Origin of the sequence: Yersinia bercovieri ATCC 43970 (assembly GCF_013282745.1) — a bacterium.
In the GTDB taxonomy this organism is placed as follows: domain Bacteria; phylum Pseudomonadota; class Gammaproteobacteria; order Enterobacterales; family Enterobacteriaceae; genus Yersinia; species Yersinia bercovieri.
In genome coordinates this window covers 1,668,898-1,784,240 of sequence record NZ_CP054044.1, presented here as the reverse complement: position 1 = coordinate 1,784,240, position 115,343 = coordinate 1,668,898, and the positions used below count along the sequence as shown (strand labels likewise).

Here is a 115,343-nt window from a genome sequence, read left to right as displayed (position 1 = left end):
ACCAACGAAACACAAGAGTACGGTTTTGGCCTGCGCTTTAACGACCTGTTGATGGCCGAGGATGACCTGCAATTCAAAGCCAGCTACTTCGATACCAATGCTAAAGACTATATCGATACCGGTGTCACCATGGACTTTGGGTTCGGGCCGGGTGGTCTGTATTGCAAAACCTGCTCAACCTACTCAACCAATATTGATCGGGCAAAAATCTGGGGTTGGGATGCCACCATGAGCTACCAAACTCAGTGGTTTAACTTGGGTCTGGCCTATAACCGCACCCGTGGTAAAAACCAAAATACCAATGAATGGCTGGACTCCATTAATCCAGATACCGTCACCGGCACTATCGACGTTCCTGTGGCTAGCAGTGGTTTCGCTGTGGGCTGGATTGGGACATTTGCTGATCGCTCTAGCCGAGTTTCCAGCACTGGCTCCCCGCAAGCCGGTTATGGCGTCAATGATTTCTATGTCAGCTATAAAGGCCAGGAGCAGTTGAAAGGCGTGACCACCACCGTGATGCTAGGTAACGCCTTTGACAAAGAGTATTACGCACCACAAGGCGTGCCACAGGATGGCCGCAATGCAAAACTTTTCGTGAGCTATCAGTGGTAACTCATTGGAATAAAAAATAGTCTTAAAATTAACCCGGCACACCCAAAAATAGTATTGCCGGGTTATGATTTAGAATCGTCACCTGCATATAAAAAATCAATAGAATGAGGAACTTATAATGAGCGCATCAATATACGAGCAATACTTACAAGCCAAAGCAGATAACCCAGGCAAGTACGCACGCGATTTAGCCACGCTGATGGATATTTCTGAGGCTGAACTGACCCACAGCCGTGTCGGACACGATGCCAAGCGTTTACAGGCAGATGCCCGCACACTGCTGGCGGCATTGGAAGCGGTCGGTGAAGTCAAAGCCATCACCCGCAACACCTATGCCGTACATGAGCAAATGGGCCGTTACGAGAACCAGCATCTGAATGGTCATGCCGGTTTGATCCTCAATCCACGTGATTTGGATCTGCGTCTGTTCCTCAATCAGTGGGCTAGCGTATTCACCCTGACAGAAGAGACCCGTCACGGTGTCCGCCACAGTATTCAGTTCTTCGACCATCAAGGCGATGCGTTACACAAAGTGTATGTCACTGAACAAACCGACATGCCAGCATGGGAAGCACTACTGGCGAAATTCGTCAGCGCTGAAAACCCAGCACTGCAGCTAGAACCTCTCAGCCCCGCTGAAGTCACCGCACCTACCGCCGATGATGCCACGGTAGATGCCGAATGGCGCGCCATGACCGACGTGCACCAGTTCTTCCAGTTGCTCAAACGCAATAACCTGACCCGTCAGCAAGCATTCCGCGCCGTGGGTGATGATCTGGCTTACCGCGTTGACAACAGCTCACTGACACAACTGCTCAATATTGCCCTGCAAGATCAGAACGAAATCATGATTTTTGTCGGCAACCGTGGCTGCGTACAAATCTTCACTGGTGTGATTGAGAAAGTCACCCCACATCAAGAGTGGATTAATGTGTTCAACAAGCGGTTTACACTGCATCTGATTGAAACCGCCATTGCTGAAAGCTGGATCACCCGTAAGCCAACCAAAGATGGTTTTGTCACCAGTTTAGAGCTGTTTGCCGAAGATGGCACCCAACTCGCTCAGCTTTATGGTCAACGCACTGAAGGGCAACCAGAGCAAAATCAATGGCGTGAGCAGATTGCTCGCCTGATCAATAAGGATATTGCCGCATGAGACTAAGGCTACTGTCACTCCCTTTCATTCTGTCGCTGAGCGCCTGTATTCTGCCGCTAAATACGTTAGCTGCAAATTCGTCGGCTGCGAATACGTCGGCCGCAGAACGTATTGTCACCATTGGTGGTGATGTAACAGAGATAGCCTACGCACTGGGTGCCGGTGGCGAGATTGTGGCCCGTGACAGTACCAGTCTACAACCGCAGGCAGTGCAGAAGCTGCCTGATGTCGGTTACATGCGAATGCTCAATGCCGAAGGCATTCTGGCGATGAAGCCAACCATGCTGCTGGTCAGCGAACTGGCGCAGCCCTCACTGGCGCTGAAACAGGTTGCTGATAGTGGTGTGAAGGTGGTCACCATACCGGGAAAAACGACGCCAGAAAGTGTGACGACGAAGATTAGCGCGGTCGCGGCGGCACTTCATCAGTCAGAGCAAGGGCAACAACTGATTAAAGACTATCAGCAACGGTTAGCCGCAGTGAGCAGCACGCCACTGCCGGTCAAAGTGCTGTTTGTCATGAGCCACGGGGGGCTAACCCCAATGGCCGCGGGTCAAAATACCGCCGCAGATGCCATGATCCGTGCTGCCGGTGGCAGTAACGCGATGCAGGGCTTCAGTCGTTATCGTCCACTCTCCCAGGAAGGTGTTATCGCCAGTGCACCCGACTTATTACTGATCACCAGTGATGGTGTAAGAGCCTTGGGAGGCAGTGAGGGGATCTGGAAATTACCCGGTATGGCACTGACGCCAGCCGGTAAGCATAAGCGGTTGTTGGTCGTTGATGACATGGCGCTACTCGGTTTTGGTCTGGAAACACCACAAGTGCTGGCGCAACTGCGCAAGGGCATGGAACAAGCACAATGAATGGTCGTGTCCATCCGCGCCTGATGCTAAGCATCTTGCTGATGATCCTGATTATCCTAGCTCTCGGCTCGGCCAATATGGGGGCATTAACCCTCTCGTTTCGCACCCTGTGGCATGCTTCATTAGATGATGCTATGTGGCATATCTGGCTAAATATTCGCCTGCCTCGTGTGCTGTTAGCCGTGGTCGTTGGCTGCGCACTGGCCGTCTCCGGCGCTATCATGCAAGGGCTATTTCGTAACCCGCTGGCTGACCCCGGATTATTGGGTATCAGCAGCGGTGCCGCCCTGTGTGTCGGGCTGATTATCATTATGCCATTCAGCTTGCCACCGCTACTGGCACTTTATAGCCATATGGTAGGGGCTTTTATCGGCAGTTTGGCCATCTCGGCTATTATCTTCACCCTCAGCCGTTGGGGCCATGGCAACTTATCCCGTTTGCTGCTAGCCGGTATCGCCATCAACGCCTTGTGCGGTGCCGCCGTTGGCGTGTTGACCTATATCAGTGATGATCAGCAATTACGCCAGTTTTCACTCTGGAGCATGGGCAGTTTGGGTCAGGCACAGTGGTCAACCCTGATGGTGGCGGCATCACTGATCCTACCCGCTTGCTTGCTGGGCTTAATGCAAGCGCGGCAACTGAATCTGTTACAGCTCGGGGATGAAGAGGCGCACTATCTCGGAGTCAATGTGCGGCAAGCCAAACTGCGTTTACTACTACTCAGCGCTATTCTCATTGGTGCAGCGGTGGCAGTCAGCGGGGTTATCGGTTTTATCGGGCTGGTGGTGCCACATCTGATCCGTATGCGTATCGGGGCTGACCACCGTTGGCTACTGCCCGGTGCCGCACTGGGTGGGGCTTGCTTGTTACTAACTGCCGATACCCTGGCACGAACTCTGGTCGCTCCGGCTGAAATGCCCGTCGGCTTGATCACCAGCCTGCTGGGTGGCCCCTATTTTCTATGGCTGATTTTACGTCAGCGGGAGCAACGTAGTGGTTGATATAACTGGGGCTAATATGATGGAGGTCAATTTAGCTAGTGCGCCTATCGCTAAGGCTGATATGACAAGGGCACCGGCTGCTTTATTGGAGGCGAACCACCTCTCCTACCATGTGCAGGGGCAGCGGCTGATTAATGAGGTCTCGCTGCAAATTGCCAGCGGTGAAATGGTGGCGATTATCGGGCCAAATGGCGCGGGTAAATCTACCCTGCTGCGGTTGTTGACTGGCTATCTGGCCCCCTCTGGCGGTGAGTGTCAGTTACTCGGCAAGAACCTGAATAGCTGGCAGCCACAGGCATTGGCCCGTACCCGTGCGGTGATGCGCCAATACAGTGATCTGGCGTTTCCCTTTAGTGTCAGCGAAGTGATTCAGATGGGCCGCGCACCTTATGGCAAGGCGCAAAACCGTCAGGCGCTGCAAGAAGTTATGGCGCAAACGGACTGTCTGACACTGGCTCAACGTGATTACCGCGCACTCTCTGGCGGCGAGCAGCAACGGGTACAATTGGCTCGCGTGCTGGCACAGTTATGGCAACCAGAACCCTCACCGCGCTGGCTGTTTCTGGATGAACCGACATCCGCATTGGATCTGTATCATCAGCAGCACACACTGCGCTTGCTACGCCAACTGACCAATCAGGAGCCGCTGGCAGTCTGCTGTGTGCTCCACGATCTGAATCTGGCGGCGTTATACGCTGATCGCATTCTGTTGTTGGCGCAGGGTGAATTGGTGGCCTGTGGCACACCAGAGGAGGTGCTCAATGCCGAAACACTGACCCGCTGGTATCAGGCAGATTTGGGGATTTCACGCCATCCAGAAACTGCCTTGCCGCAAATTTATCTGCGCCAATAAATTGCCTTGCATCCCAAATTGAGACCAGCTTATCGCTGGTTTTGCTTTTCCGCTCCCTTAGGCTCACCCGCTGCCAGCAATTCATAAATCGCCTTACCTACTTTTTGCACCGCCCGCTCAATTTCTGCGGTCATTGGCTTGCTGTAGCTAAGCCGCAAGCAATTGCGATACTTCCCCGACGCGGAACTGATCGATCCAGCCGCCACCTGCACTCCCTGCGGCAATAAGCCACGATTAAGGCGCAGGCTATCAAATCCGTGAGGCAGTTCAACCCATAACATAAAGCTACCTTCTGGCCGGCTTAGGCAGGTACTCGGCGGGAAATACTTCATCACCCAGCCGATCATAATGTCGCGATTACGCTGATATTGGCGGCGCATCCGGCGCAAGTGCTGCATGTAATGCCCTTGCTTGATGAACTCTGCCATCGCCAGTTGCGGTAACGTGGCCACTCGTCCGGCAGAAATGTATTTCATATGCAGTGCTTTATCTAAATAGCGCCCCGGTGCAATCCAGCCAATACGTAAACCGGGTGCCACGGTCTTGGAGAAAGAGCTACACAGCAATACCCGCCCGTCGTCGTCAAATGAGGCGATGGTCGGTGGACGCGGATATTGATATGCCAGTGCGCCATACACATCATCTTCAATAATCGCGATGTCGTAGCGCTGGGCTAAAGTCAGCAGGGCTTTTTTGCGCTCATCTGGCATATTATAGCCCAGCGGATTATTGCAGGTCGGCGTCAGTTGAACCGCCTTAATCGGCCATTGATCCAGCGCCATCTCCAAAGCTTCCAGACTGATCCCCGAGATCGGATCGGTTGGGATCTCAATCACCTTCATGCCCATCCCTTTCAGGGTTTGCATCGCGCCGTGAAAACAGGGGGAATCTACGGCAACAATATCGCCGGGCTGACAAACCGACCCCAATGCCACCGCCAGCGCCCCATGGCACCCTGAAGTAATGATGATGTTCTCCGCCGATTGATGATTGCCGCTGTCCAACATCAGCCGAGCAATCTGCTCACGTAAAACCGGGGAACCATAAATATTGTCATATTCCAGCACCTCCTCACTCTGATGGAGGCTAATACGGCTAAGTAAGCGGCTGAGTATTTTTAGTCCCGGGGCGGAGATATCAGGCGAACCCACCCCAAGATGGATGACACTCTCTTGATCGCCTCGAGTCAGAAACGCCAGCGTATTCTCCCACTGAGATATCTCTACTGGCCGCTGTGCATGGCTGCATATTGCGGGCAACGAAGGTAAATTTGAGCTGCAACGCACGAAGTAACCCGACTTTGCTCGCGCCTCGATCAGCAGGCACTCCTCCAGTTGCCGATAAGCCTGCTGCACAGTACTGATGCTGACGCCATGCTCGTCACTCAACACTCTGACCGAGGGGAGGCGCTCCCCGGCGATATACAGCCCTTCTTTAATTCGTTGACTCAGAATATCAGCCAGTTGTTGGTAACGTGTCATCGAAATCACCTGATAAATTATTGCACCAGTACAGATGGCCTAAATTTACGCCATTCAGATCATATATCTCATATCTGTATGGAAATAATAGTCCAAAATTGCATCTGTAATGTTTTTTGCCAAAGCCTCATGCTAATGGCTCACCTACTGACGGGGAGTCAATCATGAATAATATAATTGAAGATCAAATAGATGAGTGCTGCTCGTCAGCTATGCGGGCAACAAAAAACCGCCACAATATTGTTATTCAGTTATGGCTGAAAACATACAGATACCTATATCAATGGAATGAACGGCGCAAAACAGCCAATACAATGGAGCGCTTGAGTTCAGACCAATTAAGGGATATCGGCTTGACGCGGGAAGATATCAAGCGGGATTACAGCCGTCCATTTTGGCGCTGAGGAGAGATGGTTGGCATCAAGCTGAATGGGCTGGCCCCGACACAATAGCCGTGTCGAGGCCAGCCCTATTTTTTATCAGAAATCGTAACCCACTGTTGCCAATACAGAACGTTCAGCACCCCAGTAGCAATATGAGGTGTTATAGCACGCGGCGATATATTTCTTATCTGCGATATTATTTACATTCAATTGAATAAATGCGCCTTTCAGCGAGGCCGCCCAGGTGCCAAGATCCGCACGAACAGAGGCATCACCCAGAGTATAGGAAGGCACCCGCAAGGTATTGGCATCATCAGCCCACTGTTTGCCAATGTAACGGATACCTGCACCGACATTAATGCCATACCCCGCTTCATATTGCGCCCACAGCGACGCCATATTTGATGGCGCTAACACTGGCGTATTGCCATCATTACCATCAATGGCATCTTTGAATTTAACTCGGTTATAGGTATAGCCGGCGATCACACTTAAGCGATCGCTAATCTGGCTTCTGGCTTCCAGCTCCAGCCCCTGCGAATTCACTTTACCGGCGGGCACATAATAGGTGGCCGGCACGGCGCGGTTCGCCACATCATTTTGTGTCAGATCATATAGAGCGGCGGAGTAAAGTGACGTGCTGCCCGGCGGCTGGTATTTGATACCCACTTCATACTGCTCGCTGGTCATCGGTTTCAGTAATTTTTGCTGCGCATCCGGGAATAGACTTGGCGTGATGGCCTGGCTGTAACTGACATATGGCGAGATGCCGCTATCAAAGCTATAGAGCAAGGCGGCGCGCCCGCTGGCGTGATTATCGGTGCGCTCATCACTGCTATTCGCTGTTTTATCACTATTTTCTGTTTTCATTCGGTCGTAGCGACCAGATAAATTCAGGTGCCAATTATCTAGCGTCATCTCATCTTGCAGATAAACCCCGCTCTGCTCATAGCGGCGGTTTAGGTAAGAGGTGTTGATGCCGGGAGTGGTCAGCAGATAGTCACGATACAGCGTGCTACCGCCAGACACGCCAGTGTAAGGATTCAGGGTGGTGGCATAGGCACTGTCGCTGCGCAGATTGTTGCTGAACTTCTGGAAGTCAAAGCCCAGCATCACCTTATGGCCAACGGCGGCGGTGGCAAAATCCGCTTCCAGTTGGTTATCCACGGCAAAGGCATTAAGTGAGGAGTCCTCACCGGAGTAATAACGATTCATTAATGTGCGATCGCTATTCCAACCGCCTTGATACACCTGCTCCAGTTGGGTATTGGAGTGGGTGTAGCTGGCATTCTGGCGGAATGACCAGACATCATCGAATTTATGTGAGAATTCAGAACTATAAATTTGCTGCCAGCGCTTAAATACATTGCGGTCACTTTCGCCATCAAAGAAGCCACGACTCAACTTTTGCCCATAGATGCTGCCATCCGCCGGTACTGAGCTGTGGGAACCACCGGAGGGATCTTTTTGCAAATTAGCCCGCAGTAGCAGCGAGGTATTTTCATCCGGTTGCCATAGCAGTGACGGCGCGATCGCATAGCGCTCTTCGCGCTGATGGTCATACATGGTGTCACTGTTGCGAGTAATCCCTGTGAGGCGAAATGCCCAATGCTCAGATATCGCATCGGTATAATCAAAGGCCGCAGATTGTGTATTGTTATTGCCGCCGGTCAGACGGAAATGGCCTTCAGAGGTAAATTGCGGGCGCTTGGATGTCATCATCACCACACCGCCGGGGATGCTCTGACCATATAGCGCCGAAGAGGGGCCTTTGATCACATCAATGCGCTCAAGGAACCAAGGATCCACCTGCAACACATTATAGCTGCCGCCATCACTGAGCAGGCGCAGACCATCGAGGAAAGTATTGTTCACATCCCCGCCGTGAAAACCGCGCAGGGCAATGGTGTCATAGCGGGTCGCGCCACCGGAGAAGTTAGTAAAAACGCCCGGCGTATAATTCAGTGCCTGGTTAACTGTGGCGACATTTTGATCGTCCATCTGCTGGCGGGTAATCACTGAAACCGCCCGTGCCGTCAGAATTAACGGCTGGTCGGTTTTCGTTGCCCCTTTGGTAGTTTTGGCGGTGTAACCCAAGGTGGGTAAATCGGCCGCGTGGCCCGCTTTAGCGGTCACTTCTATCGTATCGTCGGCAACCGACGCTAATGGAATAAATATCGCCAATGAACACAAAACAGCAGAACGCTTGATGATGAAAGCCGAGAGCATCGTTATCTTCCCCAGATAATTAAGCAGATAAAATAGAGGGTTATTAATTAGCTTCCATTGCTATTTCCGCATCGCAAATACCCTTGCTTGCGCGCCACATATCGTGGGGTCCATCAGTGCAGCGGACAATCTATTAAATAGAATCGATAATTACAATGAGAATTATTATCTTTATCATTTGATTTGAGTGCGTAATTATCAGAGTAAGATTATTCAGGAATAGGTGGTGTATGCCACAATGGCCGCCAGACCCTGGGTCTACACTAAATTCTTGGGATAATCGTGGCACTCACTTTCAGGCTAACCGGTTTTATGAAAAAGATTGGGTACGTTGTTTCGCGTCAATACTCTGCGCTGATCTGTCTGCTGCTGGTGCTGGTTTTTACCTCTACAGCCGGAGTAGCCTTTGCCGCCACAGCCGCAGATGCCACATCTGACAGCAGTGAAGAGCCGGCTAAACCGGCGGTGTCGGTGCAGCTAATTAGCTTGCAAAAACAGCTCGATAAACTGAAACAGAGCATCTCTGTCAGCGCCTCCGACAATCAGCTCAGTGTGCTAAATGAAACCGCATTAGCGCTGGTTCGTGATGCCGATATACTGCTCGCCGATCTGAAACCCAAGCGGGAACAACTGCAAGCGCAACTGGATGTGTTAGGCCCGCCCCCAGTTGCCGGTGCATTAGCAGAGACCTCGGTGGTGGCCCAACAGCGGCGGGTACTGAATACTCGGAAAGTCCAGTTAGAGGGGCAGAATGATCAGGCTCAGGCGATTAAAACTAATGCCGAGAACCTGGCCACCCAGATTACCTCGTTACGGCGTACCGCCCTAAAATCACAAATCGCCCTAAATTCCGGCAGCATTCTGGGGGCCAATTTCTGGGCGCCGATTGTCAATCCGAATAGCGATGATGACCAACGCTTAAAAGATTTTATGCAAGAACTTGGCGATGCCTGGAGTGCTGCGTGGGAACCCGAATGGCGGCTTGGTACCTCAATGTACCTGCTGCTGACACTGCTGATCGGCGTATTTGGTTTTAAATCCCTCGATCTCCTGACCGCATGGTTCTGTACCAAATGCCTGCCGCAAGGCCCGCTACGCCGCAGTTTTATGGCGTCAGCTACCACCTTATCGACCGTGCTGATTACGGTGACGATGGCACAATGCATTACGCAGGCCTTTACCCGCACGCCGGATGTATCACAGGTAGTGATGGATTTTTCGCTGGCTTTTGTTCAGTTGATGTTCTTCTCGGCATTAGTCGCGGGTCTGGGGCGAGCATTTTTATCCAACCAGCGCCCCTCATGGCGTTTACCCGCCATTGCCGATGAAGTTGCCGTCTCACTGAAGCTGTTCCCGCCGCTCTTAGCCAGCTGCATCATGATTTTTGGCGCGATTGATCAGATGAATAACATGATCAATATCAGCGTCTCCGGGGCTATTTTTGGCAATGGCATCTCGGCTCTGTTAATGGCACTCACTGCGGCGATTATTCCGTTACGGGCCAATCGGGTGCGCCGTAATCTGATTATCAATGGCGAAAAACCGGAAGCTTACTCCACCTTAGCGGGGCTGATTCATTTCGCCATTGGTATTACGGCTATCGCCATATTATTGTCACTGTTGGTCGGTTATATCGCGCTCGCAAAATTCTTAAGCTACAAACTGGTGTGGAGTTGTCTGGTTCTTGCCTGCTTATATTTATTAGTCCACCTGTTCGTTGATTCAGCGGAAAGCCTCTTTTCCCCCACCAGCAGCGCCGGTAAAGCCATTAAGCAATCACTGAATATTGATGATCGCCATTTAGCGCAAGCCGCGACATTATTATCCGCCACCAGCAAAGTGCTCCTGATATTGCTGGCGATCATCGCCCTGCTCAACGGCACCTTTGGCTCTACCACCCCGATTTCATTGCTGCAAAAAGCCATGGAGTTGTTAAGTGGCGAAGGGTTGGAAAAATTAAATATTGTTCCCACCAACTTACTAAATGCCGCTATTTGTCTGCTTGTCGGGCTATATATCTTAAAAGCGGCACGCCGCTGGCTAAATAATGATTTCCTGCCCAAAACCCAGATGGATAACGGCATAAAAACCTCAGCGGTCACGCTATTCAGTAATATTGGCTACGTGCTGGTGATTCTGCTGACATTATCGGTGCTCGGCATCCAATGGAATAAGTTAGCTTGGATTGTTAGTGCGCTATCGGTAGGTATCGGTTTTGGTTTGCAGGAGATCGTGAAGAACTTTATTTCCGGGATTATTTTGCTGACTGAGCGGCCGGTTAAGGTGGGGGATTTGATCAGTATCAGTGGGGTGGAGGGTGATATTCGCCGTATCAATGTTCGCGCTACTGAAATCCAGCTCAGTGACCGCTCGACGGTTATCGTGCCCAACTCCCAATTGATTTCGCAAAATGTGCGCAATGCCACCATGGCCAATGCCCAAGGGGTGGTGACCATCGCGCTGACCTTCCCGCTGGATTTGGATGTGGAACTGGCACAGGCGTTGCTGATAGAAGCCTATGAAGAGCACGAATCAATACTCACGACACCGGCACCCTCGGTGAAATTTAGCCAATTAAGCCCTGACGGCATTGTGCTCAGTGTGACGGGTCTGGTGCCGAGTCCACGTATGGTGAGTGATACAAAAAGTGCCTTATTATTCAGTATATTAACCCGATTGCGGGCGGCGGGCGTCTCGCTGGCGGTCGCGACCAATAGAGCCGCAGCGACGGCGAACTAGCGGTTAGTAAATGCTATTTCTCCAGTGCTACCGTTAGCAGGGTAACAGCGCAGCATCACCCGATGTTGCGCTGAGCCTCATTGACAAAATCAACCATCAATAAGTTAAGCTCTGTGCACAAGGGCTTTTCTGCATCGTTCTCTTTCACCAGCGCCTGATAGCGTTGCTGACTCTGCTCTTCAAGCAATTTATAAGCGGGTACGCTGATGTCCCAATGGCGGGAAACCGCCAGATTCAGCGCTGTTTTTACCAGCACCTCCTCATCAGGTACTTCCATCCGCTGACAATTTTTCTGTAGATAATGCGCCCCGGCAACCAATGCTGATAATTGTTTGATTTGCTGCTGAGCGGTAGGTCGAATCGTTTTATTCACTGGCTGCTGGCAAGCCACTAATAGTACCAAAGGCAAGAGCCAGGGTAATTTACATATAACAGATAACATTGATTAACTCGTTAGCAATAAAAGTAGGACATTTTAAGTCAAGGGGAAAATTCAATACATTCTTATACCCTTATTAGCGAGGGTGAAACATATCCATTTTTCGGAATACTCCACTCCCTTATTATTAAGGCCACTTTAAAAACCTTAAGATGTCCCGCCTCTTCTATAGATGAACGTTATGGGTTTTAACTGCTCCCATGGTGGAGAAAGTTAGGTTTTCGCCGGGCTCAAACTAAAGACTTTCGGATTACGCCCCAACCATTGCGCAGCTAGCTCATTGATCTGCTGGAGAGTGACCGCCTTCAACTGCGACTCCTCTTGTGCCAACAGCGCAAAGTTGCCGTCATCACTGGCGACCTGTGCCAGCGCATCAGTCCAATAGCTGGCACTGGTACGGCTGGCGTCCTGCTCAATCCACCACGCTTTTTTCGCCTTCTCCAGCTCCGATGGCGTGACGCCCTCAGCGGCGATTTGCTGCAAAACTTTTTGCGCCATCTGCGCCATCTCCTGCGCCCTTTCAGGGGCTGACGTGAAGTTGAGTCGCGCCAGATAGTAAGGCTGCGGCAGTTTTGCCAGCAGTTGTGAGAAGCCCAAAGTATAGATGCCGCTGGCCTGCTCGCGCATGGCATAACGTAGCCGCAAGGTGACGACTTTATCCAACAGCTGCAGCGCCAACTGATTCGGCTGCGACCATTGCGCCTCGGCCGAGAACTGCATACTGACCATGGTTTTCGGGCTGCTCGCCAGCGGATAGTCGTGGCTCATCGCCTGATTCAGCGGCTTGATCGCCAAATCGCGCCAGTGCAAGCGCTGCTCACTGCGTGGCAGGCCGCCCAACCACTTCTCTACCAGCGGCTGAAGGCGTTTCTCATCCAGCGCACCACTAAGTGTCACCGTCATATCCTGCGTGGCAGCAAACAGCTGGCGGTGGCGCTGTTCAAGCCCTGTCACCGTAAAATCACGCCACGGCCCCGTCGCCGTGACCAGCAGCCGTTCGCCATGTTGATAGCCCACCTCAGTGATGCTATCGAGGAAGCGGCGCTCGACCGGCTGTTTCTCTACCCCTAGCGCAAATGACTGTTTTTGCTGCGTAAGTTTATCTGCGGCAAACTGAGGGGCAGTAATTTTTAGGTAGAGCAGTTGCAGCAGCAGCTCCAGCTTGTCAGCCGGTGCCGAGCCGCGCAAACCATGGAACAACATCTCATCATAAGGCGCGATCGCCACCTCGGCTTGCTTGGCTAACTGTGCCAACTGACGCGGGTTGTACTGGCCGTAACCACTCACTTCGGGTAGTCGCATCGCCCAGTTCACTTCGCCGATCTGCTTATCCTCCTCCAGTGAGCGCCCGCCGGGGATGCGCAGTGATAGCTGCACATCATCTTTTAGGCGGTTATTGGCTTTGATAATCACCCGAATGCCATTGCTCAAGCTCCAGAGCTGGGTATCGGGGATCGGCAAGGTCTGGCGCTGCACCACTTTACCGGCAGTCGGCGGCGTCACCGTCAGAGTGACAGGTTTCGGTTTCAGGGTGAATGCCCCCGGCGCACTCTGACGGATACTGCTCCACATCGCCGCCAGCTGCTTTTTATCCACCTGCGATTGATCACTGTCAGGGCCAATCAGCGCCAAACGGGCCGATCCTTTCTCCAGTAATTCAGCCACTTGCGCCTGAACATGTTGTGGGCCAATCGCCTCAAGCCAGCTTTGAGTCATCGCCAATTGCTGCTGTTTGTTGAGCATCGGCAGATCAAATTCAATGGCGGTGGTGAGATTATCCGCCAAATAATCATGCTGATAGCGGCTCTCTCCGGCGGCCTGCTGGCTCAGTTTCGTTAGAATTTGCTGACGCGCCGCCTTCAACTCGGCGTCACTCACCGGCGTGGTCGCCATCCGTTGCAGCTCGGTGAATAGCTGGCGCAGGGTGCCGTTATAGTCGTTGCCTTGTGGTCGGGCAATCATCAGGTGCTGAATGCGGCGGTTATCCAGCAGTGCGCCTTGTTGATTGATGCTCGCTATCGATAACAGATCGTTATCCACCAGCAATGATAACCGCTGGTTAAAAATGGTCAGCCACAGGGTATCAAGCAGGTCGCGCCACTGCCCATTAGCACTGTTTAGCGGGACCGCCAGATCACGTTGGAGCGCGAGTTGAATAATGCGCGTCCCCTGTTCAGCATCAAATACCGTGCTGAGCAGTAAGCCCGATTGTGGGGTAAAACTCTGCCAGTGGGCATCATCGCGCGCGGGCTGTTGAGGGGCGGGCATCGCAAATAACCTGTTGATCTGCTGGCGCAAACTGTCCGCATCAAACCGCCCCACCACCACCAAGGCCATCCGTTGCGGTTGATACCATTGCTGATAATAGTTGACCGCCTCACTGACCGGCGCTTGCCGCACCACATCCAGCAAACCAATAGGATCACGTTCGCCATAGCGGCTGCCGTGATAACGCAAGCGCTCTAGCGCTTGATTGATGCGGAACCCCACCCCCTGACGTAAGCGCCACTCCTCGACAATCACCTGCCGCTCTTTATCAAATGCCGTCGGTTCAAAACTGATACCCTGCGCCCAATCGGCTAAAATCCGCAGCCCCAAGGTGAGCTGTTTTTCATCGGCATTCGGCAGTGACAGCTTATAGGTGGTGGCATTCAGACTGGTGACAGCATTGACATGGCTCCCCAGTGTAATCCCCTGTTTCTCCAGCGATTTAAAGCTGCTGGTGCCGGGGAAGTGTGTCGTGCCTTTGAAGGCCATATGCTCGACAAAATGCGCCAGTCCGCGCTGCTGTTCGCTCTCTTGTAGCGAGCCGCTATTGACCAGCAGGCGCAACTCCACGCCGGGTTGGTCACGCGGCAGCAGGTATAACTGCAAGCCATTGTCCAGCGTGAGGTGCTGGAGATCAGCCCGCATCGGCAGTTTTTGCTCCTGCGTCGATGACGTCTCAGCCGCAGACGCGGGCAGACCCCACGCCAACATCACCCACGCCAACAAGCGGCAAAGGGCGTGGATTCGTACTAATCGGTTAAGCATGCTGTAGCAACTCCTTGAATCGCATCGGATAAATCATCGAGGCGGTATTGATGGTCGGCGACCTCAGCCAGAAAATTTTGGTGGCTCACCAGCAGCACTGCGCTGTCAGGCAGTTGTTGGCGCAGTAAACGCAATAGCTGGCAGGCGCTGGCGGCATCCAGTGCCGAGGTGGTTTCGTCCAGTAAAATCAGCCGTGGTTTATTCAGCAATAAGCGGGCAAACATCAGCCGCTGCTGCTCGCCGCCCGATAAGCGCTGCTGCCAGTCAGTGGAGAGGGCCAACTGGTAGTTCAGTTGCGGCAAACCGACCTGCGCCAGCGCCTGCTGGAGTTGTTCGGTGCTGAAATCACTGCGCTGCGCCGGATAGGCGAGCAGATCGTCCAGCCGCTCATGGGGCAGATAGAGGCGCTGGGGGAGCCAACTCACACTGTCACTGCGCTGAATTCGGCCCTGATAATGGGGCCAGTGGCCGCTCAGGGTGCGCAGCAAGGTGGATTTGCCAATTCCCGAGCGCCCCTGAATCAGGGTCAGGCTGCCCGCGGCGGCAGTGATCCGAATATTGCTCAGTAGCAGCGCACCATCGGCGGTGTGCAGATCCAGTGTGGCCCGCAGTGGTAACTCCCCCTCCGGCGCACTCGCCACCGGGCTGGTCGGTTCGGCATCCAGCAGCACCACAAAGTTGTATAAGCGGGTCACCGTGGCCTGCCACGCGGCAATTTCTCGATAGGAGAAAATAAACCAGCCCAAGGCCCCCGCCACCTGCGCGAAGGATTGGCGGATCTGCATCAATCCGCCCAGCAGCAATTCACCCGCCAGAAACTTCGGCAGCGCAAAGAAAATCGGCGCCAGCGCACTGAGTTGCTGATAGCCGACAGTGAAGAATGAGAGGTTTTTTTCGTAGCGGATCAGTTGATACCAGTTCTCGGCCACAGCGCGGAAATACTGCAACAGCGCCCCGCGCTCATGTTGCTCGCCCCGCTGTCCGGCGATGGCATCACTGGCTTCACGACGGGCAATCAGCCCGCTGCGGTAATCCGCCTCACGCCGCTGACGATCCATATTCAGCTGGCGCAGCGGATAACCAATCCAGTGCGTCAGGCCAATGCCAATCAGGGTGTAGAGGATGCAGACCCAGAACATATAGCCGGGCAACGTGAAACTGTGCTGAGCCAGCGAGAAGCTGATGCTGCCGGAGAGTTGCCATAAGATGGTGGCGAATGAAATCAGGGTGAGCAAGGAGTGCAGGAAAGTGATGAGCAAGCGCAGGCTGGACTCAATCAGCAGTCGGACATCTTCGGCAATGCGCTGGTCGGGGTTATCCGGCACCAGTGCATTGATTTTCAATGCATAATGCTGGCCTTTATGGGACAGCCAGCGCGCCAGAATATGCTCGGTCATGCCCGTCCGCCAGCGCATGATGAGCCGCTGTTTCAGGTAATCCGCAAACACCACCACCAGAATCAGGGCGCTGACCAGCAGGATAAAGTGTTGCAGCAAACGATACAGCGCCTGACTATTCAATTGCTGCAATGCATTGTAAAACTCGCCATTCCACTGGTTAAGTTGCACATTAAACCAAACCGAAGAGAGGCTCAGCGCCAGCACCACCAGCAGCAACAGCCAGGCCAGCAGTGCTGAACGAATGCCCCAAAACGGCCTGGCAAGATAATAGAATTGTCTCAGTGTTTTCATCAATAAATTACTTTCATAAATAAATGGGCTTCATAAATAAACTGCGAGCATGTGTTCCGCATCGTCAGAACAAAAAGTATCGGGCCGCCATCTGGGCAACCCGATGGTTTAGGTCACTGTTTTATCAATAGGTTAGAGGTCGTAACTCAGTTGCAGCCAGAATTGGCGGCCCGGATCATAGGAGTGCAGCACGCGGTCGCCATACACAAAGGTGTCGGCCACATTGCGTTTATTCTGCAGGTTATTCACCTCAACTGAGATCCCGACGCCATAAGCAAAATCGGGCTGCCAGGTCACTTTACTGTCCCAGATAAAGTTGCTGGCAAAGTGCGTTTTCTCATATTTCAGCATCTGCGTGCCGCTGTTGATGTCGGTGTAATACTCATTCTGATAGCGCACCGCCTGACTGCGCGAACTGCGCCATTGCCACAGGTTATAGAAAGTCAGGTTGTACTCTTGCCACTCACTGGTGAGTTCCAGATTGAGTCGCCATGGCGAGTTAAAGTTGGTCGATGGCAGGTCGGCGGCATTGATCACTTTGCCGTCGTACCACACTTTGTCGGAGTCCAACTTGGTGTTCGGATCAAAGAAGGCATAGCCCTGATCTTTCGGGGTATTGCTCTTACTTTGCTGCCAGCTCAGTGAGCCGGTAAAGGCATGAGTGGTCGAGGCCAGCTCCCAAGGTTTGCTGTTGCTGACCGAGAGTGAAACGCTGTCGTTGCTGCTGCGCCCACCATTATCAAAGGTGCGGATACGGGCCTGGGCCGCACTATTGGGATTGCGGTATTTAGTGCGGCTGCGCACTTCGTCGTAACCTTCGCGGTGTACGTACTGCAAGCGCCAGACGCTCTGCATCACCTGCTGCTGAAGGGCGAAGCTCAGCTCATCGTTATAAGGGGTCGATAAGCTGTCGATGCCTTCAAAATCTTTCACCCCGTCCCACTCATTTTCTGCTGGGTCCAGCGAGCAGAAGTAGTAGCAGTGTTCCATGCCCGCATTTTGCGCTTCGTACAACGCGTAGGTCAGCATTGAGCGGCCATAATAGCGGTTGGCCCCGGCTATCAGCACGGTATCGCCAGTGCCAAACAGATCGAGGCTACTGCTTAGGCGCGGTGCGATATTGGTTTTCTGAACAAAATCATCGCGATCCAAACGTACGCCGGGGCGAACCGTCAGACGGCCATACTGCATACTGTCATCCAAAAACAGCGCGTAGTTGATGTAGCCCGCTTCATAGTTACCGGCGCGGAAACGGGTGATGTAACTGGCTTCGGTCAGTGACGCAACATCATCTGCTGACCCACTGAATTTGTAGCGGTAGTAGTCGCGATCACGGGTATAGCGGGCGTCAGTTTTGTTGAACTCAAAGCCAAGATTGGGTGAGTGTTGCAGACCCAATGCGGTGAACTCATTAAAGCGCAGCACCCCTTTCGCCGTGGCGCTGTTCTGGCGGGTGGTCAAATCCCCCTGCCCGCCATTGTTATAAAACTGCGGATTACGCCAATCGGTGACATAATCTTCCAGGGTATAAAAATCTTTCACATCATTGGTGCGTTCGTCAGTCAGTTGCTGATAACCGGCGGTGAAGTCCAGACTGGCGATATCAAAACGGTGCTCCAACTGTAACGTGGTGCTCAAGCCGTTATGGTCATTGTCATAGCCGGAGTTAATCACGCTGCTGGAGAAGAGTGTGCTGGTGTAAGCCGAGTAGTTGGCGGAGAGATGGGCGCTAGTGCGCTCGTTGGCATCCCAGGAGAGCTTGGCAAAATAGTTATCCGACACCCGTTTCTGGCTACGATAGCCCGGCGTCGCGGAGACCACTTCCAGCTCATTATTCGGCCCTAACTGCAAGCCGTCGCCGCCGGAGGTGTAGCTTGGAATATCGGAGAGGCGCTGTGAGGCGGAGAATACGATGCCCATGTTGTCGGTGATGCCAGCTTCAAACCAGCCACCAAAACTTTGCTTATTGTACTTGGGCTGATAGCGCGCAGGGCGGCTGGTGTCGTTTTTCGCACTGTCGAACTGCATATCTGGATCAGTGAAAACCTTGTTCCACGCCGAGCGAGTTTCGCGGTAGTACAGATGCCCGCTGTTCTCGCCACGCCAGCGGCGGCTGGTCACATCCACAGTACCGCCGGTAAAACCGCCATACTCCACTGGAATGTTATTATCGAACACATTCACGCTATCAATCAGACGGCTGTCGATGTACATCCCCTGATCGCCACTGTCGACACGGGTAATGGTTTCGCCGTTGCCGTCGCTGGCGGGATCGATGTCATTATTGAAGCTGACGCCATCCAGTTTGTAGGCGTTTTGATAGCTCGACGAGCCATGAATCGAGATAGCGCCGGGTTTGATTTCGCCCTGCGTCAGACTGGTGTTGCCGCTATTGGAGAATTGAACCGCGGGGTTGGTGCGCAGTAGCTCGGTGATATTGCCGTTACCGGTCGGCCGCTGGCGGATCTCTTCGGAGGTGACCAGCTGCGGGGCTGACATCAGGTTATCCACGGCGGCACGACCACCAGCCTCGCCCATAACCGAGGTGATTGGCAGCACCATGCTGCCCCCATTGACACCTGCCGCCAGCATCGGGCGAATCACATACCCCTTTGCCACTGGCAATCAGCTCCAGCCCACTGCCCGCCAGCAGTTGCTGCAAGGCGGCTTGCGGGCTGTAGTTGCCGCTTACGGCTGGCGCGCGCAGTTGACGCAACTCAGATTCATCAAAGATAACATGCAGTTGGCCCTGTTTAGCCACATTGGCAATGGCATTCGCCAATGGCTGGGCGGCCAGATTGAGCTGCAAATCCGCCGCCTTGACTCCCTGCGTGACCATTAGCGTTGCCAGCGCCAGAGCCGAGAGAACAGCTATCCCAGAATATTTATTCTTATTTTTTATCATCACGCTATTTCTTCCCTAAGAAATGTCAATGCCATGCCAATAAGCACCAGCATCAGGGAAGACGTGATAATGAGAATTATCCTCACCTATAAATTTAATTATTTTTTACTTTTTACTGCTTTTTATTTAAACCGCGTGAAATCAGCACGTTACCTTTAGCGTCATGAATCACATTCACGGCCAATAGCAGCGGTAGTGAGTCGAGGAACTCATCAGGGTGATGCAAATCCAGTGAACCGGATACCGGTAACTGCGCCAAACTGGCGTCAATAAGCTCAATGTTACCCGGCCGATACCGCCGCAATTCAGCGAGCAACTCACCCAAGGGGCGGTTACGGAACAGCAGTTGCCCGCTACGCCACTCACCAATCTCAGCGACCGGTAACTGACTGAGCAACAGGCGTTTTTTCTCTGGCAACAGTTGCGCACGATCACCGGCGTGTAGCATCACTGCCGCCATATTCGGCCTGCCAGTCATGGCGACAATACCTTGTTTGACGGCCACCGCCACTTCTCCCGCCTCAAAACGCACCTCAAATGCAGTACCCACCACCCTTACCTGACTCTCGCCGGCATACACCAAGAAGGGGCGGGTTTTGTTAGCGGCCACTTGCAGGTAGATTTCACCCTGATCCAGCCAGAGCTGGCGGTTCTCTTTCGCGTAGTGAACACGGATTTGTGAATGGCGATTCACATGGACTCGGGTGCCGTCCGACAGCACGATTTCGCGGCTATTATTGGCGGTTTGCAGCTGGATATCATTGGTCAGTAACAGCGGCAGTTGACTCATTGGCAACAGCAGGGCGAACAGGAAAAATAGCCCGGCGGCACAACTGCGCAGGGGCCGCCAACGGCTGGCGTGCTTTTTGGGTTGCGGGGCGCTGGCGGGGCGGGCAATCAATGCGCAATCACCCCACAGCTGCTGCATCTGGCGAAAAGCCTCGGCATGGGAGGGGGAGCTTTGCAGCCAGGTTTCCAGTTGCCTCTGCTCCTCATTGGTTAAGCGCCGCGCCTGGCTGCGGCTGAACCACAGCGCCGCCTGTTCATCGATTTCACGACTATCACTCATCATGTTGCCCACCCCCCTGTTCAGCAACGTGGCGCTTGCAATGCAGTAACGCGCCCGCGATATGTTTTTCAACCATACTGACAGAAATGCCCATTCTCTCCGCCACCTCAATCTGCGATAGGCCATCAAAGCGATGCATCAAAAAAGCCTCGCGACGGCGCGGACTTAGGCTGTTTAGCGCCTCTTCCAATCGGCTCAACCGCTGCTGCTGCTCCAGCACATGCTGCGGATCTGCGCCAGCCGGTGCCATCTCCGGCTCCGGTGACACCTCTTCATGGCTCTGCGCTAACACTCTGCGCTGCTTGCCCGCGGCTCGCCAATGATCAATCAACACGCGGTGGGCAATCTTAAAGAGAAATGCCCGCGAATGCTCCACTGGCGTCTCTTTCGCCCGCTTTAGCCACAACGCAAAAACATCTTGCGACAGATCCGTGGCGTCACTGGCATTATCCAGCCTTTTGCGAAAGAAGCTGACCAACTGACCATAAGTGCTCTGGTAAGCCAGACTCACTTTGTTTGATGGCGGTTTATCCATGAAGGCATCCGTTAGAGAGTACAGCCTCAGATTGTCGGCGTGCGGGCAGTCACGCAAAAACCTGTGGCATCAGGTACATCAATCCAGTGGCTCACATCTTGCTGGTGAAAAAGAGCAATAAAGAAAAAGAGCAATAAAACAGTGAGTAAATATGAGGTGAATACCCAACGGCTTCACACTTCTAAGGCTGGCGGTTATAAGCGAAAACGCCGATCAAATGCAAATGATAATCACAATAACTATCAATATGATTATTGATTTGTATAATCTGTCGCTTATTATCTGCGGGGGAATAAATATCTCTGCGAGTAATTGTAAACACAAATAAGAAATTAAAACGTTATTAATCAATATAATAAACTTAACTCACTCATTACCTGCGGAGTCTGTAATGACATTATTCTGCCTGATGGCAGTCAGCGGCACTCTTATGCCGACAGTAGAAAATAGCCAGAATATTAAAATGGGGTTACCCCTTGGGCGGCCCAAAACACGTTGGAGTATCAGCTTATTACTGGGTATCGGCCTGCATATGCTCGCCGCCGCGTTTATGCTCGGTTGGATCACCAAAATGGCCCCACAGGGGGTGCTGCCCCCCGCAGTGATGATCGAATTGACACTCTATCAGCAGGCAAAATCTCTCCCTCTCGATGTGCCGCTCGGGCAACAGCAAAATATGGCAGCACCGGATGAGGCAGCGCCAGAGAAGCTGCCCGAAGAGTTACCCAAACTAACCGCCGCCCCCAATGGCACCCATGCCATCAAGCCGGAAAAGGTGGTGCCGAAGAGGAAAATAACCCCGGTCAAACCACGGACAGACACGCCGTTGCCAGTTGTAGCTGAAAAAGCCGCGCCGACCACCAGCGCCCCACTGTCGGGTGAGAGCCAGAAAAATGCCGCCACATTCTCCAGTGAAGCCTCCGCCGCCATAAGTGGCAAAGCCTCGTGGCAGAGTGATGTACTGGCGCATCTTGCACGCTATAAGCGATACCCACGCGAGGCATTGCGCTATCGTCTGGAAGGGATTAGCCAGATCCGCTTTGTGGTTGATCACCAAGGAAAAGTGTTAACCGCCGAGCTGTTTTCCAGCTCGGGTGCCAAGATATTGGATCGCGAAGCCATGGTGCTGATTTCACGCGCCCAGCCTCTGCCCATCCCCCCTGTCGAATTATTAAAAAACGGGGTGATTGAGTTGATAGCGCCCATTGCTTATAACGTGAAGCATTGAGCTAACGTGCAACGTTGAGCGCTATACTCCGGTATTCAGCGCTGAATCAAATAGCGAATAGTCGGGCCGTCTTGCTGGATATCCAGCACGGTATAGCCGTAATTTCGCGCATCCAGCGGAATGTTATTGATGGATTGCGGGCAGTCGCTGATCACCTCCAGAATTTCACCCAGTTTCAGTTGTGGCATCGCTTCCAGCGTCGCCACCGCTGGGTAGGGGCAGGGTTCGCCCACCATATCCAAACGGTAATCGGGCACGATAGGTTTATCAGGTGAATGACTCATAGTGACTCCTTGACCGAAACAGAGGTGGCGACGTTTTGTTTGCGGGCATTCTGTTGACGGAAGAAACGTTTTTCCCACCACAGCATGGCGGCGAAAGCGGCGGCGAGCATCAGGTAAGTGAGCAGCAATCCGCCCACCGGGCCGAAGGTTTCCAGCAGGTTCACTTTGTCATAGTGGGTTGCCAGCGCAGGGGCGAAATCGTCCCAATAGTAGGCCAAAAGGGTCGCACCGATAATATTGCCCAGCCCCACCCACCAATAGTGAATCTGCCCTTCCACCGCGCGATACATCCAGCCGGTTTCGCACCCCCCTGCCAATACGATGCCAAAACCAAATAGCAGGCCACCAAGCACCGCATTCGGCCCGGCCCATAAGATCTTCGGTGCCACCCCCAGTTGGACATAACTGAAAATGCCGATGGCGCTCACTGCCATGCCCAAAATAATGGCCTTTGCCATATGGGTGCGGCCAGTGATCCACAGATCGCGAAACGCGGAAGTAAAGCAGATCTGCGCCCGCTCAATCAACAGCCCAAAACCGATGCCGCACAACATGGCAATGCCCAGTTTTGGGTGGCGGAATAACTCAATCAGTGACCAGCTTAGCGCCAGAACAAATACCCCCATGCCGAGGCGAAAACGGCGCGCCGCTCTGGCAGGATGCTGAGTCAGCGGCGAGGCTGCCGTCACTTTTTGTAATTTGACCGGGATACGAAACAGCGGCAACAGGGTGAATTTAGCACCAAAGTAGGAACCGACGGCGGTCGCCAGCGCAAAGAACCAGGCGTGTAGCGAAAACTGTGGAATACCGGTGAAGAAGGCCGCCAGATTGCACCCCATCGCCAAACGCGCACCAAAACCGGCAATAATGCCGCCAATTAGGGCCTGCGCAATGCGAATAGCGTGCTGGGGCTTTCGCAACTTCACGTTGTTGGCCCAGAGCGCGGCGGCGATACACCCAGCAAACATGCCGATGATCATCATGCCATCAATACGATCCAGCGGCGTCCCTGCCAATCCGATAACTTTAAAGTAACCCCACTCTTGTGGATGTGCACCAAACAGCTGCATCAGGTGACCACCCCAGCGCGTGAACTCGCCAGTCACCGCCCAAAAAGTGCCGGTTAAACCAAAGTAATAGGTCGAGAGAACACCCGCGGCAATGACCGCCGGCAATGGTGCCCAAAAGCGCACCAGATATTGAGATTTAAACATCTGCCAGCTCACACTGACACCTCCACAATGGATGTTGTCAGCTGCGATATCAGGTTATGCGCAGCGACGGAATAATAGACCTAAATATAATAAGCCAATTACTTCGTCAATGAAGCATCATCGTGCGGTTATTTGAATGTTAATTAAAAGTTAACTCATTAAGCGCACCATAGTCGTGGTAATGCCGCGCTGATCAGGGGTCATCCTCCTGCTGCGGTTGATACTCCAACGCCAAAGCCATGCGTAGAAGGGCGGCTACCGGCTCAAAAAATTGCTCGGGGATGGTCTCGCCACAGGCCACGCCGTGATGCAGCGCCCGCGCCAGGGCAATATTTTCCACCACCGGGATCCCTTGCTGCTCCGCCAGTTTGATAATCAAGGCCGCTCGTTCACCATGGCCCTTCTCAATCACCACCGGCAGCGGCGCATCCTCAGGGTGATAAAGCAGGCAGACGGCAAAATGGGTGGGGTTACGCACCACCGCCGTGGCGCGCTGGACATTTTTAGCAAAACTGCCACTTTGTACTTCCTGCTGCAACTGGCGGCGCTTCTGCTTAATGTGCGGATCGCCGTCACTCTCTTTATACTCCCGCTTGACCTCCTCGAGAGACATTTTCAGCTGTTTCATGGTGTTGTAGCGCTGAAAAGCATAATCCATCAAAGAGAAAACCATGTAACAAGCAATCAGCGCGCCCAATAGCCAACCCATCAATGTGGCGAATACGGGGATGGCACATTGGCTACCGCAGTAAGCCAGATAACCCAATGAGGCCGCATAGTGCATCAATAAATAGCCAAAAATCAGGGTGAGGACGCCCACTTTCAGCAGTGATTTGGTTAACTCAAACAGACTGCGCAGTGAAAAAAGCTGCTTGGCGTTATTGATGGGATTGATATGTTCGCCTTTAAACTCCACCGCTTTGGTCGCCATCAGCGGCCCGACCTGAGCAAAACCGGAGATAATCGTGATTAAAACCAGTGCGCCACCGAGTATCCCCATAATGTGGAGCAGCACCGCCAGACATTCGCTGCCAATATGGGCCAGCGCCATGGTCAGTGGCTGATGTAACTGCTCGATAGTGTCGCGAATAAGTACCTTGGCCTGTTCCACCAAGGTGTAACCGGTCAGCAGGAAATAGGTGACCAGCACCACCAACTGTAGGCCGGAGGTGATTTCAACACTCTTAATCACCTGCCCTTTTTCTCGCGCCTCTTTCAGGCGCTTTGCCGTCGGCTTTTCGTTCTTCTCGCCGCTCTCACCGCTCATCGGCGGCCTGACTTATCAGTGGGACCAATGTGCTTAATTTCTGCTCGGTGTGGTTAATGCCTACCAAGTAGTGATGTAGCGCGTAAGGGAGGCTAATGAGTAGCAGCAACAGTGCCAGCGCGCTCTTAATCGGCATCGCCAGGAAGAAAACATTCAATTGCTGCGCCGAACGATTGATTAACCCCAAGGATAAATCCGCCAACACCATCACCATCATCGCGGGTAGCGCAAAGCTCAGACACAGCTCATACATCAGTTGCCACTCACTTTGCAGAAATGGCAGCATGGCCGATGAGGGATGAATACCACTGCCTATCGGCAGAGTGTCATAGGAGCCATAGAGCGCGCCCAGCACCAGGTTAAATCCGCCGGAGATCAAAAACAGCACAGTTAATAGCTGGGTAAATAGCACACCAAAAATGGAGGACTCCATGCCCATGCTGGGGTTAAACAGGGTCGACATCGTCGCGCCGCGCAAGGTATCAATCAAAAAGCCCGCCATGTCGATGGCCCAGAAAGGTAAGGCGGCCACAAAGCCAATCATCACCCCAATCAGTAACTCAGTGCAGAACAGCCCAAACCACGCGGTGAAACTCTCGTGAGTCATGAGTGATGGGCTAAAAAAGAGAGGGGTGATAGGCAGGGCGATGGCGAAAATCAAGGCATTGCGCAATAAAGCACTACCCAAGCTGCGGGCGGTAAAGAGTGGCAATATCAGCAACGTGCCATAGGGGCGCATCATGGCCAACCCCAGCGCCCCTAGCCAGTACACGAAATCATGCATATTAGGTTCGCATACTGGTGATTTGTAAAAAAGTCTGCTGGGTATAATTGAGCAGTGTCGACCCCATCCAGTGATAAGTAATCAGTAATGTGGCGGATACCGCCAGCAACTTAATCAAAAACTGTAAGGTCTGATCCTGAATTTGGGTGAGTGCCTGCAACAGACTGACAACTAACCCGACCACGGAGGCCACCACCACCACCGGCATCGACAGCAGGAGCACTATCCATAGCAACTGGGTCGCCAGATGAATAACAATGGCATTGCTCATTGCGACCGCCTCTGGAGGAGAGTCATAAGTAGGACCCCACCAACTGGCCCATCAGTAGCCCCCAACCATTAACGAGTATGAATATCAATAGCTTAAATGGCAGTGAAATGGTGATGGGTGACACCATCATCATGCCCATCGCCAGCAAAATATTGGAGACGATCAGATCGATCGCCACAAACGGCAGGTAGAGCAACAGGCCAATTTTGAAAGCTTCCGTCAGTTGGCTTAGGGTAAAGGCGGGCATTAATATCAGCAGTGAGCTAGGTTTTACGCTATCGCGCAAACGTTCTGGCCACTTGGTTTGGACGATATCGTTAAAGAAAGTGGCTTGCTCAGCATCAGTATTGCGCTGCAAAAAATCGCGGTATGGCCCCAGCGCATGCTTATCAATATGCTCGAGTAACGCGCCGATCTCATTGGGTAGCGGCTCATCCTGAAGGCGGGCATGTACATCTAATCCCACCGGCGCCATGATAAATATGGTCAATACCAGTGCCAGACCGTAAATGGCGATATTGGGGGGACTTGCTGCACCCCCAACGCATTGCGCAGCAATGAAAAGACGATGGATAACTTGAGAAACGACGTCCCCATCACCACCAGCAGGGGCAGCAGTGATAGAAAAAAAAGCAGCAGAATCAATTGAGAGGACGAGTTCAGTAACTCCATAGTCGGTTCCGCAACAGCTGGCCTGTTGAGTTAAAAATGAGTTCCCACAGTATTCTTATTGTCTATCCTCTCAGGAATCAGGTCATAACCTGAAAACACCGCTGTGGCGTCAAGGCCGCAGGGAGTACCCAAAGTCATTGGCGTTACAGCAAGGCAGCAAATGAACAAGTCCCGATGAGCTTACTCCAGTAAGTGATTCGGGCGCGTGAGTGCCGCTAACACCGCTGTGGCGTCAAGGCCGCAGGGAGTACCCAAAGTCATTGGCGTTACAGCAAGGCAGCAAGTGAACAAGTCCCGATGAGCTTACTCCAGTAAGTGATTCGGGCGCGTGAGTGCCGCTAACACCGCTGTGGCGTCAAGGCCGCAGGGAGTACCCAAAGTCATTGGCGTTACAGCAAGGCAGCAAGTGAACAAGTCCCGATGAGCTTACTCCAGTAAGTGATTCGGGCGCGTGAGTGCCGCTAACACCGCTGTGGCGTCAAGGCCGCAGGGAGTACCCAAAGTCATTGGCGTTACAGCAAGGCAGCAAATGAACAAGTCCCGATGAGCTTACTCCAGTAAGTGATTCGGGCGCGTGAGTGCCGCTAACACCGCTGTGGCGTCAAGGCCGCAGGGTAAGGTGCCATTGATCGATCCTAACCACTAAATCCTCACCACACCGCAACAAACTCCCACTCCCGACCGGCTGTCCATTGAGGCGAATATTGACCTCCCCGTAGACGCTGGTCTGGCAATTTAGTGTTTGTCCGACGGCCAGTTGCTTGATCTCCCCTAGCGGCACTGCTATCCGCCCAATTTCCATTACCAGTGTTTGCGGTAAGTGATCGAGCACCAGGGGTTGCGGCTCCTTAGCTAGCGCGGCGGTATCGAGTGCTAGCAAGTGGTCAATATCGTCATTAATCTGCTGAATGGTCATTTGGTTCCCCTCCTCCAGCTTGATATAAATCTGCGGCGAAGCCATTTGCCATAACCAGCAGTTTCCTTGTTCTAACGCGGCGGCGGCGGTAACCCGCACTCCATCACCGGGCCTGAGTTGCTGCAATTGGCTCAGTGATAAGCGGCACCAGCCCACCAGCAAACTGGCCTGCCACTGCATCTCTTGCGCAGGGGCCTGCTCGCCCTGCCAATCAGATAAAGTGTCCGCCAATGCCGTCAGCGGCCAATCAAGCAGCACCGCACTCAGTGGCTCTCCCTCCAGCTCGAACGTCAGTGTCACCACCCATTGGCTTAACAGTGTCATTGGCTGTGGGAGTTGACTGTGGATCACCAGATCCGGCAGGGGGGTCAACAGCGGGTTGAGTGCCCAATTCGCCATGGCAACCACCAGCTCGCTCGCCAAAACCTGTGGATCGTCCGTCGCCAGTGACGAGGCCAGCCAGTTTTGCCAGCAGGGCCGAGAGAGCCAAATACCGCAGGCTTCACCGCTATAGTGCAGCGGCAGATAGACCCCCTCGCCCTCGGTCAGCATCAGGGTGGCCGTCACCCCAGCACTCTGTCGCCCGCGACCAATCACCGCGCTCAGTTGGCGCAACTCAGCCGTCAGACACGCCAGCATCAGTGACCTCCAGCAAGCAGGGGAAACCCAAGGTATGTAGTTGTCGCTGCCAGCGAGCCTGCATCCGTTGTAAACGTGTAATCAGGTCAGGATTGGTGTGGCTGAGCACAATGTTCAGGCCGTGGGTCGCCAGAGTGACACTGACCCGAGCGCCGGAGAGTGGCCCGCTGACAATGCCGTACTCTGCCTGCATCGGGTTGCCGCCCCCCGCCGAGGCAATGGCTTCGGCCATCGTTTGCGAGGATCGCAATCGTGGTGGCAGATAGCGGGCAAACTGCTGCTGTTGCCGCTCACGGCCTAAACCTGGCGGTTCGCCCCTAAAATGGTCCGTGCTGAGCAGTGATAGTGCGCCTTCAATATCGATTCGACTCATGGTTAATTAGCATCCCTAACTTCTCTTGTTCACGTTGATTACGCCGTAACAGCAGCTGTTGTGCTTCAATTGCGGCCAGTTGTTGCTGCCCCAGCGCGACCCACTCGCCAATCTGTTTTTGCCGCTGTCGCTCCGCCTGATACAACTCATGTTGCCGCTCTCGCTGGGCACTAGCTTGCGCGGGCAGTAAGTTGCCGCGCCACTGCGCCAGTTTTTGTAGCTGCTGACATAGCTGCTGGCGTTCGCGGCGACAATCCGCTAATTGCTGTTCCCGCTGCTGATAGGCCTGCCGCAGGTGGGCCAATTGCTGGCGCAATCGCCGCTCTTTGTGTTGCCGCAGCACTAGCAGGCGCTGCAACATCACTAACTGCGGATTTTTTAGCCCAGCGCCTGTGCGAGTTGCGCGAGTGTGCTGCTGAGGCTGACGGCGTCGGGATTGCACGATAGGCGGTTCTCCTGTTGCAAAAAGGCACAGATGGTGGGGTAGCGCGCGAGTGCCTCATCGGCCTGCGGGTCATCTCCGGCCTGATATTCACCTACCCGCACCAGCAGTTCGATCTCCTGATAGCAGGCTTGCATTTGACGCAGTTTTTGCGCCAGTGCCAAATGTTCGTCAGTGACAATTTGCGGCATGATGCGGCTGACACTGGCGGCAATATCAATCGCCGGATAGTGGCCCGCCCCGGCCAGTTTCCGCGAGAGCACAATGTGCCCATCCAATAGCGAGCGCACCTCATCAGCCACCGGCTCATTCATGTCATCCCCCTCCACCAGCACGGTGTAAAACGCGGTAATGCTGCCCTGTGCGCTATTGCCTGCCCGCTCCAAAAGCCGGGGTAACGCGGCAAAAACACTGGGGGGGAAACTGCCCGCGGCCGGTAGCTCTCCCGCCGCCAGACCAATCTCGCGGGCCGCGCGGGCATAGCGCGTTAGCGAATCTGCCATCAGTAGCACTTTTAGCCCGCGATCGCGGAAATATTCGGCGACTCGGGTGGCGGTATAGATACCTTTTAGTCGCTCCAGCGCCGGACGATCAGAGGTCGCCACCACCACTACCGTGCGGGCGCGCGCTTCGGGTGTCAGCACTTGATCCAGAAACTCCCGCACTTCGCGGCCGCGCTCACCAATCAGCGCCAGCACCATCACCTCCGCGCGGCTGCCAGCACAGAGCATGCTCAGCAAGGTGCTTTTCCCGACGCCTGCGGCGGCAAAAATGCCGATCCGCTGCCCTTCACCGCAGCTCAGAAGGCCATCCACCGCGCGGATCCCGGTAGTGAGTATCTGATCTATCGGCTGGCGAGCCAGCGGATCGGGCGGCGCGCTATCTAGCTCACACCAATGCCCGCGCAGTGGCGGGCCGCTATCGATCGGCACCCCCAAGCCATCCAGAATTCGCCCAAGCAAATCAGGCCCGGTACGGATACGATGGCTATGGCCAAGTGGGCGCACCCACTGCCCGCAGCGCAAGCCTGCAGGGGGGGCAAAAGGGGAGAGCAGCGCCGTTTTTTGCTCAATGGCGACCACTTCCGCTAGCATATCCGGCGCTTCGACCTGGCATAGCTCTCCTAACGCCACGCCGGGCAGATGGGCGCGGACCAGAGTCGGGCCGACATCCAGTATTGGCCCGCGATACACCATGCCATCTGGCGGGGAGAGTGCCAGCTGCAACTGTTGTTGTAACTGGGCGCTTAAATTTGCGATATCAGGTAGTTGCAGCAACTCCACCTCCTAGCCTCTCATCAAGCTCATCGCCAATAAGATCAATGGTATCCACCACCCTGATATTCATCTCATCCCCCAGTTCCTGCCAGGAGAGCACCGGCAGCGTGAAAATATCCCGCTCAACAATTTTGCGCAGAAAACGCCGTATATCGATGGAGGTCAGTAGCACCGCATCACTGTTTTCAGCAAAGGCGGCGGCTATTTTGCTGAGAATCAGTCGTGAGTGTTTATTGTCCAGCGCGGAGTAGGTGCCTGCTGAGGTCTGGCGAATCGACTCGCGGATCAGATTCTCTGCCCCCTCCCCCAGCCGCAATACCGGTAACCAGGCGCTGTTTTTACTGAAGCGACCACACACATGGCGGCGCAGGGCGATGCGGACATATTCAGTCAGCATCACGTTGTCCTTCTCTTTCGGCGCCCACGCCACCAGCGCACCGAAAATAGTGCGCAAATCGCGGATCGACACATCCTCTTCCACCAGCCGTTGCAGTATTTCAGCCACTTTTCCCACCGGCATCTGGCGCTGTAACTCTTTGACTAATTCACTGTAGCGCCCCTCCATAGCATCCATCAGATAGCGGGTCTCCTGCACGCCGATAAACTCAGCCGTATGGCGCTCAAGCACCCGCGTCAGGCAGTAAAGGGTGCGCTGATTCCCTTGCGCGTAAGGGATACCCAGGGTGCTGGCGTGACTGCCCTGCTCGGCGGCCAGCCACTCAAAGCTGCCCATTTTCGCCCCCAACTTCTGGCTACGTGTGGCTAATTGACTGGTGGGCTGAACCAATAACAGTTCATCCGAGGGGAGGGTCAGGGTCAAAACCGACTCCTGATAGAGGCGGATCGATAAGGTATTTTCAGCCAATGCCGGATCACGACGGATCATCACCTCCGGCAGCGGTACGCCAAGGTGCTCAAACCAGCGCCAGCGCAAACCGTCAATATCTCGCCCCAGTTGGGGATAGTACAAATTGGGGGCGCAACAGAGTATTAGCGGTACTGCACCGGGGGTCATTTTATCAGTTGGTGCCGCCCCGCTCTCTTCGGCACTATCGGCCCCATGACCGCGCCGGGTGGCGTGATTTTTGCGATAGAGTAAAAATGCGGGGGCCGCCACCAGCAGCGCCAGTGTGATAAAAATCAGGAAGGGAAAACCGGGTAGCAGAGCAAAAACCGTCAGGATGCCCGCAGCTAGCCATAGGGCATCAGGTTGACGCCCCACCTGCACCGCCAAGTCTTTCGCCAAACTCTGCTTATGAGCGCCGGGGACGCGGGTCACAATAATCCCAGCGGTGATCGAGATCAGTAGTGACGGGATTTGGGCGCACAGGCCATCCCCCACGGAGAGCACCGCATAGGTGAGCATCGCCTGTTCCGCCGACATATTATGTTGCAGTACACCAATAGTGATGCCACCAAAGATATTCACCAGAATGACAATGATCCCGGCAATCGCATCTCCTTTGACGAACTTCATCGCCCCGTCCATAGCACCAAACAGGCGGCTCTCTTTTTGTACTCGCTCCCGCAACCGCCCCGCTTCGGCAGAGTCGATCACACCAGCGCGCATATCACCATCAATGCTCATCTGTTTGCCCGGCATACCATCAAGCGAGATATAGTCATTCGGTCCCTGAGAATTACACTTTGAAGTGATTCAGGGTATGCGCTTACTGGTTACGAATATTGAGCGAGAATCACGTGATGATCGCCGCTTTTCTTTCGAGCCAGTAGGTGCTCCACGTTCGCTAACGAATACTCAGGGCATGCAGATAAACTGCTGGCTATATTTCTTTCGAAGAGCGTGGAATGCATACCAATCCCCGATAAAAAGGAGTTGGTGATGACTGTGACTAATCAATTTGCTGCGCACGTTGGTCTGGACTGGGCTGATAAAAAACACGATGTCTGTGTTCAGTTTAAAAACGGTGAACGCGTATTCGATGTGATTGAACATACAGCAGAAGCGCTTGATGCCTGGCTTACTGAGTTACACCAGAAAGTAAAAGGTAGAATCGCAATTGCTCTCGAACTGAAGAAGGGCCCTGTAGTATATGCTCTTCAAAAATATCCCTTTATCACCGTTTTCCCCGTCCACGCTTTGTCCCTGGCTCGTTACCGACAAGCCTTCTCGCCCAGCGGCGCTAAAGATGATCCGCAGGATGCCGAGCTGGCATTAGAGTTAATGCTGCGTTACCCCCAGAAGATAAAAGCTATTGAACCCGACAATGCGGATATTCGCTTACTTCAGCAACTGGTTGAGCAACGTCGTCAGTTGGTTGAAGATAAACGACGCTTTGTGAACCGGATAATCAACACGCTTAAACAGTATTATCCTCAGCCACTGGAGTGGTTCTCACATAGGGGTAGCTTACTGTTGTGTGAGCTGATTATCCGGTGGCCCAGTCTGCAACAACTGAAACGAGCCAGGCGCGACACGATCCGCAACTTTCTGAATGCCAAAGGTGGCCGCGCAATGGCCCTTACCGAGCAACGTGTTGCGAGTATTGATAACGCGATCCCATTGACTACAGACCCGAGTGTTATAGAGGCTAATGCTTTGATGGCAACAGCACTGGCGACACAAATTAAAGTCGTGAGTGAAATCATCAAAACCTATGACGAACGAATCGAAACGCTGTTTGACACATTGCCAGATGCGGGGCTGTTCAAATCACTTCCGGGCATGGGGCCGTGTATGGGCCCACGGATGCTTGCTGCACTTGGTGATAACCGTGACCGGTTTAACAGCGCTGAAGAAATTCAAAACTACGCAGGTATTGCACCGGTGACAGAACGAAGTGGCCAGAAATCCTGGGTTCACTGGCGATGGCAGTGTGCCAAGTTCGTCAGGCAGACCTTTGTTGAATGGGCTGCCAAGACGGTTAACTCATCATACTGGGCCAGACTTTATTATCAGGGACTGCGAGAAAAAGGAAAATCTCACCAATCTGCAATCCGGGCTCTGGCGTTTAAATGGATAAGGATCATTTACCGCTGCTGGAAGACCAGAACCCGCTACGACGAAGCGAAATATTTGCTGGCTCTCGAAGCGCGACACTCGCCCTTACTGAAGCCATAAAAAGCTTGTCGAATGTCTCAGGGCGTGAAGCGGGCGCTGACCTCCGCCACCCGCTCAGAGCCTTTGGTGATCACGATAAACTGAACCACGGTGATGATGGTAAAGATGATCAATCCCACCGCCAGGTTACCGCCGACCACAAACTGACCAAATGCTTCGACGATTTGCCCGGCATCATGCTGTAACAGCACTAAGCGCGTGGTACTGATGGTCAGCGCCAGCCGGTACAGGGTGGTGATCAGTAACAGCGAGGGGAAGACCGAGAATTCGAGCGGGTCGCGCAGATAGATGGAGATCATTAGCAGAATAACCGAGAAGGCCAGATTGATGGCGATCAGCACATCGACCATCACTGTCGGCAGTGGCAGGATCATCATAAAGATCGCCACCAGCAGCATCACCGCCAGAAAGATATCCTGCCGCGCAGTGATCATCATCAAACCGCGCTTCAGTGCGGACACCCTCATGGGCACTCTCCCGGCAGTTGGCGCAACAAGGCACACTGTTGGCGATAGAGTTGATACCAAAATTCGGCCCCCGTCTGTGGGGGCGGCGAGCAACTGACCATGATGCCCGTTTTCAACAAGTAGATGCGCTGTGGCACACCATTAAATCGCTCGAGCCGCCAGCACTGCTGAAGCCGCAGTAGGTCATCACTGTTATAGCGCCGATGTTGTAAGCCGCAACTCAGCAGCAGGGCGGATGCTCGCCACTCAAGAAAAACCACCCGCTGTGCCAACTGCCACTGCATACGAGCGGTAATTACCGAACAGGGCAACTCCGCCATGCGGATAAATAGCTGGAGGTTACGGGTAACAAATAGATCCATCTCCATAACCAGTGCCCCATTGAATCAGATGTCAGTAATTAGCTTAATTTTTTGATAAATAGAGTAATGATAGGATACGAAGCTCGCAGGTTTGCGGCTATCGGGCATTCGCCTGAAGTGTCTAATCAGATCTCCAGCAGTACCGCCAAAATTTGTGCTTGCTGCTCCTCATCATTGAAACACTCGACCGGCATCAGCTTGACCAGCTCATAAAACCGGCGAATAAATCCCCGCTGCAAGTTGGCATCCGGGCCAGTTATTATCGCCACCCGTGGCGCTAGCCAGCTATTAAATAGCCAGGGCTGCCCCACGACGGCCAGCACTTCACTGAGGATGGTATCCCCCGCAACCCCGCAGGCACTCCCCATGCGGCAGCAGTGATCCTCCAACCCAAGAAACATCAACAAGCGGCGTAATTGGTCGAGGGTAGCAGCCAGGCGCTCACCCTGTTTGGGCGGCGGCTGGCTGGCTAAATCAAAGGCCACGGCGCGCATCAAAACGCGGACGCGTTGTTGACGCTGCGGCCAGCGGCTGACTCGCGCGAACCACTCCGCGACCGACACTCCACTCTGATGAATACTCTGCTGAAACAGCTGCTTTAGCGCGCCCAGTGAGCGGCTGCCGGCGCTACCCAACTCCAGCAGACCAAATAGCTCGACCTCCCAGCCCTCACTCTCCAGTAGCGGCCCCAGTAATTGCGATAAACTGCGGCGGCGTAACGGATTGTCTTTGCAATTCGCCAGCAGGGTGGCGAGCAGTAAAATTTGCTGCCCTGCCGATAACCCCCCTTGCTGGAGTTTGCTGACCAGCAAGGCAATATCCAGATCCGGCGGAATGTTCTGCTGCAACAGGGTGTTGGCACTGTCGGATAGCTGAGCTATCAGCTTCACCAGTAACTGTTGACGGCGCTGATTACGCTCCTCGGCCTCAACCGATTTTTGATCTTTCAGCCGCGCCCCCAGACTCAGCCCTATCTCCTCCAGCGTCTCCTCTATGCTCTCACCCAACACCGCCTGGCGGATCTCAAGTAGCTCCTGGCCGGCTAGAGTCATCACCGAGTGAGCGGGGATGACTTCCCCCTGCAAGGTTCCATGTTCCAGCGAGTGCTCAGGAACCGTGGCCGGGGAGATATTATTCGCAGTGATCATGAGTCAGCTCCTGCTGGGGTGGTGGTGCTAGCTGTAGCCAAAGAAAAAGTTGCGCTAAGTGGCGGTGAAGCGAGAAGCTGATTTGCAGCAGAGGTGAGGCTAATTGCGCTTCATCCTCAGCCAGACACTCATCGCCAAGACAAGGTACTCGCCCCCCGAGCGCGACGGTTACTGCCGAAAGATGCTGCGGGTGCACCCGCAAAACCAGGGCATCCTCCTGCGCCAGTGCCTCCACTTGCGCCCCCAGATGCTGAATCAGCATCTGATCCACGGCTTGCTGACCGGCCCACGCGGTGAGCACCGAGGTGATCGCGGTTAAGATCTGCTGGCGAGCCTGAGTCACCAGCGAAGAGGTCAATTGGTCGGCGGTCACTAACCAACGGATATGCTGCGCCAACACATCAGCTTCGATCTGGCTGCGGGTCTGATCAATCAACTGCTCCGCCTGCTGCTCTGCCTGCGCCAACAGTTGCGCTTTCTCAGCGCTGGCTGCCTGTAGTATCTCCGCCGCCTGCCTGTGGGCGTCAGACAACATATCGCGACACTGCGTCATTTTCTGCAACTGCATAGCGGGAATAATCACGCCGGTCGGCAGTGGGTAATCGAACACCTCGACCCTGAGATGAAAAGGATTCACAGCAAACGCTCCAGTCGGGCTAACCAATGTTCAGCCGAGAGCAACAACGCCGCAGGCAATGAGAGCGCACGGGGCTGGGGCGGTAACTGAATAGAGATGGCCCGCCAGACCACTTCGTCATGACGAACCTGATGCGCGAGACGATGCCCAAAGCGCAATGCGACACTGGGCAGTTGCTGCCGGCTTAATCTGGCCGGAAGATGGCCGTGATAGCCCAGCCCCATCAGTTGCTGAATGTTTCTCTCATTCAGCAGCGGCAAAAGCCCCTCGCGGTAGTGGCGCAGGCGCAGATACTCATCACATTGTAAGTGCACCAACCCCAGCGCCAGACAGCGGGATGATAGCTGTTGATGCCCGGCCATTTGGTACTGCTGCTGCTGGCTCAGTGTGGCAGGCAATGGATGTTCAGGAAATTTTCGCTGCCGAATTAGCACGCGATTTAGGGCATTATCCAGCGCGTGACTGCGACCATAGTGGTAATGTTCTGCCTTGACACCCGCTTTTTCCAGCCATAAAGGGTGGGCAAATTTAGCCGGTTGCCAGGCTAACTGGTGTAGATGTCGGATATCAGTCGTGAACGGTAATATCATCGTTTTTTCCTCCATTAGCCACTTATCGGCGCAAATAGCGCACCAAACCGGCTGTCGACAACCCCACCAACAAAATCAGCAACGCACCTAAAACTATCTGCACTATTTCGCCATGACGGAGCAACCATTGCAGCCCCCTCCCCATGCCACTTTGCGCCGGCGGGGTGGCACTAAATCGATAATTAGCGGGCTGCATCACCACGCTAATCTGGGCGTAATCAATACCCGGCACTGCATCGCGGATCAGGTTCTTGATTTGCGGCTGATAAATCAACAAATTGACCTCAGGCGAATACTTGATAAACACTGAGGCGGCATGGGGAACACTGCTTTTTCCGTCGGTTGGTGCGGGCATGGCGATAGTCACATCAGCATGGATCACCCCATCCATATGGCTCAACATGCTCTCCAGTTGCTGCTCTTTCAAATAGACCATTTTGGCCTGCTCCTGGCCGGGTGAGGTCACCAGTTGATTCGAAGGAAACAACTCATCTACCGTGGTGAATTGCTGGCGAGGAAAACCATTTTGCCGCAACAGTTCAACCGCGTTAATAAACTGGTTCTTATCGACACTCAAACTGACCGCCCCCCCTTTATCCGACTGTTTTTCGGCCTTAATTTGGTGCAGCATCAGCAACGCCAGCATCTGATTCGCTTCTCCCTCCGAAAGCCCGCTATACAGCTCCATACCACAACCAGAGAGGGAGACCACAACCAGCCATGTCGCGACCATACGCCGCAGCTGTTTCATTGCATATTGACCAATTTATTGATGTTCTGCCCGACGACTCCGGCTACTTTAGCTGTTAAATCAACCGCTAATGTGGCGTGAGTCCATTGTGACTGCATCACCAGCAATTGATCAGGCGAAAGCATGGGAGTCGTGGGTTCAGCTTGTTGCATCAACTGCGTAAATTTGGCTATTTGTTGGCTATTAGCGGGCGGCTGCAATGAGGTACTCAGTGTGGTCGCAGCCTGAATAGCATCAATTTCCATCCAATAATCTCCTGTTGATCAAAATGTTACGACTCGGCACTGTTGTCAGCACCCGTCACTTATTGCCCGTCGCCATACCTTGTTGCAGCAAAACTAGCATCGCCTGCGCCTCCTCTGACCGGGACGTTGCCAGTAATGCCAGCGCATCATCCTGTTGATGCAGTCCAAATAGCAGCATCGCCTCACAGACTAGGTGCACCGAGGGATCGGGTATTAATTGAGGCAGGACATTCAGGATGTTGCGAGCCTCATCCAGCAAGCTGTGATTCACTCCAGCCAGGGCGGCTTCAACCACTAATTGACGGCAAGCTGCTGAAAGTAAAGTCATATTTTGGCAATGATTCCGCTGGTCATATCTTTAATCCCCTTCATCAAGGCGCTACTAAAATTGATGTAAGACGAATACTGCTGCATAGCAAATTGCATCTTCAACATATGTTCAGGATCAGAAGGGTTGCCCGAGGCCATCTGGCTTTGAAAATCCTGGCCTATCTTATTGATACTCTGCGTCAATTCATTAACTAGCGCGTTTATATCCATCCAATCCCCCTTACTCCATTAGTGAGCGCATATGGGATGGGCACTGCTGAAAACGGCGACGGAAACTATCAGAAAAATGGGCGTGATTGCTAAACCCACACTCCATGGCAATATCTGCCACCCGTAATCGTGTCGAGAGCAGCAGTTCGCAACCTTTTTTCAACCGTTGATCCAGTAACCACTGTTTGGCTGACATCCCGAACTTCTCGTAGAACAGAAAATTCAATTTACGGGTCGAAATCCCCAATTCATCGGCATAACGTGAAACTGTCCATGGGTTGAGGCGATTCTTCTCAAAGAACTCCAATAATTCGTTATTTGTCCCTACGATTGACTCTAATAATCGGGAGAAATAGACGGAATCCAAGCCTAAACAGTAAAGGTAAATAAACCTTAATGCGGTGGTGCGTTGGATATTAAGTAATTTCTCAGTCGCCCCAATAATATCGTGACTTACTGGCAATATTTTGTGGTGATCAGATATCTTACTGGGCAAACGGAACTTATTCGACGACACCATCTGGCTCGCGAGATCTTGATATATGGGTAAAAGATCAATGGAGTGACACAATATTGAGATAGAAGCACTTTGCGAAAAAGCAGATACCGTTGCCTGCTCATCAGCAACAACCAGATTTCCTGCAGATACAGTGTGGCACTCACCTTCATGGCGTAATATTCCCTCTTGCCTAAATAGAATGAATTGTATTGTTTTCATTATATTCCTTAGGATGTTGCTAGCCTTAAGATAAGATTGACAGATATTGAATTAATAGGTATCCGGTTTAGACCTTAACTCTTAACAAGCCCATTGCTACTGATTATTTTAGATAAAATAATTAACTTTACTATCCAGCGATAATAGTTAACTTCCCCTCCAATAAAGCTATTTGACGAACGACTTCCTTTTCATTCTCAATTAGCTTATCTAAGGCATTTTCTATTTCATCATTATTATGTTCAATCCATGTGCTAAGTACTCCCGTAGCGGCCGTACTCAGCATAGATGACAATATGGGGGCATAATTCCTGGCGAGTAAACATACGTTACTATTAATCATCGGATGGATAACAAAACCGACGACACCTAACGCAACAAATAATCCCGTTTTAATCAAATACGAAGTGAGGCGGGCAATTTTTTTTGCATTTTCGGGCGATACCTGGGCATTTTTAGCTAAAATAAAAACGACCTGTTGTAGTGCGTCATTACCCATTGTCAGTTCCGGTTTACCTTTGCTGGCGCAATCCCAGTTATGATAAGCACAGGCTAAATTTGCAAGCGATGACACAAGATTCAGCCCTACCAGGACCAATATAGGGGCGGTGGCCCCCCCACTACAAACCGTCATCCCGACACTGACAGTAAAAGCAATTAAGGAAACAGCCATCTCAATGACATTGATAAAAAATTGTTTTTTGGCCAGCTTAACTCTGGCACAGCATAATTCAGCTGAATCCTTTTCCTGAAGATCAATAAGATGATTAATTTCTATTTTTGATTCATTGGCAATTTCAAATTTATCGGGAGAGGAGAGAGTTGGCTTGGTACTATTATTTATATCCACCCTCTCTTCTGTTATTGTAGGTGGGGTAATACCTGATTTAGCGGGAAGACAAGGCTCCAAGCTCATATTTTGCTCCTTTAATATTAACCATAACGACTGAGAGTCTGCTTTATATTCTATTCAATAGTCGTAAAGCTTTTTCAGCGGTGGGAGCGTATTCCGGATTCAGATAACTCATTTCAATGGCAGTTTGTAGCGCTTCTCTGGCATCCGCCCCCTTTCCCAGGGCCTGCAAACAGATCGCCATCTGGTAAACAGGATCAGGATCCTCCGCCACCAATAGCAATGCACAAGCATAGGCGCTCAGTGCCAGTACATACTCCTGCTGCATTTGCAGTGCTCCCGCTAATGCCAGATGGAATCGTGGCTCTAACGGGCAGTGTAATGTAAGCCAGGAAAAATCTTCGATCGCCGCGATATAGTCATCCGCGAGCCAGGCCTGATAACCGCGCGTATATATCGCCCGCACCTCCGGTTGGCTAACGGGCTGTTGAGTCTCCATCATGTTTGGGTTAATAATACCTTGTTCTTTCAGCACACTATTTATTTGGCTACAGATAGCTTGTAAATCGCCAATACTGGCATCACCCATTTGACCTCCCATACTCTATTTCCTACTGCTGACATCAAATAGTAACCAATCATTACCCACGATGTTTTTACTGAATGCACCTTTCGCCCTTAAAACCTTAATTAACCGATGTCGGATGAGTTGCAGTGTTGGATTGGCGATATTATCAATCACCAACATTCTGATAATTGAAATTTCAGCGGTACATTTACCTAAACAATATAAGAAATTAAAGAGTTTTAAAAAATCACCGGGCAATTCATCTTTATTTATAACCTCCAGATAACAAATAATAAGCTCGCTATACTCAATACGATAAACCACTCGATAACCATAAAGAGAAAACTCACTGCCTATCTTGATACCGCTATTTTCAAAGTAGGCAGTTTTAACCTCACAACCTTTATCGCGTAACGCGCGAGTAATAGCATCCATACATTATAACTTCATCGCCATGGCGATTTGATTAATGATATTGGTGATATCTTTACTGAACTCCTTCGAACTTTGTCGACTTTCACTCAGACTGTTTTGTAATTCACTGATGCTTTTGGCATAAGATTGTGAGTTACTGTTTTGTAGATCACCGGTCATGCGGGATATTTCGGCATCACGAGCTAAATTGCCCTCTGTAATTTTACAGCCGCCAGCACTTATCCCCCCCAAACCAGAACCGATGTGGCTAGTCAATTCACCGCACTTAACACTCGCGGCTCCACCGCCAAAACTGAAAATACCAGAAACTATATTACCAGCCCCACTGAATGTAGATGCGGCACACGAATCATCAATGGCTTCGCGCTTCTGACTCATTGAATTCACTTGCAGATCCCAACCTAACTCTTGCTGTTTTTGGTTATAGGCATTCAGTAAATCCCGCATTTTTTTAAACAATTCGAACATTTTAAAAATAACATCAGATAAGGAGGTGAGAACATCATCAATATTGCTCTCACGAAAACTCTTCCCATCAACCGATGGCATATTTTGCTCAAGTGATTTTATTTCATGACTGACTGAAATCCCCATCACTACCTCCATTAGATCAATGAACTGGCAATTTTTGTTTGTAACATCCCGTTCTGATGAATGTTATCGTTTAACTGACTCACTGTTTCTTGTGCATCATGAGAAATATCTTTTAACTGTGTCGTTTGTCGCTGCTTATTTTTTTCTACCCAATCATCCATAAATTGGGTGAACTCCTGATTAAGCAGTAACCGTTCAATCTCTTTTTGCAGATCTGCTTTTTGAATAGACAACTGCCCACTATTTATTTGATTGACGCCTTGAGTACATTTTTGAAGAATCAGTAATGGTGAAGTCGTGACATCTTTTATTATTTGTTTGACCATTTCTTTCATAATAGCTTTGGTACATTGCTGTTCAAACTCTTCTGCCGTCAGTATGATACCCTTCTTGATCACCCGCTCCACCAATGCTTTGGTGGCATCCCCCACCAACTTTTCTACACCTGCGTGAGTAAATGATTTGGTGATATTGCGCACCAGAGTCATTTCCGTTTCGATAGCCTGTTTCGCCGCAGCTGAAGCCATGTCACCGGCCTCAGCCATCTCAACCCCCCCGCCTGCATGGCCACTTCAGTGCTAACTTGCTTGCTGACATCCTTAGCAAACTGTTCGACCAACTGCTCAACCTCTTCGCCAACACCTCGCTTAATCGCATCGAGTAGCACTTCACTGCTACCCGCTTTCAGCACATCGCCAGTGCCTTTGGTGACTACGCGGGCTGCATTGATAGCGCGACCAGCTTGAAGCAGATCAATTGCCATCGCAAAACATTCACAACCTAGCTGTATTTTTCCTGCAACATCAATTACTTCCTGGCATTTCTCTTTCGATGCCCCTAATAGCATCGCTGTTTCCGCCGCCGCTTTGACCAAACCGGCGGTGCCCGCCGCCAGATAGGCAGCACCAGAGGCCAATGCCACCGGATTACCGGTTAACACCCCTTCGGCAACCTTGATTGCGCCATAAATCACCTCAACTGCGCCAACAATCCAATCGCATACTGCATTGAAAATTCCGGCTTTTTTGGCTTTATCGGCCTGTTCGACAGCTTTATCAATCTGTTGTTGATAGTCGGCAACACGTTTATCACGCAGAAAAGTTTGCACATCTGCGGCGTGTTCCATCTGTTTGCCAATTGATTTACACAAATCGGAAAAAACGCCCAGATTCAAATTGCCCGCCATCGCAACAATCAGCTGCATATCGGTGCTCGCGAGTCGATCGAGGTATAATCGGTTCTCCCCCTCTTTTTTTGTAGCGGATTGTGGCAAAGCAACTAGTAAACGATCCAATGCGGCCTGGGCTTTTTGTTGCGTCACTTTGGCTGAGGTTATATTCGTCTCCATTGATGGCGGCAGCCCCGCGATTGCTCGCCAATCGGGCATAGTAGCCGGTGATATAGGTGTAGTTTTCCCTGTTATTGCTATGGCCCCATCAACCGTCGGAGCTGTTTTTAATGAAATAGGGTTAGTCATGTCGCACCTCCAGTAATAAAGCGGCCAGGCCTCGTTCAGCTTGTTGCTTTATATGCGCCAACTTTGGGTTGGTATGGCACCAATTTAATGCTGCTCGGAAAGCTTTTTCAGCATAAGCGGCATTACCACAGGCTAAATAGCACTCTCCTGCCGAGCAAGATGGGCGTGGATTATCTATCTGTATCTGTCCTGCACGGCTGAAACAATAAATTGCCTGATAAAAATCAGCGGTTTGTTGATAGCACAAACCTAATGTCATCCAATAAGCGAAATTCCAATGGTCAAACCGGACCAGCAAATTTAATAATCGCTTGGCACTGTCGAACTCCCCTCCCTGACAAAGCTGTACGGTATATTCATAGAGCAGCGCCAGATCTTGTGGGTCCATATTAGCCAGCATATGCAGCGAACCTCCACGCCGCATAAAATTAAGCACTGCATCACTTGGTTGAATATTCATTTCACACCGTCCTTAAGACTATTATCCCTATAACGGCACTCCTAATTAGCAGAAACTGCGGGCAATAGTCATCAGTAAATCTTTTAAGCCTGCTTGCAATGTGCTGATGTTATTAGCGCAAACGTTATAACTCTGCATCAATTTCTGTAATTGCAACTGATCTTGAGTCATGGTGTCGGTCGCACTGGTCTTCTCGTTATCTAATGCCGCTTTCACTGCCGCTAATTGCCCTTTATCCAATGATGGGCCATTCTTATTTAAATAATCATCGATACTCACACCACCAATTTTGATGCCATTTTCTCGCATAAATTTAATAACTGAATCAGGTAGTGGCTCTCGGGTTTTATCATCACCTTTCGAGGCTTTAGCAATCACTTCATCGACCTGATTAGCATTATCTTGTACGTCACGGGCATATTTTGAGCGGGCCTGCATCCCTTTAAAATCAGTCGAGGCAAGGTTACGAAGTACATCAAGAAATGAGTAGAGGACGTTAAAAGCCAGACTAAAAATATCGTCAGAATCATCATTACTGGCATAAGGAGAGGAGCTTTTTATGACGTCATCACCAGATGACTTGGCCGCATGAGTTGAAAGATATTTTGGGATAGATATTTGATTGATAGTTGACATATATACTCTCCAATCTTCAAAAAATAAATAGCAGAGGAGGGGATTATTAACTACAGGTTTTCACTTGAGTTGATATTTTTAAGTTGTGTCTCCAGCTGCTTAAATTGTATTGCCATTTGTGAAATACAGCCCGCCATTTTTGTTTTTTCCTGCGCCAATCCATTCGGAAAGGCAGCATCTAGGCGGTATAATATTTCCCGTGCGCTAATATCATTATTAGCCCGCTCTTTTAATAGCTCAATTTGCTGTTGGTAGTCTTTGAGTTTACCAAAATCAGAATATAACTTATTATATCTTCCTTGAAGATCAATTAGCATATACTGAATAGGATCATTTTCATTCATAGAACACTCCTTTATATATACATTAAGCCATGTATTTATTCTGGACTATCCATTTCCGTCTGTCTTTTAGATTTACATTATTTTTTTAAAAAACAATCATGGAAAAGAAATTTAATTATTATAACGAATAGACAATGTATCAATGATGATTTCAGCACTATCCAGCGCCAATTTTACGTTATTAAGATATTTATAGTTATCCGGTGTTTGCTGTAGAGATAATTGATAGTCAATAATTAACTTTTCTTTTCTCAATAATTCTTTCTTTTGCTGAATATTTTTGGAGTGAGACTTAATATCATCTTCCAACTCAGTAATATGTTGCATTCGCTTACTCCCCTATTCTTAAAAACCCATTGGTATGTGGATTAATTGGTTAGCTTTTAACAGTGATATACCCTGCTCGCCGATAAAAATCACTTTATAACCATTTGCCAGCATCGTTCCTTGTTGCAAACGCAAGCCATTCGCCAGTTGCACAAAACCTGAATGGCGGTTTCCGCCATAACTGACAATCCCGGCAGGGAGTAGCTGCTCAGTTTGATCTGAAATGGGGATATTCTGATATCTCACCGCAAGGTAATCCGGTTGCTGCTGGGCCAGGGTTTCCAGCATATTCATCAATTGCTGCTGTTGATCAGGTGACAATACACCACTGATGATCACCTCGTTATTACTTTGTCTCATGCTGAGATAACCTAACAGCCCCAGCTTCTTTAAGCGCTCAACTAATAGCGAAATTTGTCCATCGTGAGTATTAACAACTTTCCAGCGCTTTAATCCTGCGACACTAGCCAACGCTTTCTGGACATCTAGCCATTGCGCCCCCATTTCAATCGAGCCATGGAGAATAATATCCCCAGATTTTTCGCCTATTTTAACCTCAACATCTTGGTAGCCGTACTGATGCAATACATCGTTGATACTGGTGATTAAGTGGTCATCACAAACTAACTGATTCTGAAAAACAATATGATTTAACACCAAGAAGTTCTGCAAATTAATAATCGCGGAAGAGGATGTACAGTGACCACTCAGCATCACGCTACCATCTGAGAGCCAACTTCCTTTTACACCCTGTAAAGCCGGTTTTTTTAACTGTTCAGAGAGTTGGGTCGGCATATCTGGGGTAAAATAAGCTTGCAGTTCTTTAGGTTGCTGCATAACCCAAAAGATCAATATGAGTAGCAGTGACAATAGGATTAATGTCACTACCGATAACCACAGCAATAAGTGCGCTCCAGCCCGAGGAGTAATTTTAACGCCACTTAAAACGTCATTTTCCTCGCCGAGGACCAATATCAATCCGGAGGTTTCGATCGCCTGTTTTAGCGGGAGTGCTTGCTGCAAATTATGTCGGAAACCATTAACCCACACCTCGCCAGCGACCTGCATCATTATTTGGTGTTCGCTGATGACCAACGTCAATATTTCTCCCTGCGGTAGGGGCAATAGCACATCACAGCCCTGCTCACCCAGTGTAAATTTCCCCTCAGGGAGTCTCAGTTCACGCCCTTTAAGTTCACCATTTAATAGACGGAGTTTATAGCTTACGGTCATATAACTCCCCCGTATTAACTGGCACCGCTTTAATCAAAAATAACCTAACAACGCTGTGAGATTGCTTATCCGTACTGCGGAATAATCCGCCTAATAACGGGATATCACCCAACAAAGGGATCTTATTTTGCGATTCAATTTGCTTGTCTTGAATAAAGCCACCCAAGAGTAAACTTTGCCCGACACGTAACGTGGCCTGGGTCGAGATATCTGAGTTTTGTATTTCTGGTAACGGCTCGCTATTGCTGATCGGTGCCTGTTGTTGCCCATCCTGAATATTCAGATTGAGCAGCACCTCTTTTTCACCGTCCGCATCAATCATTCTCGGCGTGACCCGCAATAGTGATCCTGATGTAATTGATTCAAGTTTGGCGACTTTGTCACCTTGTAGCTTGGTATAAAAGGTGACATTTTTATCTAAAACCGCTTGAATATTATTCAGGGTCACCACCGAAGGCTGTGATAAAACTCTGGCACGGGAGTTTTTTTGTAAGGCATTCAGGCGCACCATAAAGTTACTAGTATCACCAATAACAGTAGAGAATCCATCAGCACTATTTTTGCCCGTGCCACTACTCCCCGATCCACTATTAAATGAAATTCCTGCCCCGCCAATAGACGTAGACGCTGACCAGTCAATACCCAGTTGGCTGATATCCCCGGCATCAACATCAATAATGGTCACCGAGATCTCTATTTGAATTGGGCGCTGATCCAACTGTGCAATTAAGCTGCGGTAGATCGGCATATTGACCTGACGATCTCGAACAATAATGGAATTTTGCCGAGGATCTGCTGAGAAGAGTGGGGTGCTGATCGGCGAATTTGTTTGTCCTTTTCCACCCACCAGCGGCAAATTATTGGCCATCGTCATTTCCCGTAACACACTGACCAAGCCCGGTAATTTAACTTGTTGATCACGATACTGATAACTTGAGTCCGCCGCAGAGGCATATTTTAGTTGGAAGACGGACACCGTTTCTTTATTTTCATTTTGACTGCGAATTTGTGCAGAAAGCATTCTGCTCAATGTGGTCACGCGCTCAATACAGATAGGAACCCCCGTCACTTCAATGGCACCAAGGCGAGAAACCGCTTTGACAACACAATTTTTAGCCGCCGGAACACCACTACTTTGTAGATATTTTATCAGCGTGCTGGTCGATAACCCATCGGGCGATATAAATTCCCGTCGAATGGACTGGGCTTTGTAAAAATAGAGAATGTCTCCGTCGTAGTACCAGGTAATGTTATACAACCCGGCTAGCTCAGACAGTATCTCCGCTGGAGTTTTATCACGGATTTTCCCACTAAAGTGTTCACTTATTTCCGGGCTAACCACTACCGGAATACCATAATTTATCCCTAAATCTTTTAGTAGGTCAGAAACGGCAATACTCCGGCTATAAATAAAGAAAGACTCACCTTGCCAAGGGATCTCTTGCCCCTGGGCCAGTGACGCGAACAAAAGTAATATTGAACCTGCCACTCTTTTCATAAATTCACCCTCATATTTTTCTTATCGGTTTCAATGAAACATCTGTTTTGGGTGAGTTAACTTTGGTAACCAAAGAGTTAAGATGCTGAATAATTGAATGTATTTGTTCTAACTTTATCGATAGCGCCTGATGTTTCTCATCAAGGGTGCCGCGTTCATCGGCAGTATATCGGCCCCATAGCCACCAATAACCATCACTAAGCTGCAAGGCAAAGTCTTGCAGCTCCTCAAGAGATACCAACATAAGGGTGATATATCGAATAGTCGCATCAGATATCATTTTTCTGTCTATAAAAAAAACACCAATACAAATTGAGTGCTTATAATCCATTGCCTTAAATGGAATGCCTCTTAAGGTAAAGTGAATAATATTAATATCTGATAAGTTGATATCATTAATTAAAGGCTGCACTTTAAAAATTTCCAGCATCGACAATAACTCCTGCATTACTACAGTTCTATTATCCGCTGTATATCACTATTCGCCACAAGGCGAAAACCTGAATTTCATTTTTATAATTAAATGAATCCATAACGAGGAATGATGAATTCAGTGTAATTCTTGATATCAAATTTTGACTGTGGCGTACTAAAAAAAACAGTTAGGTGACTTTATGGGCAATACATCATCATGGACAATTCATCATCACTCGTCACTCGATTGACACTCATACTGGGCATCACATTAATGGCCATTTGGTTAATCTCGATTTCGGCTACGGCATTTTTTTCATATGAGGATACACGTCAACGACTGGTGAATGAATTAACACATATGGCGTCATTACGTGCAGATTTAAGCAATTACCAATTTGAAGGGGCTGAACGTGATGCCGCATCGTTAATCAACCACCAGATAAGCTATCAGTCGATCTGGCGGCTCCCGATTCCCCACTTAGAGAGTGATACAGATAACAGCGTCCCTTTTAGCTCAGGGAACTGTAGTGTTATCCAATCCAGGCATAATTACCCCATCACTCAAGCTTACGGCAATTCCGGTCAAACCTATTATCTCGACAGTTTTACCATTAATAGCAAAAATGGAATCACCCTATTCCGACCACAATCTGTATCCATTAATTATTTGAGTCAGCGACGGAAGGAGTTGCTTCTACTGCCAATATTCCCGAGTCACGACAATATTTTCTGGGGTATGCCGACTTATTCTGCGCAAAATGGCTGGCATGTTTCTGTGGCCGCATGTGATCAAAAAGGCTCATTAGCCGGTTTTTCATTAAAACTAAATGAATTATTCACTGATAATCAACCAATAGGACAACGGGACATTAATATATGGCTGGATAAAAATGGCGAGTTATTACCAATATCCCAACAGAATATACCGTTAAGTCAATTACATGACATTGTTCGCCAGCTAAAAAATATTCAGTTACATGATGGCTGGCAGCAGACGTCAGATTATTTAGTCTTGAGAACGCAGTTAAAAGGCCCTGGTTGGCAACAATTAGTGATATATCCCAGAGTCGGTTTTGCCTGGGAAGCGGCCAAGCCCGCCTTACATCAACTGCCCTTTGCCTTCGCTATTTTGCTGTTACTCACGCTAGTGCTTTCATTATTGCTGCGTTATTACCTGGCAATTCCCCTCTGGAACTTCGTTAATATTATGGCGGCCACGGGCCCAAAAACTATGGAGCCGCGTTTGCCCGTTAAGCGCATGGATGAGTTAGGACAAATTGCCTGTGCTTACAATCACTTACTAGATGCACTGAATGAGCAATACGACACACTGGAAATGAAAGTCAAGAAACGCACCCTGGCGCTGGCAAAATCAAAGCAGGCTGCCGAGCAAGCTAACCGCCGCAAGCGCATGCATCTGACCACTATTAGTCATGAAATTCGCACCCCCCTAAATGGGGCTTTAGGCGCGGTTGAATTATTGCAAAATACGACTCTAACCACTGAACAATATCAGTTGGCGGAGACAGCTCGCCAGTGTTCACAATCGCTATTGGCAATAATCAATAATCTCTTGGATTTCTCTCGCATTGAGTCGGGTCAAATGACGTTATCTCAGGAGAAAACGGCGCTATTACCTCTATTAGATCAGGCCATGCTGGCGGTTCATAGCCAAGTATTGAGTCAATCAGTGATTCTCTCTACTTATGTCAGCTCAGACGTCCCTCTATCACTTGAATTAGACAGCCAACGATTAAAACAGATTCTGATTAATTTATTGGGCAATGCCATTAAATTTACTCAACAGGGTCATATTAGTCTTAATATCGAACGTCAAGACAAACATCTCTGTTTCACTGTTGAAGATACTGGCTGTGGCATTGATATACAGCATCAGCAGGCGATATTCAGCCCCTTTGTCCAAACGTGTGACCATCGGCATGGCACTGGTTTAGGGCTAACAATTGCAGATAATCTGGCAAGAATGATGGGGGGGGAAATTACGCTGTTCAGTCAATTAGGTCAGGGTAGCCGTTTCACATTAAGTTTGCCGTATCAGGGGATAACCCCAGCCAAGCCTTTTAAAGGCGAATTATGCGCACCGTCGTCATTACACCCGCAATTATCTGCCTGGGGTATTACCTGCTTACCAGAAAATAATGAGTCTTTACTCTCGCCGTCGGGGCCATTTACTGATAAAGAGCTGAACTATCTACCAGGCCGCTTATATACCAAAGTAGAAAAGTACCTGAGCGACCAGAATTCTCCCGAATTATCTGTGCATGAGATACAGCAAAAACTTCCACTGCAACCTTGGCATATGTCTATATTGCTGGTCGATGATGCAGAAACGAATCGTGATATTACCGGTATGATGCTCCGGCAGTTGGGGCACCAAGTCACATTGGCCGAGAGTGGTGAGGTGGCACTGCATCTTGGTCAAACTCAACGTTTTGATCTGGTATTAATGGATATTCGTATGCCGGGTATGGATGGACTGACAACCACCCGCTGTTGGCGTGAGGATATAATTAATCGTGATAATCGCTGCATGATAACGGCACTGAGTGCCAATACTAACCCTGACGAAAAAATAAAGGCCTATCAAGCGGGGATGAACCACTATCTCTCTAAACCGATCACTATTTGCCAATTGGCAGAAGTGCTCGATCTGGCAGCACAATTTCAACTTGAGCGCGATATCACTCTCTCCCCACACATCTCAATCCCCAGACCGTTATTAAATGTGGATGATAACTTGCTTCGTCTGAAATTATCTCAGTCGCTAAAAGTGCTGGTGCAGCAGGCAAGCGAATCTCTCACTCATATTCCCAGCTTATCGCACATCATCCACACGCTAAAAGGCTGCGCCGGTCAAGCGGGGCTTATTGAATTACAAAATGCAGCCATTCAACTGGAAATAGCCATTGAAGCCAAGGAGACCATTACACAGCAAGATCTCACTCGCCTGGACGAGATAATTCATTCGTTATTAGCTTAGGAGTTCCTACGACTCCATTTCAATCATCAGGTAAAAGGAAGGACTTTATGAAAACGAAATTACTGATCGTCGACGATCATGAACTGATTATTAATGGGATTAAAAATATGCTCGCGGCTTATCCGCGCTATCATATTGTCGGTCAGGCGGAAAATGGGCTAGACGTCTATAATTTATGTCGTCAGGCTGAGCCAGATATGGCAATTATTGATTTAGGTCTACCCGGTATGGATGGTCTTGATGTAATTATTCAGCTTCTTCGCCGCTGGCCAACCATGAAGATTTTGGCACTAACAGCACGTCATGAGGAGCATTACGCCAGCAGAACATTAAGCAGTGGAGCGCTAGGTTATGTTTTAAAGAAAAGCTCGCAGCAGATTCTAATGGCTGCGATTCAAACAGTGTCAGCGGGGAAGCGCTATATTGATCCTGCGCTAAATAGCGAGTTGGTGAGTAAACTGTCGCAAGATACCGAGAACAACCAACCCATTCTCACGCCACGAGAACGGCAAATTCTAAAACTAATTACCGAAGGTGCCTGTAATCGTATTATTGCGGACCGACTTTCGATCAGCCAAAAAACAGTTGAGACTCATCGGCTTAATATGATGAAAAAACTGGATGTGCACAAAGTAGCCGAGCTTATTCATTGGTCATATCGTTTAGGATTAAATGTATAATTACGGCAACTTAACGAGTGCAATATAGATGGCAAAAAACAATTACCCCCTATCAGCATTACTCTGGTAGGGGGGGTCGTTGCCGAGCAGCATCGTGCGAAACTTAATGAACCAATGATTCGTTAACTGATGCACGCCTGATATTAACCTTGGCTAACAGGTGTCTGCTTCGGTGCAAATAGCGCTTTTTCATATGCCTTGGCTTTCTTATGGTCAAACTGGTGTTCCCACTTGGCAATAACCAGTACCGCTAACGCATTACCCACCACGTTCAGCGCCGTTCGAGCCATATCCAAAATACGGTCCACACCGGCAATAAAGGCCAAACCTTCCAATGGGATCCCCACGCTGCCTAATGTTGCCAGTAAGACAACAAAAGATACGCCAGGGACACCGGCAATGCCTTTTGACGTCACCATTAAGGTCAGTACCAAAATAATTTCTTGCCCGATGGAGAGTTCAATACCATATAACTGGGCAATAAAGATGGCGGCAATACTTTGGTATAGCGTAGAACCATCGAGGTTAAATGAATAACCTGTCGGCACCACAAAACTGGTGATGGATTTAGGTGCGCCATAGGCTTCCATTTTCTCAATAATTCGCGGCAACACGGTTTCAGAGCTGGCGGTAGAATAGGCTAGAATCAGCTCATCTTTAAGAATGCGAATTAAGATCCAAATACGCAATTTACACAATCTTGCCACGGTGCCCAGTACCACTAAAGCAAAGAAGAGAATAGCGGCGTAAACCAGAATAACCAACTTGGCGAGAGGAATGAGTGAGGCAAAACCAAAATTGGCTACAGTCACCGAGATCAAGCCAAATACCCCGATAGGCGCATAGCGCATTATCATGTGTGTGACTTTGAACATGCTTTCTGAAACAGCTTTAAACACATTCAACAGTGGTTCTTTGGTCTCTTTTGGTAATGAAGATAGCCCTAAACCAAACAATACTGAGAAGAAAATAATCGGCAACATATCGCCTTTCGCCATGGAAGCAAAGACGTTCGCTGGGATCAGCGACAAAATAGTGCTCACCAGACTGTGACTACCACTTTGTACTTGTTCCGTGGTTTTTTCGTACTGAGAGATATCCACTACTGTCAGTGCCGACATATCAATGCCATGCCCCGGCTGGAACACATTCGCTAAGGTGATCCCGACAATAATAGCGACAGTCGTAATAACTTCAAAATAGATGATGGTTTTCAGGCCAATGCGCCCGAGTTTCTTTGCATCACCCACACCGGCAATCCCTACGATCAGGGTTGAAATAACAATGGGGACAACAATCATTTTAATTAAGCGGATAAATATATCGCCCGCCGGACTTAAAACGTTACTAACTAACCACTCTCTGGATTCAATTTGATTATGTAGAATCGCACCAACCAAAATACCTAATACCAACGCAATGAGTATTTGCCAGGCCAGACCTATTTTTACACTTTTCATACCCTAAAAATCCCTCAAAGCATGCCATGAAATGCAAGTTACCAAGCATTTCAAATGGAATACTTAATCATTAAATACGGGGCTATAGTTGATGGAGCTTATGGTACGGCCTCCCGCCAGCCGTCCACGTTATAAATCAGTATCATTTTTGGGCACGCTTCTGCAAGCCTTGTTTACACCAAGCCGACATCGCGTCGAGATATAATCTCAGCACAAAAAACGGTCAAGATGTAGTAAACAATTGTTATTAAAAAAGTAAAACAGCTTGATAGCAAATAATAGCTTGGTGCATCAGTATAAAAAACAAACTAAATTAAATAACAAGAAAAATCCTATTCGTGTTCTATTTTTTGATGCATTGTGTTTCTTTCATGTTAAATTCAACTACCACAAGTCTCCGCTCATTTTAGATATTCTACAACTAGATCCCTGTTTTTTTTCAAAGCATAGACTGAAATTGATCTAAAATAGGAAAATATAAAAATGCATACCTATGCTATTCACTTATTTATTTTAATTCCTATATCTCTCTCTGGAATATATATCTCACTTTAATTACCATCCGATATTAAAATAGTATGATACTGCTATTGTAAATTTAATTTCTGTTTTTTGGTTAACCAGTTGCATTGAATTGCATTAATCACGCTACGTTAGTGCTCGAGATGATACATGCGCTTAAATATCTCCCTTTCACAGCAAAAATGAGCTGATTAGCACATTTCTTTCCTTTATTGCATGGCCTCAAATTCCTTCTCCTATCATTAAGATATCGATTCACCACGCAGCACGTTAAGTAAGTCTCTAAATCAACATCCTTTATGCGTGATCTGTCGCCCAAAAAAGAAACAAAACGTTCCTTCGCACTATAATTAACTTTTGATTGACATATTATTAACAATCTCAAGGAGAACTATTATGAGCCAAATACATAAACACCCTATTCCAACTGCAATTGCAGCGCATGCCCTGATAAGCCCAGAACAATATCATCAATACTATCAACAATCAGTGCAGAACCCGGATCAATTCTGGGGTGAACATGGCAAGATTATTGATTGGATTAAGCCGTATACCACAGTAAAAAATACCTCCTTTGATCCCGGCCATGTGAGCATCCGCTGGTTCGAAGATGGTACGCTGAATCTTGCCGCCAACTGCCTTGACCGCCATTTGGCTGAACGTGGCGATCAAACCGCGATTATCTGGGAGGGTGATGACCCTAACCAGTCAAAAACCGTCACCTATAAGCAACTTCATCATGATGTCTGCCAGTTTGCCAATGTGCTGAAAACACTGGGTATCAAAAAAGGTGATGTGGTTGCTATCTATATGCCTATGGTGCCAGAAGCCGCTGTTGCCATGCTGGCCTGCGCACGTATTGGCGCGGTTCACTCTGTTATTTTTGGTGGATTCTCACCAGATGCTGTTGCAGGCCGCATCATCGACTCTAACTCAAAATTGGTGATTACTGCCGACGAGGGCATCCGTGCTGGTCGCGCCATTCCACTGAAAAAAAATGTCGATGAGGCGCTGAAAAACCCAGCTATCACCAGTATCAAAAATGTGGTCGTATTCCAGCGCACCGGTAATGCCAGCTATTGGCAAGATGGGCGCGACTTGTGGTGGCATGACCTGATTAAAGAGGCCTCCGCCGACTGCCCAGCAGAGGAGATGAATGCGGAAGACCCGCTGTTTATCCTTTATACCTCCGGCTCCACGGGCAAACCGAAAGGGGTGTTACATACCACTGGCGGCTATCTGGTCTATGCCGCGCTGACCTTTAAGTATGTTTTCGATTACCACCCCGGCGACATCTACTGGTGTACCGCCGACGTCGGCTGGGTTACCGGCCACAGTTATCTGCTCTACGGCCCACTGGCTTGCGGTGCAATTACACTGATGTTTGAAGGTGTGCCGAACTATCCGGGCGTCAATCGCTTGGGTCAGGTTATCGATAAACATCAGGTTAATATTCTGTATACCGCCCCAACCGCGATCCGCGCCCTAATGGCCGAGGGTGATAAGGCCATCGAAGGAACCAAGCGCGATTCATTGCGCATCATGGGTTCGGTAGGTGAACCCATCAACCCAGAAGCTTGGGAGTGGTACTACAACAAGATCGGCAATAGCAAATGTCCGATTGTCGACACCTGGTGGCAAACGGAAACCGGCGGCTTCATGATAACCCCGCTACCGGGAGCGACTGAGTTGAAAGCCGGTTCTGCGACTCGCCCATTCTTTGGCGTACAACCCGCGATTGTCGACAATCTGGGCAATCCGCTGGAGGGGTCGGCAGAAGGTAATCTGGTCATTACTGACTCTTGGCCGGGTCAGGCCAGAACACTGTTTGGCGATCATGATCGTTTCGAACAAACCTACTTCTCCACCTTTAAAGGCATGTATTTCAGTGGTGATGGCGCCCGCCGTGACGAAGATGGCTACTACTGGATAACCGGCCGAGTCGATGATGTGTTGAACGTTTCAGGCCACCGCTTAGGTACTGCCGAGATTGAATCAGCCTTAGTCGCTCACCCCAAAATTGCCGAAGCAGCGGTTGTTGGGGTTCCGCACAGCATTAAAGGGCAGGCTATCTACGCCTACATCACATTGAATCATGGTGAAGAGCCAACACCAGAGCTCTATACCGAGGTTCGTAACTGGGTGCGCAAAGAGATTGGCCCGATCGCCACACCAGATATTCTGCACTGGACCGATTCGCTGCCAAAAACCCGCTCAGGCAAAATTATGCGTCGAATTCTGCGTAAAATTGCGGCGGGGGATACCAGCAACTTAGGGGATACCTCTACGCTGGCCGATCCGGGTGTTGTGGACAAATTACTGGAAGAAAAACAATCAATGCAAACACCGTCGTAAATTGTGCCGCCTGCGGGCGGCAACCTTAATTAATGCCTCAAAGGAGAAACTCTGATGAATGACAGCATTTATCAAGAGATTGAAAATAACCCGCGTTTCAAAGAGTTGGTGCAAAAGCGTGGTCGCTTTGCCTGGCTACTGTCGCTGATTACTTTGGCGCTGTATGTCGGCTTCATTTTCCTTATTGCTTTCGAACCACAATGGCTCGGCACCCCGCTCTACGCCGGTTCCAGCATTACTCGCGGTATTCCCGTTGGTGTGGGGCTGATTGTTATTTCTTTTGTTCTTACCGGTATTTACGTAATTCGTGCTAATGGCGAGTTTGACCGTCTGACGGCAGAAATTCTTCGCGAGGTGAAGCAATGAAGATCCGCCATTGGTCTGCACTTTCCTTACTGGCTCTGCCTGCGCTGTCACAGGCAGATGCAATAACTGGCGAAGTTCATCGCCAACCGCTAAACATCCAGGCGATCGTGATGTTCCTTCTGTTTGTCGGCGCAACACTGTATATCACCTACTGGGCGTCAAAACGGACCCGCTCCCGACAGGACTATTACACCGCAGGCGGGCGGATTACCGGCTTCCAAAATGGCCTGGCGATCGCCGGTGATTTTATGTCGGCAGCATCCTTCCTCGGCATTTCTGCACTGGTTTATACCTCCGGCTACGATGGCTTAATTTACTCCATCGGGTTCTTAATCGGCTGGCCGATCATTCTGTTTTTAATCGCGGAACGTCTGCGTAATCTGGGGCGCTATACCTTTGCCGATGTGGCTTCCTATCGATTGAAGCAAAAGCCCATTCGAACTTTATCCGCCTGTGGTTCATTAGTGGTCGTTGCCCTGTATCTGATAGCCCAAATGGTGGGTGCAGGCAAATTGATCCAGCTGTTATTTGGCTTGAACTACTACGTCGCTGTGGTGCTGGTCGGTATCTTGATGGTGCTGTATGTACTGTTTGGTGGCATGTTGGCAACCACATGGGTGCAGATTATTAAGGCGGTCATGTTGCTGGCCGGTGCATCATTTATGGCCCTAATGGTCATGAAATCCGTTAATTTTAACTTCAATACACTATTTAGCGAGGCTGTCAAAGTTCACCCTAAAGGCCTGGCAATCATGAGCCCAGGCGGGTTGGTCTCTGACCCCATATCAGCACTATCTCTTGGTCTGGCATTGATGTTTGGTACTGCGGGTTTACCCCACATTCTGATGCGCTTCTTTACGGTAAGTGATGCGAAAGAGGCACGTAAAAGTGTGTTCTACGCCACTGGTTTTATCGGCTACTTCTACATCTTGACCTTCATTATTGGGTTTGGCGCGATTCTATTAGTTGGCCCGAATCCCGCATTTAAAGATGCAGCAGGCGCACTGCTGGGTGGTAACAATATGGCGGCAGTCCATCTGGCTGATGCCGTTGGTGGTAGCTTCTTCTTAGGATTTATCTCAGCGGTTGCCTTTGCAACCATTCTCGCCGTCGTCGCCGGCCTGACATTAGCGGGTGCATCGGCGGTCTCCCATGACCTTTACGCTAGTGTGATTAAGAATGGTAAAGCGAATGAGCGCGATGAGCTGAAAGTCTCAAAAATTACGGTCGTGGTGTTAGGATTCGTGGCTATTGGTTTGGGGATTCTGTTTGAAAAACAGAACATTGCCTTCATGGTAGGTTTGGCATTCTCCATTGCAGCCAGCTGTAACTTCCCCATTATCTTCATCTCGATGTATTGGGAAAAACTGACCACCCGTGGTGCGATGATTGGCGGCTGGTTGGGGTTATTGACGGCGGTTATTCTGATGATTTTAGGCCCCACCATCTGGGTAACGATTCTGGGACATGCAAAACCAATCTATCCGTATGAATACCCTGCACTGTTCTCAATGATAGTGGCGTTCGTCGGCATCTGGTTCTTCTCCATCACCGATACTTCAGAAGCAGGTCAGCAAGAGCGCCTGCGCTTCAAAGCTCAGTTTGTCCGCTCACAAACGGGCTTGGGCGCATCACAAAGTAGCTCTCACTGATAAAGTTTTATCGCGACAAGGCCCCTCGGGGCCTAAGGTTATTGACAAAGTGCCGGTTGTGGAGAGAACAGCTAGATCGTAAAGACGCCGTAAATCCTTCCCTGGAGGCTCGAGCCGCTCCATCCCTGGCGCGGACGCTTTACTCTTCTACCCGCCCTCTCCGTTCCAGATCGCGTCATCGGGGGTTTGTCAGCACTCTGGGCCCCTCGGGGCCTTTTTTTATGGTTTTAACCAACGATCTAACCACGGAAAAACCACGTCTTGCTGCTCTTGATAAAATACATGTCCGAGATCCGGCCAACTGCGAGTGACCAGCCGCGACTCCGCATTTTGCGAACGCCAGATGGCATGCACTTTGCTGTAGGCCTGCTCGACTGCCGCTGACGGGAATAATTTATCTTTGCCACCATTAAAAAGTAGCATCGGCTTTGGCGCAGCTAAACTGGCAATATCAGGGAAATCCAACTTATTGGCGATACCGGGATGAAGCATGTAGAAAGCTGACTGCCCGCGCAGCACATTGTTGCTCGGCGTCATCAGACCTTGATAGTTGCCAAACCAGGATACAGCTGCGGTTGCGGCCACCTTATCTGACAGTGCCGCCAGTTGCCATGCACGGTATGCTCCCATAGAAAAACCGAGCGCCCCAATACGTTGGCGATCAACTGACGGGAGTGTCGCCAGAAAATCAACAGTCCGCATATCTTCATAAGCCATATTGCCAGCTAATGAGCGGCCGAGATTAAAGAAATTGCTGGCTAAAGCCTGCTGCTGCTCATAGCTCATAGGGCCTCTATCACCCCAGCCAATAGCATCAATAGAGAGCACCACATAGCCACGTTTTGCCAACTCATCGCCGATAAACTTGCCGCTAAAGAATTTATCTGACCACGCCTGCGCCGAGGCCAGTTGTGCGCTATCCCCCCAAGGGCGGATCATTTTCTCTTTACCAATATCAAACTTAGAGCCGTGATCATGCAAAAGAACAATCGCCGGATGAGGGCCTTGCCGTTTAGGGGTTAATAGCAATCCCTGCACACGACTTTCGTCAGTGATATTAAATACTATTTTTTCAGCGACATAACTCCCACGATCTTGCTGATCTATCCTCTCTGCGGCGAACGCAATTGTTGAGTCAGGGGTAAGCAATGCTTGCCGGAAGATTTTTCGCGTATCACTTTTCCATAGCGCGAAATCTGTATATTTCCCAGCAAGCCATGAGCTTTGGTATGTCATCTGTTTTTTTAACTGCGGGTAGAAGACAGGAAGATTATTTTCGGTAATGGCTTCTTTTTGATGTGTCACTGAACTTGCCTGCACAGCTGTAACAGCAAGCATCGCAGATAGTGCGAGAGTGCGTACGAAGAGACCTGCATTCATTCAAACCTCACAATCAAAACATCGTTCCAATTTAAGATTGAATGATTTTAAAGAAATAAAGGCTATTTTCTGTGGCGGGAACGATAGAAATGGGAGAAAACTAAAAAAGATTAATTCGGGGTAGATAATATTAGTCTCAACTTTAGGATGAGCCTCACCCCTTCGGGGGCAGCACAGGCGCTGTTCAAACTGCATTCGCAATTTGCTCAAGTCGCACTCAGTTAAAAACCATAAGCAAAAAAAGCCACTCATCAGTGGCAGGAGGTTATTGACAAAGTCGCCTGAGCGGAGAGAACGGTCAGATCGTAAAGACGCCGTAAAATCATCCCTGATGGCGCGGACACTTTACTCTTCTGCCCATCCCCACTGTTATCGATCGAGTCATCGAGGTTTGTCAGCAGTCTGGCAGGTTTTTGTCTTTTTACACATAGCAAAAACCCCACGCTTTTGGCATGGGGTTTCGGCTTGATTTGATGCCTGGCAGTGTCCTACTCTCGCATGGGGAGACCCCACACTACCATCGGCGCTACGGCGTTTCACTTCTGAGTTCGGCATGGGATCAGGTGGGACCACCGCGCTATGGCCGCCAGGCAAATTCTGTTTTAACTCACCCGCTTCACAATAATATATCGTGCAGCCAGTCAGTCCAATCTCGGAACTTCGCTGAAAATCTCTCTCTCTCAAACCACCAAAACACCTTTGGTGTTGTAAGGTTAAGCCTCACGGATCATTAGTACTGGTTAGCTCAATGCATCGCTGCACTTACACACCCAGCCTATCAACGTCATAGTCTTTAACGTTCCTTCAGGGGGCTTAAAGCCCCAGGGAAGACTCATCTCGAGGCAAGTTTCCCGCTTAGATGCTTTCAGCGGTTATCTCTTCCGAATTTAGCTACCGGGCAATGCCATTGGCATGACAACCCGAACACCAGTGATTCGTCCACTCCGGTCCTCTCGTACTAGGAGCAGCCCCTCTCAATCTTCCAACGCCCACGGCAGATAGGGACCGAACTGTCTCACGACGTTCTAAACCCAGCTCGCGTACCACTTTAAATGGCGAACAGCCATACCCTTGGGACCTACTTCAGCCCCAGGATGTGATGAGCCGACATCGAGGTGCCAAACACCGCCGTCGATATGAACTCTTGGGCGGTATCAGCCTGTTATCCCCGGAGTACCTTTTATCCGTTGAGCGATGGCCCTTCCATTCAGAACCACCGGATCACTAAGACCTACTTTCGTACCTGCTCGAGCCGTCACTCTCGCAGTCAAGCTAGCTTATGCCTTTGCACTAACCTCACGATGTCCGACCGTGATTAGCTAACCTTCGTGCTCCTCCGTTACTCTTTGGGAGGAGACCGCCCCAGTCAAACTACCCACCAGACACTGTCCTCACCCCGGATTACGGGGCCGAGTTAGAACATCAAACATTAAAGGGTGGTATTTCAAGGTTGGCTCCATGCAGACTGGCGTCCACACTTCAATGCCTCCCACCTATCCTACACATCAAGGCTCAATGTTCAGTGTCAAGCTATAGTAAAGGTTCACGGGGTCTTTCCGTCTTGCCGCGGGTACACTGCATCTTCACAGCGAGTTCAATTTCACTGAGTCTCGGGTGGAGACAGCCTGGCCATCATTACGCCATTCGTGCAGGTCGGAACTTACCCGACAAGGAATTTCGCTACCTTAGGACCGTTATAGTTACGGCCGCCGTTTACTGGGGCTTCGATCAAGAGCTTCGCCTTGCGGCTGACCCCATCAATTAACCTTCCAGCACCGGGCAGGCGTCACACCGTATACGTCCACTTTCGTGTTTGCACAGTGCTGTGTTTTTATTAAACAGTTGCAGCCAGCTGGTATCTGCGACTGGCTTCAGCTCCGAGAGCAAGTCTCTTCACCTACCGCCAGCGTGCCTTCTCCCGAAGTTACGGCACCATTTTGCCTAGTTCCTTCACCCGAGTTCTCTCAAGCGCCTGAGTATTCTCTACCTGACCACCTGTGTCGGTTTGGGGTACGATTTAATGTTACCTGATGCTTAGAGGCTTTTCCTGGAAGCTTGGCATCAACTACTTCACCACCGTAGTGGCTCGTCATCACACCTCAGCGTTGATAAGCAACCGGATTTACCTGGTCACTCCGCCTACATGCTTAAACCGGGACAACCGTCGCCCGGATAGCCTAGCCTTCTCCGTCCCCCCTTCGCAGTAACACCAAGTACAGGAATATTAACCTGTTTCCCATCGACTACGCTTTTCAGCCTCGCCTTAGGGGTCGACTCACCCTGCCCCGATTAACGTTGGACAGGAACCCTTGGTCTTCCGGCGTGCGGGTTTTTCACCCGCATTATCGTTACTTATGTCAGCATTCGCACTTCTGATACCTCCAGCAACCCTCACAGGTCACCTTCAACGGCTTACAGAACGCTCCCCTACCCAACAACACCTAAGTGTCGCTGCCGCAGCTTCGGTGCATGGTTTAGCCCCGTTACATCTTCCGCGCAGGCCGACTCGACCAGTGAGCTATTACGCTTTCTTTAAATGATGGCTGCTTCTAAGCCAACATCCTGGCTGTCTGTGCCTTCCCACATCGTTTCCCACTTAACCATGACTTTGGGACCTTAGCTGGCGGTCTGGGTTGTTTCCCTCTTCACGACGGACGTTAGCACCCGCCGTGTGTCTCCCGTGATAACATTCTTCGGTATTCGGAGTTTGCATCGGTTTGGTAAGTCGGGATGACCCCCTAGCCGAAACAGTGCTCTACCCCCGAAGATGAGTTCACGAGGCGCTACCTAAATAGCTTTCGGGGAGAACCAGCTATCTCCCGGTTTGATTGGCCTTTCACCCCCAGCCACAAGTCATCCGCTAATTTTTCAACATTAGTCGGTTCGGTCCTCCAGTTAGTGTTACCCAACCTTCAACCTGCCCATGGCTAGATCACCGGGTTTCGGGTCTATACCTTGCAACTAGACGCCCAGTTAAGACTCGGTTTCCCTACGGCTCCCCTATTCGGTTAACCTTGCTACAAAATATAAGTCGCTGACCCATTATACAAAAGGTACGCAGTCACACCACGAAGGTGCTCCCACTGCTTGTACGTACACGGTTTCAGGTTCTATTTCACTCCCCTCGCCGGGGTTCTTTTCGCCTTTCCCTCACGGTACTGGTTCACTATCGGTCAGTCAGGAGTATTTAGCCTTGGAGGATGGTCCCCCCATATTCAGACAGGATGTCACGTGTCCCGCCCTACTCATCGAGTTCACAGAATATGCATTTTTGTGTACGGGACTATCACCCTGTACCGTGCGACTTTCCAGACGCTTCCACTAACACATAAACTGATTCAGACTCTGGGCTCTTCCCCGTTCGCTCGCCGCTACTGGGGGAATCTCGGTTGATTTCTTTTCCTCGGGGTACTTAGATGTTTCAGTTCCCCCGGTTCGCCTTGCATGGCTATGTATTCACCATGCAATAGTGCAACGAATTGCACTGGGTTTCCCCATTCGGGTATCGTCGGTTGTAACGCTTCATATCAGCTTACCGACGCTTTTCGCAGATTAGCACGCCCTTCATCGCCTCTGACTGCCTAGGCATCCACCGTGTACGCTTAGTCGCTTAACCTCACAACCCGAAGGTGTCTTTGCAGACCCTTGCGTTGCGATTATTTGAGAGACTCTAATACAGGCTACTCCTTATCTCAGTACATCTACGGAGAGATAAGTTTCAGCTGTATTGTTTCAATTTTCAGCTTGTTCCAGATTGTTAAAGAGCAATATCTTAAACACGACTCGTTAAAGTCATCTTTAAGTTATTTTTTAGTTCATAAAGAACCGGTTGATAATGTCTTTCACACATTATCGGATTGGCGTCCCCAAGGGGATTCGAACCCCTGTTACAGCCGTGAAAGGGCAGTGTCCTAGGCCTCTAGACGATGGGGACACGAAATTTGACTCTCGAAGCACTGCTTCGAGAATTTCGTGTAGAGGCGAGAATTTGCCTGCAAATCCGAGCGACTGATGCAGTCAACACTCGATTTTGCGGTGCGCGTCTCACCCATCTACAGCAGGTTACCTTGCTCATTACATTCATCAGACAATCTGTGTGGACACTGCGCAATGCGTATCGTGAGGTAAGGAGGTGATCCAACCGCAGGTTCCCCTACGGTTACCTTGTTACGACTTCACCCCAGTCATGAATCACAAAGTGGTAAGCGCCCTCCCGAAGGTTAAGCTACCTACTTCTTTTGCAACCCACTCCCATGGTGTGACGGGCGGTGTGTACAAGGCCCGGGAACGTATTCACCGTAGCATTCTGATCTACGATTACTAGCGATTCCGACTTCATGGAGTCGAGTTGCAGACTCCAATCCGGACTACGACAGACTTTATGTGGTCCGCTTGCTCTCGCGAGTTCGCTTCACTTTGTATCTGCCATTGTAGCACGTGTGTAGCCCTACTCGTAAGGGCCATGATGACTTGACGTCATCCCCACCTTCCTCCGGTTTGTCACCGGCAGTCTCCCTTGAGTTCCCACCATTACGTGCTGGCAACAAAGGATAAGGGTTGCGCTCGTTGCGGGACTTAACCCAACATTTCACAACACGAGCTGACGACAGCCATGCAGCACCTGTCTCACAGTTCCCGAAGGCACCGAAGCATCTCTGCTAAGTTCTGTGGATGTCAAGAGTAGGTAAGGTTCTTCGCGTTGCATCGAATTAAACCACATGCTCCACCGCTTGTGCGGGCCCCCGTCAATTCATTTGAGTTTTAACCTTGCGGCCGTACTCCCCAGGCGGTCGACTTAACGCGTTAGCTCCGGAAGCCACGCCTCAAGGGCACAACCTCCAAGTCGACATCGTTTACAGCGTGGACTACCAGGGTATCTAATCCTGTTTGCTCCCCACGCTTTCGCACCTGAGCGTCAGTCTTTGTCCAGGGGGCCGCCTTCGCCACCGGTATTCCTCCAGATCTCTACGCATTTCACCGCTACACCTGGAATTCTACCCCCCTCTACAAGACTCTAGCTTGCCAGTTTCAAATGCAGTTCCCACGTTAAGCGCGGGGATTTCACATCTGACTTAACAAACCGCCTGCGTGCGCTTTACGCCCAGTAATTCCGATTAACGCTTGCACCCTCCGTATTACCGCGGCTGCTGGCACGGAGTTAGCCGGTGCTTCTTCTGCGAGTAACGTCAATCAATCGTGCTATTAACACGACTGCCTTCCTCCTCGCTGAAAGTGCTTTACAACCCGAAGGCCTTCTTCACACACGCGGCATGGCTGCATCAGGCTTGCGCCCATTGTGCAATATTCCCCACTGCTGCCTCCCGTAGGAGTCTGGACCGTGTCTCAGTTCCAGTGTGGCTGGTCATCCTCTCAGACCAGCTAGGGATCGTCGCCTAGGTGAGCCATTACCCCACCTACTAGCTAATCCCATCTGGGTTCATCCGATGGCGTGAGGCCCGAAGGTCCCCCACTTTGCTCTTACGAGGTCATGCGGTATTAGCTACCGTTTCCAGTAGTTATCCCCCTCCATCAGGCAGATCCCCAGACATTACTCACCCGTCCGCCGCTCGCCGGCAAAGTAGTAAACTACTTCCCGCTGCCGCTCGACTTGCATGTGTTAGGCCTGCCGCCAGCGTTCAATCTGAGCCATGATCAAACTCTTCAATTTAAGATTTGTTTGATTTGCTGCTAATGAAAGCAGCGATGCTCAAAGATTACTTTCTGCAAATATGCATTCGAACCGAAGTTCAAATGTGTACTGCTTTGGTCACTCTTCAAGACTTTGATATTGCTTCTGCCTGCCGAAACAGGCTTCGATATCGTCTTGCGAGTGCCCACACAGATTGTCTGATAAATTGTTAAAGAGCGTTCGTTACCCGTTGGCCTTTCAGCGAATCTTACGGTAACGCGGGAGGCAGATAATACGCTTTCCCGCTGAAGAGTCAAGGTGTTATTTGATTTCTTTCGAACTCAAACGCGTTCTTTTCTCTTCCTGACCCGGCGAAGTTTGTTTCGTTGTTCCCGGTCAGTGGAGGCGCATTATAGGGAGTTCCTGACAGGCTGCAACCCCTAATTTGAAAAAACTTTTCAACCGTGTTTTATTTCAACGATTTGCTGTGATAACCAGCGGTATTGCTATTTTTCGTACTGTAGTGCCGAGAAATCCTGAGTAAAACTGCTTACTTGTTGCCAATCGGTATATTCAACTTCTTTACTCGTATCGGTTTCTCCGCCTGTCATTCGCATAATCAGTTGAATCATCACCCGATCTATCCAGCGATAACGGGGATAACGCAGAGCACCCGCAAATACTGTACATAGCGTGGGCTGCCAAGGTGTACTCAGTAAGAACTTACGCACGTAAGCATTCGTTTGTGGAGAACGCTTTTCTGGCTTACGTGCAGTCAGATTTACCGCAAAGAAGGCACTCGGCATTTGATTTAACTGTTCGACGTGTTTGCTAACGAATTTACTCAATACCGGACTGAAATGCCCATAACGCACAGATGCGCCAATCATGACTTGTTGATATTGGTTTAAGTCGATTTGTCCAACCTGAGATAGGTCTTGTATTTCACAGGTCGCCGTTGCCGATAATTGCTTAGCTATATAAGAAGCGATTGCATGTGTTTGGCCATCTCGGCTAGAGAAGAGTATCAGTATGTTCATAGCAATATTCCTTATGCAAAATTACTCTCGCCAGAATGTTGGGGTGAAAAGAACCAGCAAGGTGAAGACTTCCAATCGGCCAAACAGCATAGTTATCACTAATATCCATTTAGCTGCCGGGTTCATAGAGGTGAAGTTATCAGCGACCACTCCCAAGCCTGGCCCGAGGTTATTTAGCGTTGCAGTGACGGCGGCGAAGGCTGAAAACTCATCAACACCAGTGGCGATGATCGCTAACATACTGATGATGAAAACCAGTGCATAAGCTGAGAAGAAGCCCCAAACCGCTTCCAGTATCCGTTCCGGCAATGCCCGCCGCCCCAGTTTGATGGTATAAACCGCATTCGGGTGAACCAGCCTTTTTAGTTCACGCGAACCTTGCAGGTAGAGCAACAGGATGCGGATAACTTTCAAACCGCCACCAGTCGACCCTGCACATCCACCGATAAAAGCAGAACATAATAAGAGTATTGGGAGGAACAGCGGCCACTTAGAAATACTGTCGGTCGTGAAGCCCGCCGTTGTCGCCATGGAGACCACCTGGAAGAATGCCTGATTTAAGGTTTCCATCCCCGACTTGTACACATTATGTTGCCAGAGTACCAAGGTACAAACGATAACCAGAGTCAATTGTACAAAGATAAACATACGGAATTCGGGATCGCGCCAATAAACCTTCAAGCTGCGGCCACTCAGAACCGCAAAGTGCAGACCAAAGTTACAACCAGAAATCAGCAAGAAAATGCCAATGATGGTGTTAATGGTGGGGCTGTTGAAATAGCCGATACTGGCATCATGGGTTGAGAAGCCACCAATGGCTATAGTAGAGAAGCTGTGAGAGATGGCATCAAACACTGACATCCCCGCACCCCATAGAGAAAGCGCACAGGCAATGGTCAGTAATACATAGATGAGCCAGAGTGTTTTAGCTGTTTCAGCGATTCGGGGCCGCATTTTATTATCTTTCAGCGGACCGGGCATTTCTGCACGGTAGAGCTGCATTCCCCCCACCCCCAAAATAGGCAGGATAGCCACCGCCAACACAATGATCCCCATACCACCGAGCCATTGCAGCATTTGCCGATAGAATAGAATGGCTTTGGGCAGTGAATCCAATCCCACCAAGGTGGTCGCACCGGTGGTCGTTAGCCCAGAGAATGATTCAAAAAATGCATCGGTGAGTGAAAGATTTGGCCGTTCCGAGAATAGGAAAGGTAATGCCCCCACGCTGCCCAGCACCGTCCAGAAAAGTACCACGATAAGAAAGCCCTCACGGGGCTTGAGCTCATGTTTCTGTTTTCGGTTAGGTAACCAGAGCAAAAGACCTATCGATAGGGCAACAAAAAAGGTTTCGCTGAAGGCTCGGCCAGCACCATCACGATAGATCAAGGCTACTAGTCCGGGGATAAACATAGTTCCGGAGAATAAGATGACCAGCAGACCAACAATACGGGTTATGGCACGAAAATGCATTCCGGCACGTTCCTTAGCAATTCACTTGGATGGGGATTATTGCGAAATGGGCGTCAATTGCAACGTACCACGACTGAGATCACGCAATTTATCCCCGACCTGACTGGCTTGAGTTGCTGGCAAAGAGAGATGAAGTGTTACGAGTTCCGCGTATTCACTCCGTAAAGTCTGGCCTTCAACCTGCTGTAATAGCGTTTCAACCATGGCAAGCTGCGCGTAGTCACACTGTAAAGTATATTCTACCTGTGGGACTTTATATTTTACTTCAATCTGTTTTAACGCCTGTTGTACGCCGCTGCCGTAAGCCCTTACCAACCCGCCAGTTCCCAGTTTGATGCCGCCATAATAGCGGACAACCACCGCGGTTATCTCGCCAATATCACTGCCCATCAACTGGGCTAGAATAGGTTTACCCGCAGTACCCGATGGCTCACCATCATCGGAAAAACCTAATTGCTGTGAATCCGTCGGCGTGCCCGCAACAAAAGCCCAGCAATGATGCCGGGCGGTTGGGTGCTGCTGTTTAACCTGCTGAATGAAATCTTTCGCTTCATTCACCCCACAGGTATGCGCCAGTAAGGTGATAAAACGACTTTTTTTGATCTCTTCGCTGATTGATACCGACGCGGCAGGTATCAGATAAGGTTGCATCAGGCTAATTTCAGATCACGCGTCATATTCTCAACCCGCTTATCGTGAATAACAATATTGTCTTCTATACGTATACCACCATAAGGCTTCAGCGCATCAATACGTTCCCAATTGAAATGCTTACTGAACTCCCCGGTACGCCACGGTGCCAACAGTGACTCGATAAAGTACAGACCAGGTTCGATGGTCAGTACCATGCGGGGTTGCAGAATACGGGTACAACGCAGGTAAGGATACTTGGATGGCGCACTGAGGTGGGTGCCTTTATCATCCTGCATAAATCCAGCAGTATCATGCACTTGCAATCCAAGAGGATGCCCCAAGCCGTGTGGCAGGAATGGGCAGGTAATGCCTTGTTCGACCATCGCCTCTTCGCTAATACCCGTGACTAGATTATGAGTGCGCAACAGCTTGGCAATGCGCTGATGCATTTGAACATGATAGTCGGTGTAGCGTTCACCACTTTTAATGGTTTTGATCAGCTCGAGCTGTTCGGTATTCAGGTCTTTGATTAATGCTGCAAAATCGCTGTCACTGTCTGCGGCATAAGTGCGGGTCAGGTCGGCAGCATAACCGTTATATTCAGCACCCGCATCCATGAGGAAGCTACGCATTTCTGCCGGAGGCTGATGTTGTAACGTGGTGTAGTGAAGTACTGCCGAGTGTTCATTCAGCGCAACGATATTATCGTAAGGTACATCAGTATCACGATGACCCGTCGCCATCAGATACGCCAGGTTGATATCAAACTCACTCATACCCGACTGGAAGGCTTCATGGGCTGCACGATGTCCAACAACTGCGGTCTTTTGCGCTTCACGCATACACGCCAGTTCATAATCCGTTTTATACGAACGGTAGAAATGAAGGTAATCCAGTACGGGTTGTGGATTGATATTTTCGGCACTGAATCCCAATGCCTGAGCGCGTTGTTGGGCATAGCCAATGTAGGCCACGCGTTCACGCTGCACAGGTAATTGCTGCGCGATGTCATCCGCATTGGTTAACGGCTGGATATCAATGGCCTTCGTCCAGAAGCTGTCCGGCAATGGCTCGACACAGTGCCAATAATCTACTGGCGAGTAAAACCATAACTTCGGTGTATTTACCCCATCGACCCATAACCAACAGTTTGGTACTTGAGTAACAGGCACCCAAGCTTTGAACTGTGCATTGGCTTTAAAAGGATAGTCACGATCATCGAGGAAAATTCGTTGCAATTCACCAGAATGAATCAGTAAAGCATCTAGCTGATGACGCTCCAGCACATCACGGGTGCGCTGTTGTAGGGTGGATAAATGTTCGTTATATAAAGAAGCCAGCGTTTCCATCACAGTACCCTTCGCTATTAGAACTTAATTTTTTAATCTTATCATAGTCACCGAGGCCATGTTTCGCCGACACTCATTCCATGACGTGATAACAACGATATCCAAAATAACTGACGTGGTAGCCCGCTCGCAAGCAGGCAATAAGCTCGTTTTTCCGCCCCTCGATACACCTCGAATAAAATTGATGAAAATCAGTTATCCCATCCGATTGACTGTGATCTTCACTGCAAAAAATCAATCTCTCATTTGCAATTCATTAACAAAATATCCACACTTCCTGAATATCTGGTCATACCAGATCACATGCGCTTATTCAGGAGATAGATATGCTCTACCAAAGCGAAACATTACAGCTTCACTGGCTAGAAAACGGCATTGCCGAGTTGGTGTTTGATGCACCGGGTTCAGTTAATAAGCTGGATACCAAAACCGTAGCCAATTTGGGTGAAGCCCTGGCTGTATTGGAAAAACAAAGCGAACTCAAAGGGTTGCTGCTTCGCTCTGCTAAAGCGGCCTTTATTGTCGGTGCTGATATCACCGAGTTTCTGTCTCTATTTAATGCCCCACCAGAAAAACTGCACCAATGGCTGGTTTTCGCAAATGATATTTTCAATCGTTTGGAAGACTTACCGGTGCCGACCATTTCTGCGATCAATGGATACGCATTGGGTGGCGGATGTGAATGTATTCTCGCTACAGATTTCCGTGTTGCCTCGCCGGAAACCCGAATTGGCCTGCCAGAAACCAAGCTGGGTATCATGCCCGGCTTTGGCGGTTCGGTGCGTTTACCTCGCTTATTAGGTGCGGACAGTGCACTGGAAATCATCGCCGCTGGCAAAGATATTATTGCCAAAGAGGCCTTAAAAGTTGGGCTGGTTGATGCAGTTGTCGCCGCCGAAAAACTGACGGAAGCTGCGTTGGTCATGCTGAAGCAGGCTATTGATGGCAAGCTCGACTGGCAAGCCGCGCGCCGCCCGAAACTGGAACCGCTGAAACTGAACCCAACGGAAGCCGCTATGTGCTTCACCATTGCCAAAGGTATGGTTATGCAAGTGGCTGGGAAACACTATCCAGCCCCACTGACCGCGGTAAAAACCATCGAAGCTGCGGCAAAATTTGGCCGCACCGAAGCGCTAAAGCTGGAAACCAATAGTTTTGTGCCATTGGCAGGTTCCAACGAAGCCCGTGCTTTGGTCGGTATTTTCCTAAACGATCAATATGTTAAAGGACAGGCGAAAAAACTGTCTAAAGGTGTCGATGCGCCAAAACAGGCCGCAGTATTAGGTGCCGGGATTATGGGCGGCGGAATTGCCTATCAGTCGGCATTGAAAGGTGTGCCAGTCATTATGAAGGATATTAATGACAAATCCCTGACTATTGGGATGAATGAGGCGGCTAAGCTACTGAACAAACAGCTGGAACGCAGCAAAATCGATGGCCTGAAAATGGCGAATATTTTGGCGACCATCCAGCCAACCTTGGATTACACCGGCATTGAACGCGCCCAACTCATCGTGGAAGCGGTGGTGGAGAATCCAAAAATTAAAGCCGCCGTTCTTGCTGAGGTTGAAGCGCTGATCGGCGAAGAGGCTGTTTTAGCCTCTAACACCTCTACGATCCCGATCGATCAATTGGCGAAATCCCTTCAGCGCCCAGAAAACTTCTGCGGTATGCACTTCTTTAACCCAGTTCATCGGATGCCGTTAGTTGAAATTATTCGTGGTGCGAAAACCTCAGATAAAACTATCGCTGCCGTAGTGGCATATGCCACGCAAATGGGTAAAACCCCAATTGTGGTTAATGATTGCCCAGGTTTCTTCGTTAACCGCGTATTGTTCCCGTATTTGGCTGGGTTTGGCATGTTAGTCAGAGACGGCGGCGACTTCCGCCAGATTGATAAAGTGATGGAAAAACAGTTCGGCTGGCCGATGGGTCCGGCTTATCTGTTAGATGTGGTGGGCATTGATACCGCGCACCATGCGCAAGCCGTGATGGCGGTAGGTTTCCCTGATCGGATGAATAAAGATTATCGCGATGCAGTGGACGTAATGTTCGATAACAAGCGTTTTGGTCAGAAGAACGGCCAAGGTTTCTACCGTTATACGCAGGATGCAAAGGGCAAACCGCGTAAAGAAAATGACGAGCAGGTGGATACCTTGTTGGCAGCCATCAGTCAGCCTGCACAGAAATTCAGCGATGAGGATATTATCGCCCGCACCATGATCCCAATGATCAATGAAGTGGTGCGCTGTCTGGAAGAGGGCATTATTGCCAGCCCGGCCGAAGGGGATATCGCGTTGGTTTATGGCCTTGGTTTCCCGCCATTCCACGGAGGTATCTTCCGTTATCTCGATACCCTCGGTAGCGCCAATTATGTCGAAATGGCCCAGCGTTACGCCCATCTTGGCGCGTTGTATCACGTCCCTGCGGGGCTGAGAGCCAAAGCTGAACATAACGAAAGCTATTATCCTGTGGCAGCAGCGCTGCTTGATGTTTCTACCAATCAACCGGCATGAGGTCTGAAAACATGGAAAATGTAGTCATTATTGATGCCGTCCGCACGCCAATGGGCCGCTCGAAAGGGGGCGCATTTCGCCAAGTGCGGGCTGAAGATCTCTCCGCTCACTTAATGCGAGAAGTGCTGAGCCGCAATCCAGGGCTGAATGCCGCAGAGATCGACGATATCTATTGGGGTTGTGTACAGCAAACGCTGGAGCAGGGTTTCAACATCGCCCGCAATGCCTCTTTGCTGGCAGAGATCCCGCACAGCGTACCGGCAGTCACCGTTAACCGCCTGTGTGGTTCATCAATGCAAGCGTTGCATGATGGTGCCAGGGCTATCATGGTGGGTGATGCACAAGTGAGTTTGATTGGTGGCGTGGAACATATGGGCCACGTCCCTATGAATCACGGCGTGGATTTCCATCCGGGTATGGGGCGTACTGTCGCGAAAGCTGCCGGTATGATGGGTTTGACCGCAGAAATGCTGGCAAAAATTCACAATATTAGCCGCCAATCACAAGATGAGTTTGCCGTCCGCTCTCATCAACGTGCCTATGCCGCAACTCAAGCTGGCCATTTCGCCAATGAGATTGTCGCCACCAATGGGCATGATGCCGATGGCATATTGAAACGTTTTGATTTTGATGAAGTTATTCGCCCTGAAACCCATCTGGCAGGTCTGGCTGCTCTGCGCCCTGCCTTTGATCCGGTAAATGGCACAGTGACGGCTGGTACCTCATCAGCACTTTCCGATGGCGCATCTGCCATGCTGATTATGAGCGAATCCCGAGCAAAATCATTAGGTTTAACGCCGCGCGCACGTATTCGCTCAATGGCGGTGGTGGGTTGTGATCCATCCATTATGGGTTATGGCCCAGTACCTGCAAGCCAACTGGCATTAAAACGTGCCGGGCTAAAGTTGGAAGATATTGGATTATTTGAATTAAATGAAGCATTTGCCGCTCAATCGCTGGCTTGTCTGAAGGGGTTGGGTTTGCTGGAGAGTATAGATGACAAAGTGAACCTCAATGGTGGAGCCATTGCATTAGGCCACCCATTGGGTTGCTCAGGGGCGCGTATTTCTACCACGTTGATCAATCTGATGGAGCGCCGTGACGTGCAATTCGGTCTGGCCACCATGTGCATCGGCTTAGGCCAGGGCATCGCGACCATCTTTGAGCGCGTTTAACTTCCGAACATATTTATCTGAAAAACATTAAGGGCCTGAATACAGGCCCTAATAACCGCTCTACCTGGTGTTTAGTTGCCGTTTTCCCGCCTGTCAGGGGCGGGTTTTTTTAACTGTTTTTTACTCAGATAAAGGCAAACGCATCACCAAAGATATGGGCTTCCTGCGCACCACGTTCAGCACAGAAACGCTCACGAGCAATCTTCGCCATCTCAAAACGGCCGGCGATATAGATATCTTGCTCAGCAAGAGAGCCGTAATCTTGCAGGACCGCACTCAGTACTGTTCCGGTTCGACCACGCCAGCCCTCTTCCGGCTGCTCCACGACAGGAATAACTTTCAACTGTGGGTACTGAATTGATAGCGCTTCCAGTTCACTTAGGTCATAGAGATGCACAGCTTCGCGCCCACCCCAATAGATAGACACTTCACGATCAGGCTGCTCTGCTAACGCGGCCAACAAAATTGAACGCGCATAGGAAAAACCGGTGCCGCCAGCAATCAGCACTAACGGACGGTGACTCCCCTCGCGGAACCATGCTTCACCATGCGGGATATCCACATCCAAGGTTTTCTCTTTTAAAATCCGGTCCATCACGGCCATGGCATACAGATTCAGTTCCGAAGCACCGATATGCAACTCAATGAAATCTTGCTGCAACGGCGTGGATGCCATAGAAAATGGTCGTTTATCACGCTCGTCCATGACTACCATCAAATACTGCCCAGCACGGAAAGAAAACGCAGATGCAGGCACCAATTGCACCCGGTACACCGTATCGGTAATGGCCTCTACGGAGGTTACTTTACAGCTTAAAGTTGTCATGCCTTCCCTCTGTCGGGTCATCAAATGCAAAACTAAGGACAAAATCTAACGCCGGTTAGCGTTTGGTCTCATTGTCACTGAAAATGGCGAGTTCGTCCCAAATAGCATCAACGCGAGCACGGACGTCTTCATCCATTTTAATTGGACGCCCCCATTCACGCGGGGTCTCAGCTGGCCATTTGTTGGTGGCATCCAGCCCCATTTTCGATCCTAAACCGGAAACCGGTGAGGCGAAATCCAAATAGTCTATTGGTGTATTTTCAATCAACACCGTATCGCGGGATGGGTCCATTCGAGTCGTAATCGCCCAAATGACATCATTCCAATCACGTGCATTAATATCATCATCACAAACAATAACAAATTTTGTATACATAAACTGGCGTAAAAATGACCATACGCCCATCATCACGCGTTTAGCATGGCCTGCATACTGTTTCTTGATAGTCACTACCGCCAGTCGGTATGAGCATCCTTCTGGCGGCAGATAGAAATCAACAATTTCTGGGAACTGTTTTTGCAAAATAGGAACAAACACCTCATTCAGCGCAACCCCCATCACCGCAGGTTCATCCGGCGGGCGGCCAGTATAGGTTGAATGATAAATCGCGTCTTTACGCTGAGTAATATGTGTGACGGTAAAGACAGGGAAACTGTCTATTTCATTATAATAACCGGTGTGATCGCCATAAGGACCTTCCGGAGCCATATCACCCTGCTCAATATATCCTTCCAATACAATTTCTGCACTTGCCGGAACTTCAAGTGAGTTGGAAATACACTTCACAACTTCCGTTTTATGCCCGCGTAATAGACCGGCAAAAGCATATTCAGACAGAGTGTCAGGAACTGGCGTGACTGCGGCCAAAATAGTCGCAGGATCTGCCCCCAGAGCAACAGCAACGGGGAAGCGTTCACCGGGATGTGCTTCGCACCACTCCTGGTAATCCAAAGCACCACCACGGTGGGATAACCAACGCATAATTAATTTGTTTTTGCCCAGCACTTGTTGGCGATAGATGCCCAGATTCTGGCGCTCTTTATGCGGGCCTCGAGTGACAGTCAGCCCCCAAGACACGAGAGGTGCAGCATCTTCTGGCCAGCAGTGCATAACAGGAATTCGGCTTAGATCGACATCATCACCCTGCCAGATTTGCTCCTGACACGGGGCCGAGCTTAAGCATTTCGTTGGCATATTCAATACCTGCTTAAATTTCGGCAGCTTATCGAATAGATCACGAAAACCTTTCGGTGGATCAGGTTCTTTCAGGAAAGCTAACAGCTTGCCTACATCTCGCAGTGCACTGACATCCTCTTGCCCCATCCCCATTGCCACGCGTTTGGCCGTACCAAACAGGTTGCACAGCACGGGCATGTCATATCCCTTCGGATTCTCAAAAAGCAGGGCAGGCCCACCGGCACGCAAGGTGCGATCGGCAATTTCTGTCATTTCCAAATAGGGGTCAATAGGCTGGCTAATACGTTTAAGTTCGCCCCTCTGTTCCAGCAACGAGAGGAAGTCACGTAAGTCACGGTATTTCATGCTGATCATTTCGGCGGCTAGGTGATGCGCCATTATAGGCTGTCTTTATAGTAGTTGCTGTCTTTTTGTTAAAAATGAGCACCACCTGACTCAAAAAATAGCCGACGGCAAGGTGCTACTAATTATCACCAATATAAGCATCATTATATCGATATAAGATAGATTAAACCTTTGTATAACAAACTATATATCCAAAGTGATGATTTCTTCCTCACTATATATATTCTCCCACTTTTGCTATGCTGCCAGATAGGATCACAAAGGCATGTGACATTATGAAACATTGGCATTTATTATATTGTAAACGTGGTCAACTTTTGCGTGCCAAAGAGCATTTAGAGCGGCAAGCAGTGAACTGTTGGACACCGTTAGTGATTATCGAAAAAATAGTTCGCGGGAAGCGTACTGAGGTGACGGAGCCTTTATTCCCCAACTATCTGTTTGTGGCGTTCGATGCAGAGGATATTCATACCACGACTATCAGTGCAACTCGCGGTGTAAGCCACTTTGTCCGTTTTGGTGCACAACCTGCGGTAATACCAGACATCGTTATTACCGAGATGCAGTCCCATACAACGGACAAAATCATTGCGCCAGAAGTACCTCTTCCTGGTGATATTGTGACGATTACTGAGGGTGTTTTTGCCGGATTACAGGCGATTTATACTGAACCTGATGGTGAAGCGCGGTCAATGCTGTTGCTGAATATGCTAAATAGCCAAGTGATACAGAGTCTGGAAAATCGCCAGTTCGAAAAGCAATAATATTGCTGTTTAGCATAATACAAACCATATTCCAGGTAGGCACATTTGTACCTACCTTCTTAATTTATACCAAATGAGTCATACCAGAGATATTAACGCTGCATTTGGTCGTCATGTAGCCATTGTGCTACCTGCTTCGCGAAATAGGTTAATACCCCATCTGCACCCGCACGTTTAAAGCATAATAGTGACTCCATCACAGTGGGCTTTTCTTGCAGCCAACCATTCTGAATTGCAGCCATGTGCATGGCATATTCACCCGAGACTTGATAGGCAAAGGTCGGCACGCCGAAAGTCTCTTTCACCCGACGCACCACATCCAGATAGGGCATTCCAGGTTTCACCATCACCATATCCGCCCCTTCCTGCAGATCCTGAGCTATCTCTTGCAAAGCTTCATCACTATTAGCCGGGTCCATTTGATAGTTTTTTTTATCGCCGCCTTTCAAATTACTGCTGGAGCCAATTGCATCGCGGAATGGGCCATAGTAACAAGAGGCATACTTTGCTGAATACGCCATGATTTGTGTATTTACCAAACCTTGTAGTTCCAACTGATCGCGAATAGCACCGATACGGCCATCCATCATATCGCTCGGAGCAATAATCTCAGCGCCAGCTTCAGCGTGTGACAATGCCTGACGGACTAAAATCTCTTTCGTAATATCATTAATGACATAGCCATCAGCATCAATCACACCATCTTGACCATGGGTTGTGTAGGGATCGAGAGCGACATCGGTAAGAATACCTAATTCTGGTACTGCGTCTTTAAGCGCGCGCACCGTGCGTTGTACCAGGCCATTCGGGTTATAAGCCTCTTCCGCGAGCAGTGATTTGGCACCGGACTCAATGACAGGAAATAACGATATGACCGGGACACCCAGCCTGGCAATTGCCTCAGCTTCTTTCACCAACAGATCGATCGTCATACGCGAGACGCCCGGCATAGATGAAACGGCCTGTTGCTGGTTAGATCCCTCCATGACAAACACCGGATAGATCAGATCATTAACTGTCAGCTGATTTTCAGCAACCAGGCGACGACTGAAATCATGACGGCGCACACGGCGCATACGGCGACCAGGAAAGGTGCCTGGGAATGCATAGCTCATATTGTTCTCCTAACTCAAACCAACCGGAAAATCCGGCGGGCGTTTTCATCAGTTTTCTGCCCTAGCCATTGAGGGTCTTCTTGTCGCCAGGCAGCAACCTGCTGGACGATATGGGGCAGAAAGCAGGGTTCATTGCGACGGGATGCAGGTTTAGGATGTATATCCCTTGGCAATAAATAGGGAGCATCTGTTTCTAGTAACAGCTGTTGCGCCGGAATGCGTGACAGCAGAGATCTCAGTTCAAGGCCACGGCGTTCATCGCAAACCCACCCGGTAATACCAATAGATAAGCCCAAGGCCAGACAGGAATCCAATTCATCAGCAGTGCCGGTAAAGCAATGCACAACGGCTGCGGGGATCTTGTCTAGCCAGGGCGAAAGTAGCGTAATGAAACGTTCGTGGGCATCACGGCAATGTAAAAATACCGGCATAGAAAGCTCGGCAGCCAGCGCCAATTGGGCGGTAAATGCAATTTCTTGCTCTATTGGGGTGGAGAAGTTGCGGTTAAAATCTAATCCACACTCACCAATAGCCACTACAGATACATTGGTGGCTAAAGTTCTAATTTGCTGTTCAACATGGTTTTGCCAAGTGCTCGCTTGATGAGGATGAACACCAGCGGTTGACCAGCAATATTCCGGATTAGCGATAGCAAGATCAAGTGCGGCCTGACTTTCCTCAGCATCAGTACCCGTGATAAGTATACCGGTAACCCCGGCATCTTTTGCGCGAGCAACGACCTGCGAGTGATCTTTTGCAAATTGTGAACTTGTTAAATTCACGCCAATATCAAACATGAGCATTCCAAAATAGAAGCCGCCCAAAGGACGGCTTAAAATATCAAGGTATCTATTTAAGGCACTTTCGGATGATGGTCTATTTCGTCATCCTCTTCCTCAATATCTGAGCGACGTTGTTTACCGGTATAAAAACGGGCAAAGAATACACCGACTTCAAATAACAGATACATCGGAATTGCCAATAATGTCTGTGATAGCACATCTGGGGGCGTAAGAAGCATGCCGACAACAAAAGCGCCGACAAACACATAAGGGCGCTTTTTCTTCAATGCCTCAGGTGTTGTTACCCCTGTCCAGCACAAGAGAATTATCGCAATCGGGACTTCAAAAGAGATACCAAAGGCCATAAAAAGCGCCATAACAAAATCAAGATATGTAGTAATATCCGGCGCGAATAATACGTTTTCCGGCGCTGTTTTGGCGAAAAAACCAAAGGCTAACGGAAAAACAACAAAGTAAGCAAACGCCATACCTAGATAAAATAAGAAGCTGCTGGATATTAACAGTGGAACCATCAAGCGGCGTTCATGCTTATACAGCGCAGGGGCAATAAATGCCCAAACCTGATAAAGGATCATCGGTGCTGAGACAAATACCGAGACCATCATCGTCAATTTAATCGGGGTGAAGAAAGGCGATGCAACATTTGTTGCAATCATACTGGCACCCACAGGCATCTGTTTGATCAGCGGTGCCGATACCAGTTGATAAATATCATTGGCAAAAAAAACCAATACCAGAAAAACCACTAGAACAGTGATTATGCAATTCAATAGCCGCTTACGCAGTTCTATCAAATGCGTGATAAGGGGTTGGGTATCATCAACAGCCATGTTTACCGATCGCCGCCAGGTTGGTGAGTTCGAGGTTGGTCAGCGCTGAGTGAGTCAGTGCTATGGGAGTCAACTGTGGCAGTGTGTGCCTTGGCTACGGATGTTTTTGTAACAGGCACAGGCTCCCCACCAACAGAGGGGATGGGCTTAGTAAATTCCTCAACCTGAATAACAGGTTTCTCAACGCTATCAGGTGCAGTCTCCACAAGCTTAGTCTCTACCAGCGTGCTCGCATCACTCATCTCCGGCACTTGCGGTGACGCCGAAGCTTGAGTTGCTGACTCAGCCGGTGTAACTCCATCATGAATGGCTTCAGGCTCAGTCACCAATGGATTATGGATCGTATGTGGCGCTTCCGAGCTAGTGTCAGACTGATAAGAGCGTTTCAGCGCTTCAGCGGCCTCTTTGAGTTCATCCATTGAAGCTTTCAGCTCAGGTGTCAGATTTTGCAAGCCAGCCTGTTCTACTTTCTTTAAGCTATCTTGTAACTCTTGTACCTTAAGCTCTTGCGCCAATTCGTTTTGCACTGTTGCTGCAAGTGAACGCAATGTACGAATCCAGCCCGAGACAGTTCTGACAGCCACAGGTAACCGTTCCGGCCCAAGGACTACCAGACCGATGACAAGAACCAGCAGCAGTTCACTTACCCCAATGTCAAACACAGCTTATCCCTGCTCTTTGTCGTGACTCTTAGTTTCTTCAGCTTTGACTACCGGCTGCTGTTTTTCAGTAAGAGATTTTGCAAAATCAGCATCGTTGCTGGTTTTGTCAGCATTCGTTGGCGGGGTTTGTGGATCATCACCAATGGCCTTTTTAAAGCCTTTGATAGATGCACCCAGATCTGACCCTAAAGTCCGCAGTTTGTTGGTACCAAACAGCAGAACGACGATCACGGCAATGATTAATAACTGCCAAATGCTTATACCACCCATTACATATACCTCTATTTACAGGGGTTATTCCACAGAAAACCATATTATACGTTATATAGCTTTTGTGAATACTAATCTAACTTACCGCACTTTGAACTAGCTCATAATCTGGCACTCTGAGCGATAGATATTTTAACGAGTACGTCTCCAACCAATAAACCAAGCTAATATGCCTACCGTAATGAATCCTATAGAGATTTCCATTTCACTGGCTAAGAATAAAATAGTACCGCTCACTAACAGTGTAGCGCCAACACCAAACAAATACCGTGACTGCCCCTGACGTTGTTGCTGGCCTTGTATCTGTATAGTGAGCTTATCCACACTTTGTTGTAATAATTTATGCTGTTGTAAGCTGTCGTAAACCAGTTCTGGCAATTCAGGAAATTTTTCAGCCCAGAACGGGGCCTTTTCTTTCAACGCACGGATCACGGCGGGCAGGCCGACTTGATCCCGTAGCCAACTTTCAAGGAAAGGTTTGGCCGTCGTCCAGAGATCGAGCTGAGGGTATAGCTGACGCCCTAACCCTTCGACATATAACAAAGTTTTTTGCAGCAACACGAGTTGTGGCTGCACTTCCATGTTAAAGCGGCGCGCAGTATTAAAGAGATTCAACAGCACATGCCCGAATGATATCTCTGCCAGTGGTTTTTCGAAAATAGGTTCGCAAACAGTACGAATAGCAAACTCAAAATCTTCTACATTAGTGTCACGGGGAACCCAACCAGAATCGACATGCAGTTCGGCAACCCGCCGGTAGTCGCGGTTAAAGAAAGCAATAAAGTTTTCAGCAAGATAGCGCTTATCCGCTTTGTTTAGCGAACCGACAATACCACAGTCAATACCGATATAAAGCGGATCATGGGGATGCTCATAGCTGACAAAAATATTCCCTGGATGCATATCTGCATGGAAAAAACTGTCGCGAAAAACCTGAGTGAAGAAGACCTGAACCCCGCGCTCAGCCAGCAGTTTCATATTTGTGCCTTGAGCTTCCAAAGCGGCAATATCAGATACTGGGATGCCATAAATCCGCTCCATCACCAAGACACTTTCCCGGCAATAGTCGGAATAGACTTCTGGAATGTAGAGCATGGGACTGTTTTCAAAATTACGGCGCAATTGAATGGCATTAGCTGCTTCACGCAGCAGGTTTAGCTCATCAAGCAGCGTTTTTTCGTATTCACGCACCACTTCTCGTGGACGCAGTCTACGTCCATCAGGTAGCAGTTTGGGAACCCAGCCCGCCAAACGGTACATCAAGCGCACATCTGCTTTGATAATCGGCAAAATATCAGGGCGAATAACTTTGAGCACCACTTCCTGACCGTTATGCTTTAAGCGCGCAGTGTGTACTTGAGCAATAGATGCTGAAGCTAGCGCTTGCTGGTCAAAGTCGTCAAACCATGTTTCTAAAGGTCCACCCATCGCTATTTCGATGTGCTTTCTTGCGAGTGCTCCATCAAATGGAGCAACCCTATCCTGTAACATCGCAAGTTGGTCGGCGATTGTCGGTGGGAAAAGATCACGGCGGGTGGACATCATCTGACCAAATTTGATCCAAACTGGCCCTAATTCTTGCAAGGCAAGGCGCAAACGCTCACCTAATGGCATCTCTTTATGCCGATTTGGCAGCCAGAAAAACAGATAACGACCAATACGCAGTGGTAGCGTCAAACGTATCTTCGGAATTAATTCATCCAGCCCGTAACTTAAAAAAACCCGAATAATGAGATACAGGCGCCGAAGTTCTCCTGGCGTCATTGTTTTGTCTCCATGGTTGCCAATCTGGCACTCAAAGCCTCAGTCTCTCGGGCTGTAGCATCAACCTCTTCGTTAAACCACACTACTTCCAGTGGTGCCGGAGCCATTTTCCATTCTTCAGTGATAGCTTCAGCCAAATAGTGTTGTTGCTGTCGCAATTGCTCACGAAGAACATGGTGGCTCTTATGTACTACCTGCCCAATAGTTTCTGCCGCAATATCACCGATATAGGGTGCCAGCCATTCCGCGGGATCCCACTCGGCGAGATCCAAAAGAGCAACAATTTGTTGAACTACCTGAATGTCACCTTCGACGATCAGCTCACCACTGCGCATTAAAGGTGAAAGTTGCTGCCGGTCACGCAGTTTTGCCAACACAGCAACTTCCGTTTTTACTATGCAATCCGCATCACCATCCCATTGACTTAAAACATCCACCTGCCGTTCGCTGAATATGAGTAGCAAAGGGAAGTTAAGCTCGCGTAACTCGATACGCAAGACCTTCCCCACCAAACGTAAACGCGCAGTTTTCATGCTCTTATCGCGAAATAGCACACTATTTAATGATGTCTCTATAATGGCTGTTATGAGCGGCGACAGCAGTGTAGGCTTTAATGAAAATGGCTTAAATAACAGTGTTCTTAGCGGCATATCCATATTCCTGTTAAAACTTAAAACCCCGATGTAATGCAACAATGCCACCGGTTAAATTGGAATAAGTTACGTTCTCGAACCCAGCATCAATCATCATGCCTTTGAGTGTTTCTTGATCAGGGTGCATCCGAATAGATTCCGCCAAATAACGGTAACTTTCAGAATCCTGAGCTACAAGCTCACCAATTTTAGGCAAGATATGGAAGGAGTATGCATCATAGGCTTTGCTCAAAGGCTCCAGAAGTGGTTTGGAGAATTCAAGAACGAGCAAACGGCCACCGGGTTTTAAGACACGAAACATTGAGCGCAACGCTTTTTCTTTTTCGGTTACATTTCTCAAACCAAATGAAATAGTAATGCAATCAAAGTAGTTGTCAGGGAAAGGTAGCGCCTCGGCATTGGCTTGCACATAACTAACATTACCGACAATACCTTTGTCACGCAGCTTTTCACGGCCCATACGCAACATAGATTCATTGATATCAGCCAGAACCACTTCACCCTGCTCCCCCACCAAGCGAGAGAACTTAGCAGTCAAATCTCCAGTACCACCTGCCAGATCCAATACCCGCTGACCGCGACGGACACCGCTACAGTCAATGGTAAAACGCTTCCAAATACGATGAACGCCGAACGACATCAGGTCATTCATCAGATCGTATTTAGCTGCTACGGAATGAAAAACTTCTGCCACCATGCCTTCTTTTTTTTCTTTGGCTACGGTGCGGAAACCAAAATGAGTGGTTTCCTTCTCCTGATCTACCATTTTTTTATGCCTGCTTTTCAGTCAATCTTTCGAGGAAGTGTACCAGAACTCCGATGAAAGCCCCACCTCACCTGGTATTAAGGCCACTGCTTAACTGCAGTCTTCTCAACATCATACAGAAGAGGAACATGCAACTAACCCTGATACTTCAGCGGTGCAGGATCATCTATACCCATCTTACTGGGGTATGCCTCTGATTCCGCATCATCGGATAGTGCTAAATCGCCCTCTAGTTGATCTTCCATACTGGCTTTCCCTGCCAATGATGGACTAATAGGCCGCTTTACCTCGACCCCCAGAGCGCGAAAACCTTCAACTTGCCCTATCAGATTACCACGGCCTTGCGACAGTTTGTTCATTGCCTGACGATAACTTAGCTGCGCTTTATCGAGGCTTTGCCCCAATGACTCCATATCATCAACAAATAAACGTAATTTGTCATAGAGTTTGGCTGCTCTCTCAGCGATACGTTGTGCATTTTGGCTTTGATGCTCGTAGCGCCATAAATTAGTAATAGTCCGTAAAGCCACCAGCAATGTTGTTGGGCTAACCAACATAATGTTGTGCTGTAGCGCTTCACTGATCAATTCGGGTTGACGATCGATAGCCACCAAAAAAGCAGGTTCTACCGGGATAAACATCAATACATAATCAAGTGAACGTAAGCCAGGAAGCTGCTGATAATCCTTGCGGCCTAACATTTTGATATGAGAACGCAGCGACGATAAATGTTCATTCAACGCAACTTCGCGTTCAGCATCATCCTCACTATTAAAATAGCGTTCATAAGCCACCAGCGACATTTTAGCGTCAATAACAACATCTTTCCCCTGTGGCAAGCGGACGATCACATCTGGCTGCATACGGCTATTGCTATCAATTTTTACACTCACCTGAGTTTGATATTCATAGCCTTCACGCAGCCCCGATGCTTCCAGCACTTTAGCCAGAACCACTTCACCCCAGTTCCCCTGCGTTTTATTATCCCCTTTCAGGGCCTTGGTTAGGTTTAGCGCTTCTCGTGCCATTTGTGCATTGAGTTGTTGTAGGCTACGAATTTCGTGAGTCAAAGTATGCCGCTCTCGAGCTTCCTGCCCGAAGCTGTCCTGAACTTGGCGGCGGAAACCATCCAGTTGCTCCCGCAAGGGCAACAACAAGCGATCCAAACTCTGCTGATTTTGCTCATCTGCCCGCCGCCCTGTCTGTTCAAAAATACGGTTAGCTAGATTTTCGAATTGCGTAGTCAGCCGCTGCTCACTGTTAAGGAGTAAACGCTGCTTCTCTTCTGCGGTAAGACGCGTCTCTTCCAGGCGAATAGTCACTTCCCGTAGCTCCGCCTCTTGGGCGCTATTCACTTCTCGTTGAGCGCGCAGCTCTTGATTGAGTTGATCACATTCACCACGCCAATGAGCCAACTGTTGTAGTTTTTCAGCATTACCCGCAAGTTGACTGTGCAAATTGCGCTGCTCCAACTCACCTTGCCGTAATTGCTGCTCATTGCGTTGCAAAGTAGACTGTAAATCTGCCGTATTCTGTTGGGCTTGCTGTAGCGCCTGCTCCAATAATCGCCGCTCAATATCTTGCTGTGCCTTATTACGCTGCTGATACAAGCTGGCAATCAACCACCCCATCAGCCCGCCAATAAGGCAGCCACCCAGCCCATAAAATAAACTGATATCCACGGTTATCTCCCCATTAACCTAATGTCAGTCAAGGTAAGGGGATACTGTATGGATGTCCAGAGTGTTTTTTCTATTACATTCTGTCTTGCGAAGCTGTGCGCATAAATAACAAGCAGATAAAAAAGCGCTCGCCATCTTGCGCAAAGTTAGGTTAAAACTGTCATCCGTTGACCGCCGACTGCCACTTGTGGACTTAATCTATCCAGCGAGAGAACCACTGAATACCGAATGCGCCCGGGGCCAAAATGCCAAAGGCCCAAATGAGGGCAGAAGTGATATTAGCCAATTGAAAATAGAATTTTGGCATGGCACAGATACCGGCAACCAAAGGAACGACTGCACGTAATGGGCCGAAGAAACGGCCGATAAAGGCACCAAAAAAGCCCCAACGCTCAAAGAATGCATGACCGCGCACGAGTAACTGGGGATTGCGAGAGAGTGGCCACATTTTGCCGACACGGTCTTTGTAATGGATACCAACCCAATATGAGACCCAGTCGCCAAAAAAAGCACCGGCGGCGGCGGCGGCCCAAATTGGCCAGAATGAGATACCACTTTCACCAATTAGCGCACCCAGTCCGAGCAAGATAACCGTTGCAGGCAGCAGTAAAGAAAGGAAGGCGAGGGACTCACCAAAAGCGAGAATAAAGACGATAGGCATGGCCCATGACTCATGTTCACGAACAAAATCAATAATGATAGTAATGATGTCATTCAGGGTCACATGCGTTTTCCTATTGTTAAGAAAGTGGTCATTAGCATACTCAATGTATCGCTATTTTGGCTTAACAAATAATAAACGGCCGGAGGATCCCGACCGCTTATATAGATTAACGCGATGAATCAAGGGTATCAGGCGTTGGCAGTTACCACTTTATTACCAGCCATCTCGGCAGATCTGCGGATCCACAGTTCACGCCATTTTTTCAGTGCTGATATCAGGATAATAACGCCCAGTGTCATCATAATAATAGAGATAATACCGTTGAACAGATTGTAACCCTTCGCTGCTGAATTGAAGTACACGTGAGTGATCATCCAGTAGCCCGCATAGTTTACGGTGACAAACAGATAAGCGAGAGGAATCACACAGGTCAGCATATAGATACGTTTGGTTGCTAAACGCAGAATAATAGTGGCACCAATGATTAAACCAACAGAAGCCATTAACTGGTTGGATACACCGAATAGCGCCCAAACCGAATTGATGTCACCCGAGTTAAGGAGATAACCCCATAACGCACAAGCGATAACACTACATGCCAGGGTGCCAGGTAACCAGTCGGTGCGTTTTAGTGGTGCCCAGATGTCACCCAAGAAATCTTGCAGTAGGTAGCGAGCAACGCGGGTGCCTGAGTCAACGGCAGTTAGGATAAATACAGCTTCAAACATAACAACAAACTGGAAGAAGTAAGCAGCCATGCTGCTGAACCATGGCACACGAATAAAGATATCCGTCATGCCGACCGCTAAGGTTACAGCACCACCGGTGCGGCCATACAGGTCCAGACCAATTTCCTGACTCAGTTGTGGCAGGTTAACCACTTCCATACCCAGTAAACTCCATGCTTCAGCGGAAGAGTTAATGGCAAAATAGTCAGCAGGATGCAGAGAGGTTGCCGCAATCAGAGCCATTACCCCAACCATACACTCGGCCAGCATCGCACCAAAGCCGACAGGTAAGATATCGCTCCATTTGTCGATCTGTTTTGGTGTTGTCCCTGAACCGATAAAGGCATGGAAACCAGAAATAGCACCACAGGCAATAGTAATAGAGATAAACGGCCAGACTGGACCTGCCAGCACTGGGCCACCACCATGGATAAATTGTGTTAATGCTGGGAATTGAATTTCGGGGTTAATAAATACAACACCAACAATCAGCGCACCGAATACACCGATCTTCATAAAACTAGAAAGATAACCGCGAGGGGTCAGTAACATCCAAACAGGTAAGGCGGTCGCAAAGAAAGCATACATTGGCAGAATAATGCTGACGGTATCGGCTTTCAGCATTAACCAATCGCCAAGCCAAGTGCCTTCAATGTATGGGCCAACAAATACGCACACCATGATAGCGGCGATACCGACATAAGAGGCCCCTTTCATGCTACCTGTCATGCGTTCCCATAAACCTACGCAGATAGCGATCGGGATTGTCATGAATACCGCGAAAGTACCCCAAGGGTTACGTTCCAAGGCATGTACCACAACCATTGATAACCCGGCCATGGTGATAGTGATAATGAACAGCATGGCAAGACCGGTGCACCAGCCAGCCACCGGACCAAGTTCTGATTTAGCGACTTCTGATAGGGATTTCCCTTGATGTTTCATTGACGCAAACAGAACCACAGTATCGTGAACAGCACCGCCAATAACACAACCAATCAGTAGCCACAGGAAACCGGGTAAATAACCATATTGGGCTGCCAGTACCGGGCCAACCAAGGGGCCAGCCGCAGCAATTGCTGCAAAGTGGCTACCAAAGTTCACCCATTTTTTAGTCGGAACGTAATCTTTACCATCTTCAAAGGTGTGGGAAGGTGTGACTTCACTGTCATCGACCCGCAGTACCTTACGAACAAAAAAGATACCGTATAAACGGTAGCAGATTGTCAGGATACACGCGGACGCGATAACAAAGGTAATCGCATGTTGCATGAGCATTCTCTCCAGGGAATTTGTCAGGCGTTAACATACGCCTGACGCCTAAGAGAAATATCAGCGATCTGGTTAAGCGGTAGTTTGTATCATTAAGCGGTTAAAAAGAGCCACTCAGTGGTGGCTCAGTACGAGATAAAAGCGGATGAATGGCGTGCAGGAAAAAAATCACTCTAAGAAGTAGGCCTGTAACTTTTCACGCTCGATACTGCCTAGGCCAAATTCATGTTGCAACCAATGCTCACGGCTACCATATCGCTCTTGAATGCTGCGCAACGCAGTTTGAATAAACTCTTCTTTGGCTGACAATACGAAAGCAAATTGTCCTAGCGCCTCATCGTTGAGTTTCAGTGACAACTCAGCCAGCATATGTTCACGGAAAGGCGTCAGTGTGGTTTCGGTCAACAGGTAATCTTCCAATACTGTTGATTCGTCGGCACCTAGCGCGAATAGCACCAGCGCAGAACCCACACCGGTGCGGTCTTTCCCGACAGCGCAATGCTGTACGACACTGGCAGCAGTATGTTCTGGCGAAGCGCAGTTTTGCAGCAAACCCGTCAGTTGCTTATAAGCCTGATTATTAAACGGTAATCGGTGATAAAGCTCTAACATAAAAGCACGGGCATCAAATGCCGCTAACGTCTCATTAGTTAGTTTTTCCAGATTGGCATTCACCTCGCTACTTAGCGGGTTGGCTGGAGTGTTGTGGTAACTGGCCCCTTGCCACACCACGTCGGGCTTGGCCTGAACTTCATCAGCATCACGATAATCAAGAATTTGAGCAATGGGGCCGCGACTGAGAACATCACAATCTTTGGCACTCAAGCGATCAAGTGAACCAGAGCGAAAGAGTAGGCCGCGCTTGATGCGCCGACCATCAGCGCCAAGGTTGCCACCGAGATCACGAAAGTTAATACCACCATCCAGTTGCAACAGGGAAGGATGAGAGAGCGCAGGTTTCGTCATGTTTTCCTCTTATTATTGTCCTTTATGTGAGCTACGACCTTACCAGATAACCGGATAAAATAAAAAACGGGCCAGTAAACTGACCCGTTCCAGACGGCTGACAAACCCTGATGACTCTATCTTGAGCGGTGAGGATAGGCAGAAGAGTCCAGCGCCGCGCCAGGGATGTACTGACGGCGTCTTGACGATCTGCCTGTTCTCTCCGTTGTAGCCACTTAGCCCATAAACGGAGAACTGTTACAGCAGGTGCCGTGCGGCTTCTACCACAATTTTCACCGCGTGGCTTTCGGTTGCTTTCATGGTTTCTTCGTTCGGGATCTCTTGCTGGGTGCGGTTTACAATCACCCCGGCGACCATACCAGCGCGCAGGCCCTGGCTGGCACACATGGTTAGCAAGGTTGCAGATTCCATTTCATAATTCATCACGCCCATAGATTGCCACTCTTCCATTGAACCTTTAAAACGGCGAACAACACGGCCAGAGAAAGTGTCGTAACGCTCTTGTCCTGGATAGAAAGTATCGGAGGAAGCGGTAACACCAATGTGGGTAGTTGCGCCCACTGATTTTGCGGCATTAACTAGTGCGGTTGTGCAGGCAAAGTCCGCCACTGCTGGGAACTCCATTGGGGCAAAGTGCAGGCTGGCACCATCTAACCGCACCGCCGCCGTGGTGACCAAAACATCACCAACATTAATATGTGACTGAATAGCACCAGTAGTACCAATACGTAGGAAAGTCCGAACACCGAGCTGCGCTAACTCTTCAACAGCAATCGACGTTGAAGGGCCACCAATACCGGTTGAGCAGACAATCACAGCTTTGCCGTCTAATTCAGCGCGCCATGAGGTAAATTCACGATGAGAAGCCAGATGTACTGGGTTATCCATCAATTTAGCGATTTTCTCAACACGTTGCGGATCACCCGGCACGATAGCCAGAGTTGCCCCTTGCAGATCATTTTTAGTCAGGCCCAGGTGAAAAACGTCGGATTTAGCCATGTGTGAGACTCCTCTTTCATGAGAGATGTTGTAGGGGGTACAAAGAGATACTTTACTCAAAATCATCACATTATTTCGTGATGATAGTCACTTTGATAAAAGAAATGGTAATAGCCAATACATTATAACTGTGAACAAGATCACATATAGCATCAATTAAGGCTATTTATCATCCAAAAACAGCCCGTTGCAGTCGCCATTTTGTATGTGAATGACAATGATAGAACTCATTGATCAATGTCGTACCAATATCTTTTCAGTATTTGTCAGCCTGACTTATCAAATTCCCTTTATGTCACCACAAAGTCATTAATCACGACAAAACCTGACCTCATAAATCTCAAAGATTACCTATAGTTAAATTCGGTAGCGCATAACACAGTAGTAATAATTTAGTGACGGCAGTAATAGCTTATCGGGTAACTTTTCCTCATCTGCAAGGAGACCACAGTGAAAACTGATCTACTTATGACTCTCAGGCAGGCAGCAGGCGGCTTCACAGCTGCGGTATCACCATTAGCCTCGACGACCCGCCATACCGATCAACAGGGTATTCACTGCGGAGAAACCACCATTCCGTCTCAGGGTGATGAATTGCCGGCTTATATTGCCAAGCCCGCCCAGCACACTGGGCCATATCCTGTAGTGATTGTTGTGCAGGAGATTTTTGGTGTGCATGAGCATATACAGGATATCTGCCGCAGGTTGGCGAAGCAGGGATATCTGGCTATCGCACCGGAGCTATATTTTCGCCAAGGTGATGCCAAAGAGTATGATGATATCAATGCGTTAGTTAAAAATTTGGTTAGCAAAGTACCCGACCGCCAGGTCATGGTCGATCTTGATCACGCGGCACACTGGGCCTCTCGCCATGGTGGTGATACCAGCAAATTGGCGATTACAGGATTTTGCTGGGGTGGTCGCATTGCCTGGCTATATGCCGCCCATAATCCGCAGCTCAAAGCCGCCGTGGCCTGGTATGGCAAATTGGTGGGCGAAAAAACCTTACTGTTACCCAAATATCCGGTTGATGTTGCCATCGATCTCAGTGCGCCGGTACTGGGGCTGTATGGCGGCAAAGATGGCAGTATCACACCAGAGCACATTGACACTATGCGGCAGGCACTACGCGCCGCCAATGCTGATGCCGAAATCATTGTTTATCCAGAGGCAGGACACGCATTTAATGCCGACTATCGCCCCAGTTATCATGCAGACTCTGCGCTGGACGGCTGGCAGCGGATGCTCGATTGGTTTGCTCAGCACGGCGTGGCCGCCAATCCGGTAGCTGAAGAGGGCAAATAGCCACCATAAAAAAGGGCGCAATATGCGCCCAAGTGTCACCACAGAGAGTTAATGGGTATCAATCAGATCTGCTCTTCACGCAAACGCTGTGCAGCCAGCACCATGTTGGCCAATGCCTGGCGGGTTTCCGGCCAGCCACGGGTTTTCAGACCGCAATCTGGGTTAACCCACAACCGTTCTGCTGGGATACGCTGAGCGGCTTTGCGCAGTAGCGCTTCAATCCACTCCACACTGGGCACATTCGGCGAGTGAATGTCATAAACGCCGGGGCCAATCTCATTGGGATAGGCGAAATCTTCGAATGACTCCAGCAACTCCATATCTGAGCGGGAAGTTTCGATGGTAATCACATCCGCATCCAGCGCAGCAATGGAATCCATAATGTCATTGAACTCGCAATAACACATATGGGTGTGAATTTGGGTATCGTTCTGCGCGACTGCTGCATTCAATTTAAAGGCATCGACTGCCCATTGCAGATAGGCTTGCCAATCGGCGCGGCGCAGCGGCAACCCTTCACGCAGTGCTGGCTCATCAATCTGGATGATACCAATACCTGCTTTTTCAAGATCTTCCACTTCATCACGCAGTGCCAGCGCAATTTGTTTGGCGATGGTTTCGCGGCTGACATCTTCCCGTGGGAATGACCAGCACAGAATGGTGACCGGCCCGGTCAACATGCCTTTTACCGGTTTGTCCGTCAGCGACTGGGCATATTTCGCCCATTCAACTGTAATGGCTGCCGGGCGGCTGATGTCACCAATAATCACTGGCGGCTTGACACAGCGGGAGCCGTAGCTCTGCACCCAACCATTTTGGGTAAACACAAAACCATCCAGATGCTCACCGAAATACTCCACCATATCATTACGTTCAGCTTCACCATGTACCAGCACATCCAGACCCAAACGCTCCTGCTCCGTGATAGCTTGCTTGATATGCTCGCTGATACCGGTGCGGTAGTTTTTCCCATCCAAACGACCCTGTTTGAAGTCCAGGCGCAGGCCACGGATCTCGGTGGTTTGTGGGAATGAGCCGATAGTGGTGGTCGGCCAGGCGGGTAAGTTAAAGCGCTTACGCTGAGCTGTTGCACGGGCCTCATAAGGCAGTTGGCGCTCAATATCTTGGGCAGTGATTGCCGCCAGACGTTGTTCCACTTGCGCATTATGTACACGGCTGGAGGCACGGCGGGCGCGGATTGGCGCACTGTAAGCGGCCAGCTCCGCCCGCTTGGCTTCACTCGGTGCATTCAGCGCCTGAGTCAGTAATGACAGTTCAGCACATTTTTGCAGGGCGAAGGCGAACCAGCTTTTCACCTCGGCATCAAGGCGCGTCTCTTCACTTAAATCAATCGGGCTATGTAATAGGGAGCAAGAGCTGCCAAGCCATAACGGGCGGCTATTAATCAGTGGTTTCAGGCGTTCAAACCAATGACTGAGATCAGCACGCCAGACGTTACGGCCATTGATAACCCCCAGTGATAGCAGCCACTCTTTTGGCAGTTTTGCATTCAGAACCGCAATATCATCCTGGCCGGCAACCACATCCACATGCAGACCTTGCACCGGTAATGCCCGAATAGTGTCGAGATTATGGCCGATGCTGTCGAAATAGGTGGTCAGCAGCAATTTAACCTGGCCCTGCAATGCCTGATAAGCCGGTTGATAGGCATCCAGCCACTCTGGCGGAAGTTCCAGTACCAGTGCCGGCTCGTCAATCTGCACCCACTCAATGCCGCGCTTAGCCAGTTCAGCCAGAACTTGCTGATAAACCGGCAGAATATCTTTCAGCAATGAGAGGCGATCGAACTGCTCACCTTTCACTTTACCCAGCCACAGGTAAGTTACCGGGCCAAGCAGTACAGGTTTGATTTTGTGGCCCAAGGCCAGTGCTTCATCCACTTCATCCAGCAGTTGAGTCCAGCCCAGTTTGAACTGCTGGCCTTGCTGGAACTCCGGCACCATGTAGTGATAGTTGGTATTAAACCATTTGGTCATTTCTGCCGCAGCCGCGGGTGTGCCAGTGGGGGCGCGGCCACGACCAATGCGGAATAGGGTATCCAGATCAATCGAGCCATCGGCATTCTGATGGCGCTCTGGGACATTACCCAGCAGCAAACTGGTGGTCAATACATGGTCATACCAGGCAAAGTCACCCACTGGCACTAAATCAACGCCAACTTGCTGCTGTTGTTGCCAATGACGGGCGCGCAATTCACGACCCACATTGAGCAATTCCTCTTGTGTCGAGTTGCCTGCCCAGTAACTTTCTTGTGCTTTTTTCAGTTCACGTTTCAGACCTACACGCGGAAAACCCAGTGTGTGATTTAAAATTGTCATCGTCATATTTCCCATTTAGCCATCCAGATGTTTACACATCCATAATCAGCAGGTACTGTATAATCCACAAGCGCAATTTGTTCACTGTCACTGTGAAGGACTCTCATGATCGAACTGAAACACTTACGCACCCTGCAAGCTTTGCGTAATACCGGCTCACTGGCGGCGGCGGCGACACAACTTCATCAGACCCAATCGGCCTTGTCCCATCAATTCAGCGATCTGGAACAACGTCTGGGCTTTCGTCTATTTGTGCGTAAAAGTCAGCCGCTGCGCTTCACCACGCAGGGAGAGATCCTGTTACAGCTGGCAGAGCAAGTGCTGCCACAGATCAAGCAGGCACTGCAAACCTGCAACGAGCCGCACCAAACCGCACTGCGTATCGCCATCGAGTGCCATAGCTGCATTCAATGGCTAACGCCAGCACTGGATAACTTCCACAAAAACTGGCCACAAGTGGCGATGGATTTCCAATCTGGAGTGACCTTCGACCCGCAACCCGCCTTGCAGCAAGGGGAGCTGGATCTGGTGCTAACATCAGATATTTTGCCGCGCAGTGGTTTGCACTATTCGCCCATGTTTGATTTTGAGGTACGTCTGGTATTAGCGCCAGACCACCCATTAGCCAATAAAGCCCGCATCGAGCCGGAAGATTTAGAGCCAGAAGTGTTGATGATCTACCCGGTGCAGCGGCAGCGATTAGATATCTGGCGGCATTTCCTGCAACCGTCAGGGGTCACCCCAGTGCTGAAAAATGTCGATAACACCCTGCTGCTGATCCAGATGGTCTCCGCACGGATGGGGATCGCCGCACTCCCCCATTGGGTGGTGGAGAGTTTTGAACGTCAGGGGCTAATTACCACCAAAACATTGGGGGATGGCTTATGGAGCCGGTTATACGCTGCCGTCCGTGATGGAGAGCAGCGCCAACCGGTGACTGAGGCATTTATTCGTTCGGCCCGGCAGCACGCTTGCGATCATCTGCCATTTGTAAAGAGTGCGGAGCGACCCAACGCCGGTGTACCCATAGTGAGGCCATTATCACAGTTGCCCCAATGATAAAGCTGGGCCAATGGGGTTTTTCCTGCCAGATGGCCAGATTCACCAGTAACCCAGCCGGAACATGCACGTTATTCATGATACCTAAGGTGCCGGCATCGACCTGTGTCGCACCATAGTTCCACATGAAATAACCTAAGCCGGAAGCGCCAATGCCAAGCCACACCAGCACCCCCCATTGCAGTTCAGTGGTCGGTAGTTTTTGTGGATTGCCAAAAGCAAACCAGGCAAAGACCGCAACCAAAAAAGCACCGACATAGAACCATGAGAAGGCCACATGCTGCGGGATCGGGTGGAGTTCCATCAACCGCTTATACCCCACCTGCCCGATGGCAAAACAGAGATTTGCCGCCTGTACCAGCACCAATCCCCACCAAAAATGCTCGCTCAGGTGGTCATAGCGAATGATAGCCGCCCCCACCACCGCCAATAGTGCACTGAGAGCATAGCCCCAACGCAGGCGCTGACGGCGCAGCAAATCATAAATTAAGGTGACATATAGCGGGGTCATCACGGTAAACAGCAAAAATTCCGGCACAGTCAGGTAGAGATAGGCGCGGAAGCTGAATAAGTACATGATACCTAATTGAATTGCGCCCACCACCATATACAGCAGGATCACTCGCCAACTAATATTGCGCCAACGCAGGAACGGCAAAAAGACCAGCGCAGCCAGCCCAACCCGCATCAACACGGAGAACCAGCTATCCACCTGCCCTGCCAGATATTCGCCAATCAGGCTAAAAGAGAATGCCCACAAAATGGTGGTAATGACCAGTAATGGCACGATAATTTGGCTCAATGAGGTGATAAAGTGCCATTGTAGCGGAAGTGAGGGAGCAGTTTTGGGCGAAGTGGGTTTACGATTGGTTAAAAATAAACCCACCGAGCTATCTAGCGCACTTTTACATCGCCGAGCTACATCCCGACCCCAATAATGGTCAAAATCAGGGGGGTGGTGACCGCGGCCAGCACCGTGGACATCACCAGACTGGCGGCAGCAGGGCCAGTTAGCACATTAAACTGGCGCGACATCAGATAGACATTCACACCTGTCGCCATTGATCCCAGCAATACCACCACCTGGGTTTCCAGCACTGGTAGATTCATCGCCCATGCCAGCGCCCAAATCACCATGGGTTGAACAATCAATTTGAGCAAGCAGATGGCGCTACTGATTTGCCAGCCTTCGGTGACTCGGTACTCCGCCAGCCCCATTCCCAGCACAATCAATGAGAGTGGTGGCGCGACTTGCCCCAGCATGGTAACCGGTTGGTCGATAAACTGCGGCAGTTGCAACCCCGTCAGGCTGAATAAGGTGCCGGAGATAATCCCAATAATCAATGGGTTGGTCAGCACACTACGCGCCGTTTTCACAAAACCCGCCATGGTCGGTGAACCATTGCGCGCCCACTCCACCGAAATTGTCACCAATGTCCACAAAATCAATCCGTTAAACACCAATACCAGCGCCACTGCCGGAATGGACTTCTCCCCCAGCATAATGGTGGCGATGGGCAGCCCTAACATCACGTTATTGGAGAAAATCCCGCCGAGAGCAAATACCGAGCCGGATACACCATCCAGATGAAATACCCGACTGGCGATAATTCGCCCGATAATAAACACCACCAGGCAGCTACCAAAAAAGGCGATCAACAGACGTGCATCTACCGCTGGGCGCTCGGAGAAGTCGCACATCATACGAAACAGCATGGCGGGCAGCGCGAGGGAGAAAACAAAGCGGGTCAGGCCATCAGTGATAGTGGATGGCCACTTACCGAATCGCACCAAGCAGTAGCCCAGTGCAAGCAGAACAAATAGCGGTGAAGACAAGACAATCTGGTGCCAGAGCGAAATAACAAAGGCGGGCATGGTTTACTTCCTGTCAGACCGGGCCAGGTCAGCCCGTAAATGTAAGAATGGCTGACCTGCTCTGTTCCTGTTCTGTTTATATCAAAGTCATTGGAGTTAGAGGTAGGCAACCAGCAAGCGAATCCCGATGAGCATACTCAAGTATGTGATTCTGGTGAGTGAGCGCAGCTAACACCCCTGTAGCTTCAAGGACGAGGATATATTAAATCTATACGGTCAGTACAGATACAATCAACGCCCCAATTTAACAACTCCTGCGCTCGGGTGGGCTGATTGACGGTATAGACCAAAATACGCAGCCCAGCGGCCTTGAGCTGCGCCACTCGCTCAGCGGTCAGTTGCTTGTGATTGATATGCAAAGAGACGCAATCCAGCTGCTGGGTCAATACCGGCCAATTATCATCCCATTTATCCAGCAATAGCCCACGTGGCAGCTCCGGTGCTGCTTGCTGCGCGGCGGCTAAAGCATCAAATGAGAATGACGACAACAGCGGCGGTATCGCCTGATCTTGCCACAGCTGACCCGCCGCCAGCGCGATAACTCGCCCGGTGACCACTTCCGCACCGCGGGTCGGCTTAATTTCGATATTCGCGGCCATGCCGTATTGCGCGCAGCGCGCAGCCACTTCTGACAGCAGTGGTAAGCGCTCACCCCGGAATTCCGGGCTATACCAGTCGCCCGCATCCAACTGAATCAGCTTCTCCCACGGCAAATCACCCGCAACACCCCAACCATTACTGGTCCGCTCCAGCGTGTCATCGTGCAGCAGAAATATCTGGCCGTCTTGCGATAACTTGGCGTCGAACTCAATCATTTTGTGACCATGACGCGCGCCGACCTCAATGGCCGCCAAAGTGTTTTCCGGTGCCAATGCACCACCGCCCCGATGGGCAACAATCGGAGGGTAAGGCCAATTTTTACTCATGCTTCCATCCGTAGTCCGCTATCTGAATCAAAAAAGTGCAGCGCCGCAGGGGGCAGGGATAAGTGCAGCACACTGCCCGCCGCCGGCATCTCTTCGTGGGATAGACGGGCAATGATACTCTGCCCGCCCCACCGGCCGTGCGCCAGATTGTCCGCCCCCAATAACTCCAGCGTTAACAGCGCCATCGGCACCCCCAGCGCTGAAGTTGTCTGCTGAATATGCTCCGGACGGATACCCAGGGTCAAGCGCCGATCGGCCCATTGTGGCCGAGGAGTTTCCAGCGGCAAGCGCACTCCATCAGATAAAATAAAGGCGCAGCCATCAGCACTGACACTTCCGGCAAACAGGTTCATGGCGGGTGAGCCGATAAAACTGGCGACAAACAGTGATGCGGGCCGCTGGTAAACTTCGCTTGGTGTGCCAATTTGCTCCGCCACCCCTTTGTTCATCACGATCACCCGCTGAGCGAGGGTCATCGCCTCCACCTGATCATGGGTCACGTACAAACTGGTGGTTTTCAGCCGACGATGCAGCTGTTGCAGCTCCAATCGCATCTGCACCCGCAACTTAGCATCCAGATTAGACAGCGGCTCATCAAACAAGAAAACCGCCGGTTCGCGCACGATGGCCCGCCCCATCGCCACCCGCTGCCGCTGACCGCCCGATAGCTCACGCGGTTTGCGTTTTAGTAGCGGCTCCAGCTCCAGAATGCGGGCCGCTTCATCAACGCGCTGACGGATCTGCTCTTTGCCAAAACCGCGGATTTTCAGGCCATAAGCCATATTGTCAAACACGCTCATATGGGGATAGAGCGCATAATTCTGAAACACCATGGCGATGCCGCGATCTTTCGGTTCCAGATCGGTAACCCGCTGATTATCGATATAAATATCGCCACTGGTGGTACGCTCCAGCCCCGCTACCATGCGCAGCAGAGTCGATTTACCACAACCGGAGGGGCCAACCATCACGATGAATTCACCGTCGGCGACATCTAAATCAATCTGCTTAATCACCGGCGTGATGCCATCGTAAGATTTAGTTACTGCCTGAAGCTTTAAACTTGCCATATCAGATTACTTCTCACTGTCTACCAGGCCGCGAACAAACCAGCGCTGCATCAGAAGAACCACCACGACCGGTGGAATTAAGGTCAGAATCATCGCCGCCATCACCTGATTCCACTGGGTGGGTGCGCCCGAGCTGGAGATCATGCTGCGAATTCCCGCCACCGCCGTGCCCATGGAAGCATCGCTGATAATCAGGATTGGCCAGAGATATTGGTTCCAACCATAGATAAATGTGATAACAAACAGCGCGGCCAAATTGGTTTTTGACAGCGGCAGGACGATATCCCAGAAAAAGCGCATCGCCCCTGCGCCGTCGATGCGCGCGGCTTCCAATAGCTCATCCGGCAGGGTCATAAAAAACTGGCGGAAAAGAAAGGTGGCGGTGGCTGACGCCATCAGCGGCAGGGTCAGTCCGGTGTAGCTATCCAGCATATTCAGGTTTGCAATCACCTGAATTGTCGGGAAAATTCGCACTTCTACCGGCAGCATCAGTGTCAGAAAAATCAGCCAGAAGAACAGATTGCGCAGCGGGAAGCGGAAATAAACGATGGCGTAGGCCGAGAGCATCGACACCGTGATCTTGCCGACGGTAATTGCAAACGCCATCACAAAACTGTTCAGCAGCATCAGCCCGAAAGGTGCGCTGTTATTGCCCACCCCCGCGAGCCAAATGTGGCTAATGTTCTGCCACAAATGCGGCCCAGGGATCAGGGTCATCGGCACCTGAAACACCTGAGTGTCATCTAGCGAGGCCGCCACAAAGGCCACATAGAGCGGGAACAGAATCAGTAGCACGCCAATTATCAGCATGATGTGACAAAAAATATCCAGCCCACGACGATTCTCAATCATTGGTAACGCACCTTACGCTCAATAAAGCGGAACTGGATAACCGTCAGGCCAATCACCAGCAACATCAGCACCACCGATTGGGCAGCAGAGCTGGATAAATCCAGTCCGGCAAAGCCTTCGCGATAGATTTTATAGATCAGTGTGGTTGTCGCCTGCATCGGGCCACCGCCAGTCGCCGCATCAATAACCGGGAAGGTATCGAAAAAGGCATAAACCAGATTCACCACTAGCAGGAAAAAACTGACCGGGGATATCAGCGGCAAGACCAAATTGAAGAAGCGGCGTACCGGCCCGGCACCGTCAATGGCGGCGGCCTCAACCAGTGAGCGCGGAATAGATTGCAAAGCCGCCAGGAAAAACAGGAAGTTATAACTGATTTGCTTCCAAACCGAGGCCAACACCACCAAAAACATCGCCTGCCCGCTATTTTGAGCATGATTCCAGTTGTAACCCAAGGTGGCAAGAAAGTGGGTTATCAAACCTAGCCCCGGATTGAACAGAAAGATCCACAAAACAGCAGCCACCGCAGGGGCGACGGCATAGGGCAGAATCATTAAGGTTTGATAGATACGGCTGCCGCGCAGCACATAATCCATCATGGCGGCTAAAAATAGCGACACTATCAGGCCAATCCCCGCCACCAATGCACTGAAGATCAGCGTGGTGTAAAACGAGGCTAAATAGTATTCGTCCTGAAAGAGCTGAACAAAGTTGCTCAGCCCGACAAACTCGCTGGAGAGGCCGAAGGGGTCCAGCATTTGCACCGAATACCACAGGGCTTCGCCAGCAGGCCACAGGAAAAACACGGCCGTAATAGCCAGTTGCGGGAAGACCAACAGGTAAGGCAACCAACTACAGGAGAAACCGGGACGGGAGGATGACATAAAATTAACCGTTTATCTGACAGGTGCTCGTGTGACACAAACCATTTGCCGTGACAGGCACTGCCAGTTTGGGGGCGAAAACCGCGCCCAAACTGGCCAGTAGCGTCGCTGAATAACTCTATTTATTCGCCTGCTCGAAGCGGCGCAGCAACACATCACCCCGCTTCACTGCGCCATCCAATGCCTCTTGCGGGCTCTTTTTACCGGTCCACACCCCCTCCAACTCCTCATCAACCACGGTGCGGATCTGCGGCATATTGCCCAGACGCAAACCCTTGGTATAAGGCAATGGCGGCTTATTCAACATTTGGCGCGTAGCAACATCAGCACCGGGATTCTTCTCATAGAAGCCCTGCTGCTTGGTTAGCTCATAAGCGGCGGTGGTGATCGGCAGATAGCCCGTCTTCTGGTGCCATTCAGCCGCGATCTCCGGTTGAGCCAGATATTGCAGGAACTCAGCTACCCCCTGGTAGGTCTCTTTATCTTTACCATCCATCACCCACAAGCTGGCCCCACCAATAATGGCATTTTGTGGCGCATCTTTCGCATCGGCGTCGTAAGGCATCATGCCAACACCATAGTTAAATTTCGCGTATTGGCGGATATCGGCCAGTGAACCGGAAGAGGCGGTGGTGATGGCGCAATCGCCACTATAAAACTTGGCGGTCGACTCATCTTTGCGGCCAAAATAGGTAAAATCACCCTTTTTATTCATATCCGACAGCAGTTGAATATGCTTCACCTGCAATGGCTTATTGAACTCCAGCACCGCATCAGTACCATCAAAACCATTATTCCGGCTGGCGATCGGCTGACCATGCCAGGCGCTGAAGTTCTCGATTTGAATCCACCCCTGCCAACCGCTGGCATAGCCGCAGCTTGAACCCGCAGCCCGTAGCTTAGCGGTATCTGCCGCCAGCTCTTGCCAGGTTTTGGGCGGCTGATCCGGGTTCAGACCCGCTTTTTTGAAGGCATCTTTGTTGTAATACAGCACTGGGGTGGAGCTGTTAAATGGCTGGGATAGCAAATGACCTGTTTTGGCGTCGGTGTAATAACCGGCTACTGTCGGCACGAAAACAGATTCATCAAAATTAATATTGGCGTCTTTAAACACCTGGAATACTGGCTTGATCGCCTTACTGGCCATCATGGTCGCCGTGCCCACTTCATAAACCTGCAAAATGGCCGGCGCTTTACCGGAACGGAAAGCCGCAATCCCCGCCGCCAGACTCTGCTCGTAGTTGCCCTTATAGACAGGGACGATCTTATAATCGCTATGCGACTGGTTAAAGCGGTCAGCTAATGAATCCACCTCTTTACCTAACTCCCCCTCCATGGAGTGCCAAAAAGGAATCTCCGTTACCGCCATGGCATTGGCACTAAATACTAAAGTCAGCGCGATACAAATCGATGTTTTACTAATAGTATTATTAAACATAATCCGGCCCCTGAATAAATCTGTCTGACTCACCTCAATCAATTGCAGTGGATGAGCAATTTTGTTCGAAAGCAAACATGACACCACTTAGTGACAGAAATATAACTTTTACATGACATAAAAATGACAAGTCACTAATGGAAAAACAAAAATGACTTTTTAACGCTAGGATTAATTAAATAAACTTGTAATCTAAGTTAATAAAGAGTCAATTAACAAAATGCATTAGCACATTAGATTACTCATAGTGATAAATATAATTTTTATATATCTCAGCAGTTACTCAGATTAATTTTTTCTCCTTAATGCGACCTGTTAATTATTGAGCCACCTGATATGCCGTGATAGCATCACCTCGCCCTGATGGATGAATTATATTAATGCGATTCTATTAACGCCCAACCTATTATCGCTACTATATATATCCATCAAATAAGCATCATAGAGTATGATATTGCCTTCTCAGGTATCATCTGGAGCAAGGCTTCATTTAAACATTAAAGGACTATTAGGAATTTATGATGAAAAAGACCCTACTATCTATTATGACTATGGCAATATTGGCTAGCAGCACAGCGGCTTATTCAAACGCAGTAACCAAAGATATTATAGTTGAAGCAACAATCCCGGCGACATTAGATATGACTGATGCTCAGGGGAAGGCAATTAATATCACCCCTCTGAAAATGGTGCACGACCCCGATAACGGCGCTTACACAATAACTCAGCCAGTCAGGTTCAGAGGCAACGGTGACGGCTTGAAGGTTACTATGACCGAAGAACTCAAGCTAGAAGAAAAAATAACCAAAAAAGATTTTGGCAAGATTGACCTAAAACTGGGTACACACGATCTGAAGGTTGGCGAGGTTATTGACTTCGGAAATGACGATCTTAACAAAGATGTTAACTTAGTTATTTCGGGTAAAACACCAATTGATGCTGTGGGAGGAGATACATATAGTGGCACCCTTAAACTTACTTTAGAACCTAACTCTTAATTACCACCATGCTGTATATATTTATTTGATTAACAGATGCAGCTGGGAGACTTAGTTCTCGGCTGCATTTTTCACGCTATGAAAATTGAGTGATTACTACAATGAAATGGATATGGATTTTGCGCTTTGTTGTCATGGTAATGTTTGCTAGCAGCACAGTTGTTTACTCAGCGCCAGTGACCAAAGAGATTAAAGTTGAAGCAACAATTCCGTCAATATTAGAATTGGATATCGTGAGCCTGACAAAATCTGCACCGGGAGATGTCATTGTATTAGAATATGGAGATTATAATGGCCATGCGCCTCGTTTCATGAGCAGTGCCTTAAGTCTTAAAATAAGACATAATTCTGATGCTAAGCAGGGATATAATCTGAGTATCAACGACGACGCTGAATTGACAACGCTTACGAGGAGGGGATATAAAGGCTTTCCCATGGAGGTATCTATTAGTACAAATAACGGGGAGAAGCGTTTATTATCTGCCAATCCCGTAAAAATTAACAAAGTATCAATACTTCTACCAGGTAATGATGATGTAGTCCCTTTGTTAATACCGCTAAGGATTGAAGCTATACCAGGGTCTGTCCTTATAAAGGCGGGAGAGTTATACACTGGGATACTTACCTTTACCTTAGAACCATTGAGTTAATTATCCTTAAATGGCAGTAAAAAATATTGATAACACATCACTATCGACAACATAGACAAAAAATTTGGAATGAGTGTTACGCCCCTATCTGACACAAAAATATATAAAGGAACAATTAAGCTCGTTGTGGAGCCTATACTTTAGTTAAATTAAAAAAGCATTTAACCCTAAGCAAGACCATATTTTATAATAATTAATCGCGGAATGGAATCCAATGGCAAAGATACTAAAAGACAATCAGTTGATTTTATGTATTTTATTATTCCCTACATTTAATCCAGCGTGGGCAGAAGATATATCCGAAGATATATCCATTGAGTACTTAGTCCCCGCAGGGTTCTCTGCCGCTGAAGAAAATAACACACTGCAATTAATTGGCGTGTTAGATGGCAAAACCTTGCCTGGCCCGCTATTTTTTTCAGAAGATAAACAGCAATTAAGTTTTGACAAGCAAAAATATAGAAACAACAATGTTAGTGAACAGTCAATTATATTGTTAGAACAGATCCTAGCTCAACTCCCCTATTTACAATGTCAAAATGGTTGTGACTATATTTTATCTGGCCATAATATCATGCTGGATAAAATTAATAATATCATCACAATAAACAATAGCAACAACCGCTACTTGATGCCACCGACTACGTGGGGCCTGGTGCATAACCAATCTTTTGATCTGCGCATGACGGCCAAAAACTACCGAGCTATATCTGGTCGTGGTCAGGGCTATATTGGTTTGCCTTTGCAATCTTATGGCTTTGTAAATTGGTTTTATAACACCACGCGTTCGAAGAATAATTATCTGCAAAGGAACACCCCCCAGTACCAACACCAAACCCAGAAAGGAATTGATAGTTGGTATCTACAAAAGAACTTTCAGACACTCTATTTACGAACAGGCAGGCAAAATAGTCTAGATAACAGCGCCGGTAGCATTCACACCTTACTTAACCCGGCGTTAGACCAATTTATCACCTTGGGTAGCCAAAGCTATTTGGCTCTTGATAAGCCCTCTGCGGGTAGCCTGGTGTTATATGCCACAGCGGATGGGGATTTTGAGATTTACCGCGATAATCAACTTATTCGCCGTATTCCTGCACAACTGGGCCGCAATGAAATTAATTATAATCAACTGCCTGGCGGCTATTATAACGTTGAAATTCGCTTAGTAGATAATACTGGTCGCGTAATCAGCCAGGAAAGCCAAATCATCAGCAATATCAGTACTCAAACCAATAATGGTTGGTTTGTCACCATGGGAAAAGGGACGGTACGCAATAAAAATCCTAATAGAGTTCACCCTTATAGAGCTCACCCTTATTTAGTGCAATTTGGCCGCAGTATGAATATAAAAAATCTACAAACAAATATTTCGCTGCTTAAAGATAATGCCCATCACTGGGCCGCTGAAGGGAATATATCGCGCCCATGGGGTTTCTCCGATCTGACGATTACCCCGACCCTTGGCATGATGTCTGGTGAAAAACATGGTGGCGGATATCTGCGCTTGAATGGCGGAAATACTATATTAGGCTATCTATCAGTAGCTCGTTATCAAACACCAGATGTATCAATATATGCACCAAACTACGGCAGTACATCTGTATCTTACAGCCGTCGCTTTGGGCCAACTCAACTCAGTTACCAATTTAATCAATATGAACGCAGTAGACAGCACCGTATTCAGGGCAGTTGGGACTGGCGGCACCCACAATTTGGCCTAAATCTCTCCCTTGGCGTACAAAAAGGGGGCCTGTGGAACAGAACAAATAGCTATAGCTATCGCGATAATAACTATGGTGTTTTTCTCAATACTACACTCTCTTTCCAGCAGAGCAGCGCCAGTATAAACAGTGTCTATGCACAGCAGCAGTTAACCACCAGTGCCAGTTACCAAAAAGAGTTCACCGATAACCATGGCACCAGCTCTTTGGGTATTAATGGCAGTACCAGCGGGAGTAACAATAGTATCGGCAGCTTTGCGCATCGTAGTGGAAGCCGTGGAGATATATCCGCCCGAGTAGGTATTGATAGCAAAATAGCCAATGGTGGGATCAGTTATAACGGTATGCTTGCCGTCAGCCCACAAGGGGTAGCGCTGGGGCGTAGTAGCTACAGCGGTTCGGCACTATTAATAGAAACGCCAGAATTATCAGATACGCCTTATAGCTTCCAGGCAGAAGGCCATCCAATAACGGGCGGCGGCCTCTATGCCATACCGATTCCCCGCTATCAGGATCGTTTCTTTATCTCTACTCATAATGACCGTAGTGATCTGGATATGCATATTCAGCTACCGGTCAATATTGTACGGGCGCACCCCGGGCAGGTCTTCTCCAGTAAAGCAGACATTAGTTTAAGCCTGCTTTACAACGGATTCCTCAAAGATCTCCGTGGGCAACCCGTCAGCGGAGTTATTCAGGAGACAGGTGATGCCGTCCACCCTAATGGGCTGTTCTCCATTAGTTCAAATACCATATTGAGAGAAATTACTGTCCAAAATGGCTCAATCCGTTATCGCTGCGATATGCGCCGGCAGCATGATCATATTTACCAGTGCCACTCGAATTAACATCAACAGGAATTATAATGAAACACAATAAGTTACTATCAGCCGCTTTTTTACTGTTGCTGCCAATTACTGCAACTTACGGGCAGTTGTCAGTCATTCCCGTCAAAACTACGGTTAATGCACTGGATCAACACCGCACGATACAAGTCTATAACAGCGGTGATAAGCCACTCTATTTAGATATCTCACTGCAACGGGTCGATAACCCAGGTATCAATCCAGAGAAAAAAACCCTGATTAGTGATATTCCTCAGCCTGAAATGATTTTTAACCCTAACCGAATTACATTAGGGCCGAAACAGAAGCGGGATATCAAGTTATTACCGCTAAAATCGCCAACGCAAGAAACACTCTATCGTCTATATATCGATCCGATAGTCGAGACCAAAGCCGTTGTGAACAAAGCCGATAAAAGTAAAATTCACGCGCCTATGACTATCAGTATTGGTTATGGGGTGCTGATTCACCATGTTCCACCTCTAGCGGCACAAACTCGCCATTGGCAGCATCAATGTATGCCCGACAACCGTTTGATGCTGAGTTCCACAGGTAGCGTCCACAGTAAGTTTGAACAACTCAAATCACCTAATGACTCCAAACTGGCTGACAGCCTGAATCTATATCCTGGCACGCCGATCACCTTGCCAGTCAAACAGCTTAGCGGGAAGGTAGATAATGAACCTTTTACTCTTAATTGCGGTTAGTTTGCTACCGCTCAGTGCATTTGGCGCCATTGATATTCAGCCACATGTGTTGGAGATGCGACAGGCCAATGCTGTGGTAAATGTTATCAATCGCAGCTCAATGACCGAATACATCACAGTCCAGCTATATCAAGTCAATAACCCCGGTGTATCACCCGAGCAAGAATCATTGACCGCAGTTGGGGAACAACTGCAGCCGTCACTGTTTGCCGTTCCAGCCAAACTGACTCTCGGCCCCAAGCAGAGCGGAAGAGTACTCCTGAAAGCGCTACAAGCGCCGGAGAAAGAGCAGGTCTATCGGTTATCAGTGGCCCCTGAAAAAAACCTGCGGGTTAAGGGCGGTCATGGGGCGGTATTAGGTGTGCAATTAAGTTATATGGGGTTAATCAGGCATTTGCCAGCATCATCGCAGCACCAGTGGGAGCACCGCTGTGTCAACGGGGGGATAGAGTTACAAAATATCGGTAATACCCGTCTGCGGTGGCACCAACTAATAGCCCAAGGCCAGGATATCAAAGATTTTAATCTCTATCCCGAGCAACGTCGGCAACTGGCAGCCAGAGATATACAGGGAATGATTGAGGATAAAACCTTTAGCTTGAGATGCACTGTCGATTAAAGACAAGGAGCGTTATGAAAATTATCACAATAGTCGCCATATCATTATTACTTCTCTGTCAGGTAGCTTCAGCGACAGCTCCGATTCCGCTAGGAAGTATTGATGTCAAATTAGATGTCACTGCACCAGAAAGAATTGAGATCGAAAATCCGACAGGCGGTGGTTGGTATAGCAACATTAAGCTGGAGAATACCCCAGAAAATCGGTCTCTTTTTCAGGCAGAAGTGCCAGTGAGGGTAAAACTTCGACAGGCAGAGAGTTTCACTATTTCGGTTAAGACGCCATTAATACTCACCCGCGAAACCAGTGCTGCACATTCAGTAGCATTGGCGTTCCTGCCAGCCGAGGTGAAGTGGGGCAGGGCTGGCCATCTACAGCCGTTAGCCGCTATTCCACAAAAATTTACTGTCGACAAAGGTACAACCAGCCAGAATAGTGCCGATTATCTATTACATATTTCGGCCCTGGCACCTGATGGGCAAGATACTGCTGGAAAATATCAAGGGCAGCTAACATTAATCTTCGAAATAAACAGCTGACAGTTATGGAGATATACCAAGTGAATATAATCAATAAACACTTATTTATGGGGCTATTGCTATTAATACTGTCTCCCGCCGTGATGGCAGCGCCTGACTCTCGTGAAAGGTTCGTCACAGGCTATACAAATTGCTCAATGAAACTATTAGATGATGGCAGCGTAGAAGTCTCTTTTCGGGCAAATGTGGTAGATGATTTATCTGAAAAAACTGAGGATTCTGATGATCTGCACCCATTATTATCATTCCATCTTTATAATAAGGATGGTGAAGAATTCCGTACATCTTATCCAACCGCTATCAGTAATTTATCTATTAATGGTAATGGCATAGTATCGCGCCTTTCCAATAATGAATGGGTACTTGACTCTAAAACTATTACTGGGACGGCATTCTATAATGTCTCATTTGTAGTTTCCTCTCATATTATTCACGCTCTTGCCGCTGTAAGAGTCGGCGTAACTATTGGCCTTGTTGAATTTATAGCTAAGGACGATGGCCATGTTCAATCACTTGTTGTTGATCCAAAGGGTGTTTCTTTTAACCCATTAGGCAATCAGTGCAAAGACTTTGATCCAAGTTCACCACCAGATGCGTTGAAAATTCCCCCTAAGTTTATTTTAAAATCAGCAACATGGGAATTAAAGCCCATTGATCTGGATACGTTGCTCGATGGGAAAGCCCGCGGCTTAGAGGCTCCACTGAAACATCCAGAGGCCAATCGCTTATGTATCAGCTACCGAGGGGTGGGGATAACGAGTGGTCACAATTATACAATTAACGCCAGCAGTACTAATGGGTTATCTGCAGACGGTCAACATTTTCAATTAATTGAAAAATCCAGCAATAACGTGATTAACTACAAGATATTTCTAGATGGCAACGGCTATCAAGAGGACATCTCTCTACCTGAGCAAGAAAATTGGGGAAATTGGGTTGAGTTAGCTCCAAATCCAAATCGACGACACGAAAATGAGGTATGTTGGACACCTGAAATTACAGCTTATAGTACTAAAACCACTGATAAAGGTAGTTATAGCGACACGCTGAACTTTACGATCACCCCTGAGGCATGATACTGATTAGCCCATTGATAATGTTATATTTTCACCATAAAAAGGCCCGTTACCGGGCCTTAAAAGAGAATCCTGCGTAATAGCTATGGCTGCTTAACCCCCCAGATAAGCTGAACGCACAGCTTCATTCGCCAGTAAAGCAGCCCCTGTATCTTCCAGAACAATACGCCCATTCTCCAGTACATAACCACGATCAGCCAATTTCAGCGCCTGATTTGCATTCTGCTCAACTAAGAAGATGGTCATTCCCTCTTCTCTTAACTGTTGAATAGTATCAAATATTTGCAGGATAATAATCGGCGCCAGCCCCAGTGACGGCTCATCTAAAAGCAGTAACTTAGGTTGGCTCATCAATGCACGACCAATCGCCAGCATCTGCTGCTCACCACCGGACATCGTCCCTGCCCGCTGAATACGCCGCTCAAACAACCGTGGAAACAAGTCGTAAACGCGCTCAATGCGCTGCTGATATTGCTGGCGATCAGCAAAGAAGCCGCCCATCGCCAGATTCTCTTCAACCGTCATGCGCGAAAACACCCGGCGGCCTTCAGGTACAATCGCAATTGCCTCGCGCATAATGCGGGCCGTCTGCCAGTCAGTAATATCCTGCTCACCAAAAACGATGCTGCCTTCAGTGGCGCGCGGCTCGCCGCATAATGTTCCCAACAATGTCGTTTTACCCGCACCATTGGCCCCAATCAGCGTAACAATTTCGCCCTGTTGAATATGTAAACTAACCTGATGCAGCGCCTGAATTTTGCCGTAATGGGCTGAAACTTGATTAAATGACAACATGTTATGTTTATGCCTCGCCCGCTTTCCATTTACTCAACATAAGGTTACTCACCCAAATAGGCCCGAATCACATCCGGGTTATCACGGATTTCAGCGGGAGTGCCTTGTGCCAACGGCGTTCCCTGATTCACCACGTAAATGCGGTCAGAGATGCCCATCACCAGTTTCATATCATGCTCAATTAACAGAACTGAAACCTGATGCTGGCTTCGTAGCTCCATAATCAACTGATTCAGTTCATCAGTCTCTTTCGGGTTCAGACCTGCCGCAGGTTCGTCGAGCATCAATAGTTCGGGCCGGGTCACCATGCAGCGGGCAATCTCCAGACGCCGTTGCTGACCATAGGCCAAATTACCTGCCTGTCGGTTTGCCAGCTCTAATAAGCCGACACGCTCCAGCCAGGTGGCGGCACGTTCCAGGGCATCAGCTTCTGCGCGACGAAAGCCCGGCGTCTTCAGCAAACCGGCAAAAATACCACTTTTAAGATGCTGATGTTGTGCCACCAGCAAGTTCTCTACGACAGTCATTTCGCGGAACAAACGCACGTGCTGGAAGGTACGAATCACGCCCATGCGGGCAATCATCTGGCCGGGTAGCCCTTCCAGATGGCGATCACGTAACTTAATGGTGCCGCCAGTTGGGCGGTAAAATCCAGTCAGGCAGTTAAAAATGGTGGTTTTTCCCGCCCCGTTAGGGCCAATCAGTGAGACAATCTCCCCCTGATTAAGGGTCAATCCCACATTGTTGACCGCCAGTAATCCACCAAAACGCATCGACAGCCCTTCAACGGCTAACAAAGGTTGCGTACTCATGCTTTCTCCCCCTGTTTAGCGTTGATTTCGGCTACTTTCAGCTTCAGTTGTGGCCGTTTCATTGGCAACAGGCCCTGCGGTCGCCAAATCATCATCAATACCATCAATGCCCCCAACAGCAACATGCTGTAGGCATTGAGATCACGCATTAACTCGCGCGAAACCACCAGTATTACCGCCGCCAGAATGACCGCGAACTGTGAACCCATCCCCCCTAAGACCACTATCGCCAGCACGAAAGCCGATTCAACAAAGGTAAAAGACTCTGGGCTGACAAAACCTTGTCGGGCAGCAAACAGCGTACCGGCAAAACCGGCAAAGGCCGCACTGATGGTAAACGCCGTTAGCTTGATTTTGGTTGGGCTAAGGCCCAGTGAACGGCAGGCAATTTCATCCTCGCGCAGCGCTTCCCATGCCCGGCCTAGCGGCATACGCAGCAATCGGTTAATCACAAACAGGGTCAAAATCACCAACAGCAGTGCCACCATATACAGGAAAATGATGCGATCGCTTGGGTCATATGTCAGGCCAAAGAAGTTATGGAAGGTATCCCAGCCGCCATCTTTTGCGGTGCGGCTAAACTCCAGACCAAACAGTGTTGGTTTAGGAATTTGGCTAATGCCATTCGGGCCACCAGTGATTTCGGTATTGTTGAGCAGCAAAATACGCACAATTTCACCGAAACCGAGTGTTACGATCGCCAGGTAATCCCCACGTAGGCGCAGGACGGGGAAGCCCAGCAAGAAACCGGAGAGCGCCGCAACAATCCCAGCTAGCGGCAAACTTTCCCAGAAGCCTAAACCGTAATAGTGATTCAACAGCGCGTAAGTGTATGCACCGATGGCATAAAACCCACCGTAGCCCAGCACCAGCAGACCAGATAAGCCCACCACGACATTCAATCCCAGCCCCAGCATGATATAAATTAGCGTCAGGGTTGCAATATCAACTGAACCTCGGGAGACCAAAAACGGCCAGGCAATTGCGGCGATAATAATCGCGGCGGCGAATAATTTCTGCCGAGGCGTGGTGCCGTCAAAACTGGGCAGTACCCAGGCGGGGCCAGAGATTTTCTTGATGCCCTGTTGGATAACCGGGCGCACCAACTGGAAGAAAAACACCACGATACATGCCGCGCCAATCCACAGCCAGCGGACTTCCGAGGCACCTTGCACGATCAGTTTGGTGCCATCTAGCTGCAACTGTAGCCCCATAACAAACGAGGCGAGAACCAGCAGGACGAAACTGGAGATAATGGCGTTGACGAAGTTGAGCTGTTTCATACCTTTTCAACCTCCGGACGGCCTAATATCCCAGTCGGCATGACTAACAGCACCACAATCAGCAATGCGAATGAAACAGCATCTTTGTATTCGGTGCTGAGATAAGCAGAGGTCAGTGCTTCCGCAACCCCCAGAATCAAGCCGCCGATCATCGCGCCCGGAATACTGCCGATGCCGCCCAATACTGCCGCAGTGAATGCCTTCATGCCAGCCATAAAGCCGATGTATGGGTTGATCACGCCATAGAATTGGCCGAGCAATACGCCCGCAACTGCCGCCATCAATGCCCCGATCACGAAGGTCAGTGAGATGACTCGATCCGTATTAATGCCCAGCAGACTAGCCATTTTCAAATCTTCAGCACAGGCGCGGCACGCGCGGCCCATCCGGGAGTAGCGGATAAAGAGTGTCAGCGCCAACATGGCGAGGAAGGTGACTATCCAGATCGTCAGTTGCATGGTGCTGATAGTGGCGGCGAAACCATTGGTTTCAGCCAAGGTCCACTGGCCGGTCACCAAACTCGGTAGCGCCAGATCCCGGGAGCCTTGCGTTAGGCTGACGTAGTTTTGCAGGAAGATAGACATCCCAATAGCAGAAATCAGTGCAATCAAACGCTTAGAGCTACGAACCGGCTTATATGCCACCCGTTCGATACTCCAGCCATAAGCACTGGCGATCACAATTGAGACCAGGAAAGCACAGCCAATCAATAACCAGCTGGCATCAATCCCCATCATCATTAATGCGGCTATCACGATAAATGAGACGTAGCTGCTGATCATATACACTTCGCCATGAGCAAAGTTGATCATGCCAATAATGCCGTACACCATGGTGTAACCGATGGCGATCAGCGCATAGGTGCTGCCCAACGTCACGCCATTGAACATTTGTTGCAGAAAATACAGAAACTGCTCTGACATACCCTAACCCTTTGATTCACTTGCCTGGCTGCCCTAGCCAATTGCACCTAATCTACTGTGTGCAGAGAGGAAAATCCCCCCGAAACCTGGGGGAAATGCAACGGGTAAAAGGGGCCGGGTTGCTGCGGGAGCAACCCTACAACTTGATGTTTCTAATATTATTGTTATTTGACTGCGGTAGATGAGCCATCCGCGTGCCATTCAAAAATACCGAACTCAAACCCTTTCAAATCACCTTTATCATCCCAGCTCAATGGCCCCATCACTGTTTCGACCGGCTTGCCGGTTTTCAGATCTTTGACCAAATCAGCGGGTTCCTGGCTACCAGTGCGCTCCATCGCCGTAGTCAGCGATTGCAATGCGGCATAGGTGGTCCAGACGAATGGGCCAGTTGGGTCCAGCTTCTTCGCTTTCAGTGCATCAACGATAGGTTGGTTTGTCGGCACTTGATCATAACGTTTCGGTAATGTCACCAGCATACCTTCGGACGCATCACCGGCGATGTTGGACAGTGAGGAGTTACCCACGCCCTCTGGCCCCATGAAGCGGGCGGTCAGACCGGCTTGCTTAGCCTGACGCAGAATTTGCCCCATCTCCGGGTAGTAACCACCGAAGTAGACGAAATCGACATTCTCTTTCTTCAGACGAGCAACCAGAGTTGAGAAATCTTTATCACCGGCGGTCACCCCTTCAAACAGCACAGGTTCTGTACCCTGTTTTTTCAGGCTATCACGCACGGAACGCGCCAGACCTTCACCGTATTGCTGCTTATCGTGCACAACTGCGATACGTTTAGGTTTGATGGTCTCAAGAATATATTTAGCGGCGGTTGGGCCTTGATCAGAATCCAGACCCGTGGTGCGCATAATCATTTTATAACCACGGGTGGTTAGATCAGCATTTGTCGCGGCAGGGGTGATCATAATCACGCCTTCATCTTCATAAATGTCTGATGCAGGCTGAGTCGAAGAAGAGCAAAGATGACCAATAACGTAGCGGATACCGTCATTAATGACTTTGTTGGCAACAGCAACGGCTTGTTTCGGGTCGCAGGCATCATCGTATTCCACACCGACCAGTTTATCGCCTTTAATTCCACCTTTGGCATTGATATCAGCAATAGCCTGACGTGCACCGGTAAATTCCATGTCACCATATTGGGCTACCGGGCCGGACATCGCGCCAACAATGGCAACTTTAATGTCTTTCGCCAGTACAGAGTGGCTCATCGCCATCGCGATACACCCAGCCAGCAACACTTTACCTTTTGTTAATTTCATCCGCGAATTCCCCATCTGTCATTGTGAACGTGCTTGTTGTGTTGGTCTTAACGTTTTATCGTGCCGCTACGTTTTATTCATATGTAATAATGATTTAGTCTCAAAAGTGATGCTTTTTTCTAATAAGACTTTATTTTTCATGTTATTAAACAGGAGTTTTATGCTGTAAATCAACTCAGACAAGCAGAAACAAGCGGTGTAAACAGCATAAAATTAGGATTAAATTGAATGGGTTTTACTCAAATGATAGTGGGTTATGCTGGTTGCGTGACCATTTACTCAGTTAAAACTCGGAAAATGCAGTATCGAAAAAACATTTTCCCCCAAGCACGTACAGAAAAACTTACACAACGCTCTGGTCTGTGATCTAGTACAATAAACCACAGCATAATTCCCTTTACTTTTTTATGGTCTTTTGGCGATGAAACTGACTATTGAACGATTAACAGCTCTGACTCATCAAGATTTTATCGATTTAGCGAAGATTTGGCCTGAGCAGCAGCAAACCAGCTGGCAACAATGGATTATCGACGGTAATCCGCTCTTTGCTGCGCGCTTTAATGAGCGCCTGTTAGGTGCGGTGAAAATTGTTGTGAATGGTCAAAATGCCAGGCTTCAGGATTTGTGTGTCAGAGAAGTGACGCGTCGGCGTGGCGTGGGGTTATATCTGATTGAAGAAACATTGCGTCAGCTGCCAGCCGTTCAGCACTGGGCGCTGGGTGATGAGCAGGTCACGGCCGAGAATCGCGCGGCCATAGCGGGTTTTATGCACGCCTGTGGTTTTAGTCGTAGCACGCAGGGCTGGCAGCGATAACTTGCAGCAATCATTAGAGGTGGAGTTATTAACGAAAAATGCCAGTGGCGGGGAGAACAGGCAGATCGTAAAGACGCCGTAAATCCATCCTTGGAGGCTCGAACCTCTCCGCCTTGGTGCGACATTTTACTCTTCCACCAGCCCTCACCGTTCCAGGTCGAATCATCGGGATTTGCCATCAGTTTGATGAGTAATTAACTCTGCGGCTTTGTACGATTTCAAACCAGGTTAACCAGATCAGCCTTGAGAGCCAGAAAAGCAAAAGGGCGATATTAATATCGCCCTTTCTGTGGTATCACAATCGCTGAATCGCCCTATCAGGCTTCAATTGCCATACGTAATTTTTTCATCGCATTTTTTTCAAGCTGCCGAACACGCTCAGCGGATACACCGTACTGATCGGCCAACTCCTGCAACGTAGACTTGTTGTCATCATCCAGCCAACGGGCACGGATAATATGCTGGCTCCGCTCGTCCAAACCTTCCAATGCATAAGCCAGTTTGTCTGCTGCGTGGTTATCCCAGTTATCCTCTTCAATGCCATCGGCAAAATCAGAAGTTTTATCCTGCAAATACAGGACTGGGGCCATAGATTGACCATCACGTGCTTCGTCATCTGGAGATGGATCGAAAGTCATATCCTGTGCGGACATACGTGATTCCATCTCGCGAACGTCTTTACTGGTCACACCCAGCTCTTTGGCAACCAACTCGACTTCATCCTGGTTAAACCAGCCCAGACGCTGCTTAGTTTTACGCAGATTAAAGAACAGCTTACGCTGAGCTTTAGTGGTCGCGACTTTAACAATCCGCCAGTTACGCAGAACATATTCGTGAATTTCTGCTTTGATCCAGTGTACCGCGAAGGAGACCAGACGCACCCCAACTTCAGGGTTGAAGCGACGAACTGCTTTCATCAAGCCAATATTACCTTCTTGGATAAGGTCAGCCTGTGGCAAACCATACCCAGAATAATTACGGGCAACATGAGCGACAAAGCGCAGGTGAGACAGGATAAGCTGTTTAGCCGCTCCCAGATCGCCCTGGTAATGCAGCCGTTCAGCCAGCTCCCGCTCTTCCTCTGCTGTCAGCATTGGATAGGCGTTGGCAGCCCGAATATAGGCTTCCAGACTACCTTGGGGTACTAAGGCTAAAGTTTGCATTTCTTTGGTCATTCAAAACCCTCTCATTGCATTGGCTAGTAAGTGCAGATTTCTCTCAGCGCCGATATTTTAGCATCTGCTTAGACAG

General features: G+C 49.6%; 100 protein-coding genes, 1 tRNA gene, 3 rRNA genes and 4 pseudogenes (1 of these 108 running past the window's edge). 27 read left to right on the top strand and 81 right to left on the bottom strand.

Annotated features, from left to right (window positions below; genetic code table 11):
* From HRK25_RS08030 to HRK25_RS08010, 5 genes are all read left to right on the top strand, one after another.
* Positions 1 to 612: the 3' end of a TonB-dependent hemoglobin/transferrin/lactoferrin family receptor gene (locus tag HRK25_RS08030; protein WP_032898362.1), read on the top strand. 1,491 nt of this gene lie to the left of the window's left edge; 612 of the gene's 2,103 nt are visible here — the last part of the coding sequence; its start codon lies beyond the left edge, outside the window; it ends in the stop codon at positions 610 to 612.
* 118 nt (positions 613 to 730) lie between these two features.
* The gene (locus HRK25_RS08025) at positions 731 to 1,768 is read left to right on the top strand and encodes a hemin-degrading factor (protein ID WP_005276652.1); all 1,038 of its coding nucleotides are present in this window, start codon (positions 731 to 733) and stop codon (positions 1,766 to 1,768) included.
* Complete coding sequence (locus HRK25_RS08020; RefSeq protein WP_032898363.1) at positions 1,765 to 2,634, top strand: heme/hemin ABC transporter substrate-binding protein; 870 nt, start codon at positions 1,765 to 1,767, stop codon at positions 2,632 to 2,634. The genes HRK25_RS08025 and HRK25_RS08020 overlap by 4 nt, the downstream gene beginning before the upstream one ends.
* Positions 2,631 to 3,635 carry a FecCD family ABC transporter permease gene (locus HRK25_RS08015; RefSeq protein ID WP_032898364.1) on the top strand — a complete coding sequence of 335 codons (1,005 nt, stop codon included), beginning with the start codon at positions 2,631 to 2,633 and terminating at the stop codon, positions 3,633 to 3,635. The genes HRK25_RS08020 and HRK25_RS08015 overlap by 4 nt, the downstream gene beginning before the upstream one ends.
* Before the next feature lie 61 nt (positions 3,636 to 3,696).
* Positions 3,697 to 4,488, top strand: coding sequence for a heme ABC transporter ATP-binding protein (locus HRK25_RS08010; protein ID WP_032898372.1), 792 nt, complete (start codon positions 3,697 to 3,699; stop codon positions 4,486 to 4,488).
* 29 nt (positions 4,489 to 4,517) lie between these two features.
* On the opposite strand, the gene HRK25_RS08005 is transcribed toward HRK25_RS08010, so the two are convergent.
* Positions 4,518 to 5,969 (bottom strand): aminotransferase-like domain-containing protein, encoded by a 1,452-nt coding sequence (locus HRK25_RS08005; RefSeq protein ID WP_032898365.1) that lies wholly within the window; start codon positions 5,967 to 5,969, stop codon positions 4,518 to 4,520.
* Positions 5,970 to 6,133: 164 nt separating this feature from the next.
* On the opposite strand from HRK25_RS08005, the gene HRK25_RS08000 reads away from it, so the two are divergent.
* A complete protein-coding gene (locus HRK25_RS08000) occupies positions 6,134 to 6,373 on the top strand; it encodes a DUF1127 domain-containing protein (RefSeq protein WP_071984928.1) in 240 nt (79 codons plus the stop codon).
* 75 nt (positions 6,374 to 6,448) lie between these two features.
* Here HRK25_RS08000 and HRK25_RS07995 read toward each other — a convergent pair whose 3' ends face one another.
* Entirely contained in the window at positions 6,449 to 8,581 is a 2,133-nt protein-coding gene (locus HRK25_RS07995) for a TonB-dependent siderophore receptor (protein WP_005276659.1), read from the bottom strand.
* A 282-nt stretch (positions 8,582 to 8,863) separates the two neighbouring features.
* Here HRK25_RS07995 and HRK25_RS07990 point away from each other — a divergent pair, with 282 nt between their 5' ends.
* Complete coding sequence (locus HRK25_RS07990) at positions 8,864 to 11,320, top strand: DUF3772 domain-containing protein (protein ID WP_161598533.1); 2,457 nt, start codon at positions 8,864 to 8,866, stop codon at positions 11,318 to 11,320.
* A 55-nt stretch (positions 11,321 to 11,375) separates the two neighbouring features.
* Here HRK25_RS07990 and gspS read toward each other — a convergent pair whose 3' ends face one another.
* The 6 genes and pseudogenes from gspS to HRK25_RS07960 all read right to left on the bottom strand — a co-directional run bounded on the left by gspS (position 11,376) and on the right by HRK25_RS07960 (position 20,992).
* Complete coding sequence (gene gspS, locus HRK25_RS07985) at positions 11,376 to 11,762, bottom strand: type II secretion system pilot lipoprotein GspS (protein ID WP_032898366.1); 387 nt, start codon at positions 11,760 to 11,762, stop codon at positions 11,376 to 11,378.
* Positions 11,763 to 11,972: 210 nt separating this feature from the next.
* Entirely contained in the window at positions 11,973 to 14,792 is a 2,820-nt protein-coding gene (locus HRK25_RS07980; RefSeq protein ID WP_032898367.1) for a M16 family metallopeptidase, read from the bottom strand.
* Positions 14,777 to 16,483: an ABC transporter ATP-binding protein/permease gene (locus HRK25_RS07975; protein WP_005276663.1), complete on the bottom strand. Its 1,707-nt coding sequence runs from the start codon at positions 16,481 to 16,483 to the stop codon at positions 14,777 to 14,779. Before HRK25_RS07975 ends, HRK25_RS07980 begins: the two co-directional genes overlap by 16 nt.
* Positions 16,484 to 16,615: 132 nt before the next feature.
* Positions 16,616 to 19,388, bottom strand: a pseudogene (locus HRK25_RS07970) (secretin and TonB N-terminal domain-containing protein).
* A 112-nt stretch (positions 19,389 to 19,500) separates the two neighbouring features.
* Positions 19,501 to 20,460, bottom strand: coding sequence for a FecR family protein (locus HRK25_RS07965; RefSeq protein ID WP_032898368.1), 960 nt, complete (start codon positions 20,458 to 20,460; stop codon positions 19,501 to 19,503).
* Positions 20,450 to 20,992: an RNA polymerase sigma factor gene (locus HRK25_RS07960; RefSeq protein WP_005276669.1), complete on the bottom strand. Its 543-nt coding sequence runs from the start codon at positions 20,990 to 20,992 to the stop codon at positions 20,450 to 20,452. Before HRK25_RS07960 ends, HRK25_RS07965 begins: the two co-directional genes overlap by 11 nt.
* Before the next feature lie 463 nt (positions 20,993 to 21,455).
* On the opposite strand from HRK25_RS07960, the gene HRK25_RS07955 reads away from it, so the two are divergent.
* Positions 21,456 to 22,220, top strand: coding sequence for an energy transducer TonB (locus HRK25_RS07955; protein WP_049602935.1), 765 nt, complete (start codon positions 21,456 to 21,458; stop codon positions 22,218 to 22,220).
* 35 nt (positions 22,221 to 22,255) lie between these two features.
* Here HRK25_RS07955 and yedF read toward each other — a convergent pair whose 3' ends face one another.
* From yedF to HRK25_RS07900, 11 genes and pseudogenes are all read right to left on the bottom strand, one after another.
* Positions 22,256 to 22,504: a sulfurtransferase-like selenium metabolism protein YedF gene (gene yedF, locus HRK25_RS07950; protein WP_032898369.1), complete on the bottom strand. Its 249-nt coding sequence runs from the start codon at positions 22,502 to 22,504 to the stop codon at positions 22,256 to 22,258.
* Positions 22,501 to 23,730 carry a selenium metabolism membrane protein YedE/FdhT gene (gene yedE / locus HRK25_RS07945; RefSeq protein WP_005276673.1) on the bottom strand — a complete coding sequence of 410 codons (1,230 nt, stop codon included), beginning with the start codon at positions 23,728 to 23,730 and terminating at the stop codon, positions 22,501 to 22,503. The genes yedF and yedE overlap by 4 nt, the downstream gene beginning before the upstream one ends.
* 181 nt (positions 23,731 to 23,911) lie before the next feature.
* Positions 23,912 to 24,985: an EscU/YscU/HrcU family type III secretion system export apparatus switch protein gene (locus tag HRK25_RS07940; RefSeq protein ID WP_032898370.1), complete on the bottom strand. Its 1,074-nt coding sequence runs from the start codon at positions 24,983 to 24,985 to the stop codon at positions 23,912 to 23,914.
* Complete coding sequence (locus HRK25_RS07935) at positions 24,975 to 25,769, bottom strand: EscT/YscT/HrcT family type III secretion system export apparatus protein (protein WP_005276675.1); 795 nt, start codon at positions 25,767 to 25,769, stop codon at positions 24,975 to 24,977. The genes HRK25_RS07940 and HRK25_RS07935 overlap by 11 nt, the downstream gene beginning before the upstream one ends.
* A 1-nt stretch (position 25,770) precedes the next feature.
* On the bottom strand, positions 25,771 to 26,040 hold the full coding sequence (locus HRK25_RS07930; protein WP_005276676.1) for an EscS/YscS/HrcS family type III secretion system export apparatus protein: 270 nt from the start codon (positions 26,038 to 26,040) through the stop codon (positions 25,771 to 25,773).
* Between the two features lie 22 nt (positions 26,041 to 26,062).
* Positions 26,063 to 26,637, bottom strand: a pseudogene (gene sctR, locus HRK25_RS07925) (type III secretion system export apparatus subunit SctR).
* Between the two features lie 676 nt (positions 26,638 to 27,313).
* On the bottom strand, positions 27,314 to 28,267 hold the full coding sequence (locus tag HRK25_RS07920; protein WP_099460595.1) for a YscQ/HrcQ family type III secretion apparatus protein: 954 nt from the start codon (positions 28,265 to 28,267) through the stop codon (positions 27,314 to 27,316).
* Positions 28,245 to 28,640, bottom strand: a complete 396-nt coding sequence (locus tag HRK25_RS07915) for a hypothetical protein (RefSeq protein WP_032899162.1) — start codon at positions 28,638 to 28,640, stop codon at positions 28,245 to 28,247. Before HRK25_RS07915 ends, HRK25_RS07920 begins: the two co-directional genes overlap by 23 nt.
* A complete protein-coding gene (locus HRK25_RS07910) occupies positions 28,621 to 29,001 on the bottom strand; it encodes a hypothetical protein (protein WP_005279834.1) in 381 nt (126 codons plus the stop codon). Before HRK25_RS07910 ends, HRK25_RS07915 begins: the two co-directional genes overlap by 20 nt.
* A gap of 17 nt (positions 29,002 to 29,018) precedes the next feature.
* Positions 29,019 to 30,356, bottom strand: coding sequence for an EscN/YscN/HrcN family type III secretion system ATPase (locus HRK25_RS07905; protein ID WP_032899164.1), 1,338 nt, complete (start codon positions 30,354 to 30,356; stop codon positions 29,019 to 29,021).
* Positions 30,343 to 31,974, bottom strand: a pseudogene (locus HRK25_RS07900) (FHIPEP family type III secretion protein); the annotation flags it as partial. The gene HRK25_RS07905 and the pseudogene HRK25_RS07900, both read right to left, overlap by 14 nt.
* A gap of 228 nt (positions 31,975 to 32,202) precedes the next feature.
* Between HRK25_RS07900 and HRK25_RS07895 the strand changes: the two are divergent.
* Positions 32,203 to 33,441, top strand: a complete 1,239-nt coding sequence (locus HRK25_RS07895; RefSeq protein ID WP_032899238.1) for an IS110-like element ISEsa2 family transposase — start codon at positions 32,203 to 32,205, stop codon at positions 33,439 to 33,441.
* A 23-nt stretch (positions 33,442 to 33,464) separates the two neighbouring features.
* Here the strand turns inward: HRK25_RS07895 and HRK25_RS07890 are convergent.
* The 23 genes and pseudogenes from HRK25_RS07890 to HRK25_RS07785 form a co-directional block, all read right to left on the bottom strand.
* A pseudogene (locus HRK25_RS07890) lies at positions 33,465 to 33,908 on the bottom strand (FHIPEP family type III secretion protein); the annotation flags it as partial.
* Positions 33,905 to 34,276 (bottom strand): hypothetical protein, encoded by a 372-nt coding sequence (locus HRK25_RS07885; protein ID WP_005278136.1) that lies wholly within the window; start codon positions 34,274 to 34,276, stop codon positions 33,905 to 33,907. The gene HRK25_RS07885 and the pseudogene HRK25_RS07890, both read right to left, overlap by 4 nt.
* 119 nt (positions 34,277 to 34,395) lie before the next feature.
* Complete coding sequence (locus HRK25_RS07880) at positions 34,396 to 35,418, bottom strand: TyeA family type III secretion system gatekeeper subunit (RefSeq protein WP_032898679.1); 1,023 nt, start codon at positions 35,416 to 35,418, stop codon at positions 34,396 to 34,398.
* A complete protein-coding gene (gene sctL, locus HRK25_RS07875) occupies positions 35,402 to 36,055 on the bottom strand; it encodes a type III secretion system stator protein SctL (protein WP_032898681.1) in 654 nt (217 codons plus the stop codon). The genes HRK25_RS07880 and sctL overlap by 17 nt, the downstream gene beginning before the upstream one ends.
* Positions 36,052 to 36,645 carry a type III secretion system domain-containing protein gene (locus HRK25_RS07870; protein WP_032898682.1) on the bottom strand — a complete coding sequence of 198 codons (594 nt, stop codon included), beginning with the start codon at positions 36,643 to 36,645 and terminating at the stop codon, positions 36,052 to 36,054. Before HRK25_RS07870 ends, sctL begins: the two co-directional genes overlap by 4 nt.
* Positions 36,646 to 36,667: 22 nt before the next feature.
* On the bottom strand, positions 36,668 to 37,396 hold the full coding sequence (sctJ, locus tag HRK25_RS07865; protein WP_032898684.1) for a type III secretion system inner membrane ring lipoprotein SctJ: 729 nt from the start codon (positions 37,394 to 37,396) through the stop codon (positions 36,668 to 36,670).
* Complete coding sequence (sctI, locus tag HRK25_RS07860) at positions 37,393 to 37,641, bottom strand: type III secretion system inner rod subunit SctI (RefSeq protein ID WP_005278142.1); 249 nt, start codon at positions 37,639 to 37,641, stop codon at positions 37,393 to 37,395. Before sctI ends, sctJ begins: the two co-directional genes overlap by 4 nt.
* A 55-nt stretch (positions 37,642 to 37,696) precedes the next feature.
* Positions 37,697 to 37,969, bottom strand: coding sequence for an EscG/YscG/SsaH family type III secretion system needle protein co-chaperone (locus HRK25_RS07855; protein WP_032898685.1), 273 nt, complete (start codon positions 37,967 to 37,969; stop codon positions 37,697 to 37,699).
* A complete protein-coding gene (sctF, locus tag HRK25_RS07850) occupies positions 37,966 to 38,181 on the bottom strand; it encodes a type III secretion system needle filament subunit SctF (protein ID WP_005278146.1) in 216 nt (71 codons plus the stop codon). Before sctF ends, HRK25_RS07855 begins: the two co-directional genes overlap by 4 nt.
* Positions 38,182 to 38,191: 10 nt before the next feature.
* Positions 38,192 to 38,899 carry a helix-turn-helix transcriptional regulator gene (locus HRK25_RS07845; protein ID WP_005278148.1) on the bottom strand — a complete coding sequence of 236 codons (708 nt, stop codon included), beginning with the start codon at positions 38,897 to 38,899 and terminating at the stop codon, positions 38,192 to 38,194.
* Between the two features lie 130 nt (positions 38,900 to 39,029).
* Entirely contained in the window at positions 39,030 to 39,815 is a 786-nt protein-coding gene (locus HRK25_RS07840) for a hypothetical protein (RefSeq protein ID WP_005278150.1), read from the bottom strand.
* Between the two features lie 43 nt (positions 39,816 to 39,858).
* Positions 39,859 to 40,341 carry a hypothetical protein gene (locus HRK25_RS07835; RefSeq protein ID WP_005278152.1) on the bottom strand — a complete coding sequence of 161 codons (483 nt, stop codon included), beginning with the start codon at positions 40,339 to 40,341 and terminating at the stop codon, positions 39,859 to 39,861.
* Positions 40,342 to 40,356: 15 nt separating this feature from the next.
* Positions 40,357 to 40,755, bottom strand: coding sequence for a type III secretion system effector protein SseE (gene sseE / locus HRK25_RS07830; protein ID WP_005278155.1), 399 nt, complete (start codon positions 40,753 to 40,755; stop codon positions 40,357 to 40,359).
* Positions 40,756 to 40,758: 3 nt separating this feature from the next.
* Entirely contained in the window at positions 40,759 to 41,349 is a 591-nt protein-coding gene (gene sseD, locus HRK25_RS07825; RefSeq protein WP_032898686.1) for a type III secretion system translocon protein SseD, read from the bottom strand.
* A gap of 11 nt (positions 41,350 to 41,360) precedes the next feature.
* Entirely contained in the window at positions 41,361 to 41,828 is a 468-nt protein-coding gene (sctE, locus tag HRK25_RS20430; protein ID WP_254451376.1) for a type III secretion system translocon subunit SseC family protein, read from the bottom strand.
* Between the two features lie 5 nt (positions 41,829 to 41,833).
* Complete coding sequence (gene sctE / locus HRK25_RS07820) at positions 41,834 to 42,826, bottom strand: type III secretion system translocon subunit SseC family protein (RefSeq protein WP_254451375.1); 993 nt, start codon at positions 42,824 to 42,826, stop codon at positions 41,834 to 41,836.
* The gene (locus HRK25_RS07815; protein ID WP_005278159.1) at positions 42,819 to 43,286 is read right to left on the bottom strand and encodes a SycD/LcrH family type III secretion system chaperone; all 468 of its coding nucleotides are present in this window, start codon (positions 43,284 to 43,286) and stop codon (positions 42,819 to 42,821) included. Before HRK25_RS07815 ends, sctE (HRK25_RS07820) begins: the two co-directional genes overlap by 8 nt.
* Before the next feature lie 45 nt (positions 43,287 to 43,331).
* Positions 43,332 to 43,922 carry a type III secretion system translocon protein SseB gene (sseB, locus tag HRK25_RS07810; protein ID WP_005278161.1) on the bottom strand — a complete coding sequence of 197 codons (591 nt, stop codon included), beginning with the start codon at positions 43,920 to 43,922 and terminating at the stop codon, positions 43,332 to 43,334.
* A 50-nt stretch (positions 43,923 to 43,972) separates the two neighbouring features.
* Positions 43,973 to 44,266, bottom strand: coding sequence for a hypothetical protein (locus HRK25_RS07805; protein ID WP_005278163.1), 294 nt, complete (start codon positions 44,264 to 44,266; stop codon positions 43,973 to 43,975).
* A gap of 111 nt (positions 44,267 to 44,377) precedes the next feature.
* A complete protein-coding gene (locus tag HRK25_RS07800) occupies positions 44,378 to 44,593 on the bottom strand; it encodes an EscE/YscE/SsaE family type III secretion system needle protein co-chaperone (protein WP_005278165.1) in 216 nt (71 codons plus the stop codon).
* 18 nt (positions 44,594 to 44,611) lie between these two features.
* Positions 44,612 to 45,826, bottom strand: a complete 1,215-nt coding sequence (gene sctD, locus HRK25_RS07795; RefSeq protein ID WP_032898689.1) for a type III secretion system inner membrane ring subunit SctD — start codon at positions 45,824 to 45,826, stop codon at positions 44,612 to 44,614.
* Positions 45,810 to 47,324, bottom strand: a complete 1,515-nt coding sequence (locus HRK25_RS07790) for an EscC/YscC/HrcC family type III secretion system outer membrane ring protein (RefSeq protein WP_005278173.1) — start codon at positions 47,322 to 47,324, stop codon at positions 45,810 to 45,812. Before HRK25_RS07790 ends, sctD begins: the two co-directional genes overlap by 17 nt.
* Positions 47,325 to 47,334: 10 nt before the next feature.
* Positions 47,335 to 47,754 (bottom strand): hypothetical protein, encoded by a 420-nt coding sequence (locus HRK25_RS07785; RefSeq protein ID WP_099460594.1) that lies wholly within the window; start codon positions 47,752 to 47,754, stop codon positions 47,335 to 47,337.
* A 201-nt stretch (positions 47,755 to 47,955) separates the two neighbouring features.
* On the opposite strand from HRK25_RS07785, the gene HRK25_RS07780 reads away from it, so the two are divergent.
* On the top strand, positions 47,956 to 50,742 hold the full coding sequence (locus HRK25_RS07780) for a two component system sensor kinase (protein ID WP_005278187.1): 2,787 nt from the start codon (positions 47,956 to 47,958) through the stop codon (positions 50,740 to 50,742).
* A gap of 47 nt (positions 50,743 to 50,789) precedes the next feature.
* Positions 50,790 to 51,422, top strand: coding sequence for a two component system response regulator (locus tag HRK25_RS07775; RefSeq protein WP_005278190.1), 633 nt, complete (start codon positions 50,790 to 50,792; stop codon positions 51,420 to 51,422).
* A gap of 143 nt (positions 51,423 to 51,565) precedes the next feature.
* Here the strand turns inward: HRK25_RS07775 and gltP are convergent, their stop codons facing one another.
* Positions 51,566 to 52,882: a glutamate/aspartate:proton symporter GltP gene (gene gltP / locus HRK25_RS07770; RefSeq protein WP_005278192.1), complete on the bottom strand. Its 1,317-nt coding sequence runs from the start codon at positions 52,880 to 52,882 to the stop codon at positions 51,566 to 51,568.
* A 918-nt stretch (positions 52,883 to 53,800) separates the two neighbouring features.
* Here gltP and acs point away from each other — a divergent pair.
* From acs to actP, 3 genes are read left to right on the top strand one after another with little or no spacing between them, the layout of a single operon-like run.
* Positions 53,801 to 55,759 carry an acetate--CoA ligase gene (gene acs / locus HRK25_RS07765; protein ID WP_005278193.1) on the top strand — a complete coding sequence of 653 codons (1,959 nt, stop codon included), beginning with the start codon at positions 53,801 to 53,803 and terminating at the stop codon, positions 55,757 to 55,759.
* Between the two features lie 54 nt (positions 55,760 to 55,813).
* Positions 55,814 to 56,125 carry a DUF485 domain-containing protein gene (locus HRK25_RS07760; protein ID WP_004874055.1) on the top strand — a complete coding sequence of 104 codons (312 nt, stop codon included), beginning with the start codon at positions 55,814 to 55,816 and terminating at the stop codon, positions 56,123 to 56,125.
* Positions 56,122 to 57,777 (top strand): cation/acetate symporter ActP, encoded by a 1,656-nt coding sequence (gene actP, locus HRK25_RS07755; protein WP_032898690.1) that lies wholly within the window; start codon positions 56,122 to 56,124, stop codon positions 57,775 to 57,777. Before HRK25_RS07760 ends, actP begins: the two co-directional genes overlap by 4 nt.
* A gap of 219 nt (positions 57,778 to 57,996) precedes the next feature.
* Here actP and HRK25_RS07750 read toward each other — a convergent pair whose 3' ends face one another.
* The 9 genes from HRK25_RS07750 to pepQ all read right to left on the bottom strand — a co-directional run bounded on the left by HRK25_RS07750 (position 57,997) and on the right by pepQ (position 69,281).
* The gene (locus HRK25_RS07750; RefSeq protein ID WP_172678492.1) at positions 57,997 to 59,013 is read right to left on the bottom strand and encodes a dienelactone hydrolase family protein; all 1,017 of its coding nucleotides are present in this window, start codon (positions 59,011 to 59,013) and stop codon (positions 57,997 to 57,999) included.
* Between the two features lie 619 nt (positions 59,014 to 59,632).
* Positions 59,633 to 59,748 (bottom strand): 5S ribosomal RNA (rrf, locus tag HRK25_RS07745).
* Between the two features lie 118 nt (positions 59,749 to 59,866).
* Positions 59,867 to 62,773 (bottom strand): 23S ribosomal RNA (locus HRK25_RS07740).
* Between the two features lie 242 nt (positions 62,774 to 63,015).
* Positions 63,016 to 63,091 (bottom strand) — tRNA-Glu (locus HRK25_RS07735).
* Between the two features lie 191 nt (positions 63,092 to 63,282).
* Positions 63,283 to 64,825 (bottom strand): 16S ribosomal RNA (locus HRK25_RS07730).
* The 16S, 23S and 5S rRNA genes sit together here with 1 tRNA gene alongside, the layout of an rRNA operon.
* 467 nt (positions 64,826 to 65,292) lie before the next feature.
* Complete coding sequence (gene hemG, locus HRK25_RS07725) at positions 65,293 to 65,826, bottom strand: menaquinone-dependent protoporphyrinogen IX dehydrogenase (RefSeq protein WP_005274735.1); 534 nt, start codon at positions 65,824 to 65,826, stop codon at positions 65,293 to 65,295.
* Between the two features lie 21 nt (positions 65,827 to 65,847).
* Positions 65,848 to 67,299: a Trk system potassium transporter TrkH gene (gene trkH, locus HRK25_RS07720; RefSeq protein ID WP_005274737.1), complete on the bottom strand. Its 1,452-nt coding sequence runs from the start codon at positions 67,297 to 67,299 to the stop codon at positions 65,848 to 65,850.
* A 36-nt stretch (positions 67,300 to 67,335) separates the two neighbouring features.
* Positions 67,336 to 67,950, bottom strand: a complete 615-nt coding sequence (locus HRK25_RS07715) for an IMPACT family protein (protein ID WP_032897997.1) — start codon at positions 67,948 to 67,950, stop codon at positions 67,336 to 67,338.
* Positions 67,950 to 69,281, bottom strand: a complete 1,332-nt coding sequence (gene pepQ / locus HRK25_RS07710; protein WP_005274739.1) for a Xaa-Pro dipeptidase — start codon at positions 69,279 to 69,281, stop codon at positions 67,950 to 67,952. The genes HRK25_RS07715 and pepQ overlap by 1 nt, the downstream gene beginning before the upstream one ends.
* 326 nt (positions 69,282 to 69,607) lie before the next feature.
* Here pepQ and fadB point away from each other — a divergent pair, with 326 nt between their 5' ends.
* Entirely contained in the window at positions 69,608 to 71,797 is a 2,190-nt protein-coding gene (gene fadB / locus HRK25_RS07705) for a fatty acid oxidation complex subunit alpha FadB (protein WP_005274741.1), read from the top strand.
* An 11-nt stretch (positions 71,798 to 71,808) separates the two neighbouring features.
* Entirely contained in the window at positions 71,809 to 72,972 is a 1,164-nt protein-coding gene (gene fadA / locus HRK25_RS07700; RefSeq protein ID WP_005274743.1) for an acetyl-CoA C-acyltransferase FadA, read from the top strand.
* Positions 72,973 to 73,096: 124 nt separating this feature from the next.
* Here the strand turns inward: fadA and fre are convergent, their stop codons facing one another.
* Both fre and ubiD read right to left on the bottom strand, forming a co-directional pair.
* Positions 73,097 to 73,798, bottom strand: a complete 702-nt coding sequence (gene fre / locus HRK25_RS07695; protein ID WP_032814905.1) for an NAD(P)H-flavin reductase — start codon at positions 73,796 to 73,798, stop codon at positions 73,097 to 73,099.
* 55 nt (positions 73,799 to 73,853) lie between these two features.
* Entirely contained in the window at positions 73,854 to 75,350 is a 1,497-nt protein-coding gene (gene ubiD / locus HRK25_RS07690) for a 4-hydroxy-3-polyprenylbenzoate decarboxylase (protein ID WP_005274749.1), read from the bottom strand.
* Positions 75,351 to 75,616: 266 nt separating this feature from the next.
* Between ubiD and rfaH the strand changes: the two genes are divergently transcribed.
* A complete protein-coding gene (gene rfaH / locus HRK25_RS07685; RefSeq protein WP_005274751.1) occupies positions 75,617 to 76,105 on the top strand; it encodes a transcription/translation regulatory transformer protein RfaH in 489 nt (162 codons plus the stop codon).
* Positions 76,106 to 76,197: 92 nt separating this feature from the next.
* Here rfaH and hemB read toward each other — a convergent pair whose 3' ends face one another.
* The 13 genes from hemB to udp form a co-directional block, all read right to left on the bottom strand.
* Positions 76,198 to 77,220, bottom strand: coding sequence for a porphobilinogen synthase (gene hemB, locus HRK25_RS07680; RefSeq protein WP_005274752.1), 1,023 nt, complete (start codon positions 77,218 to 77,220; stop codon positions 76,198 to 76,200).
* A 14-nt stretch (positions 77,221 to 77,234) separates the two neighbouring features.
* Complete coding sequence (gene tatD / locus HRK25_RS07675; protein WP_005274755.1) at positions 77,235 to 78,017, bottom strand: 3'-5' ssDNA/RNA exonuclease TatD; 783 nt, start codon at positions 78,015 to 78,017, stop codon at positions 77,235 to 77,237.
* Between the two features lie 56 nt (positions 78,018 to 78,073).
* The gene (gene tatC / locus HRK25_RS07670) at positions 78,074 to 78,853 is read right to left on the bottom strand and encodes a Sec-independent protein translocase subunit TatC (protein ID WP_032897998.1); all 780 of its coding nucleotides are present in this window, start codon (positions 78,851 to 78,853) and stop codon (positions 78,074 to 78,076) included.
* A gap of 2 nt (positions 78,854 to 78,855) precedes the next feature.
* The gene (gene tatB, locus HRK25_RS07665) at positions 78,856 to 79,515 is read right to left on the bottom strand and encodes a Sec-independent protein translocase protein TatB (RefSeq protein ID WP_005274762.1); all 660 of its coding nucleotides are present in this window, start codon (positions 79,513 to 79,515) and stop codon (positions 78,856 to 78,858) included.
* A 3-nt stretch (positions 79,516 to 79,518) separates the two neighbouring features.
* Complete coding sequence (gene tatA / locus HRK25_RS07660) at positions 79,519 to 79,785, bottom strand: Sec-independent protein translocase subunit TatA (RefSeq protein WP_005274764.1); 267 nt, start codon at positions 79,783 to 79,785, stop codon at positions 79,519 to 79,521.
* A 132-nt stretch (positions 79,786 to 79,917) separates the two neighbouring features.
* The gene (ubiB, locus tag HRK25_RS07655; RefSeq protein WP_032897999.1) at positions 79,918 to 81,549 is read right to left on the bottom strand and encodes a ubiquinone biosynthesis regulatory protein kinase UbiB; all 1,632 of its coding nucleotides are present in this window, start codon (positions 81,547 to 81,549) and stop codon (positions 79,918 to 79,920) included.
* Positions 81,546 to 82,199, bottom strand: coding sequence for a ubiquinone biosynthesis protein UbiJ (gene ubiJ / locus HRK25_RS07650; protein WP_032898000.1), 654 nt, complete (start codon positions 82,197 to 82,199; stop codon positions 81,546 to 81,548). Before ubiJ ends, ubiB begins: the two co-directional genes overlap by 4 nt.
* Before the next feature lie 13 nt (positions 82,200 to 82,212).
* Complete coding sequence (gene ubiE, locus HRK25_RS07645; protein ID WP_004875874.1) at positions 82,213 to 82,968, bottom strand: bifunctional demethylmenaquinone methyltransferase/2-methoxy-6-polyprenyl-1,4-benzoquinol methylase UbiE; 756 nt, start codon at positions 82,966 to 82,968, stop codon at positions 82,213 to 82,215.
* Positions 82,969 to 83,102: 134 nt separating this feature from the next.
* Positions 83,103 to 84,650 carry a DNA recombination protein RmuC gene (gene rmuC, locus HRK25_RS07640; RefSeq protein ID WP_005274768.1) on the bottom strand — a complete coding sequence of 516 codons (1,548 nt, stop codon included), beginning with the start codon at positions 84,648 to 84,650 and terminating at the stop codon, positions 83,103 to 83,105.
* 193 nt (positions 84,651 to 84,843) lie between these two features.
* Positions 84,844 to 85,374: a DedA family protein gene (locus tag HRK25_RS07635; protein WP_005274769.1), complete on the bottom strand. Its 531-nt coding sequence runs from the start codon at positions 85,372 to 85,374 to the stop codon at positions 84,844 to 84,846.
* A 128-nt stretch (positions 85,375 to 85,502) separates the two neighbouring features.
* A complete protein-coding gene (locus HRK25_RS07630) occupies positions 85,503 to 87,314 on the bottom strand; it encodes a carbon starvation CstA family protein (RefSeq protein WP_004875871.1) in 1,812 nt (603 codons plus the stop codon).
* Between the two features lie 168 nt (positions 87,315 to 87,482).
* Entirely contained in the window at positions 87,483 to 88,280 is a 798-nt protein-coding gene (locus HRK25_RS07625) for a tyrosine-protein phosphatase (RefSeq protein ID WP_005274771.1), read from the bottom strand.
* A 237-nt stretch (positions 88,281 to 88,517) separates the two neighbouring features.
* Entirely contained in the window at positions 88,518 to 89,279 is a 762-nt protein-coding gene (gene udp / locus HRK25_RS07620; RefSeq protein WP_004875869.1) for a uridine phosphorylase, read from the bottom strand.
* A gap of 450 nt (positions 89,280 to 89,729) precedes the next feature.
* Between udp and HRK25_RS07615 the strand changes: the two genes are divergently transcribed.
* On the top strand, positions 89,730 to 90,584 hold the full coding sequence (locus tag HRK25_RS07615) for a dienelactone hydrolase family protein (protein WP_032898001.1): 855 nt from the start codon (positions 89,730 to 89,732) through the stop codon (positions 90,582 to 90,584).
* A 62-nt stretch (positions 90,585 to 90,646) separates the two neighbouring features.
* On the opposite strand, the gene metE is transcribed toward HRK25_RS07615, so the two are convergent.
* Positions 90,647 to 92,923 (bottom strand): 5-methyltetrahydropteroyltriglutamate--homocysteine S-methyltransferase, encoded by a 2,277-nt coding sequence (gene metE, locus HRK25_RS07610; protein ID WP_081444624.1) that lies wholly within the window; start codon positions 92,921 to 92,923, stop codon positions 90,647 to 90,649.
* Between the two features lie 105 nt (positions 92,924 to 93,028).
* On the opposite strand from metE, the gene metR reads away from it, so the two are divergent.
* Positions 93,029 to 93,982, top strand: a complete 954-nt coding sequence (gene metR, locus HRK25_RS07605; protein ID WP_005274777.1) for an HTH-type transcriptional regulator MetR — start codon at positions 93,029 to 93,031, stop codon at positions 93,980 to 93,982.
* Here the strand turns inward: metR and HRK25_RS07600 are convergent.
* The 7 genes from HRK25_RS07600 to ugpB form a co-directional block, all read right to left on the bottom strand.
* Positions 93,870 to 94,769 (bottom strand): carboxylate/amino acid/amine transporter, encoded by a 900-nt coding sequence (locus HRK25_RS07600; protein ID WP_032898018.1) that lies wholly within the window; start codon positions 94,767 to 94,769, stop codon positions 93,870 to 93,872. The two genes, metR and HRK25_RS07600, sit on opposite strands and share 113 nt — an antisense overlap.
* Positions 94,770 to 94,900: 131 nt before the next feature.
* Entirely contained in the window at positions 94,901 to 95,857 is a 957-nt protein-coding gene (locus HRK25_RS07595) for an AEC family transporter (protein ID WP_005274779.1), read from the bottom strand.
* Between the two features lie 185 nt (positions 95,858 to 96,042).
* On the bottom strand, positions 96,043 to 96,783 hold the full coding sequence (ugpQ, locus tag HRK25_RS07590; protein WP_032898002.1) for a glycerophosphodiester phosphodiesterase: 741 nt from the start codon (positions 96,781 to 96,783) through the stop codon (positions 96,043 to 96,045).
* Entirely contained in the window at positions 96,780 to 97,853 is a 1,074-nt protein-coding gene (locus tag HRK25_RS07585; protein WP_005274782.1) for a sn-glycerol-3-phosphate import ATP-binding protein UgpC, read from the bottom strand. Before HRK25_RS07585 ends, ugpQ begins: the two co-directional genes overlap by 4 nt.
* Positions 97,854 to 97,859: 6 nt before the next feature.
* Positions 97,860 to 98,705: a sn-glycerol-3-phosphate ABC transporter permease UgpE gene (ugpE, locus tag HRK25_RS07580; RefSeq protein WP_032898003.1), complete on the bottom strand. Its 846-nt coding sequence runs from the start codon at positions 98,703 to 98,705 to the stop codon at positions 97,860 to 97,862.
* The gene (ugpA, locus tag HRK25_RS07575) at positions 98,702 to 99,589 is read right to left on the bottom strand and encodes a sn-glycerol-3-phosphate ABC transporter permease UgpA (RefSeq protein WP_005274787.1); all 888 of its coding nucleotides are present in this window, start codon (positions 99,587 to 99,589) and stop codon (positions 98,702 to 98,704) included. The genes ugpE and ugpA overlap by 4 nt, the downstream gene beginning before the upstream one ends.
* A gap of 118 nt (positions 99,590 to 99,707) precedes the next feature.
* Positions 99,708 to 101,027, bottom strand: a complete 1,320-nt coding sequence (ugpB, locus tag HRK25_RS07570) for a sn-glycerol-3-phosphate ABC transporter substrate-binding protein UgpB (RefSeq protein ID WP_005274789.1) — start codon at positions 101,025 to 101,027, stop codon at positions 99,708 to 99,710.
* Between the two features lie 518 nt (positions 101,028 to 101,545).
* Here ugpB and HRK25_RS07565 point away from each other — a divergent pair.
* The 7 genes from HRK25_RS07565 to HRK25_RS07535 all read left to right on the top strand — a co-directional run bounded on the left by HRK25_RS07565 (position 101,546) and on the right by HRK25_RS07535 (position 108,185).
* Entirely contained in the window at positions 101,546 to 102,025 is a 480-nt protein-coding gene (locus HRK25_RS07565) for a CS1 type fimbrial major subunit (RefSeq protein WP_081444622.1), read from the top strand.
* Positions 102,026 to 102,114: 89 nt separating this feature from the next.
* Positions 102,115 to 102,675, top strand: coding sequence for a hypothetical protein (locus HRK25_RS07560; protein WP_173361766.1), 561 nt, complete (start codon positions 102,115 to 102,117; stop codon positions 102,673 to 102,675).
* Positions 102,676 to 102,889: 214 nt separating this feature from the next.
* Positions 102,890 to 105,247 carry a TcfC E-set like domain-containing protein gene (locus tag HRK25_RS07555; RefSeq protein WP_005274796.1) on the top strand — a complete coding sequence of 786 codons (2,358 nt, stop codon included), beginning with the start codon at positions 102,890 to 102,892 and terminating at the stop codon, positions 105,245 to 105,247.
* Positions 105,248 to 105,264: 17 nt separating this feature from the next.
* Positions 105,265 to 105,951 (top strand): hypothetical protein, encoded by a 687-nt coding sequence (locus HRK25_RS07550; RefSeq protein ID WP_005274800.1) that lies wholly within the window; start codon positions 105,265 to 105,267, stop codon positions 105,949 to 105,951.
* Entirely contained in the window at positions 105,923 to 106,570 is a 648-nt protein-coding gene (locus HRK25_RS07545; RefSeq protein WP_032898006.1) for a hypothetical protein, read from the top strand. The genes HRK25_RS07550 and HRK25_RS07545 overlap by 29 nt, the downstream gene beginning before the upstream one ends.
* A 20-nt stretch (positions 106,571 to 106,590) precedes the next feature.
* Entirely contained in the window at positions 106,591 to 107,109 is a 519-nt protein-coding gene (locus tag HRK25_RS07540) for a fimbrial protein (RefSeq protein WP_099460559.1), read from the top strand.
* 20 nt (positions 107,110 to 107,129) lie between these two features.
* On the top strand, positions 107,130 to 108,185 hold the full coding sequence (locus HRK25_RS07535; protein ID WP_032898007.1) for a hypothetical protein: 1,056 nt from the start codon (positions 107,130 to 107,132) through the stop codon (positions 108,183 to 108,185).
* 93 nt (positions 108,186 to 108,278) lie between these two features.
* Here the strand turns inward: HRK25_RS07535 and livF are convergent, their stop codons facing one another.
* The 5 genes from livF to HRK25_RS07510 form a co-directional block, all read right to left on the bottom strand.
* Positions 108,279 to 108,980 carry a high-affinity branched-chain amino acid ABC transporter ATP-binding protein LivF gene (gene livF / locus HRK25_RS07530; protein ID WP_004875850.1) on the bottom strand — a complete coding sequence of 234 codons (702 nt, stop codon included), beginning with the start codon at positions 108,978 to 108,980 and terminating at the stop codon, positions 108,279 to 108,281.
* Positions 108,981 to 109,024: 44 nt separating this feature from the next.
* Positions 109,025 to 109,792, bottom strand: a complete 768-nt coding sequence (livG, locus tag HRK25_RS07525) for a high-affinity branched-chain amino acid ABC transporter ATP-binding protein LivG (RefSeq protein ID WP_032898008.1) — start codon at positions 109,790 to 109,792, stop codon at positions 109,025 to 109,027.
* Positions 109,789 to 111,075, bottom strand: coding sequence for a high-affinity branched-chain amino acid ABC transporter permease LivM (locus HRK25_RS07520; RefSeq protein WP_032898009.1), 1,287 nt, complete (start codon positions 111,073 to 111,075; stop codon positions 109,789 to 109,791). The genes livG and HRK25_RS07520 overlap by 4 nt, the downstream gene beginning before the upstream one ends.
* A complete protein-coding gene (gene livH / locus HRK25_RS07515) occupies positions 111,072 to 111,998 on the bottom strand; it encodes a high-affinity branched-chain amino acid ABC transporter permease LivH (protein WP_005274815.1) in 927 nt (308 codons plus the stop codon). The genes HRK25_RS07520 and livH overlap by 4 nt, the downstream gene beginning before the upstream one ends.
* Before the next feature lie 164 nt (positions 111,999 to 112,162).
* The gene (locus HRK25_RS07510; RefSeq protein ID WP_004875846.1) at positions 112,163 to 113,278 is read right to left on the bottom strand and encodes a branched-chain amino acid ABC transporter substrate-binding protein; all 1,116 of its coding nucleotides are present in this window, start codon (positions 113,276 to 113,278) and stop codon (positions 112,163 to 112,165) included.
* Positions 113,279 to 113,699: 421 nt separating this feature from the next.
* Here HRK25_RS07510 and panM point away from each other — a divergent pair, with 421 nt between their 5' ends.
* A complete protein-coding gene (gene panM, locus HRK25_RS07505) occupies positions 113,700 to 114,092 on the top strand; it encodes an aspartate 1-decarboxylase autocleavage activator PanM (protein WP_005274818.1) in 393 nt (130 codons plus the stop codon).
* Positions 114,093 to 114,409: 317 nt separating this feature from the next.
* Here the strand turns inward: panM and rpoH are convergent, their stop codons facing one another.
* On the bottom strand, positions 114,410 to 115,267 hold the full coding sequence (gene rpoH, locus HRK25_RS07500) for an RNA polymerase sigma factor RpoH (protein ID WP_005274819.1): 858 nt from the start codon (positions 115,265 to 115,267) through the stop codon (positions 114,410 to 114,412).
* Between the last annotated feature and the right edge of the window lie 76 nt (positions 115,268 to 115,343).

Excerpts from the sequence above, each read along its gene's own strand:
- HRK25_RS07715 (WP_032897997.1), bottom strand. The coding sequence starts at position 67,950 with ATGCAACCTTATCTGATACCTGCCGCGTCGGTATCAATCAGCGAAGAG.
- ubiE (WP_004875874.1), bottom strand. The coding sequence starts at position 82,968 with ATGGTAGATCAGGAGAAGGAAACCACTCATTTTGGTTTCCGCACCGTA.
- trkH (WP_005274737.1), bottom strand. The coding sequence starts at position 67,299 with ATGCATTTTCGTGCCATAACCCGTATTGTTGGTCTGCTGGTCATCTTA.
- HRK25_RS07965 (WP_032898368.1), bottom strand. The coding sequence starts at position 20,460 with ATGATGAGTGATAGTCGTGAAATCGATGAACAGGCGGCGCTGTGGTTC.
- HRK25_RS07555 (WP_005274796.1), top strand. The coding sequence starts at position 102,890 with ATGGCAAAGATACTAAAAGACAATCAGTTGATTTTATGTATTTTATTA.
- HRK25_RS07775 (WP_005278190.1), top strand. The coding sequence starts at position 50,790 with ATGAAAACGAAATTACTGATCGTCGACGATCATGAACTGATTATTAAT.
- HRK25_RS07595 (WP_005274779.1), bottom strand. The coding sequence starts at position 95,857 with ATGCCCGCCTTTGTTATTTCGCTCTGGCACCAGATTGTCTTGTCTTCA.
- tatC (WP_032897998.1), bottom strand. The coding sequence starts at position 78,853 with ATGGCTGTTGATGATACCCAACCCCTTATCACGCATTTGATAGAACTG.
- HRK25_RS07790 (WP_005278173.1), bottom strand. The coding sequence starts at position 47,324 with ATGAAAAGAGTGGCAGGTTCAATATTACTTTTGTTCGCGTCACTGGCC.
- HRK25_RS08020 (WP_032898363.1), top strand. The coding sequence starts at position 1,765 with ATGAGACTAAGGCTACTGTCACTCCCTTTCATTCTGTCGCTGAGCGCC.
- HRK25_RS07845 (WP_005278148.1), bottom strand. The coding sequence starts at position 38,899 with ATGAAAACAATACAATTCATTCTATTTAGGCAAGAGGGAATATTACGC.
- HRK25_RS08015 (WP_032898364.1), top strand. The coding sequence starts at position 2,631 with ATGAATGGTCGTGTCCATCCGCGCCTGATGCTAAGCATCTTGCTGATG.
- HRK25_RS07980 (WP_032898367.1), bottom strand. The coding sequence starts at position 14,792 with ATGCTTAACCGATTAGTACGAATCCACGCCCTTTGCCGCTTGTTGGCG.
- sctF (WP_005278146.1), bottom strand. The coding sequence starts at position 38,181 with ATGGATATAAACGCGCTAGTTAATGAATTGACGCAGAGTATCAATAAG.
- rfaH (WP_005274751.1), top strand. The coding sequence starts at position 75,617 with ATGAAACATTGGCATTTATTATATTGTAAACGTGGTCAACTTTTGCGT.
- gspS (WP_032898366.1), bottom strand. The coding sequence starts at position 11,762 with ATGTTATCTGTTATATGTAAATTACCCTGGCTCTTGCCTTTGGTACTA.
- fadB (WP_005274741.1), top strand. The coding sequence starts at position 69,608 with ATGCTCTACCAAAGCGAAACATTACAGCTTCACTGGCTAGAAAACGGC.
- sseB (WP_005278161.1), bottom strand. The coding sequence starts at position 43,922 with ATGTCAACTATCAATCAAATATCTATCCCAAAATATCTTTCAACTCAT.
- fadA (WP_005274743.1), top strand. The coding sequence starts at position 71,809 with ATGGAAAATGTAGTCATTATTGATGCCGTCCGCACGCCAATGGGCCGC.
- sseE (WP_005278155.1), bottom strand. The coding sequence starts at position 40,755 with ATGGATGCTATTACTCGCGCGTTACGCGATAAAGGTTGTGAGGTTAAA.
- metE (WP_081444624.1), bottom strand. The coding sequence starts at position 92,923 with ATGACAATTTTAAATCACACACTGGGTTTTCCGCGTGTAGGTCTGAAA.
- HRK25_RS07510 (WP_004875846.1), bottom strand. The coding sequence starts at position 113,278 with ATGAAATTAACAAAAGGTAAAGTGTTGCTGGCTGGGTGTATCGCGATG.
- ubiD (WP_005274749.1), bottom strand. The coding sequence starts at position 75,350 with ATGATCAGCATGAAATACCGTGACTTACGTGACTTCCTCTCGTTGCTG.
- livH (WP_005274815.1), bottom strand. The coding sequence starts at position 111,998 with ATGTCAGAGCAGTTTCTGTATTTTCTGCAACAAATGTTCAATGGCGTG.
- HRK25_RS07940 (WP_032898370.1), bottom strand. The coding sequence starts at position 24,985 with ATGAGCGGTGAGAGCGGCGAGAAGAACGAAAAGCCGACGGCAAAGCGC.
- pepQ (WP_005274739.1), bottom strand. The coding sequence starts at position 69,281 with ATGGAAACGCTGGCTTCTTTATATAACGAACATTTATCCACCCTACAA.
- udp (WP_004875869.1), bottom strand. The coding sequence starts at position 89,279 with ATGGCTAAATCCGACGTTTTTCACCTGGGCCTGACTAAAAATGATCTG.
- HRK25_RS07785 (WP_099460594.1), bottom strand. The coding sequence starts at position 47,754 with ATGCTGGAAATTTTTAAAGTGCAGCCTTTAATTAATGATATCAACTTA.
- tatA (WP_005274764.1), bottom strand. The coding sequence starts at position 79,785 with ATGGGTGGTATAAGCATTTGGCAGTTATTAATCATTGCCGTGATCGTC.
- panM (WP_005274818.1), top strand. The coding sequence starts at position 113,700 with ATGAAACTGACTATTGAACGATTAACAGCTCTGACTCATCAAGATTTT.
- HRK25_RS07815 (WP_005278159.1), bottom strand. The coding sequence starts at position 43,286 with ATGAATATTCAACCAAGTGATGCAGTGCTTAATTTTATGCGGCGTGGA.
- actP (WP_032898690.1), top strand. The coding sequence starts at position 56,122 with ATGAAGATCCGCCATTGGTCTGCACTTTCCTTACTGGCTCTGCCTGCG.
- HRK25_RS07910 (WP_005279834.1), bottom strand. The coding sequence starts at position 29,001 with ATGTTGCAGCGCCTGCTAGTGCTGCGGCAACACAAAGAGCGGCGATTG.
- HRK25_RS07550 (WP_005274800.1), top strand. The coding sequence starts at position 105,265 with ATGAAACACAATAAGTTACTATCAGCCGCTTTTTTACTGTTGCTGCCA.
- HRK25_RS07835 (WP_005278152.1), bottom strand. The coding sequence starts at position 40,341 with ATGGGTGATGCCAGTATTGGCGATTTACAAGCTATCTGTAGCCAAATA.
- hemG (WP_005274735.1), bottom strand. The coding sequence starts at position 65,826 with ATGAACATACTGATACTCTTCTCTAGCCGAGATGGCCAAACACATGCA.
- acs (WP_005278193.1), top strand. The coding sequence starts at position 53,801 with ATGAGCCAAATACATAAACACCCTATTCCAACTGCAATTGCAGCGCAT.
- HRK25_RS07800 (WP_005278165.1), bottom strand. The coding sequence starts at position 44,593 with ATGCAACATATTACTGAGTTGGAAGATGATATTAAGTCTCACTCCAAA.
- HRK25_RS07885 (WP_005278136.1), bottom strand. The coding sequence starts at position 34,276 with ATGGAGATGGATCTATTTGTTACCCGTAACCTCCAGCTATTTATCCGC.
- HRK25_RS07995 (WP_005276659.1), bottom strand. The coding sequence starts at position 8,581 with ATGCTCTCGGCTTTCATCATCAAGCGTTCTGCTGTTTTGTGTTCATTG.
- metR (WP_005274777.1), top strand. The coding sequence starts at position 93,029 with ATGATCGAACTGAAACACTTACGCACCCTGCAAGCTTTGCGTAATACC.
- sctI (WP_005278142.1), bottom strand. The coding sequence starts at position 37,641 with ATGGAAATTGATGCTATTCAGGCTGCGACCACACTGAGTACCTCATTG.
- livF (WP_004875850.1), bottom strand. The coding sequence starts at position 108,980 with ATGTTGTCATTTAATCAAGTTTCAGCCCATTACGGCAAAATTCAGGCG.
- HRK25_RS08010 (WP_032898372.1), top strand. The coding sequence starts at position 3,697 with ATGACAAGGGCACCGGCTGCTTTATTGGAGGCGAACCACCTCTCCTAC.
- HRK25_RS07625 (WP_005274771.1), bottom strand. The coding sequence starts at position 88,280 with ATGACGAAACCTGCGCTCTCTCATCCTTCCCTGTTGCAACTGGATGGT.
- HRK25_RS07750 (WP_172678492.1), bottom strand. The coding sequence starts at position 59,013 with ATGACATACCAAAGCTCATGGCTTGCTGGGAAATATACAGATTTCGCG.
- sctJ (WP_032898684.1), bottom strand. The coding sequence starts at position 37,396 with ATGAAACAGCTGCGGCGTATGGTCGCGACATGGCTGGTTGTGGTCTCC.
- ubiJ (WP_032898000.1), bottom strand. The coding sequence starts at position 82,199 with ATGCCGCTAAGAACACTGTTATTTAAGCCATTTTCATTAAAGCCTACA.
- ugpE (WP_032898003.1), bottom strand. The coding sequence starts at position 98,705 with ATGATTGAGAATCGTCGTGGGCTGGATATTTTTTGTCACATCATGCTG.
- ubiB (WP_032897999.1), bottom strand. The coding sequence starts at position 81,549 with ATGACGCCAGGAGAACTTCGGCGCCTGTATCTCATTATTCGGGTTTTT.
- HRK25_RS07960 (WP_005276669.1), bottom strand. The coding sequence starts at position 20,992 with ATGGATAAACCGCCATCAAACAAAGTGAGTCTGGCTTACCAGAGCACT.
- HRK25_RS07955 (WP_049602935.1), top strand. The coding sequence starts at position 21,456 with ATGGGGTTACCCCTTGGGCGGCCCAAAACACGTTGGAGTATCAGCTTA.
- HRK25_RS07545 (WP_032898006.1), top strand. The coding sequence starts at position 105,923 with ATGAACCTTTTACTCTTAATTGCGGTTAGTTTGCTACCGCTCAGTGCA.
- HRK25_RS07760 (WP_004874055.1), top strand. The coding sequence starts at position 55,814 with ATGAATGACAGCATTTATCAAGAGATTGAAAATAACCCGCGTTTCAAA.
- HRK25_RS08000 (WP_071984928.1), top strand. The coding sequence starts at position 6,134 with ATGAATAATATAATTGAAGATCAAATAGATGAGTGCTGCTCGTCAGCT.
- HRK25_RS07920 (WP_099460595.1), bottom strand. The coding sequence starts at position 28,267 with ATGCTGGCGTGTCTGACGGCTGAGTTGCGCCAACTGAGCGCGGTGATT.
- sctD (WP_032898689.1), bottom strand. The coding sequence starts at position 45,826 with ATGACCGTAAGCTATAAACTCCGTCTATTAAATGGTGAACTTAAAGGG.
- HRK25_RS07565 (WP_081444622.1), top strand. The coding sequence starts at position 101,546 with ATGATGAAAAAGACCCTACTATCTATTATGACTATGGCAATATTGGCT.
- ugpQ (WP_032898002.1), bottom strand. The coding sequence starts at position 96,783 with ATGAGTAAAAATTGGCCTTACCCTCCGATTGTTGCCCATCGGGGCGGT.
- fre (WP_032814905.1), bottom strand. The coding sequence starts at position 73,798 with ATGACAACTTTAAGCTGTAAAGTAACCTCCGTAGAGGCCATTACCGAT.
- yedF (WP_032898369.1), bottom strand. The coding sequence starts at position 22,504 with ATGAGTCATTCACCTGATAAACCTATCGTGCCCGATTACCGTTTGGAT.
- HRK25_RS07880 (WP_032898679.1), bottom strand. The coding sequence starts at position 35,418 with ATGATCACTGCGAATAATATCTCCCCGGCCACGGTTCCTGAGCACTCG.
- hemB (WP_005274752.1), bottom strand. The coding sequence starts at position 77,220 with ATGAGCTATGCATTCCCAGGCACCTTTCCTGGTCGCCGTATGCGCCGT.
- HRK25_RS07585 (WP_005274782.1), bottom strand. The coding sequence starts at position 97,853 with ATGGCAAGTTTAAAGCTTCAGGCAGTAACTAAATCTTACGATGGCATC.
- HRK25_RS07840 (WP_005278150.1), bottom strand. The coding sequence starts at position 39,815 with ATGAGCTTGGAGCCTTGTCTTCCCGCTAAATCAGGTATTACCCCACCT.
- HRK25_RS07520 (WP_032898009.1), bottom strand. The coding sequence starts at position 111,075 with ATGAAACAGCTCAACTTCGTCAACGCCATTATCTCCAGTTTCGTCCTG.
- ugpA (WP_005274787.1), bottom strand. The coding sequence starts at position 99,589 with ATGTCATCCTCCCGTCCCGGTTTCTCCTGTAGTTGGTTGCCTTACCTG.
- HRK25_RS07935 (WP_005276675.1), bottom strand. The coding sequence starts at position 25,769 with ATGCATGATTTCGTGTACTGGCTAGGGGCGCTGGGGTTGGCCATGATG.
- sctE (WP_254451375.1), bottom strand. The coding sequence starts at position 42,826 with ATGACTAACCCTATTTCATTAAAAACAGCTCCGACGGTTGATGGGGCC.
- HRK25_RS08025 (WP_005276652.1), top strand. The coding sequence starts at position 731 with ATGAGCGCATCAATATACGAGCAATACTTACAAGCCAAAGCAGATAAC.
- sseD (WP_032898686.1), bottom strand. The coding sequence starts at position 41,349 with ATGGGGATTTCAGTCAGTCATGAAATAAAATCACTTGAGCAAAATATG.
- ugpB (WP_005274789.1), bottom strand. The coding sequence starts at position 101,027 with ATGTTTAATAATACTATTAGTAAAACATCGATTTGTATCGCGCTGACT.
- HRK25_RS07975 (WP_005276663.1), bottom strand. The coding sequence starts at position 16,483 with ATGAAAACACTGAGACAATTCTATTATCTTGCCAGGCCGTTTTGGGGC.
- HRK25_RS07915 (WP_032899162.1), bottom strand. The coding sequence starts at position 28,640 with ATGAGTCGAATCGATATTGAAGGCGCACTATCACTGCTCAGCACGGAC.
- tatD (WP_005274755.1), bottom strand. The coding sequence starts at position 78,017 with ATGTTTGATATTGGCGTGAATTTAACAAGTTCACAATTTGCAAAAGAT.
- HRK25_RS07870 (WP_032898682.1), bottom strand. The coding sequence starts at position 36,645 with ATGATATTACCGTTCACGACTGATATCCGACATCTACACCAGTTAGCC.
- HRK25_RS07855 (WP_032898685.1), bottom strand. The coding sequence starts at position 37,969 with ATGACTTTACTTTCAGCAGCTTGCCGTCAATTAGTGGTTGAAGCCGCC.
- HRK25_RS07895 (WP_032899238.1), top strand. The coding sequence starts at position 32,203 with ATGACTGTGACTAATCAATTTGCTGCGCACGTTGGTCTGGACTGGGCT.
- HRK25_RS08005 (WP_032898365.1), bottom strand. The coding sequence starts at position 5,969 with ATGACACGTTACCAACAACTGGCTGATATTCTGAGTCAACGAATTAAA.
- HRK25_RS07780 (WP_005278187.1), top strand. The coding sequence starts at position 47,956 with ATGGACAATTCATCATCACTCGTCACTCGATTGACACTCATACTGGGC.
- rpoH (WP_005274819.1), bottom strand. The coding sequence starts at position 115,267 with ATGACCAAAGAAATGCAAACTTTAGCCTTAGTACCCCAAGGTAGTCTG.
- HRK25_RS07630 (WP_004875871.1), bottom strand. The coding sequence starts at position 87,314 with ATGCAACATGCGATTACCTTTGTTATCGCGTCCGCGTGTATCCTGACA.
- HRK25_RS07930 (WP_005276676.1), bottom strand. The coding sequence starts at position 26,040 with ATGAGCAATGCCATTGTTATTCATCTGGCGACCCAGTTGCTATGGATA.
- gltP (WP_005278192.1), bottom strand. The coding sequence starts at position 52,882 with ATGAAAAGTGTAAAAATAGGTCTGGCCTGGCAAATACTCATTGCGTTG.
- livG (WP_032898008.1), bottom strand. The coding sequence starts at position 109,792 with ATGAGTACGCAACCTTTGTTAGCCGTTGAAGGGCTGTCGATGCGTTTT.
- HRK25_RS07805 (WP_005278163.1), bottom strand. The coding sequence starts at position 44,266 with ATGAATGAAAATGATCCTATTCAGTATATGCTAATTGATCTTCAAGGA.